We start from the raw sequence: 113,022 nt of genomic DNA, 5'->3' as shown, positions 1-113,022 counted from the left end.
GATCGGATTTGGACATCACGACCGGGAGGACGGCATGGCTGACAGCAGGCGGATCGTCGACGCGCTGGTGCGCGCGCGGCGCGGCGGGCTGGCTACGGGCGCGGCGCTCGGCGGCCTCGCGCTGATCGGCGGCCTCGCCTTCCGGGCCCTGCGCGGGACGGCGCCGCCCGAGACCGGCGGGCCTGATTTCACGAGTGTCGATGAGGACGAGGCCCGGCTGATGCTGCGGGCCATGGTGGCGGCGACCACGGCGGACGGCATGGTCGACGCCGCGGAGCGCAAGCGTCTCGACGCCGCCGTGGCCGAGGCGGGCCTCGATGCCGACGGTCGATCATGGCTGGAGCGCGAGCTCGCGAGCCCGGCCGATCTCGACGAGATCGCCGACCGCGTCGCGGGACCGGATGCGGCGGCGCGGATCTACGCGGCGGCCCGGCTCGCGATCGATCCCGACACGATCCAGGAGCGACAGTTCCTGAAGATGCTCGCTGAGGCCCTGGACCTTCCCGCAGAGGCCACCGCCCGGGTCGAGCGCGACATCGCGGCCTGACGGCAGGCCGTCGCGCCGGCCGCTCTCCCATGGCGACCGGGCTCTGTGCTAGGCATGCATAGCGTCATGCGGTTCGGGCGGATCATTCGCGGGGAGACGGGACATTTCATGCCGACTCTGTCAGTGCCCGCGCTGGGGCGCGCCCGGCGGATCGCCGGTGCGCTGGTCGCCGCCATGCTGATCGCGGGTGGACCCGCCTCCGCGGCCGATCCCGCTCCGGGGCCGCTCACGATCGCCGAGCAGGGCAGCTTCTTCGTCGGCGGCCGCGACGTCCAGTCGGACACGCTCTCGACGCTGCCGGCCTACGCGCCCTCGGGGACGATCAGCGTCGATCAGATCTATGTCCGCTATCAGATCCCGGTGAGCGCCGGCCGGCCGCCGCTGGTCCTGATCCATGGCTGCTGCCTCACCGGCAAGACCTGGGAGACGACGCCGGACGGGCGCATGGGCTGGGACGAGTTCTTCGTCCGGCATGGTTTTCCGACCTACGTGATCGATCAGGCGTGGCGCGGGCGCTCGGCGGCGAGCCCGGCGCAGATCAACGCTGTGAAGACCGGCCGGGCCGATCCGAACGCCCTGCCCACCGTCTTCTCGGCCGGGCGCGAGCCGGCTTGGGCGATCTTCCGGTTCGGTCCGGAATACCCGAAGGTGTTCCCGGACATGCAATTCCCCCTGGAGGCCCAGGGCGAGTTCTGGAAGCAGATGGTTCCCGATTGGTCGGCGGCGCTGCCGGTGCCGAACCCGACCATTCCGGCCCTCTCGGAACTCGCCAAGCGCCTCAAGGGCGCGGTGCTGATCTCGCACTCGCAGTCGGGAATCTACCCGTTCCAGACCGCCGCCCTCGACCGCTCCGGGATCCGCGCCCTCGTGGCCATCGAGCCTGCGGCGTGCCCGGACCCGGCCAAGGACGACTTGGCCCCCTACAAGGACCTGCCGATCCTCGTGCTGTTCGGCGACTACGTCGATGCCTCGCCCCGCTGGGCGCCCCGGCTCAAGCAGTGCCGCGGCTTCGTGGCTGCGGCGAACGCGGCCGGTGGCCGGGCCGAGCTGATCCTGCTGCCGGAGATCGGCATCCACGGCAATTCGCACATGCTGATGCAGGACAAGAACAGCCTGGACATCGCCGACTGGCTGTCCGGCTGGATCGACAAGCGCGCGCCGGGCAAGTCGTGAGGCCGAGGGGTCCGGTATCCGGTTGAGTTCCCACCCGTAACCTCATCTCGAGGTGCCCGCGTCAGCGGGCCTCGAAGGAGGGCTCCGGGAATCGCTGCGGGATCTGAAGGGCTCCTTCGAGGCCTTTGCTTCGCTCCGGCGCCTCGGGATGAGGACGCGGAGGGACTATCTCTCTGCCCGGAACGCTCAGCCCGGCCTGCGCTCGCTGAGGAACGTGCCCATCCGCTCCAGCGCGCGGCGGATGTTCTCCGCCGAGTTGGCGTAGGACAGGCGGATATAGCCCTCGCCGTGGATGCCGAAATCCGGGCCGCCGATCACCGCGACGCCCGCCTCCTCCAGCAGGGTCGAGGCCAGGGCCTTCGCCTTCCAGCCGGTCCGCGAGATGTTCGGGAAGGCGTAGAACGCGCCCTTCGGGGCGATGCACGACACGTCCGGCAGGCCGTTCAGGCCGTCGACCACGATCGCCCGGCGCCGGTCGAACTCGGCGACCATCTCGGCCACGCAATCCTGCGGGCCATCGAGCGCGGCGATCCCGGCCCATTGCGTCGCCGCGTTCACGCAGGAATGCGCGTTGACCGCGAGCTTGCGCGCGGCGTCGTAGAGCGGCTTCGGCCAGACCGACCAGCCGAGCCGCCAGCCGGTCATCGCGTAGGTCTTCGACGCGCCGTCGAGATAGACCAGCCGGTCGCGGATCTCGGGATATTTCAGAAGCGAGTGGTGGTGCTCGCCGTCATAGGTCATCGTGCCGTAGATCTCGTCCGACAGCACCGCCACGTCGGGGTGCTCGGCCAGACCCTTCACCAGGGCGTCGATCTCGGCCTTCGGGGTCACGCCGCCCGTGGGGTTGGCGGGCGAGTTGACGATCAGCAAGCGGGTCTTCGGCGTGATCAGCGCCAGGGTCTCGGCCGCCGAGAAGGCGAAGCCGTTCTCCTCGCGGATCGGCACCGGGACCGGCGTCGCGCCGGTGAACTCGATCATCGAGCGGTAGATCGGGAATCCGGGATCCGGATACAGGATCTCGGTCCCCGGCGCGCCGAACATCAGGATCGCCATGAACATGGTGACCTTGCCGCCCGGCACGATCATCACGGAATCCGGCGAGACCTCGACGCCGTGGCGGCGGTGGATGTCGCGGGCTACGGCCTCGCGCAAGCCCGGGATGCCCACCGCCGGCGTGTAGCCGTGGTGACCGTCGCGCAGGGCCTTGATGCCGGCCTCGACCACGTGGGCGGGGGTCGGCATGTCCGGCTGGCCGATGCCGAGATTGATCACGTCGCGGCCCTGGGACGCCAGGGCCTGGGCGCGGGCGAGCACCGCGAAGGCATTCTCCTCGCCGATGCGCGAGAAGGCCGGGACCACGTGCAGCATCGCGCCCTCCGGGCCGAGTCAGATCAGTGCTTGGCGCGCTCGGACAGCTTCATCGCGCCGAACGACATCGCCACCGCGATCGCGCCCAGGATCACGAAGGTCTTCACCGACGCGTAGAACAGGTCCGGATTGATGCCCTCATCCGTGTAGAGCACGAGGCCGATCGCGGCGAGCGGCAGGGACAGCAGGATGAAGAGGGGGACGAGCGGGTTCATGTTCGACACTCAGATCCGGCACGCGGTCATCCGCGGCTCATAGGCAGCGCGCCTGCATATCACCCCGCCGCGCAGCTTGGGACCCCACAGGCTGCAGTTTTTCTCCGGACCGGCTGGACGCAAACAGATACGCAAGCATTTAGCCCGATATTGCCTCTGCGAGAGGACAAAACCGTATGGCTCGGACGTCGGTTACTTCAAATGGGATGGGGCGCGAAGCGTCCCCGGTTGACCTTCTCGCCCTCCATATCGGCAAGCTCCTGCGTCATCCTGCCTACCGGCGCGCGAGCATCGTCAGTCCGCTGCTGCTGCGCCATCTGCCGCACGGGTCCGGCTACGACTGGAACGGCGAGGCGGCCCTGCGCGAGCGTCTTCGCCACGCCGCCCTCGATCAGGCGAGCCTCGACCACCTCCTCCGGAACGTGCAAGCCGAGTGTCAGCGCCTGCGTCAGCCAACCGAGCGCTGAGCCGGCTCACGCCGGGACCCGGACGGTGGCGCGCAGGCCGCCCAGCGGGCTGTCCTGCAGGGTGATGTCGCCGCCGTGAGCCCGGGCGATGTCCCGGGCGATGGCCAGCCCGAGGCCGGACCCACCGGCATCCTGGCGGGCATCGTCGAGCCGAACGAACGGCTTGAACACCGCCTCGCGGCTCTCGGGCGGGATGCCCGGCCCGTCATCGTCGATCGAGACGAAGAAGGCGCGGGCCTCCAGGCGTCCGGAGATCGCCACCGTCTCGGCATAGCGGGCCGCGTTGGCCGCGAGGTTGAACAGGCAGCGCCGGAAGGCGCCCGGCCGCACGGTGATCTCCGGCGCGCCGACGAGGTCCACCGTCGAGACGTGCGCGCCGAGGCGCTCCACGTCGCTCCGCAAATCCTCCAGCAGGGCGCGCATGTCCGTGGGCGTCGCGGGTTCGGCCGAATCGCCGCGCGCGAAGGCGAGGTAGCCCTCCAGCATCCGGCTCATCTCGTCGACGTCGCGGCTGAGATCCTCGATCTCGCTGGTCTGCTCGACCAGCGCCAGGGAGAGGCGGAACCGCGTCAGGATGGTGCGCAGGTCGTGACTGACGCCGTTGAGCATCGTGGTGCGCTGCTCCATCGCCCGCTCAATGCGCCGCTTCATCTCGATGAAGGCGTGGCCGGCCTGCCGCACCTCGCGGGCGCCGCGCGGCCGGAACTCGATCTCCCGGCCCTTGCCGAAGCCCTCCGCCACGGCGGCGAGCCGCAGGATCGGCTTGATCTGGTTGCGCAGGAACAGGATCGCCACGCCGAGCAGGACCAGCGAGGAGCCGATCATCCAGACCAAAAAGATGTGCGAGTTCGACGCGTAGGCCTGGCTGCGCCGGGCCGTGATGCGCATCACCCCGTCGGGGATCGCCACCCGGATCTCGATCAGGTTCGAGCGGCCGACGGTGTCGATCCAGAACGGGCGCCGGATCTGACGCTTGATCTCGTCGGACAGCGCCTCGTCCAGGATCGAGAAGAACGGTCGCGGGCCCGGCGGCGGCAGCTTGGCGCCCTTGAGGATGTCGAGGTCGAGATTCAGCCGCTCGCCCGCGATCCGCGAGAGGGTGTCGGCATCCTTGTCCTGCGGGTAGCTCTCGTAGATGTCGATCAGTGCGGCGACGTCCGCGGTCACGGCCGCGGACAGGCGCTTGGTCACCAGCTGCCAGTGCCGCTCCATGAAGGTGTAGGCGATCACCGACTGGAGCAGGACGACGGGCGCGATGATGATGATCAGCGAGCGGGCGTAAAGTCCCTTCGGCAGCACGTCGCCGATCGCCCGGCTGAGGCGCTTCCAGAGCCGGTGCGGGCCAGAGCGCGGCGGATCTTTTCGCAGAGCGCGCGCGAGGGCGGGATCGGGGGCGTTCATGGGGCTGGGCGCCGGGGCCGGGCCCATCGGGAGGACAAGGCATCGGTTTCAGCGAAAATTCCACCCCACGCCCGCATCCTGAGGTGCGGCGCAGCCGCCTCGAAGGAGGGCTCCACCCAGCCGCGCGATCCCTGGAGCCCTCCTTCGAGGCCTCCGCTTCGCTCCTGCACCTCAGGATGAGGGCTTGTGTTGGATGGGCCGAACACGTCTCGGGATACCGCCTGCGCGAAAGGTTGTCCGGACAGAGTATGGCCGCACGCCGCGTTCCGCCATCGTTCTCTGACACGCGCTTCAGCCGCGAAGGCTTCTTGCACGGCGGCGCCCGGGCCATACCTGAGGGGTGCGGGGGGCGCCCGCCGGCCGAAGGTCTTCGAGGCCATGCTCAGCACCGATACCGACATCCTCACCGCCGCCGAGTCCTGGCGGCGCGACGGCCGCGCCGTGGCGCTGGCCACCGTCATCGAGACCTGGGGCTCGGCCCCGCGGCCCGTGGGCAGCCATCTCGTGGTCGACGGTGAGGGCAATTTCCTCGGCTCCGTCTCGGGCGGCTGCGTCGAGGGCGCGGTGATCACCGAGGCGATCGAGGTGATCGAGGCCGGTGCCCCACGCGTCCTCGAATTCGGCGTCGCCGACGAGACCGCGTGGCGGGCCGGTTTGTCCTGCGGCGGCCGGATCCGGGTCTTCGTCGAGCGGGTCGACTGATGCGCGCCGACCTTCTGACCGAACTCAACGCCGAGCGGGCGGCGCGCCGGGCCGCGATCCTCGTCACCGACATCGCCGACGGGAATCAGCGCCTCGTGCGCGAGGCGGAGATCGCCGCTGATCCGCTCGGGGCGGTGCTGGCCAAGCATCTCGCGTCCGGGAAGAGCGGCCTCGTCGAGGTCGACGGCCGGACGCTGTTCCTCACCGTGCAGGTTCCGCCGGTGCGGCTCGTGGTGGTCGGCGCCGTCCACATCTCGCAGGCGATGGCGCCGATGGCGGCGGGGCTCGACCTCGCACTCACGGTGATCGACCCGCGCACGGCCTTCGCGACGCCCGAGCGCTTCCCGGGGATCGAGCTCGTGGCCGAGTGGCCGGACGCCGCGCTCGGGCAGAGCGTGCCGCCGCTCGACCGGTACAGCGCGCTCGCGGCCCTGACCCACGACCCCAAGATCGACGATCCGGCCCTGAAGGCGGCGCTGACGGCCGGGTGCTTCTACGTGGGCGCCCTCGGCTCGCGGAAGACCCATGCGGCCCGCGTCGCGCGGCTCACCGAGGCCGGGTTCTCGCCCGAGCAGATCGGCCGGATCCGGGCGCCGATCGGCCTCCCCCTCGGGGCGGTGAGCCCCGCCGAGATCGCGCTCGCCGTGCTGGCCGAGATCGTGGCGGCCCTGCGCCGCGCGCCCCGTCCGGAGGTCGCGTGAGGTTCGGTCCCGTCCCGGTCGCCGAGGCGGCCGGGCTGATCAGCGCCCATTCCGTCCGGCGCGACGGCATCACCCTTCGCAAGGGGGCGGTGATCGCCTCCGACACGGCGGCGTCCCTGGCGCGCGCCGGCCTGTCGGAGATCGTCGCGGCGACCCTGGAGCCGGGTGATGTCGGGGAAGACGCGGCCGCTGCTCGTCTGGCCACGCATCTTGCGGGTCCGAATCTGCGCGTCGAGCCGCCCTTTACTGGCCGCTGCAACCTCTTCGCAGAGACGGCCGGGGTCCTGACCCTGGATCCCGCGCAGATCGACGCCGTGAACGCGGTGGACGAGGCCGTGACGGTGGCGACGCTGCCGCGCTTCAAGCCAGTCGTCGCCGGCGAGATGGTCGCGACCGTGAAGATCATTCCCTACGCGGTGTCGGGTACGGTGCTGGATCGCGCCGACGCGGCGGCTGCGGGCAGCGCGCTGGCGGTCGCACCCTATCGCCGGCGGCGCGTGGGCGTGGTCTCGACCCGCCTGCCCAGCCTCAAGGAGACGACCATCGACAAGACCCTCCGGGTGCTGGCCGAGCGCCTCGTCCCGGCAGGCGCCGAGATTGTCGCCGAGACCCGGGTGCCGCACGCGGCCGAGGCGGTCGCCGCGGCACTCGTCGACGCGACCGACCGGGCCGGGGCCGACCTCGTGGTGGTGTTCGGCGCCTCGGCCATCGCCGACCGGCGCGACGTCATCCCGGCCGGGATCGCGGCGGCGGGTGGCCGGGTCGAGCATCTCGGGATGCCGGTCGATCCCGGCAACCTGCTGCTGATCGGCACCCGGAGCGACGTGCCGGTGATCGGCGCGCCGGGCTGCGCGCGCTCGCCCAAGGAGAACGGCTTCGACTGGATCCTGCACCGCCTGCTGGCCGATCTGCCCGTCAGCCGCGCCGACATCGTCGCGTTGGGGGTTGGCGGGCTGCTGATGGAGATCGTCTCGCGCCCGCAGCCGCGCGCTGGCGGCGAGACCGCGGGGGACGAGACGGAACCGGATCCGGACGCGCATGGCTGAGATCGGCGCTGAGATCGGTACGGTCTTGCTCGCCGCGGGTCTCGGCAGCCGCTTCGGCCCGGCGCCGAAGCTGCTCGCGCCCCTCGACGGCAAGCCGCTGGTGCGCCACGCGGCCGAGGCTGCCCTGGGCGCCCGTCCGCGCCCGGTGGTCGCCGTGCTGGGTGCGCATGCGCAGGCCGTGCGGGCCGCCCTCGACGGGCTCGACCTGATCGGCATCGACAACCCGGATTACCGCGCCGGTCTCGCCACCTCGCTGCGGGCCGGGCTCGCGGCTTTGCCGGAGACCTGCTCGGCCGCCGTGGTGGTGCTGGGCGACATGCCGCGCGTCACCGCCGCCCATATCGACCGCCTCGCGGCGGCCTTCGCGGGCGCGCGAGTCGAGCCGGCCGCCGTGGTCCCGGTGCAGGACGGACGGCGCGGCAATCCGGTGCTCCTCAACCTCCGCCGCCTCGGTCCCGAGATCGCCCGCCTCGACGGCGACCATGGCGCCGGGCCGCTCCTGAAGGGACGGGCGGACGTGCTGGAGATCCCGGGCGATCCAGGCACCGCCCTCGACATCGACACGCCGTCGGGTCTCGCCGTCCTGCAGGGCAGTCCGGCCTGACCGGTCAGCCCTCGGCCGCGTTGCGCTTGCGCGCCGTCTTGGCCTCGGCCCGGCACCGGTCGGAGCAGTAGCGGACCTCGTCCCAGACGCGCTCCCACTTCTTGCGCCACGCGAACGGCCGACCGCACTGCGCGCAGACCTTTTCCGGAAGGTCGCCCTTGCGGCGCATTGGCGGCATCGTTCCTCCTCCGAACCTCGGTCCGGCCGGCCATCACCGGCTGGCCGGCTTCGGGTCCGCCGATCCCCGGAGGCGGGCATCCAGGAGGCTTGCCAAGCCCAGCATGAGTGCCAGCCCGCCGAGATTGACGGCGACCTGCAGCGGCCATGTGGCGTCGAAGGTGCGGTAGAGGATGCGGCCGATGAGCGCCGCCAGGCAGCCGGCCCCGAAGACCTCCAGCGAATGCCGGCCGCAGGCATCGATCCGCCGGAATTGGCGCCACCGGCTGACGCGCAGCACGGCAGGAGCGCTGAACAGCAGGTAGCTCAGCGCCAGGATGTTGAGCAGGCGCAAGGGGCCGACATGGCTCTTGTCCGGCACGTCGATCGCCAGCGGCCGCAGGTCCGGCAGGCCCCAATCGGTCCACGATCCCCCCTGGAACAGGGCGAAGATCAGATAGGCCGCGGCTGCGGCCGCGGCCCAGCCCCGCCAGGGCAGAAGGCCGTCATGGGCGCGGACAGCGAGGGCCAGGGCAGCCCCGATCACGAACAGGAACTGCCACGCGAACGGGTTGAAATACCACCCGTCATCCGCCGTGGCATTCGGCAGGTTCAGCTGGTGATCGAGGTTGGCGGCGAGCCACAGGGTGCCCGACAGGGCCAGGACACCCCAGACGCCGCGCCGCATGCCGAGATAGATCAGCGGGAACAGCGCCAGCAGCAGGATGTAGAGCGGAAGGATGTCGAGGTAGTTCGGCAGCGCGTTCAGCATGAGGCCGCGCAGCAGGCCCGGCAGGAGCCCCATCTGAAGCAGCGGCGCGACGCCGAAGCGCGGCGTCAGGCCGGTGAGGTCCATCCAGATCCGGACGATCACGAGCGTCGCGAGCAGGAGCCCCGCCTGGAACAGGTAGATGCGCAGGCAGCGCCGCAGGATGCGCGCGACCGCCGTCCGGATGCCGGCGCGGCGGAACAGCCCGCCATAGGCGATCATCGAGGAGTAGCCGGCCAGGAGCACGAAGATCTCGGCGGCGTCCGAGAAGCCGAAATTGTGCAGCGTGAACAGGGCCGGCGCGTTGCGCGGGATGTGGTCCACGAAGATCGTCAGCAGCGCGAAGCCCCGCACCACGTCAACCCGCGCGTCGCGGATCGGCTTGGCGGGTTTCGGCCCGGCCTTGGGCCGGTCGGCGGCTGCTGGCCGCGCAAGATCCTCGGTGGTTGCCACGCAGCCCGTCATCGCGCCGTTCGCCAGCCGGATCGAACGATGCCGGCCGCACTGCAACATAGTGCGGTGGTGCGCAGCCGCTGCACGAGACCGCGCCGATCACGCGTCTTTGTTCCGGTATGGACAACAGCCCGGCCTGTCGAGGGTACTGCCCAGGCGATCGATGCAGCGGGACATCCCGCGAAGCTGAGCAGCGTGATCAACCGCCGAACGCATCCGCTCTCGCATCGCGCCCGCACCCGCTATAGAGGCGGCGGATCGATCCGGCTCGGGTCGTCCATGCTGCCGAGAGGCCGGATCCATGCGCGTCCTCGTCACCGGAGCCGGAGATTACCTCGGCCGCCGCCTGCTCGAAGCGCTGCGGCTGGGGCTGCCGGCCGGCAGCCACATCCTCGGCATCGACCGGACGGCACAGCCGCCCCTCGACGGCGTGACTTTCCGCGAGGTCGATCCGTTCGAGGCCGGCACGCTTGCCCAGGCGGTCGCGGCCTTCGATCCGGACATCGTCTTCCATCTCGCGGCCCTGGCCTCGGTGGCGCAATCGAGCGAGACGCCGTCCTATGCCTGGCGGGCGGATCTGCTCGGAACCTTGACCCTCGCCGAGGCGGTGGCGAAGACGCGCGCCGCCCTCGTGTTCCTGAGCTCGACCGTGGTCTACGGGGAGGCGTTCCGGGATCGTCCGCGCCCGGACGAAAGCGTGACGCCAAGGCCCGACACCATCTCCGGGCGGACCAAGAACGCCTGCGAGTACATCCTGCGCGACGTGCTGGCCCATGCCGGCGTGAAGCACCTCGTGCTGCGGCCGTCGAACTACATCGGCCCCGGTCAGAGTGAGACCTTCGTGGTGGCCTCCTTCGCGGCCCAGATCGCCCGCATCGAGCGGGGGCTGGCGGCGGCGAGCCTGGACGTGGGCGACCTCTCGGCGGCGCGCGACTTCTTCGACGTCGCCGACTTCACCGCGGCGTGCCTGCGCGTCATCGAGCGGATCGACGCTCTGCCCGACGGCGCCATCTTCAACGTCGGATCCGGGGTGGTCACGTCGGTCGCGGAGATCCTCGACGCGCTCCGGACGATGACGGAGGCGACCTTCACGGTCCGGGCCACGCCCGACCGGGTCAGGCCGCAGGGTGTGCGCAGCGAGGGCTGCGACCCGGCGGCGTTCGCGGAGGCCACCGGATGGCAGCCCGCCGTTCCGCTCACACGCAGCCTGGCGGTGATCCTGGACGAAGCACGGGCACGCCTCGACTGATCACGCCCGGCTGAAGCAAACCGTGCGGGCCGCTCCCAGCCCACCCTGCGGGCGGGAGCGGGTTCCAGCGGCGCTCAGCGCGAGAAGCGCTTGTACTTGATCTTCTTCGGCATGATCGAATCCGCCCCGAGGCGGCGGACCTTGTCGGCCTCGTAGTCGGAGAAATTGCCCTCGAACCACTCGACGTGGCTGTCGCCCTCGAAGGCGAGGATGTGGGTGGCGATGCGGTTCAGGAACCAGCGATCGTGGCTGATGATCACCGCGCAGCCGGCGTAATCCTCCAGCGCGTCCTCGAGGGCGCGCAGGGTCTCCATGTCGAGGTCGTTGGTCGGCTCGTCGAGGAGCAGCACATTGGCGCCGCCCTTCAGGGTCCGGGCGAGGTGCACCCGGTTGCGCTCGCCGCCCGAGAGGGTGCCGACCTTCTTCTGCTGGTCGGGTCCCTTGAACGCGAAGGCCGCGCAATAGGCGCGCGAATTGATCTCGCGCTTGTTGAAATAGATGATGTCGTTGCCGCCAGAGACCTCCTGCCAGACCGTGGCGTTCGGATCGAGGGCGTCGCGCGACTGGTCGACGTAGCCGAGCTTGACCGTCTCGCCGACCTCGATCTTGCCGCTGTCGGGCTTCTCCTGGCCGGTGATCATCTTGAACAGGGTGGTCTTGCCGGCGCCGTTGGGGCCGATCACCCCGACGATCCCGCCCGGCGGCAGCTTGAACGACAGATCCTCGATCAGCAGCCGGTCGCCGAACGCCTTGCTGAGGTGCTCGAATTCGATGACGTTGTTGCCGAGCCGCTCGTCGATCGGGATGACGATCTGCGCGGAGGCGTCGACCTTCTGCGCCTGCTTGGCGACAAGCTCCTCGTAGCGGGTGATGCGCGCCTTCGACTTGGACTGGCGCGCCTTCGGCGAGGCGGCGATCCACTCCTGCTCGCGGGCGATGGAGCGCTGCCGGACCATGTCCTCGCGGCCCTCCTGCTCTAGGCGCTTCTGCTTCTGCACCAGCCACGCCGAGTAGTTGCCCTCGTACGGGATGCCCTTGCCGCGATCGAGCTCCAGGATCCAGCTCGTGACGTTGTCGAGGAAGTAGCGGTCGTGGGTCACGATCAGGATCGCGCCCGGATACTGGCGGAGATGGCCTTCCAGCCAGTTCACCGTCTCCGCGTCGAGGTGGTTGGTCGGCTCGTCGAGGAGCAGCAGCTCCGGCTCCCACAGGAGCAGCCGGCACAGGGCGATGCGGCGCCGCTCGCCGCCCGAGAGGGTGGCGACCGGCTGCTCGTCGCTCGGGCAGCCCAGGGCCTCCATGGCCTGATCGACCTTCGAATCGAGCTCCCAGAGACCCAGCGACTCGATCCGATCCTGGAGCTCGGTCATCTCGTCGGCGGTCTCCTCCGAGTAGTTCATGGCGAGCTCGTTGTAGCGGTCGAGCATGGCCTGCTTCTCGGCGACGCCCTCCATCACGTTCTCGCGGACGGACTTGTTCGGATCGAGCTGGGGCTCCTGCGGCAGGTAGCCGACGCGCGCGCCCTGCGCGACCCAGCCGTCGCCGGTGAAGTCCTTGTCGATGCCGGCCATGATCTTGAGCAGCGTCGACTTGCCCGAACCGTTGATGCCGAGGACGCCGATCTTGGCATCGGGGTAGAACGACAGGTTGACGCTATCCAGGACCTTCTTGCCGCCGGTATAGGCCTTGGTCAGGCCCCGCATGTGGTAGATGAATTCGCGAGCCATCGCGGACAGTCCTCGGCGTGGTGTGCGGGAATGCGCAGTGCGTGCCAGCGGCACGGGCCAGGTGCGGGGCGTCTGCACCCGTCCTGTACGCGCGTTCTCCAAGATATAGAATGACGCTGTCCGAGTATCAGCCCCGCCGGGAAGCGGCAAGGTTGCCGCTTGAGGGGCAGGCAGGCGCGGTGGTCAGGCGAACGGATTGCGGACCGCGGTCGGCGCCGCGTCGGGCATGTCCGCAACCACCTCCGGCAGGTCGCCGGCCTCCAGGGCCTTCACGATCGCCGCCAGGGTCTCCCTGAGGCGCTTGGCCTGCGCGAGGCCCGCCTTGTCCCGCGTCAGGTCGAGGGAGCCGTGCACGGCGATTCGGTCGGTGCCGTTCTCGAACGACAGGGCGCCGACGCTGCGCACGGTGGCGTCGTCGGCGAAGGGCTCGAACCTGTCCTGGCCGTCGTCGCCGTGTTCGGGCCGGCTGCCGTGCCTGTCCTGGGCCATGGTCGCTCCCCTCAGAAGATCGAACGCAGGAGATCGTGCACGACCTTGCGCAGCACGCGATACCCCTCGCGCCGGAGCCAGTCCTGCCACGTCTCCTCCCGGCGCGGGCGGTGCTCGTCCGAGCGCGCACTGGCGTGCGGATCGGGCAGGGTCATCGCGGCATTCCGGGCCGCGGCCGGAAGGCCCGGGAACACGTCGATCCCCGAGACGCGGGTCAACTCGTCGATCGAGACCGCCCGCCAATCCTTCGAATCGTCGTTGGGCGCAAGGTAGGCGCCGGCCTGCCCGCTCGCCGGATCATAGAGCGCCTTGAACAGCCGGGTCGGAACCAGCACGCCGCCCCGGATCTGCTGCACCGCGTCGCCGGAGAAGATCACGCCGGTGACCACGAAGATCGACCCGCGCCGGCTCGCCAGGCGCCGGACGCTCTCCTCGATGTCGGCCCAGAGGCCGCGGTTCAGCACCCGGTTCTGGGGCACGATGTTGGCGAGGCTGAACGATTCGGCCTGGGCTTGCAGCGTCGGCATGTCGCCCGCCGGCGCCAGATGGCCCCGGTCGAAGCCGCTGCGGACGTAATCCTCCAGCGACGCGCGCTGGTCCTCCGGCAGCCGCGCCTCCTCGTGGAAGGAATCGTCCCGCGCCACCGTCCGCGCGTCGGCGACGCTCGCGCGGGTCAGATGCTCGGCCGCGTAGAGCGGCGTGCGCGCCGTTCCGGAATGGAGCACCGCGAAGGCCTCGAAGCACAGCGGCACGGTCCGCGCGGCGAGCTTGGGATTGGTGAGGACGGGCGCGCGGCCGTCCGCGAACAGCGCCGGACAGGCCTCATCGGCGCGGGCCGGCGCGGCGAGGACTGCCAAAGCCAGGATTGCGGCCCAAAACTTTCGGCGTCGCCTCACCAGCATACCCGCACCCGGCGCGGGCCTTCAGGGGTCGGGCGATCCCGCCACGCGCAGGGGCGACCCAGATTGCCGACGAAGGGTCGCGCATCGCGGTCCGGCCCTCCGGGGACCGCCCGCGTTGGACAATCGCCCAGGAAGTTGCAGAGGAAGTCGAGATTGCCGTCCGGGGGGCGCGGCTCGGCGTAAGCTTGGCCGCTTCCGGTAATCGCGAGCGTGAGCAGGATTGTGCACAGACGAGCCGGGCTCAAAAGCGGACCTCTTGTGGCGGTTAGGGCACGTGAGCGGAAAAAAACGCCGGCCCGACATTGATCGCGCCGCCGATCATCCGTAACTGGCACTATCATGACAGCGACGGACGGGCGGGTTCTAGCATGAACGCGTACCCCCGCGTGCTGGCGTCGCGGTGGCCTCGGGCTCGCGACGGGGCCGTCGCCACACTCGAACGAGCGGATGCGACCATTGGCAATATCACCTGAGCAATCGGCGTTGCTGGATCGTGTCCCGAATCCTGCGGCGTTGCGCGGGCTTCCGGAATCGGAGCTGCAGGCGGTGGCGGACGCGGTGCGCGCCGAGATGATCGACGCGGTGTCGATCACCGGCGGCCATCTCGGCTCGGGGCTCGGCGTCGTCGAACTCACCGTCGCCCTGCACCACGTGTTCGACACCCCCGACGACCGCATCGTCTGGGACGTCGGCCACCAGTGCTACCCGCACAAGATCCTCACCGAGCGTCGCGACCGCATCCGCACGCTGCGCCAGGGCGGCGGCCTGTCGGGCTTCACCAAGCGGAGCGAGAGCGTCTACGATCCCTTCGGCGCCGCCCACTCCTCCACGTCGATCTCGGCCGCGCTGGGCATGGCGGTCGCCCGCGACCTCGACAACGCCACCGCCAAGCAGACGGGCGGCGCGCAGAAGCGCCGCAACGCCATCGCGGTGATCGGCGACGGCTCGATGTCGGCCGGCATGGCCTACGAGGCGCTCAACAACGCCGGCGCCCTGCACTCGCGCCTGATCGTCATCCTCAACGACAACGACATGTCGATCGCGCCGCCTGTGGGCGCCATGTCGGCCTACCTCGCCAGGCTCGCCTCGGGCGGCGCCTACCAGTCCCTGCGCGAGACCGCCAAGCAGCTCGGCAAGCTCCTGCCGAAGGCCCTCTACCAGCGCGCCGCCGCGGCCGAGGAATACGCCCGCTCGCTGGTGGTGGGCGGCGGCACCATGTTCGAGGAGATGGGCTTCCACTACGTCGGCCCCGTCGACGGGCACAACCTCGACCACCTGCTGCCGGTGCTCAAGAACGTCCGCGACGCCGAGCACGGCCCGATCCTGCTGCACGTGGTCACCCGCAAGGGCAAGGGCTACGCACCCGCCGAGGCCAGCGCCGACCGCTACCACGGGGTGGTCAAGTTCGACGTGGTCTCAGGCGTGCAGGCCAAGGCCAAGCCGAACGCGCCGGCCTACACGCGGGTGTTCGGCGAGAGCCTGATCAAGGCAGCCGACGCCGACGACAAGGTGGTGGCGATCACCGCGGCGATGCCGGGCGGCACCGGCATCGACCTGTTCGGCAAGGCGCATCCGGACAAGACCTTCGACGTCGGCATCGCCGAGCAGCACGCGGTGACGTTCGCGGGCGGGCTGGCCACCGAGGGCTACCGGCCGTTCGTGGCGATCTACTCGACCTTCCTGCAGCGGGCCTACGATCAGGTCGTGCATGACGTGGCGCTGCAGAACCTGCCGGTGCGGTTCTGCATGGACCGGGCGGGCCTGGTCGGCGCGGACGGGGCGACGCATGCGGGTGCGTTCGACCTGGCGTATCTGTGCTGCCTGCCGAACATGACCGTGATGGCGGCGTCCGACGAAGCCGAGCTGGTGCACATGGTGGCGACCGCCCACGCCCATGACGCGGGCCCGATCGCGCTGCGCTACCCGCGCGGCGAGGGTGTCGGTGTGGAGCTTCCGGAGCGGGGCGAGGCACTGGCGATCGGCAAGGGCCGGGTGGTGCGCCGGGACGCGGAGGCGCGGGTGGCGATCCTGAGCCTGGGCACGCGTCTGTCGGAGGCGCTGAAGGCGGCCGACACGCTGTCCGATCAGGGTGTGGCGGTGACGGTGGCGGATGCGCGCTTTGCCAAGCCGCTGGACGAGGCGCTGATCCGGGAGCTTGCGCGGGACCACGAGGTTCTGATCACGATCGAGGAGGGCTCGCGGGGCGGGTTCGGCGCGATGGTGCTGCATCTCCTGGCGGAGCGGGGGGCTCTGGATGCCGGGCGGGTCCGGGTGCGGACGATGACGCTGCCGGACAGCTACCAGGACCACGACAGCCCGGAGAAGATGTACGCCGAGGCCGGCCTGGACGCCGCCACCATCGTCAAAACCGCCCTCGACACCCTGCCGGAGCGCAAGGAAGGCCGTTCGCGCCTGCGGCTGGCCTGAAACCCGGCGTTCGCCACGCGGTACGGGCATGCCGCCGCGTCGCTTGCCGCCTCGACGGTTCGATGACACAAGCGCGGCGCGGCTGGGGATCCCCGGCCGCGCTGGTTTTCGGTAACCCTCCAGATCCGTGATGGCAGAGGCCACAACCCCCGGCTCTTCCGAGATCGGACCCGTGCTGATCACCGGCGCGAGCGGCTTTCTCGGATCCGCCTTGGTCGACGTGTTCCGCCGGGCCGGCTTCCCGGTGCGCATCCTCGTGCGCGCCTCCAGCCCGCGCCGGAACCTCACTTGGACCGACGTGGAGATCGCCGAGGGCGACATGCGCGACCCGGCTGCCGTGGCGGCGGCGATGCGCGGCCAGCGGTACCTGATCCACGCCGCGGCCGATTACCGGCTCTGGGCGCCGGACATGGAGGAGATCGTCCGCACCAACCGCGACGGCACGCGCCTGATGATGCGCGCGGCCCTCGAGGCCGGCGTCGAGCGGGTCGTCTACACGTCGAGCGTCGCGACGATCAGGCCGCCGGCCGACGGCGTCACGCCCTCCGACGAGACCATGCCGCTGACGCCCGAGACCGCCATCGGCGCCTACAAGCGCAGCAAGGTCGTGGCCGAGCGCGTGGTCGAGGAGATGGTCGCCCGGGACGGGCTGAAGGCGGTGATCGTCAACCCGTCGACGCCGATCGGCCCCCGAGATGTCAAGCCGACGCCCACTGGCCGGATCATCCAGGAGGCGGCGCTCGGCAAGATGCCGGCCTTCGTCGATACCGGGCTCAACCTCGCCCATGTCGACGACGTGGCCCAGGGTCACCTGCTGGCGCTTCGCAAGGGGCGGATCGGCGAGCGCTACATCCTCGGCGGCGAGGATGTGTTCCTGTCGCAGATGCTCGCCGACATCGCCGGCATGGTCGGCCGCAAGCCGCCGACCGTGAACCTGCCGCGGGCGGCGGTCTACCCGGTGGCGTTCTTCGCGCAGCTCGCCGCCCGGGTCACCGGCAAGCAGCCCTTCGCGACGATCGACGGGATCCGCATGTCGCGCTACCGGATGTTCTTCTCGGACAGGAAAGCGCGCGCCGAGCTGGGCTACACGGCCCGGCCCTATCGCGAGGGACTGTCCGACGCGATCACGTGGTTCCGCGAAGCGGGGTACCTCGCATGAGCAGCCTCGATTCCGCCACCGCGACGCGCTCCGGCAAGGGCCACCGTGACGAGAACTTCCCCGTCGCCTCGCACCTGATCCATCCCCGCCATCGGGGTGCGATCCTGGCGTTCTACAACTTCGTCCGCGCCGGCGACGACGTCGCCGATCATGCCGCGCTGTCGCCCGAGCGCAAGATCGAGCTCCTCGATCGCCTGGCCGATTCGCTGACCGGTGCCGGCCCGTCCGACCTGGAGGCGGAGCCGCTGAAGCGCGAGCTCGCCGCGCGGGCGCTGCCGCCGCGCCATGCCCTGGAGCTGCTCGACGCGTTCCGGATGGACGCGCGCAAGAACCGCTACGCGAACTGGGACGAGCTGATCCACTATTGCCGCTACTCGGCCATGCCGGTGGGACGCTTCGTCCTCGACGTGCATGGCGAGGATCCGGCCCGGGTCTGGGGGCCGTCCGACGCGATCTGCGCGGCCCTCCAGATCATCAATCACCTGCAGGATTGCGGGAAGGATTTCGCCGGTCTCGACCGGGTCTACATCCCGCAGGACGCCCTCGACCGCCACGACGCCAACGTGGCGATGCTCGGCGAGGCCAAGGCGCCGCCGCAGCTTCGGGCCGTGATCCGCGAGCTGGCGCAGAAATGCCTGGACCTCCTCGACGAGGGCGCGGTCCTGCCGGACCTGATCGATGATGTGCGCCTGTCCCTGGAGATCGCCGCGATTCATCGGCTCGCCGTCGTGCTCGCCAAGGGCCTGACCGAGCGCGATCCGCTTTCCGAGAAGGTCCATCACGGCAAGGCCGCCTTCGCCCTGACGGCGCTCGGCGCCGTCGCCGCCACTCTGGCCCGCCGGCCCTTCCGGGGTCGGACCGTCCGGGCCGCCGCTCAAGGAAGCCGTTCGTGAGCGCCACCGCGACCCCCGCGCCCGCCGAGCAGGGCACCGCCCCGGCGCTTCCGGCCGCCGGCTCCTCCTTCTACACGGCCATGCGCCTGCTGCCGAAGGAGCGGCGGGAGGCGATGTACGCCGTCTACGCCTTCTGCCGCGCCGTCGACGACGTCGCCGACGATGGCGGCACCCGCGCGGTCCGACAGGCCGAGCTCGACCGCTGGCGCGCCGACATCGACGCGCTCTACGCCGGCCGTCCGGCGCCGCGGGTCCGCGACCTCGTCGAGCCGGTGCGCCGCTTCGGCCTGAAGCGCGAGGATTTCCAGGCGGTCATCGACGGCATGGCCATGGATGCAGTGAAGGATATCGTCGCCCCAGACGCCGACACCCTCGACCTCTATTGCGACCGGGTCGCGAGCGCGGTCGGCCGGCTGTCGGTGCGGATCTTCGGCATGCCGGAGGCGGACGGCATCCGGCTGGCCTGGCACCAGGGCCGGGCGCTGCAGCTCACCAACATCCTCCGCGACATCGACGAGGATGCCGAGCGCGGCCGCCTCTACCTGCCCCGCGAGAAGCTCCAGGCGATCGGGCTCAACGAACCGTCCCCGGTCGAGGCGATCAGCCACCCGCGCATCGGCGAGGTCTGCCTCTCCCTCGCGCGCGAGGCCGAGGAGCATTATCAGGCCACCTGGGAGATCATCCGGCGCAGCCCGCGCAAGGCGACCAAGGCCGCGCGCCTGATGGCGGCGGCCTACCACCTCTATCTCAAGGCGGTCCTCGAACGCGGCTGGGCGATGCCCCGCGCCAGGGTCAAGCCCGGCAAGCTGGCGCTCCTCGGCGTCGTCCTCCGGCATGGCCTGATCTGATGGGAACCGTCCACGTCGTCGGCGCCGGTCTGGCCGGCCTGTCCGCCGCTGTCGCGCTGGCCGAATCCGGCGCCCAGGTCGTGCTGCACGAGGCCGCCAAGCAGGCGGGCGGGCGCTGCCGCTCCTATTACGATCCGGCGCTGGGCCTGACGATCGACAACGGCAACCACCTGCTGCTCTCCGGCAATGCCGACGCCCTGGGTCTCCTCAAGACCGTCGGCGCGCCCGCCGACGCCCTCGTCGGCCCGGACGCGGCGGAGTTCGACTTCGCCGACCTGAAGACCGGTGAGCGCTGGCGCCTGCGCCCCAATGCCGGGCGGCTGCCCTGGTGGGTGATGAGCCCGTCGCGCCGCGTGCCCGGAACCCGGGCTCGCGACTACCTCGCCCCGCTCGGGATCCTGCGTGCCGCCTCCGGCAAGCCGGACGGCGCGGGCGGCACGATCGGCGCCCACATGGCTTGCGAGGGCGACCTCTATCGCCGGCTGTGGCATCCGGTGCTGCTCGCGGCGCTCAACACCGAGCCGCGGGACAGCGATGTCGGGCTGGCCGCCCGCATCCTGCGCGAGACCCTCGGTGCGGGGGGCAAGGCGTGCCGTCCCCTGGTGGCGGTGGAGGGCCTGTCTTACGCGTTCGTCGATCCGGCCGTGCGCTACCTCTCGGCCCGCGGCTGCCAGATGCGCCTGGGCCGGCGCCTGCGCGGGCTCGACGTTGCCGACGGCCGCGTCGCGCAGCTCCAGTTCTCGGACGGCGCCGAGGCGATCGGACCGGAGGACGGGATCGTGCTCGCGCTGCCGCCCTGGGTGGCCCGCGAGGTGTTGCCCGGTCTCCTCGCCCCGGTGGAATTCCGCTCCATCGTGAACGCGCATTTCGCGCTCGCGCCGAAGCCCGGCAGCCCGCTCGTTCTCGGCGTGGTGAACGCGCTCACAGAGTGGCTTTTCGCTTATCCGGACCGCTATTCGGTGACGATCAGCGGTGCCGACCGGCTGCTCGACGTGCCCCGGGAAGACCTCGCGCGCCAGATCTGGGCCGAGATCGCACACTTGTGCAATCTTGCACCGGAACTGCCCAGCTGGCAGATCGTAAAAGAGAAGCGTGCGACCTTCGCGGCGACGCCGGCGGAAGCCGCGCGGCGCTCGGGGGCCGAAACCGCCTACGACAATCTCGTCCTGGCAGGCGATTGGACAGCCACCGGCCTGCCGTCGACGATCGAGGGAGCGATTCGCTCGGGCAAGACTGCCGCGCGTGTGCTGCGCGCGGGTTCTGTCATGCGTGCCGGAAATGGTATGCGCGGCGCAGCTTGAGGCATGCGCGTCCGCCGGAAGGCGGCCGTTCGAGGCGAGGATTATGAGAGAGGCCGTAAGCAAAGTCGAGGCGCTGCAGCGCTCGAAGACGCAGGGGATCTCGCTCGACGATGTCGAGCGCGGCGTGGCGCATGCGACGCGCGCACTGACCGCCCTGGCGCATGACGACGGGCATATCTGCTTCGAGCTCGAGGCGGATGCGACGATCCCGTCCGAGTACGTGCTGTTCCACCATTTCCGTGGCACGCAGGTCGCCGACGGCCTCGAGGCCAAGATCGGCAACTACCTGCGCCGCACGCAAGGCCGGCATGGCGGTTGGGCCCTCGTCCACGAGGGGCCGTTCGACATGAGCTGCACGGTCAAGGCGTATTTCGCCCTCAAGATGATCGGCGACGACATCGAGGCGCCGCACATGCGCCGGGCGCGCGAGGGCATCCTGTCCCGCGGCGGCGCCGCCAACGCCAACGTGTTCACCCGCTTCATGCTGGCGCTCTACGGCGAGGTGCCGTGGCGCGCCGTGCCGGTGATGCCGGTCGAGGTGATGTTCCTGCCGAAGTGGTTCCCGTTCCACCTCGACAAGATCAGCTACTGGGCCCGCACCACCGTGGTGCCGCTGTTCGTTCTCCAGGCGACCAAGCCGCGGGCCCGGAACCCGCGCGGGATCAGCGTGCAGGAGCTGTTCGTGACGCCGCCCGAGAGCGTGCGCACCTGGCCGGGCTCCCCGCACGCCACGTGGCCGTGGACGCCGATCTTCGGCTTCATCGACCGGGTGCTGCAGCGGGTCGAGAATCACCTGCCGCGCAAGAGCCGGCAGCGGGCCATGGAGAAGGCCCGTGCCTGGGTCAGCGAGCGCCTGAACGGCGAGGACGGCCTGGGGGCGATCTTCCCCGCCATGGTCAACTCGGTGCTGATGTACGAGGTGATGGGCTACCGCCCCGATCACCCGCAGGTCCGCGTCGCCTGCGACGCCATCGAGAAGCTCGTCGTCGAGAAGGCCGACGAGGCCTATGTCCAGCCCTGCGTCTCGCCGGTCTGGGACACGGCGCTGGCGAGCCATGCCCTTCTGGAGGCCGGCGGCCCCGAGGCCGAGGCCCAGGCCCGCGCCGGCCTCGACTGGCTGAAGCCCCGGCAGGTGCTCGACATCGTCGGCGACTGGGCGGCGCGCAAGCCGAAGGTCCGGCCCGGCGGCTGGGCGTTCCAGTACGCCAACGCCCACTACCCCGACCTCGACGACACCGCCGTGGTGGTGATGGCCATGGACCGGGCCATGCACCAGCACGGCCTCGTCGCCGGCATGCCGGACTACAAGGCCTCCATCGCCCGCGCCCGCGAATGGGTCGAGGGGCTGCAGTCCGAGGATGGCGGCTGGGCGGCGTTCGACGCCGACAACAACCACATGTACCTCAACCACATCCCGTTCTCGGATCATGGCGCGCTGCTCGATCCGCCGACCGCGGACGTGACCGCCCGCGTGGTCGGGATGCTGGCGCAGCTCGGCGAGACCCGCGAGACCTCCCGGGCGCTCGATCGCGGCGTGAACTACCTCCTGAATGACCAGGAGGAGGACGGCTCCTGGTACGGCCGCTGGGGCATGAACTTCATCTACGGCACGTGGTCGGTGCTCTGCGCCCTCAACGCCGCCGGGGTCGATCCGGCCGATCCGCGGATCCAGCGGGCGGTCTCGTGGCTGATCCGCATCCAGAACCCGGATGGCGGCTGGGGCGAGGACGCCTCCTCGTACAAGATCGATCCGGCCTTCGAGCCCGGCTCGTCCACGGCCTCGCAGACCGCCTGGGCGCTGCTCGCCCTGATGGCCGCGGGCGCAGTCGACGACCCGGCCGTGACCCGGGGCATCAACTTTCTCACCCGCACGCAGGGCGCGGACGGGTTCTGGAAGGAGGAGCGCTACACCGCCACGGGCTTCCCGCGGGTGTTCTACCTGCGGTATCATGGTTACCCGAAGTTCTTCCCGCTCTGGGCGATGGCGCGCTTCCGCAACCTGAAGCGTGGCAACAGCCGGCGCGTCCAGTTCGGCATGTGATGTGATGGGGCCGGCCCGACGGGTCGGCTCCACCCGAGCCGGATCGCGGCGCGTTCGACCGTCCTGGTGATCGACCCGCGAGCCCCGGTATCCGACACGTGGCCCCTTCTGACAGCGATCCCGCGGGACAGGGTGAATCCCGCCCCGTACCGGATCAACCCTCTGGGGCCCCGCGGCGCTCGCGCCTGCTTGCAGACCTTGCCGGACTGGTCCACCAGCGGACCATGATCGACCCGACCGCACCCGTCCTGGCCGTCACCGGCCTCGCTCGCGAGCGCCGTATGGCGGCCGGGGAGGGGGTCGAGGCCGTGGGGGCCGGCGGCAATCCGCACCGGCTGCGCCAGCTCCTCGATGCCCGCGTGCCGCCCGGCTGCCGGGCCGTGGTGAGCTTCGGGATCGCGGGCGGCCTCGATCCCTCGCTGAAGCCGGGCGACGTGGTGGTCGGCACCGGCGTCGTCGGTGAGGACGGGCGGCGCGCCGCCGATCTCGACCTGTCGGCCGTGCTCCTCAACGCCCTGTCGGATGTCGGGCCCCGGGTGATCCCGGCGGATCTCGCCGGCGTCGACACGGCCGTCCTGTCGGTCGACGGCAAGACCGAGCTTCGCGCCGCGACCGGCGCGGCGGCCGTCGACATGGAATCGCACGTGGCCGCGGCCTTCGCGGGGCGGCACGGCCTGCCCTTCGCGGTCCTGCGGGTGATCTGCGATCCGGCCGGCCAGGCGCTGCCGGCCTTCGCCGCGCAGGCGCTCACGGCGGATGGTGAGCCCGACATCGCCGCGGTGTTCTTCGCCTTCGCCCGCGGCCGGGCGCGTCTGGGAGACCTGATGCGGCTCGCCCGCGACTCGAACGCCGCCTTCGCGGCGCTCGGCCAGTGCCGGGCGCGCCTCGGGCCGGCCCTCGGGATCCCGGCGGCCCAGAGCTGACCGGTTCGGGTCGCCGCGTTTAGCGCTGCCGTCTGTGCGAGCGGAGTGGAGCAGCCCGGGGACGCGCGACGCTCGCTGAGGGCGCGCCGTCCTGGGTCACGTCTCTGCGCTGGTGATGATCGCGAGACAACGAGACCCGGCGATCCGGCTCAGGCCGGGTCGTCCGTCTCCTCCGGCAGCGGATCGCCGGTCCAGGTCGTAGCGAAGGCGGCGAGTTCCCGGGCCTCCGCGAAGGCCGCCACCGTCACGGCGCGCTCGGCCGGCGCCGCCCCCGGGTAGGGGGCGAGCTGGATCGTCACCCGGGCGAGGCGGCCGCCGGGGGCATTGGCGGCGAGCCAGGCCTGCGCGTCCGGCGTGAAGCGCTCCGGCCCGTCGAGGGCCCGCGAGTCGCTCCGCAGCACGATGACATAGGTGCCGAGGCTCGGATCGGCCTCCTGCACCGCCTTGACGATGTCGATCACGGGCTCTCCGCGAAGTCGTTGATCTGCACCTGGGCCTGCGCCGGGGTGAAGTTCGGGATGTCGGCGAAGATCTCCTCGCCATGGGCGGCCACGGCCTTCTTGAACGCCTCCACCGACTCGAAGGTCAGCAAAGCCATGACCTGGAACGGCGCGGTGCCGCCGTCCGGCGTGCCGGCGCCCTTGACCACCTTCGCCTCGTGGAGGCCGAGCGACGACCAGCGCTCGCGCACCAACGGCATGTGGTGGCCGAGATAGTAGCCCATGTCGAAGCTCGGGCCGGCCGGGTACATCACGCTGACCAGGATCATCGGGTCCATCCTCCCTGTGGAAACGGCCCGGATCTCCCGGGCTCGCAGCTCAAGCTAGTGCAGCTTCACGCGCGGCTCGGTGCGGCGGGTGAGCGCGCGGGCCATGGTGTCGAGCGCCGTCTTGGCAGTGCCGTGGAGCGCCCGCTCGTGCATCTTGTAGAGCGAGCGGTACATCATCCGGGCGAACAGGCCGGCGATCAGCATGTTCTTGCCGCGGACGAAGCCCATCAGGCTGCCGACGGTCGAGTACTCGCCGAGCGACACCAGCGATCCGAAATCCTTGTACTTGAAGGCTTTCAGCGGCTTGCCGTCGATCTTGGCCTGGATCTGGCCGACGAGATGGCTCGCCTGCTGGTGCGCCGCCTGGGCCCGCGGCGGCACCGGCGTGTCCGAGCCGACCTCCACCAGGTAGGCGCAATCGCCGAGCGCGAAGATGTCGGGGTCGCGGGTGGTCTGCAGCGTCGGGGTGACCACCAGCTGGTTGGTCCGCGTTGTCTCCAGCCCGCCGATGCCCTGCAGGAAGGGCGGAGCCTTCACGCCGGCCGCCCAGACCACCAGCTCCGACGGGATGAAGGTGCCATCGGCGAGCTGCACGCCGTCGGCCCGCACCTCGGTGACGCGCGCCTTCACGCGGACGTCGACGCCGATCTTGTTGAGGAGCTGCATCACCTCCGCCGAGAGGCGCTGGGGCACCGCCGGCAGGATCCGGTCGGCGGCCTCGACGAGGGTGATGCGGATGTCCTTGCCCGGGTCGATCCTGTCGAGGCCCGTGGAGACCACGTGGCGCAGGGTCCGGTGCAGCTCGGCGGCGAGCTCGGTCCCGGTGGCGCCGGCGCCGATCACCGTCACGTGAAGCTGGCCGGGGCGGACTGGACCGACCTGCGTGTGCGCCCGCAGGGACGCGTTCACGAGGCGCTGGTGGAAGCGCACCGCCTGGTCCTGCGTGTCGAGGGCGATGGCGTGCTCGGCGACCCCGGGCGTGCCGAAGTCGTTGGTCGTGGAGCCCACCGCCATCACGAGGGTATCGTACGGGACCGCGCGCTCCGGCGTGACCTCGCGCCCCTCGGAATCGTAGCTCGCCGCGAGCTGGATCGTGCGCGCCTCCCGGTCGAGCCCGGTCATGCGGCCGATCCGGTAGCGGAACCCGTGCATGTGGGCATGATGCAGGTAATCCACCGCATGATGGCCGACATCGAGGCTGCCCGCCGCGACTTCGTGGAGCAGCGGCTTCCAGATATGCGTGCGGGCGCGGTCGACGAGGGTGACATGGGCGCGCTTGCCGCGCCCGAGCTTGTCGCCGAGCTTCGTCACAAGCTGCAATCCAGCCGCGCCGCCGCCCACGACGACGATGCGATGCAGGCCGGACTCGTTCTCGACGGATGCCATCGACACTCTTTCTTCCCCCGAACCGGGATTAAAACGCCGGCCTGCTTACACGTCCTGGGTAACGGATTGCCACATCTGCCTGCCGCCCGCCCACGTGACCAGTGCGCGCGTGGCGGATCACGCGCCGGGCGCGCCGGGCTGACGCAGGGGATGTGCCGCCGCGACCTCCGGAAGGGCGAGGCAGGCCTCGGCGATCCGCGCCACGGTCGGGTAGGGCGCCGTGTCGATGCCGAAGATGCCGGTCCCGACCCAGAGGCTGACGAGGCAGAGATCGGCGTGGCTCACCGCGTCGCCCTGGCAGAAGCGGCCGGTCCACGGCTCGGTGCCGAGACGCGTCTCCAGCGTCCTGAGGCCGGTCTCGAAAGCGTTGCGCAGGAAGTCGAGCATCCGCTCCCGGGGCAGGCCGTAATGCTCCATCAGGAAGGTGCGCACCCGCGGCACGTAGAGGGGGTGGGTATCGCAGGCGACGACCTGCGCCAGGGAGCGCGCCCGCGCCCGGGCCCGCGGCTCCTCGGGCAGGAGCCGCACGCCGCCCTTCGTCTCCTCCAGGTAGTCGAGGATCGCGAGCGACTGGGTGAGGGGCGGACCGTCGCCGTCGAACAGGGCCGGCACCGCCCCCTGCGGGTTGATCGCCCGGAATTCCGGCTTGTGCTGGTCGCCCGCGTCGAGATCAATGAAGGTCTCCTCGTAGGCGATGCCCTTCAGCTTGAGCGCGATCCGCACCCGGAAGGCGGCGGCGGAGCGCCAGTTGCCGTACATGTGCATGGGGACAGGATCTCCGACGAGGCCGGAAGAGCACAGCCGAGTTTTCGCCCCGCGGCAAGACCCGGGACGGGCGGGTCGGGGGCGACAACCGGATCGGGCCAGCCCATATCGGATGCCTGTCCCGGAGAGACCCCGCCATGGCCGACCAGCCCGACGCCCGCCGCTTCATCCCGCTCAACATCGCGGTGCTCACCGTCTCGGACACGCGCCGGCCTGAGGACGACCGCTCGGGCGACACGCTGACCCAACGCCTCACGGAGGCGGGTCACCGGCTGGCCGACCGCGCCATCGTGCCCGACGAGATCCCGGCGATCCGCGGGCAGGTGGAGTGCTGGCTGCGCGACCCGGGAATCGACGTGGTGATCAGCACGGGCGGCACCGGCTTCACCGGCCGCGACGTGACCCCGGAGGCGCTGGAGCCGCTGTTCGAGAAGCGGATGGACGGCTTCTCGGCGGTGTTCCACCGGATCTCTTATGACAAGATCGGCACCTCGACCCTGCAATCCCGGGCGACGGCCGGGGTCGCGCAGGCGACCTACGTCTTCGTCCTGCCGGGCTCGCCGGGCGCCTGCCGGGATGCCTGGGACGGGATCCTGGCCCAGCAGCTCGACTACCGCCACCGGCCCTGCAACTTCGTAGAGATCATGCCGCGGCTCGACGAGCACCTGCGGCGCGGGGCGAGCATCACCGTGTGACCCGAACCGTCTGTCCGAGGCCGTGCAGCGGAGCCCGGAAGCCAGTGCCGCACCCTGCCAGAACCTTCACGCTCGGTGGTTCCGGATTCCGCGCTCGCCATTGGCATCCCGGAACGACGGGGCTGTGCTGCGGAACCAGCCCGGCGCGCTACGCCGCGTTCCCCTCCTTGCGGCGCAGCACCGAGTGCTTCCGGCCGTAGAAGAAGTAGATCACGAGCCCGATCGCCATCCAGATCACGAGCCGCAGCCACGTGTCGAGCGGCAGGCCGATCATCAGGAGCAGGCAGAACAGGATGCCGAGGATCGGCACCACCGGCACCGCGGGCGCCCGGAACGGGCGCTTCATGTGGCGGTCCGTCCGCCGCAGGTAGATCACCGAGCCGCAGACCAGAATGAAGGCGGCGAGCGTCCCGATGCTGACCATCTCGCCCAGGATGTTGATCGGCACCAGGGCGGCCACCAGCGCGACCATGGCCCCGATCAGCGCCTGGCTGCGATAGGGCGTCTGGTAGGTCGGGTGCACGTGGGAGAACATCTTCGGCAGCAGGCCGTCCTGGGCCATGGTGAAGAAGATCCGGCTTTGGCCGTAGAGCAGGACCAGGATTACCGTGGTCAGGCCGGTCAGCGCCCCGAGCTTGATCAGGATCGCGAACCAGCCGATGCCGATCACGTCGACCCCCTTGGCGATCGGGTCGGGGACGTTCAGGTCCTTGTAGGGCACGAGCCCGGTGAGCACGGCCGCCACCAGCACGTACAGGATGGTGCAGACGGCGAGCGAGCCCAGGATGCCGATCGGCATGTCCTTCTGGGGCCGGCGCGCCTCCTGTGCGGCGGTCGAGACCGCGTCGAAGCCGATGAAGGCGAAGAACACGACACCCGCACCGCGCAGGATGCCGCTGGCGCCGAAATGCCCGAAGGTGCCGTTGTTGTCCGGCATCAGCGGGCGCCAGTTCGCCGTGTTCACCTGACCCCAGCCCAGCGCGATGAAGGCCACCACGACGGTCAGCTTCACCGCCACCATGATGTTGTTGAAGCGCGCCGATTCCTTGGTGCCGCGCATCAGCAGGATCGTGATCAGCGCCACGATCAGCACCGCCGGCAGGTTGAACAGGGCGGTGCCACCGCCGTCGATCGGCGTGCCGGGGGCGTGGGCGAACTGCGCCGGGATCACGATCCCGACATCCTTGAGGATGCTGGTCACGTAGCCCGACCAGCCGACCGCCACGGTCGCCGCCCCCATGGCGTATTCGAGGATCAGGTCCCAGCCGATCAGCCACGCGAAGAACTCGCCCAGCGTCGCGTAGGTGTAGGTGTAGCTCGACCCGGCCACCGGGATCAGCGCCGCCATCTCGGAGTAGCACAGGCCCACGAAGGCGCAGGCGATGCCGCCGAGCACGAAGGAGAGCATGATCCCCGGCCCGGCATATTGCGCGGCGGCCGTGCCGGTGAGGACGAAGATGCCGGCGCCGATGATCGCGCCGATGCCCATCGCGGTGATCGAGAGGGCGCCCAGCGATTTCGAGAGCTGCTGCTCGCCCTCGCCACTCTCGAGGATGTCGTCGACCGATTTGCGCCCCATCAGGCCTGACGAATCCATGGCACCATCCTTTCAGGGCGGAAGCGGGTCAGCGTTCTCGCGCGGTGCAGAGACGGCAAATCTTCCACCCCGGTCAGGGTGTTGTAGAGGAGGCGTGACCGACAACAACGTGGCGTCGCGCAAGATTCTTCCGGTCAGGCCCGGTTGATCCGCGCGATCAGCGGCCGGACCTTGAGGCGCGGCGCGAACACCGCCCCGGCGCGCAGGGCCTCCCGCCGGACGACGTCCCCGGCCCGGGCCTGCCGGGCGCCGGCCACGAGCTCGATCCGGCCGATCAGGCGCGCGGGCCAACCGGCCGCCGGGCGCTGCAGGCGTCCGAGCCCGGTCTCGGGCCGGGCGGTCCCGACGAAGCGATCGAGGGTCCGGATCCAGCCTTCGGCCGGGACATCCCCGGCTTCAAGGCACAGGATCCAGTCCCGGCGGGCAGCGGCTGCGCCCGCCGCGTAGGGATTGCCGTCCCGGTGCAGGACCAGCGTCGCGCCCGTCGCCTCCGCGACGGCCGCCACGGCCTCGCTGTCGCTCCCGGTGACGATCACCGCGTCGCCGATCAGGCCGCCGGCGACACCCGAGACGAGCACGCTGAGCGTATCGGCCAGCCGATCGATCGCGTCCGGAGCGGCCGGGTCGGCCAGGAAGGTCACCGCAGAGAGCATGAGCGCGCCCTTAGACGATTTTCCGCCGCCGTAAACCATTGATCCGCCTCCCGAAGGCGCGAGCGCGACCGTGCGACGCGTTGCCTGGGGATTTGCCTGAAAATGAGGCGCTGGACCGCCGGGTGTTCGCGGTATGTTCCACGTGAAACACGGGGGCGACTCGGCATGGGACACAGCGGAGGTAAATCCACACGCGGGGCCGCGCTCCGTCTCGGGCTCAGCACGCCGCCCGAGAGCGCCCGGCGCGGTCGCGGCGCCACCGCCAATCCCACGAGCCGTTTCGCGGCGGCCTGGCGTGAGGTGTTTCACGATCCCGACTGGGAAGCCGACGCGCCGGCTCCCGTGCGCACGCAGGTCACGCCGGAGCGTTCCGCCCGCATCATTGCCCGCAACACGTCGCCCGACATCCCGTTTGATCGATCGATCAATCCCTATCGCGGCTGCGAGCACGGCTGCATCTACTGTTACGCGCGGCCGACCCACGCCTGGCTCGGTCTGTCGCCGGGGCTCGATTTCGAATCGCGGATCGTCACCAAGCCCGACGCCGCCCGGCTCCTTGCCCGGGAGTTGGCGGCGCCGGGCTATCGCCCCGAGACCATCGCCCTCGGAACGGCCACCGATCCCTACCAGCCGCTGGAACGCGAGCACCGCATCACCCGCGCGGTCTTGGAGGTACTGCGGGAGACCCGGCACCCGGTCAGCATCACGACGAAATCCGACCTCATCCTGCGCGACCTCGACATCCTGGCCGAGATGGCCGCGCAGAACCTGATCCTCGTCGCCCTATCGTTGCCGACCCTCGATCCGGACCTCGCCCGACGCCTCGATCCCCGCGCGCCGCGGCCGGAGAAGCGGCTCGCCGCGATGCGCGCCTTAAGCGCGGCGGGCGTGCCCGTGATGGTCAACGTCTCGCCGATCATCCCGGGGCTCACTGATCCCGAGATCGAGACGATCCTCGCCCGGGCCCGGGAGAACGGCGCGAGCCGGATCGGCCACGCGCTGCTCCGGCTTCCGGGCGAGGTCGCCGACCTCGTGGCCGACTGGTTCGCCGCACATTACCCCGAGCGGAAGGACCGGACCTTCGGGCTGCTGACACAGGCCCGGGGCGGCCGCGAGAACGATCCGCGTTTCGGCCACCGCTTCCGCGGCGAGGGCGCCTACGCGGCGATGATCGGCCAACGGGTGCGGCTCGCGGGAACACGGCTCGGCTTCGCCTTCGGCCGGATGGCGCTGGACCGTGATGCCTTCCGCAAGCCGGGGGCGCAGCTGGCGCTGTTCTGACGGTCGGCAGATCGGTTTCGGCCGGCTCGCCCGGTCCGTCGGGGCCGGCCTCGTGAGGTCGAGCCTTCGACGGGTGGACGACCGGCCGGCCCGGCCACAGCCTTCGAGCAACCTGTCTCGAATGCGCGAAGCCGTGCATTGAAAAGATTTTGTCCGCGATAAAGATCCGCGGTGCTGGTCGAGGCATGAGATGCAACAACTGAATTTATGAGTCCATGTCTTCAAAGTGCATGAATAACACAAGGTTGACATAGGCTGTTTTCAGGTTTCTACTGCACAAAGTTGAGATTAAGATGACAACTTGTAAGATAGAAGCTCACATAGCGGCGGCGGATCGTTTGCATCTATAAAGGATGTTCTGGTGTTCAGGATCGGTCATTTATCTATCGGCGTGACGTTTGGGGCGATCCTGTTTGCGATGAGCGCCCTGTTGCTCGTGGCGCGTGCCACCACGTTGCTGGAGGCCCACGAGGAGACGCTGCGCAGTCAGCAGGTCGTCGCCCTGTCGCAGGCGAGCCGCGCCCTGCTCCGCTCGATTGTCGCGACACGGACGGAGCGCGGCACGGCCCTGAGGCTGCTGGCCGACGAGAACCCGATCTCCGAGGCCGACAACACCGCCTTCCAATCGGATCACCGCGCCAGAATCGACGGTGAGACCGCGCTCTGGGCACGCGTTCGCGCCCTCGACATGCCGGCGGTGCAGGTCACGCTGGAGCCGCTGCGGCGCGCGCAGGAGGCTCTGGCAGCCCTGTGGCCGCAGGTCGAGGCGGCTGCAGCGGTGCCGAAGCCCCAGCGCAACGCCACGATCCGGCAGAATGTGGAGACGGTCAGCGCCGCGCTCCTCCAGGCCCTGGCGGCAACCAACAAGGCGGTGGATACCGCCCTTCCGCGGCAGGATGCGGCCGTCGACCGCTATCTCGAGATCAAGCGGGCCGCCTGGGCCACCCGAATCGCGTTCGGGGTATCCTGGGTCCGGATCGAGACAGCGGTAGCGGCCGCGACGGGCTGGTCTCAAGCCGAGATCGTCGCGGCCGCCGAGGAGCGGGCGCGGCTCTTCGCGGCATGGTCCGAGGTCGTCGACGCGATCGGCGCCGACCTGCCCGACACGATCACGCTCGCCTATCAGGAGGCTCGGGCCCGGAATTTCGAGGGTGAGGCGGCCGCACGGCGCGTTGCCCTGACTGAGGCGCTGAGCGCGGGCAGGCCACCCGGCATCGGGGTGAAGGCGCTGCGGGCACGCAACATCGCCGACGGAGCCGCCCTCGTCGATCTGGCCAACGCCGCCCTCGATGCGATGATCCAGCGCGTCGAGGCTCTCGCCGCCGCCACGCAGCGGTCGCTCCTGCTCGCCCTCCTGCTTCTCGCCGGTTCTCTGGTGCTGGCCATCGGCGGAACGGGGATCGTCTTTCGGCGCGTGCTTCGGCCGATCCAGGCCATGATCCAGGCTATGCGGGCTCTCGCGGCCGGCGACGCCACTGTCTCCATCCCAGCCCAGAATCGGCGGGACGAGATCGGCGCGATCGCGGCGGCCGTCCAGGTGTTCAAGGACAACCTGATCCGCACCCGGGTGCTGGAAGCGGAGGCCGATGCGGCCCGTCTCGCCGTGGAGGCGCAGCGCCGGTCGGCCACCGATGCGCTGGCGCAGAGCTTCGAGCAGGCGGTGTCCGGCATCGTCGCGCAAGTCTCCGGCTCCGCGGCCGAGCTGCAGACCACCGCCTGGCAGATGACCACGACCGCCCAGCAGACCGCCAGCCAGTCCAACGCCGTGGCCGCCGCCGCCGAGGAGGCGTCCGCGGGCGTCAGGACGGTGGCGGCCGCCGTCGAGGAACTCGGGACGTCCGTCCAGGAGATTGGGCGTCAGGTCCAGGGCTCATCCGAGCTGGCCCGGATCGCGGTCGGCGAGGCCGATCAGACCGCCACGCTCGTGGCCGCGCTCAACGCGGCGGCCGCCCGGGTCGGGGCCGTGATCGAGCTGATCGCCGGCATCGCCGCGCAAACGAATCTCCTGGCGCTCAATGCGACGATCGAGGCGGCGCGGGCCGGCGAGGCGGGACGGGGTTTCGCGGTGGTCGCCACCGAGGTGAAGGCGCTCGCCGCCCAGACCGGCCAGGCCACCGAGGAGATCGGCCGGCAGATCGGCGAAATCCGTAGCGTGACCGGCCAGGCGGTGGATGCGATCGGCACGATCACCGGCCGGATCGGGGAGATCAGCGCCGTGGCGGCGGCGATCGCGGCCGCGGTGGAGCAGCAGGGAGCGGCCACGCAGGAGATCGTCCGCAACATCGCCCAGGCCAATGCGGGGACGCAGGAGGTCAGCGGCAACATCACCGGCGTGGCGAACGCGGCCGACCAGACGGGCCGCGCGGCCGATCACGTGCTCGCCGCGGCGACCGCGTTGTCGCACCAGTCCGAGCAGCTCGAGGCCGAGGTCGATCGGTTCCTGGCGAGCGTCCGGGCCGCGTGACCCGACCCGTCAGGCCGGTCCGAACCCCCGGGTGAAGCTGAGCCGGTGATGCGGGCTCCGGCCGAGCCTCGTCAGGCCGACGCGGTGGACGGCCGTGCCGTAGCCGACGTTGCGCTCCCAGCCGTAGCCGGGATGACGCTCGGCCAAGCGCCGCATCAGGTCGTCGCGAAACACCTTGGCGACGATCGAGGCGGCGGCGATCTGCGGGACCAGCCTGTCGCCGCCGACCACCGCCTGGCCCGGCAGACCCGGCAGGGCATCGCGCCCGTCGACCAGGACCGGCGCATCGAGCCCGAGGCGGGCCACGGCACGCGCCATCGCGTCGAGGGTGGCGGCGCGGATGTTGATCCGGTCGATCAGCGCGCGGGAGCCCGCCGCCACCGCGACGCGCCCATGGGCGCGGATCAGCGGCGCCAGCCGCGCACGGACGGGCTCGGGCACGCGCTTGCTGTCGTCCAGGGCGGCGAGCAGATCCGGTGGGAGCGCCACGGGATCGAACCAGACCGCCGCCACCACCACGGGCCCGCACAGCGCGCCGCGCCCGACCTCGTCGCAACCGATGACGGCGGGGTACTCGGCCGCGCGGGCCGGATCGAACGGCATCGTCGTGGCGGGCGGCTTCCGGGCAGGGGACTTCCGGGCAGGGGACTTCCGGGCAGGGGACTTCCGGGCAGGGGACTTCCGGGCAGGGGACTTCCGGGGAGGCGGCATGGCCTTCTCCTGCCATCCCGCGCGGGCGCCGTCACCGGTCAGGCGGCGTCCCGGGTCCCCTGCACACCGCCATGCGCCTCGACGATGTTGCCGAAGAACTGACGGGCGCTCTCGTCCCAGCCGCAGCGCAGGGCCTCGGCCCGGCATTCGGCGCGCGACAGGTCGAGGGCCGCGAGCGCGGCGGCCCGCAGGTCCCGGTCGAGCACCCCGACGCGGGTGCCGCCGACGACGTCGTTCGGGCCCGGCACCGGGAAGGCCGCCACCGGCAGCCCGCTGGCCAGGGCCTCGAGAAGCACGATGCCGAACGTGTCGGTGAGGCTCGGGAAGACGAAGACGTCGCAGGCCGCGTAGACCGCCGAGAGATCCGCGCCGGTCCGGGTGCCGAGGAACCGTGCTCCGGGCGCCAGCGCCCGGAGCCGCGCCCGGTCTGGGCCGTCGCCCACGACGACCTTGGTGCCCGGCAGATCGAGACTCAGGAAGGCCGCGACGTTCTTCTCCACAGCGAGCCGCCCGACATAGAGGAACAGCGGCCGGGGCAGTCCGACGAGGTCCGCCGGCAGCGTCGCGCCGGGCTCGGCGGGCCGGAATCGCGCGGTATCGACGCCGCGGGTCCAGCGCATCAGCCGGCCGAAGCCCCGGGCCGCCAGCTCGCCCTGCAGCGAGGCGGTGCTGACCATCGTGCCCCGGGCGGCGCCGTGGAAGCGGCGCAGATAGGCGTAGGACCAAGCCTCCGGCACGGGGGCCCGGGCTGCAAGGTACTCGGGGAAGCGCGTGTGGTAGCTCGTGGTGAAGGGCAGCGCATGGGCGAGGCAGTAGCGCCGCGCCGCCAGGCCCACGGGGCCTTCGGTCGCGATGTGGACGTGGGTCGGCCGCTCCGCGTTCCAGCGCGCGGCCACCCGCTCCCGCCCGGCATAGGCGAGGCGGATCTCCGGATAGCCCGGCAGGGGCAGCGAGCGGAAATCCGCCACCGTCAGCAAGGCGGTCTCGAAGCCGTGCTCCGGCGCGCGCCACACCATCTGCTCCAGGGAGCGCACCACGCCGTTCACCTGCGGGTGCCAGGCATCGCTGGCGATGAGGAGCTTCACGGGCGGTGACCTCACGCCACCGCGCGCCGGCCCGGCAGCGTGTCCGGGACGCTCTCGGCCCTGCGGGCCCGCAGGACGCTCGGATAGTGCAGCACCTCGATGCGGCCGTCATAGTGCTCGACCAGGCCGGTGCAGGATTCGACCCAGTCGCCGGTGTTGAGGTAGCGCAGATCGCCGATCGGCCGGTCGGCCGCATGGTGGATGTGGCCGCAGATCACGCCGTCGGCGCCCTGCCGACGCGCCTCGTCGGCCAGGATCGTCTCGAAGCGGCCGATGAAGCTGACGGCGTTCTTCACGCGCAGCTTCGCCCAGGCGGAGAGCGACCAGTAGGACAGGCCGAGTCGCCGCCGCGCCTTGTTGATCACGGTGTTGAGGGACAAAGCCAGCGTGTAGGCGCCGTCGCCGAGATGGGCGAGCCAGCGCGAGTGGCGCACCACCATGTCGAACTGGTCGCCGTGGATCACGAGGTAGCGCCGGCCGTCGGCCGCCTCGTGGATCGCGGTCTCCGCCAGCTCGATCCCGCCGAAATTGGTGCCGACATAGTCGCGCAGGAACTCGTCGTGGTTGCCCGGCAGGTAGACGATGCGGGTCCCCTTGCGGACCTTGCGCAGCAGCTTCTGCACGACGTCGTTGTGCTCCTGCGGCCAGTACCATCCGGAGCGCAGCTGCCAGCCATCCACGATGTCGCCGACGAGGTAGATCGTATCGGCGTCGTAATCCTTCAGGAACGACAGCAGCAGCCCGGCCTGGCAGCCGCGCGTGCCGAGATGCAGGTCGGACAGGAACAGCGTCCGAACCCGGACCGGCATCTCCTCAACCTCGGCCACGGCACCCTCTCCCGGCGGCTGTACGGTGCCGGGATCCAGAGCGCGATCGCATCTCAGTTTGATGACGCGGGTCCTGGGCCGCGGAGACGGATCGGATACGGCGCGGCGAAGCCTCTCAACCCGAGATCGCCTTCGTTGCGCCGCACAAAAAATTTTTTTGCCAAGTTCCGGAAGTTTTTCCGGTTTTCCTTTCCGGCCCCACCGCCTCATAATGCCAAGAACCGGCGGCTCGGCACGAGCTCGGCCGGACCTTGACAGGAAGGCGGCGAGGACGGCCCTGAGGCCGTTGGACGGGACGGCATTTCGGAGGCGACCGGTGCGCGGGGGCGTGCCGCGACGCGAGCGGCGTGAGGCCGCCTGCCGCTCCGCTGAGGCCCCCCGATCACGGCAGAGGATGGCGTTCGAGGGGGTGCGGCGCGAGCCGCTTTCGACGGCGCCGGACCGACTCCCTGAGGACGCTTGAACAACCCGGCGCGGGTTCACGCTCGCCCACAATGGACTTTTCGGAGGAAACATCATGGCCGCAACCCGGCGCCCCGGTCGCAACCACCTCTTCATCCCGGGTCCCACCAACATCCCGGAGCGCGTCCTGCGCGCCATGCACGTGCAGTCCGAGGATCACCGCTCGCCGAGCTTTCCCGAGCTGGTGAAGCCGCTCCTGCAGGACTCCAAGATGGTGTTCGGCTCGACCAACGGGACGGTCATCCTGTTCCCGTCCTCGGGCACCGGCATCTGGGAATCGGCCCTGTCCAACACCCTCTGCCGCGGCGACAAGGTGCTCACCGCCCGCTACGGCCAGTTCAGCCACCTGTGGGTCGACATGGCCCAGCGCCTCGGCCTCGACGTCATCGTCCAGGACGAGGAGTGGGGCGCCGGCGCCGATCCGCAGAAGATCGAGGAGGCGCTCCGGGCCGACAAGGATCACGCCATCAAGGCCGTGATGGTCGTCCACAACGAGACGGCCACGGGCGTCACCAGCGATATCGGCGCGGTCCGCAAGGCGATCGACGCCGCCGGCCACCCGGCGCTGCTGTTCGTGGACGGCATCTCGTCGATCGGCTCGCTGCCGTTCTACATGGACGACTGGAAGGTCGATTGCGCCATCGCGGGCTCGCAGAAGGGCTTCATGCTGCCGGCCGGCCTCGGCCTGATCTGCATCAGCCCGAAGGCGCTCAAGATCGCCGAGGGCGGCACCGGCCGCAACGACCGGCTCGGCCACGCCTACTTCGCCTGGAAGGACCAACTGGCCGCCAACGCCACCGGCTACTTCCCCTACACCCCCGTCCTGCCGCTGCTCTACGGCCTGCGCGAGGCCCTGGCGATCGTGAAGGAGGAGGGGCTGGAGAACGTCTACCACCGCCATCACGTGCTCGGCGAGGCGACCCGTCAGGCCGTGGCGGCCTGGGGGCTCAAGCCCTGCGCCAAGGAGCCGAAGTGGAACTCCGACACGGTCACGGCGATCGTGGTGCCGGAGGGTGCCGACGCCGCCAAGGTGATCACCCACGCCTACGAGCGCTACAACCTCTCGCTGGGCGCCGGCCTGTCGAAAGTCGCCGGCAAGGTGTTCCGCATCGGCCACCTGGGCGACCTGAACGAGCTGTCGCTGCTGGGCGCCATCGCGGGCGCCGAGATGGCCATGCTCGATTGCGGCATCAAGGTCACGCCGGGTTCGGGCGTCGCCGCCGCCTCCAGCTACCTGCGCGAGAATCCGCTGCATAAGGCGTGATCGGCGCACGCGATCGGGGCGGGACCGGGTTGCCGGGCCCGCCCCGACGCGCAAGTAAGACCAAGACTATCGAGGAAACCGCCCGTCGTCCGAGAGGGGTCCTATGACCAAGAAGATCGTGTTCCTGGATCGTGAATCCCTCGATGCCAGGGTCCGACCGTTCAACTTCCCCCACGAATACGTCGAGCACGAGTCGACCTGGACGCCGGAAGAGATCGTGTCCCGCCTCCAGGGGGCGGAGATCGCGCTGATCAACAAGGTCCCGATGCGGGCCGAGACGCTGAAGCAGCTGCCCGACCTGAAGCTGATCGCGGTGGCCGCCACCGGCACCGACGTGGTCGACAAGGCCCAGGCCAAACAGCAGGGCATTACCGTCGTCAACATCCGCAACTACGCGTTCAACACCGTGCCGGAGCACGTGGTCGGTCTGATGTTCGCCCTGCGCCGGGCGATCGTGCCCTACGCCAACTCGGTTCGGCGCGGCGATTGGGCGAAGTCCAAGCAGTTCTGCTACTTCGACTACCCGATCTACGACATCGCCGGCTCGACGCTCGGCATCGTCGGCTACGGGGCGCTCGGCAAGTCGATCGCCAAGCGCGCCGAGGCGCTCGGCATGAAGGTCCTCGCCTACGACGTCTTCCCGCAGGATGGACTCGTGGATTTCGAGACGATCCTCGCGCAGTCCGACGTGATCACGCTGCACGTGCCGCTGACCCCCGACACCAAGGGGATGATCGGCGCCGCCGAGCTCAAGAAGATGAAGAAGAGCGCCATCCTCATCAACACGGCCCGGGGCGGGCTGGTGGACGAGGCGGCCCTGCTCGAGGCGCTCAAGGACGGCACGATCGCGGGCGCCGGGTTCGACGTGGTGGCGCAGGAGCCGCCCAAGGACGGCAACATCCTGTGCGACGCCGACCTGCCGAACCTGATCGTCACGCCGCACGTGGCCTGGGCCAGCAAGGAGGCGATGCAGATCCTGGCCGATCAGCTCGTCGACAACGTCGAGGCGTTCGTGGCGGGCAAGCCGCAGAACGTGGTCGAGAGCTGAGGCGGCGCGGACCCGCTCTCCGTCATTCCGGGGCGCCGCAGGCGAGCCCGGAACCCAGTTGCGCCGACGGTGTCGGCCGAGAACCACCCGTGCGTCTGGATTCCGGGCTCCGCTCCGCGGCCCCGGAATGACGGGGTGGATGTCCCTGACGTTATGATGCCCATCCTGGGCCGAGGTTGAGACATGACCAAGAAGCTGCTGTTCCTGTTCGACACCGATGCCGTGCCGAACGTGTTCGACACGGTGGTCGGCTACGACGGCGGCGCCGACCACATCACCGGCTACGGCGGCGTCAATCCCGACAATGTCGGCGCGCTGGTCGACGGTACGATCTACACCCGCGGCGGCTCCGAGAAGAAGTCGACGGCGATCTTCGTCGGCGGCGGCAGCATGGCGGCGGGCGAAGAGCTGTTCACCGCGGTCAAGAAGCGGTTCTTCGGCCCGTTCCGGGTCTCGGTGATGCTCGATTCCAACGGCTCCAACACCACGGCCGCCGCGGGCGTCGCGCTGGTGGCCAAGGCTGCCGGCTCGCTCCAGGGCAAGAAGGCCGTCGTGCTGGCGGGCACCGGCCCGGTCGGTATGCGCTCAGCCGCTTTGCTCGCCGGGGAGGGCGCCGAGGTCACCATCGCGGGCCGCGCCCTCGACAAGACCCAGGCCGCCGCGGACCAGATCAACAAGCGCTTCAAGGTCAACGTGAAGGCCGCCGCGACCCCCGACGAGGCCTCCCGCGTCGCCCTGGTGAAGGGCACGAACCTCGTGTTCACCGCCGGCGCCATCGGCGTCGAGCTGCTGCCGGAAGCGGCCTGGGCGCAGGAATCGTCGATCGAGTTCGTCGCCGACTACAACGCCCAGCCCCCGACCGGCATCGGCGGCATCGACGTGATGGACAAGGGCAAGGAGCGCAACGGCAAGCAGGCCTTCGGCGCGCTGGGCATCGGCGGCCTGAAGCTCAAGCTTCACCGGGCCTGCGTCGGCCAGCTCTTCGAGAGCACCGACAAGGTGCTCGACGCCGAGGAGATCTACGCCCTCGCCAAGACCATGGCCTGAGGAGGCGCCGGTGACTGAGACGCATCGCCCCGAGACCGACAGCATCGAGACGTTCCTGACGGAGCTGGCGAGTGCCGCCCCGACCCCCGGGGGCGGTGGCGCGGCGGCGATCTCCGGAGCCATGGGCGCGGCCCTGGTGTCGATGGTCTGCAACCTCACCATCGGCAAGAAGAAGTACGTCGAGGTCGAGGCCGAGCTGAAGGAGGTCCTGGCCAAGTCCGAGGGCCTGCGGGTCGTGCTCACCGGCATGATCGGCGAGGACGTGCAGGCCTTCGACGCCGTGATGGGCGCCTACGGCCTGCCCAAGGCTACCGACGAGGAGAAGGCGGCCCGGACCGAGAAGATCCAGGCCGCCCTCAAGACCGCCTGCGACGTGCCGCTCGCCTGCTGCCGGGCCTGCCGCGCCGTGATCGACCTCGCGGCGATCACAGCCGACAAGGGCAACCTCAACGTCGTGTCGGACGCCGGCGTGGCGGTGCTCTCCGCCTATGCCGGCCTGCGCAGCGCGGCCCTCAACGTCTACGTCAACGCGAAGGGTCTCGAGGACCGCGAGTTCGCCGACGAACGGTTGAAGGAGCTGGAGGATCTGCTCTCGGAGGCCGGCGCGCTCACCGAGAAGATCTACGCGGTCGTGAAAGCCAAGGTGAACTGAGACGGGCTTACGGTTCTCGCGACCGAACTCGCTTCGGCCGCGACGACCTTCCCCGTTGTTCCGGGGCGCGCAGGGCGAGCCCGGACCCGGAGGGGCACGCCGGGGGCGGCCAACCCACAACCGCTGCTGATGCAAGATCTTGGCGCGTCGGCGGCTCTGGATCTCGGGCTCCGCTGCGCGGCCCCGGGATGACGGCGAGAGGCGGATACGCTTGCAGATCTACAGTCGAGGCCGGGTGCATCGTGCCCCCGGCCTCGTTGTTTTTCTGTATGTCGCAGTGCAGCATCGAATACGATCCGTGCTGCGGCCGCGAAAAAGTCTCGGTCAATCAGCCGCTTAAAAAATTTGACGGGCGTAATCTTTCGACTCAACTAAAGTGAAGGGCGTCAACGGCGGCAACGAACCGCGGAGGAGGCGCCGAATGGACGTCCACGAGTATCAGGCCAAGGAGCTGCTTGCGAGCTTCGGCGTGGCCGTCCCGAAAGGGGCCATCGCGTTCAGTCCGGACCAGGCGGTCTACGCGGCCACCGAGCTCGGCGGCTCGTTCTGGGCCGTCAAGGCGCAGATCCACGCCGGCGCCCGCGGCAAGGCCGGCGGCATCAAGCTGTGCCGGACCTACAACGAGGTCCGCGACGCCGCCAAGGACCTCCTCGGCAAGCGCCTCGTCACCCACCAGACCGGCCCCGAGGGCAAGCCGGTGCAGCGCGTCTACGTCGAGACCGCCGACCCGTTCGAGCGCGAGCTCTATCTCGGCTACGTGCTGGACCGGAAGGCCGAGCGCGTCCGGGTCATCGCCAGTCAGCGCGGCGGCATGGATATCGAGGAGATCGCCGCCAAGGAGCCGGACTCGCTGATCCAGGTGGTGGTCGAGCCGGCGGTCGGCCTGCAGCAGTTCCAGGCCCGGGAGATCGCCTTCCAGCTCGGCCTCAACATCAAGCAGGTCTCGGCCGCGGTGAAGACGATCATGAACGCCTACCGGGCGTTCCGCGACTGCGACGGCACCATGCTGGAGATCAACCCGCTCGTCGTCACCAAGGACGACCGGGTGCTGGGCGCTCGATGCCAAGATGAGTTTCGACGACAACGCCCTGTTCCGCCGGCCGGGCATCGCCGACATGCACGACCCGTCCCAGGGCGACCCCCGCGAGGCCCAGGCCGCCGAGCACAACCTCAGCTACATCGGCCTCGAGGGCGAGATCGGCTGCATCGTCAACGGCGCCGGCCTCGCCATGGCCACCATGGACATGATCAAGCACGCGGGCGGCGAGCCGGCGAATTTCTTGGATGTCGGTGGTGGTGCTTCTCCGGAACGCGTCGCGACGGCCTTCCGGCTCGTGCTCTCGGACCGCAACGTGAAGGCGATCCTCGTCAACATCTTCGCCGGCATCAACCGCTGCGACTGGGTCGCCGAGGGCGTCGTGCAGGCCGCCCGCGAGGTGAAGATCGACGTGCCGCTGGTGGTGCGGCTGGCCGGCACGAACGTGGAGGCCGGCAAGAAGATCCTGGCCGAGAGCGGCCTCGACCTGATCACCGCCGACACGCTGGCTGAAGCGGCCAAGAAGGCGGTCGACGCCTGCGCGGCGGCCAAGACGAAGCACTGAGGGGAGACCGCGCCATGAGCATCCTCATCGACGAGACCACCCCGATCATCGTCCAGGGCATCACGGGCGACAAGGGCACCTTCCACGCCAAGGAGATGCTGGACTACGGCACGAACGTCGTGGGCGGCGTCACGCCGGGCAAGGGCGGGCGCACCCATCTCGGCCTGCCGGTGTTCAACACCGTCAAGGAAGCGGTGGCGGCGACCGGCGCCACGACCTCGATCACCTTCGTGGCGCCGCCCTTCGCGGCGGACGCCATCATGGAGGCAGCCGATGCCGGGCTGCGGCTGGTCTGCTCGATCACCGACGGCATCCCCGCCCAGGACATGATGCGGGTAAAGCGCTACCTGTACCGCTACCCCAAGGAAAAGCGGACCATGGTGGTCGGCCCGAACTGCGCGGGCATCATCTCGCCCGGCAAGGCGATGCTCGGCATCATGCCCGGCCACATCTACCTTCCGGGCAATGTCGGGGTGATCTCCCGCTCCGGGACGCTGGGCTACGAGGCCGCCTCGCAGCTCAAGGAGCTGGGGCTCGGCATCTCGACCTCGGTGGGCATCGGCGGCGACCCGATCAACGGCTCGTCCTTCCTCGACCACCTCGCCCTGTTCGAGACCGACCCGGACACCGACGCGGTGCTGATGATCGGTGAGATCGGCGGCCCGCAGGAGGCCGAGGCCTCGGCCTGGATCCGCGAGAACATGTCGAAGCCGGTGATCGGGTTCGTGGCCGGGCTGACCGCGCCGAAGGGGCGCCGCATGGGCCATGCCGGCGCGATCATCTCGGCGGCCGGCGACAGCGCCGCCGAGAAGGCCGAGATCATGCGCTCCTACGGGCTGACCGTGGCGCCGGATCCGGGGTCGTTCGGGCAGACCGTGGCCGACGTGCTGGCCCGGGCGGCGTAGCGCGCCGGAATCCAGAAGCGTGCCGCGCTCCCTCCCACTCTGCGGGGGAGGGTGGCCCGCGAAGCGGGCCAGGACGAAGTCCCGCAAGGGGGGAGCCCGGCCGCAGGAAATCGCGCGACCCTCAAGACGGCCGCAGCCTCGTCCTCACCGTCGCTCCCCCTTGCGGGACTTCGTCCCGACCCGCCCCTGCAGAGGGTGAGGGGGCGCGTCGCGCCTCGTCCTTCAAGAAAGTGCGCCACGAGGTGGCCCCATGACCCGTACCCTTCACGCAACCCCCGGCCTCGTCGACGCCACCGCCTTCGCGCCGCCGGTGATCACCGGCACCTCGTCGGAGCAGGCGCTGGACATCCTGTTCCAGGCGCTGCTCGACGTCGCCCGCCGGCACGACCCCGACCTCGAGGCGGTCCTGCACGGCACGGCCGACATCTCGCGCTTCTCGCCGCAGATGCTGGCGCGCGCCCTCCAGGTTCAGGGCATCTGGTTCCAGCTGATCTCCATCGCCGAGCAGAACGCTGCGATGCGCCGCCGCCGCCACGTGGAGCGCACGGAGGGACGGGCCGCGCTCGGCGGTTCCTTCGCCAAGGTCTTCTCCGACGCGCGCAAGCAGGGGGTGCCCCCGGAGAAGATCCAGGCGCTGCTCAGCGACCTGCGCATCCGCCCGACGCTGACCGCCCACCCCACCGAGGGCAAGCGGGTCACGGTGCTGGAGAAATTCCGCCGGATCTACCTCGTCCTGCGCGAGCTGGAGATGCCGCGCTGGACCGATCGCGAGCGCAACGGGCTCATGAACGAGCTGCGCGACCAGATCGAGCTGGTCTGGATGACCGGCGAGCTGCACCTGGAGAAGGCCACGGTCGAGCGGGAAGTGGCCTGGGGGCTGCACTTCTTCGATGAGACCCTGTTCGAGATGCTGCCCGAGACCCTAGAGACCCTGGAGGAGACGCTCGCCGAGACCTATCCGGGGACCGAATTCAAGGTGCCGCCGTTCTTCCAGTTCGGCTCGTGGATCGGCGGCGACCGGGACGGCAACCCCTACGTCACGGCCGCCGTCACCCGGCAGACCCTGCACCGCAACGCGCTGGCCTCGCTGACCCGCTACCGCGACGGCGTGCGCGAGCTGGGGCGGACCCTGTCGCTGACCGAGCGGTCGCTGCCGCTGCCCGCGAGCTTCCGCGCGGAGCTCGACCGGCACCTCGCCGAGAGCGGCCAGGCCCGGGCGATCACCCGCCGCAATCCCGGCGAGCCCTATCGCCAGTATCTCTCCTGCGTCTCGCGCAAGATCGACGCGACCATCGCCCGCAACGAAGGCGAGCACCCGTCCGGTCCCGATTATGCCAGCGCGGACGGGCTGATCGAGGACCTGCGCGTTCTCGAGCGCGGACTGACCGACGCCAAGTGCCCGGCGCTGGCGCGGGACCTCGTCCGCCCGGTCCGGCGCATGGTCGAGATCTTCCGGTTTTCGACGGTCCGTCTGGACCTGCGCGAGAACACCACCCGGACCACCGACACGCTCCAGGCCCTCTGGCGCCAGCGCAACGGCGAGGGCGAGCCGCCCGCCCTCGGCTCGGCCGCCTGGCGCCAATGGCTCGACACGGAGCTCGCCCGGCCGCGCGATCCCGAACGGTCCTTCGAGGACCTGCCCGACGCGGCCCGGGAGACGCTCGCCACCTTCGCTCTCGTCGCCGAGATGCGCGAGGCCCTCGACCGCGAGGCGTTCGGCGCCTTCGTGCTGTCGATGACCCGCTCGGTGGAGGACGTGCTCGGCGCCTACCTGCTCGCCAAGGAGGCGGGGGTGTTCCTTGACGCGGCCGGCACCGAGATCTGCCCGCTGCCGATCGTGCCCCTGTTCGAGACCATCGACGACCTGCGCGCCGGCCCGGCGATCATGCGGGCCCTGCTCAACGTGCCGGTGGTGCGCCGCTCCACCCGCTGGCAGGGCGGCGTGCAGGAGGTGATGATCGGCTACTCCGATTCGAACAAGGACGGCGGCTTCGTCGCCGCCAACTGGGAACTCTACAAGGCCCAGAGCAAGCTGACCCGGCTCGGCGAGGAACTCGGCGTCGGCATCGCGTTCTTCCACGGGCGCGGCGGCTCGGTGAGCCGCGGCGGCGTGCCGACCCACCGGGGCATCATGGCCCAGCCGCCGGGCTCGATCCGCGGCCGGTTCCGCACCACCGAGCAGGGCGAGGTGGTCTCGTTCAAGTACGCCAACCGCGGCACCGCCGCCTACCAGATGGAGCTGCTGGCGGCTTCCGTGTTCGAGCACGCGCTGGCCGGCGAGGGCGAGCGGGCGGGACCGGGCCACGACGACGCGCTGGAGGCTCTGGCCGGCGCGTCGCGGGCGGCCTACGTGCAGCTGCTCCAGACCGACGGCCTCGTCGACTATTTCCAGGCGGCGAGCCCGCTGGACGAGATTTCGCTCCTCAACATCGGCTCGCGCCCGGCCCGCCGGTTCGGGGCCCGCTCGCTCTCGGATCTGCGGGCGATTCCGTGGGTGTTCGCGTGGTCGCAGAACCGGCACGTCATCACCGGCTGGTACGGGGTCGGCTCGGGTCTCGCGAGCTTCCTCGACGTGCGCGGCCGCGACGGCGAGGCAACCCTCAAGCGCCTGTTCCAGGAATCCCGCGTCCTGCGCCTCGTCCTCGACGAGGTCGAGAAGACGCTGATGATGGTCGATCTCGACATCGCCCGCGCCTATGCGGGCCTCGTCCCCGATGCGGGCATCCGCGACCGGATCTTCGCGATGATCGAGGCCGAATACGCGCTGACCCGCGAGATGGTCCTGCGGGTGAGCGGCGGATCGGACCTGGCCGAGCGCTTCCCGCTGTTCCGCGACCGCCTGAAGGGGCGGCTGCCGACCATCAATCAGGTCGGACGCGAGCAGGTCGAGCTGCTCGCCCGCTATCGCGCCGAGACCGACGAGGACCGGCGCGAGGCGGTGAAGTCCGCCCTGCTCCTGTCGATCAACTGCATCGCGGTCGGCTTCGGGGCGACGGGGTGAGGGCGCCGCGGACGCCCTCTCTCTCCCGCAGAGCGGGAACGGGGCAGCGCGCGAATGTCGTGAGCCGAGGAGCCGCCTGAAACGCACCGTCGCGCGCTGTCGCCGAGCCTGACGAGCGCCATCTTCACCGCCAGGCGGGTCTTACCCCCGCAACGGCATCAGAACCGTCATCAAGAGAGAGGAACACCCATGAGCTTCACGCTGATCCAGCAGGCCAAGCCGCGCCTGCACCGCTCCGAACTCGCCGTCCCCGGCTCCAACCCGACCTTCATGGAGAAGTCGGCCTCCTCGGCGGCCGACGTGATCTTCCTCGACCTTGAGGACGCGGTCGCCCCGGACGACAAGGAGAAGGCCCGCACCAACATCATCCAGGCGCTCAACGACCTGGATTGGGGCAACAAGACCATGATGATCCGCATCAACGGTCTCGACACCCACTACATGTACCGCGACGTGGTCGACATCGTCGAAGCCTGCCCGCGGCTCGACATGGTGCTGATCCCCAAGGTCGGTGTGCCGGCCGACGTCTACGCCATCGACGTGCTGGTCACCCAGATCGAGCAGGCCAAGAAGCGCGAGAAGCAGATCGGCTTCGAGGTGCTGATCGAGACGGCGCTCGGCATGGCCAATGTCGAGGCGATCGCCCAGTCATCGAAGCGCCTGGAGGCGATGTCGTTCGGCGTCGCCGACTACGCGGCCTCGACCCGCGCCCGCTCGACGGTGATCGGCGGCGTGAACCCCGACTTCTCGGTGCTCACCGACAAGGACGAGTCCGGCAGCCGCCAGACCCACTGGCAGGATCCGTGGCTGTTCGCCCAGAACCGCATGCTGGTGGCCTGCCGGGCCTACGGCCTGCGCCCGATCGACGGGCCGTTCGGCGACTTCTCGGATCCGGACGGCTACCGCTCGGCGGCCCGGCGCTGCGCCGCCCTCGGCTTCGAGGGCAAGTGGGCGATCCACCCGAGCCAGATCGATCTCGCCAACGAGGTGTTCACCCCGTCGGAGGCCGAGGTCACCAAGGCCCGCCGCATCTTGGAGGCCATGGAAGAGGCCGCCAAGGCCGGCCGTGGCGCCGTCTCCCTGGACGGCCGCCTCATCGACATCGCCTCGATCCGCATGGCCGAGGCGCTGATTGAGAAGGCGAACGCCATGAAGGCGTAAGCGAGGGCTCAACGTCGGCGGGTCTCGGGGCTGCCCCGGGATCCGTCGGCGTCGCTTCTGAATACCCTCGGCTAATTTATCAGCCGCCGTCTTTTTGGGGCGCCGCAGGCGAGCCCGGACCCGGAGGGGCACGCGGGAGGCAGGCAGACCAGAATCGCCGACGGTGTCAGGCCGCGCAGGCGTCGCGGATCTGGATACCGGGCCCTACTGCGCAGTCCCGGAACGACGGGATTGTCTTTTCGAACTGCAGCCCTGTCGAAACGGCCAGCGGCGCTGATGCGCTCAGAACGGCCGATCGTCCGGGAGCCGCGCGGCCGCCATCTCGTCCGGCGTCGGATCGCGGTGGATCACGATGCCCTTCGACCGGTCCGCCGCGATCAGCCCGAGACGCGCGAACCCATCGAGCCAGCCGTCCATCGGCCAGAGCCCGTGACGGCCGTGGAACCGGGCGGCGTTGGCGACGATATCGCGAAAGTGCTGCAGCGGCGGGTCATAGGCCGCGTGGTGCTGATGGTAGGCCCGCGGCCCGCCGAGGAACAGGATCGGCACGCCGGCCCGGTCGGCCCGGAAGGCGAGGTCAGTGTCCTCCGCCCCGTAGCCGGAGAACGCCTCGTCGAAGCCGCCGAGCCGGTCGTAGGTCGCGGCGCGGACCGCGAAGGCCAGGGACCAGAACAGGCCGGGCTGCGGTGCCGGCGCCACCACGCCGGCGGGTGGGAAAGCCCGCGCCGGGTGCGGCTGCCCGAGCCGCTCCAGATCGGTCGCGTCCCAGTGATCCCCGACAACCCCGGCCGGCAGGTAGCCGATCTCGCAGCAGACCAGGCCGTCGTGCTCGGCCACCGCCCGCGACAGGCCGGCGACGAGCCCCGCCGAGGGGATGCAGTCCACGTCGAGGAAGATCAGCGTGTCGGCCCGGGCCGCCCGGCGGCCGGCATTGCGCGCCGCCGCGAGCGGCAGGCCGGCGCGGGGGAACGGAACCCGCTCCACCGGGAAAGGCAGGGGCGGGAAGGGGGCCTCGTCGCCGCCGATCTCCACGACGATGCAGGCATCCGGCCCAGTCCCGCGCGCGAGACCCTCAAGCAGTCGGGTCAGGTGCGGGCGCCGTCCCTTGTTGAGGGTGATGACCGCCGTGCTCACGCGTCGATCCCGGCCCGCAGGACATCGATCCGGTACTCCGCCGCCCGGGACTGGTGGAGGACCTTGGCGAACGGCGCGGCGGACCGGATGAACCCCTCGGCGGCGGCGTCGCCCGAGAGCGGATAGTCCGTCTCGCCGAGCCAGTGCACCAGCACGATGTCGCCCCCGGGTTCGATCGTCTCGCCGGCGCGACGCACCAGCTCTGCGAAATCCGCCGGCGCCAGGAAGTACAGGAACTCGGACAGGACGATCAGGTCGAACCGACCGCCGGGCCAGTCGCCCGGCATTGCGCCCTCCCGGATCTCGATGTGGGGCCGGTCGGCGCAACGGGCGCGTGCGGTCTCCACGGCGGCGGGGACTAGATCCATCGCGACCAGCCTGTCGCAGCGCTCGGACAGGGCGCGGGTGAAGACCCCGATCGAGCAGGCCGGCTCGAAGGCCGACCGGTAGCGCTCCCGCGGCAGGCTCGCGAGCGTCGCCCCGTACTTGTCGCGCTCATAGGCCGACGACGTGAAGCCCCAGGGGTCCGGGTTGTCGGCGTAGATGCCGACGAAATACGCGTCCGGAAGCGTCTGCGTCCGCCGGGTCATGCCGGGACCGCGACGAAGCGTTCGAAGGGACCGCACAACCGCTCGATCATCGCCGGCTCCAGCCGGAAACCTCCGGGATCGTCCGAGATCAGGTCGGTCGTCTGCGATTCGTGGGCGGCCACGGCGCGGGCCTTGATCGCCCGGTAGGCGGAGACGTCGAGGCGCAGGCCGGTCGGCTCCGGGCCGACCTCGGTGTCGGGCGGCAGGGTCCAGCCCCAGACCGGATACTCGTAGACCCGCACGCCCGGCATCCCGGGCTGGGCCAGGGCGACGATCGCGGCGGCCGCCTTGTGGTCGCAATGCGGGTCGTGACGCCAGGTCACGAAGGCCGCGCTGGCGCCGCAGGCCGTCGCCGTCCGCTCCACGGCGCGCGCCGCGGCTTCGGCGTCCGGTCCGTCGCTGGGGACATGGGCGTCGGGTAGGCGCAGGAACGTCACGTCGTCCGCGGTGAGCCCGAGTAAAGTCACGGCCCGCACGGTCTCGGCCTCGCGCAGGGTACGCAGCTTCTCGGGCGGATACAGTTCTGAATGGGTGTGCGAGCCGCATCCGTCGCTGATCACCACGAGGTGCACGCGCCGTCCCGCGGCCCGTGAGGCGGCGATCAGGCCGCCGCAGCCCAGGCTCTCGTCGTCGGGATGGGGGGCAACGACCACGAGGCCGCCCGTCCCGACAAGAGCGTCGAGGCTCGCGAGGGGCAAGGCGTCGGCAGCGGCCAGGAACGCGTCGGCGCGCATCAGCGGATCGCCGCCGAGCTTGCGAACGACGCGCGACACGCGCAGGTCCGGGACGGGTGGCGGATCAGATCGGTCACAGATCGCTCCAGGGTCGTTGAGCGGAGGCTTCCCCGCTATCGTCCCGGGCGTCTGAACGCGCCATGAGCGACGCGTTCGGGATCCGGACGTGCCGCTACCGGTCGTTCTCGGTCGTGAGCGCGTCTGGGCGCGTGCCTTCGTCGGGGTTGGGTCGGTCTGCGAGGTGGACGCCCTGCGTCGGCGCGTCGGTGAAGACCGCCCCGGCCGTACAGAGCGCGCTCCGCAGGGCCTCGATCTGTCCGCTCGGCGGATCGCCGTAGCCACCCTCGAAATCCTGGACGAGCCGCGCGTCGAGGCCGACCTTGGCGGCGAGATCGGCTTCCGACCAGCCGAGCAGGCCCCGGGCAGCCCGCGACTGCGCCGGGCTCATCACCTGCGTTCGGGTGCCGCTCTGTGCCCCTTCGTCCGATCCGGCCAACGTCACTCTCCCGCGGTGCGATGATCAACAACGGCGACCGTCACCGATCGTTTCCGGGCGCGTGATGAAGCACGACCATAATTGTGCTGAAATCCTGTCGCATCCGGCAAGGCGCATAGATTCGGAGCGGCCCTTCCGGGGGTTGGCCCGCGCGGCAGACGCCGCGTTCTCCGGATCCGGAATGACCTGAGCGCGGAGCGCGCGAGATGGGGACTGGACGATGAGAGGGGTGCTGATCGCGACCTTGGCCTGCGCGGTGCTGGCCATAGACCTGTCTGCGGCAACGCAGGCGCAGGCCCAGATGGGCGGCGGATCCCCAACCGGCTTCGGCAAGGGCAACCGCCGTCCCGGCGGCGAAGACGAGAAGAAGCCCCAGTACGTGCCGGGGGCCAAGGCCAGCGAGAAGATCTTCCCGCTCGATTCGACCTGGACCGCGGTGAGCCTCAACGGCAAGCCGTTCACCGGTGGCGACCGCCCGAGCTTCATCATCGACAAGCAGTACCGAGCCCGCGGCTATGGCGGCTGCAACACCTTCGCGGCCACCGCCTTCCCGCTCAAGGAGCAGCACATCGCGGTCGGGCCGCTCGCGCTGACCAAGAAGAGCTGCGACAAGGGTCTTGCCGCCTCCGAGCAGGCTTACTTCGTCGCTCTGCGCACCTCGGCGGTGTGGGACTTGGTCGGCTCGCAGCTGGTGCTGAAGAGCCCGAACGGTGAACTGAAGTTTGACCGCGCCCTTTAACGGCCGGTTCACCACGCCGCGCGAAGAGGCCCGCCGATTCAGAAGGCCTTGAGAGGCGGCGGCCCTAACTCCTCCGGTATCGGAGGAGACCACGGATGCCAGTGGGAATCGGTGTCGGGCGCGGAGAGGGGCCGCGCTCCGGCACGACGCGCACCCTGCGCTTCACCGGGCCAGAGAGCTTCCACCTCGGTGCCCTTTGGCTCGCTGCCGCCATTCCGACGCTGGCGACCTTGCTTTTGATCGTCCGCCTCGCGAGCTGAGCCGCGCGATTCCGGGCGGCCGAAGCTGGTTATTCCGACCCGTTCCGGCCGCGCGCGTCCGCCACGGTCCCGGACCTCGTCGCCTCGTTCGCCGCTCGCCCGTGCGCCGTCACAGGTGGGAACAGCGTTTCCAGCCCTGCGGCGACGCCGTACAGGACGGGATCGGCCCTCAACCCGGACCGGGGTGGATGAAGATCACTTGCGAGCAGGGTCTGCTTGCGGATCTGGCGCGCATTTGCGGGCATCTATCCGCGTCCTCGTTTTTGTCGTTCGGCACTTCGCGAAGACTCAATCCCGCGTGCCGCGTTTTGTTGCCGCGGCCCGTAGGAATCTTTGCTGGGGAGAACTGAAGAACCGGCCCGTGTGCTTTGAGCCACGCTGCGATCTCAGCCGCGGCGCCGAAGAACGATCATCGGATTCACGTCGCGGCCCGGGCAGGCTGCCGGAACGACGCTCATGATCGCGGCACTCGGGCAGCGGGCCCGGCATCTCTGGGCCGCCGCGATCTGATCGGGACCGCAGGCGTCGGCGAAGCAGAACGTCCCGAGATCCTCGCATGTCGCCACAAACCCGGTCCGTGGTGCGGCCTGATGCAGATCCGCCGCCGACGCGCCCTGGATCGCGAGGAGCCCCACAAGCCCGATCCATGCCGAGATCCGCGCCATCCGTGAGCCCAATCCGCGTCTCGCCTGCCTGCGCGCCCTGACTAGCATTGGCAGCCCGTTCGGACCGTGCCATTCCCGCGACAGACAACAATCGTCTCCGGTCACAGGCCGTGCCGGCCGCCGGTGAGCACTGTTCCGCGGACCATGCCTCGGTGAAAGGCCGCCATGCCCCTCTACGCCCTCGACGATCACGTGCCGGACCTCGCCGATCCTGACAGGGTCTGGATCGCCCCCGACGCGCAGGTGATCGGCCGGGTCCATCTCGGTCTCGATGTCGGGATCTGGTTCGGGGCGGCCCTGCGCGGCGACAATGAGCCGATCCGCCTCGGCGATCGCACCAACGTCCAGGAAGGCGTGATCATGCACGTCGATCCCGGCTTTCCGCTCAGCATCGGGACCGACGTCACGGTCGGCCACGGGGCCATCGTTCACGGCTGCACGATCGGGGACGGCAGCCTGATCGGTATGGGCGCCACGGTCCTGAACGGCGCCGTCATCGGCCGGGGGTGTCTGGTCGGCGCCAACGCGCTGGTGACCGAGGGCAAGACCTTCCCGGATCATAGCCTGATCGTCGGCGCGCCGGCCAAGGCCGTCCGCACCCTCGACGAGGCGGCCATAGAAGGTCTGCGGCAGGCCGCCCTGCGCTACGTGGAGAATGCCCGGCGCTACCGGGCCGGGCTGCGCCGCATCGACGGTTGAACGACAACGGCCGCGCCCTGCGCGGGCGCGGCCGCCGGAACCGCTACTTCTTGGTCTTGCCCCGCTCGATCGCCTCCTCGATCAGGCGGTGGGCCTCCTCCTTGTCGCCCCAGCGGACGAACTTGACCCACTTGCCGGGCTCCAGATCCTTGTAGTGCTCGAAGAAGTGTTGGATCTGGTGGATCGTGATCTCGGGCAGGTCGGTGTAGTTCTCGACCCGGTCGTAACGCTTGGTCAGGTGGCGCGACGGGACCGCGATGATCTTCTCGTCCTCGCCGCCCTCGTCCTGCATCACCATCACGCCCACGGGGCGCGCGCTGATGATCGCGCCCGGCAGCACCGCGCGGGTATTGGCCACCAGCACGTCGCAGGGGTCGCCGTCGCCCGACAGGGTGTGGGGGATGAAGCCGTAATTGCCCGGGTAGAACATCGGCGTGTAGAGGAACCGATCGACGACCAGCGCGCCGGATTCCTTGTCCATCTCGTACTTGATCGGCTCGCCGCCCAGCGGCACCTCGACGATCACGTTGACGTCGTGCGGCGGCTTCTTGCCCAGCGGGATGGCGTCGATCTTCATGGCGTTTCGCTTCCGGAATGCGGTCTGCTTCGCGTCCCAGACCTCTTAGAGACGCGGATCGCCAATGCAAATCTGGAAGGGTTGCGGCGGGGCAACGGGCACTGGAAAACGTCAGCCGAACAGGTAGCCGACCTTCGGCAGGGGGACGCCCGCCACGCGGTCCAGCACGCGCGGGCCGGCCTTGCCGCCGAGCCCCTCGTAGAAGGCGCCGGCCCGTTCGTTGTCCTCCAAGCTCCAAACCCCGAGCTGGGTCAGGCCATGATCCGCAAGATCGTTGCGGACCGCGCGGAACAGGCGGCGGCCGAGGCCGACGCCCTGGTATTCCGGCAGGAGATAGAGCTCGTCGATCTCGGCTTCCGTGCCGAGGGCGCGGCTGCGGGTGCGGCCGTAGGCGGCGTAGCCGACCACCCGATCCCCGGTCTCGACGACGGCGATCGGCCGGCCGCGGCGCAGGGCTCCGCGCCACCATGTCCGGTCGCGGCTGGAAATCAGGCGCTCCAGGGGCAGCCCCGGAATGATCCCGCGATAGGCCTCACGCCACGAGGCATCGAACACCTTGGACAAGCCGCCGAGATCGGCCTCGCGGGCCCGGCGGATGCTCGTGGTGCGCGTGCTCATGGGATTCCGGCCTCCCCTCGTCCGACCGGCGGATAACCCGCGCGGTCGCCGCAGGTTCGATGCCGATCCGGGCGGAGTGAAGGCAAGAACGGCGCCGGTTTCCGACGATCGGCCGCGACGGCTGTAGGCGACGCGAATTGCCGGCCCCTCGGGCGGCTGGTAGAGCCCGCGCTCGTTCCCTCCGGCAGCACGGCCTTGTTCAACCGCTTCCTCAAGCCCGAGACGCGCTACGCGCGGCGCATGGCCCGGATCGCCCGCTTCGAGCGGCCGATCGCCGGACCGGGCGACCGGCTGAGGGCCTGGGCCAACATGCTGCTGATGGACCACGGCGTGTTCCGGCTCGCCTATCTCAACCGCCATCGGGTCGGCACCGGTGCGCTCTGGCGCTCGGCCCAGCCCGGACCGCACCATCTTGCCCGCTTCCGGGCCGAGGGCGTGCGCACGGTCATCTCCCTGCGCGGCGGCCGCGAGCACGGGTCCTGGCCGCTGCAGCGCGAGGCCTGCGAGCGCCACGGCCTGATCCTGCGGGAATTCGTGCTGCGCTCCCGGGAGGCGCCGGACCGGGAGACCATCCTGGCTGCCAAGGACTTCTTCGCGAGCGTCGCGTACCCGGCGGTGATGCACTGCAAGTCGGGCGCCGACCGGGCCGGCCTCGCCTCGGCCCTGTACCTGATCCTGCACGAGGGCCGGCCTGTCGCCGAGGCGGCCCGGCAGCTCTCGGCCCGCTACGGCCATCTCCGCTTCGCCAAGACCGGCATCCTGGACGCGTTCTTCGCCCGCTACCGCCTAGAGGGCGAGGCCAGGGGGATGGACTTCCTGACCTGGGTCGAGACCGTCTACGACCCGGAGGCGCTCAAGCGCGACTTCCGGCCGGGTTTCTGGTCGGATCTGGCCGCGGACCGGGTGCTGCGGCGGGAATAGGCGCAGCGCTACTCCGCCGCCGGTCGCGCTGCCTCGCGGAACGGGTGGGCCGGGTAGGTGCCGATCACCCGCAGCTCGCGCGAGAAGAAGCCGAGCTCGTCGAGGGCTCGGGCGAGGCCCGGATCCTCCGGATGACCGTCCACCTCCGCGTAGAACTGCGTGGCGGTGAACTCGCCGTCCATCATGTAGCTCTCGAGCTTCGACATGTTGACGCCGTTCGTCGCGAAGCCGCCGAGGGCCTTGTAGAGGGCGGCTGGGATGTTGCGGACACGGAACACGAAGCTCGTCACGCAGGGCTCGGTCCCGGGCGCGACCGGCTCGGGCTCGGGGGAGAACACCACGAAGCGGGTCGTGTTGTGGGCCTCGTCTTCGACGTCGCGCTCCAGGATGTCGAGCCCGTAGACCGCGGCGGCGAGCGCCGGCGCCAGGGCCGCCCGGCTCGGATCGCCGATCTCGGCGATCTCGCGCGCAGCCCCGGCGGTGTCGCCGGCCACAACGGCCTTGACGCCCAGGCGACGGACGACCCGGCGGCACTGGCCCAGCGCGTGGACGTGGCTGTGAACCGTCCGGATCGTCTCGATCGACGTGCCCGGAAGGACCATGAGCTGGAAGTGGATCGGCAGGAAGTGCTCGGCCACGATGTGCAGCGGCGAGGTTGGGATCAGGTGGTGAATGTCGGCGACACGGCCGGCGATCGAGTTCTCGATCGGGATCATCGCCCGCTGCGCCCGTCCTTCCGTGACGGCCGCGAACGCATCCTCGAAGGTGGCGCAGGGCAGGTACGTCCAGTCCGGAAAGGCTTCCGCGCAGATGATGTGCGAGTTGGCTCCGGGCTCACCCTGGTAGGCGATCGTGCGGTCTGTCATGGCGGCGAGGTTTCGGGCGCGCGTTCAGTTGAGGCGCCGGGCCTGGAGCAGGGCGCGGGCGCGCTCCAGGTCGGCGGGGGTGTCGACGCCGAGCGGCAGATCGTCGACGATGGCGGCGTCGATGCGCATGCCGGCCTCGAGCGCCCGCAGCTGCTCCAGCTTCTCGCGGACCTCCAGCTCGCCCGGAGGCAGGGCGACGAAGCGGGTCAGGGCGGTGCGCCGGTAGGCGTAGAGGCCGATATGGTGCCAGAGCGGTCCGTCGCCCCAGGGGGCGCGGGCGCGGGTGAAGTAGAGGGCGCGCAGGCGGCCGGGGCCGACGGCGTGTCCCACCAGCTTGACCACGTTCGGGTTGTCGGCCTCGTGCGGATCGGTGATCGGGGCGCAGAGCGTGACGATGTCCACCGTCCGGTCGGCGAGCGGCATGACGGCCGCGCCGATGATCGCCGGATCGATGGTCGGCAGGTCGCCCTGCACGTTGACGACCACGTCGTGGCGCCCCTCCGGATCGACGATCTCCAGCGCCTCCGCGAGCCGGTCCGAGCCGGACGGGTGGTCGGCCCGGGTCATCACCGCGAGGCCGCCCGCCGCCTCCACGGTCCTGGCGATCTCGGCCGTGTCGGTGGCCACCACCACGGGGCCGATCCCAGCCTCGACGGCCCGGCGCCAGACATGGACGATCATGGCCTCGCCGGCGATGTCGGCCAGCGGCTTGTTCGGCAGGCGAGTCGCCGCGAGGCGGGCCGGGATCAGGACCAGGGGATCGGACATGAGAAATCGGACCTGGGCACGGCAACGTGGCGGCCGCGCCGGGAAACGGCCGGCTGCTTAACAGGCCCGCTCCCGGTTGTCGTCCCCCGCGGCCGGCGGGCGGGGCACGTGGAGAAAAGATGCCGCAAAGCGGCCGCGGGGTGACAAGCTGGACAATTCGGTGGAACAATCCTGCGCCGCAGCGCCGCGGATGGGCCCGGCGGCATTGTCAGGAGCCGTCCGGAACGGCTAAGGCAACCTCGAAATCTTCCAATGTCCGGTGTCCGAGCCTGCTCGCCCGTGTCAGGCGCGCGATCGGTCCGGGCCGAGTCGCGAGAAGAGCATGAACTCGTTCGAGGTGAACAAAGTCCTGGGGGCCGTCCTGGGCGCCCTGCTGTTCGCGGCCGGATCGGGTTTCGTCGCCGAATTGATCTATCATCCGAAGCCGGCGGGCAAAGCCGGCTACGACCTGCCCGAGCCGGAGCCGCAGGCTGCCGCCGCGGCGCCCGAGGCCAAGGTCGAGCCGATCGCGGTCCGGCTCGCGAGCGCCAACGCCGAGAAGGGCGAGGCCGGCACGAAGGCCTGCCACGCCTGCCACAACTTCGAGAAGGGCGGTCCCAACAAGGTCGGCCCGGATCTTTACGGCGTCGTCGAGCGGCCGAAGGGCGGCCATCCCGGCTTCGAGTACTCGGCGGCCCTGAAGGAAAAGGGCGGCACCTGGACCTACGCGGATCTCGACGCCTTCCTCACCAATCCAAAGGGCTACGCGAAGGGCACCAAGATGGCCTTCGCCGGCATCGCCTCGCCGCAGGAGCGGGCGAACGTGATCGCCTACCTGCGGTCCAACGCGGACGATCCCAAGCCGCTGCCCGCCGTCGAGAAGAGCGACGCGGCGCCTGCGGCCGAGCCGGCGGCGGCGAAGTCCGAGGACAAGCCGGCTGCCGAGAAGCCTTCCGCCGACAAGCCGTCCGCCGCGAAGCCGGCGGCGTCGAAGCCTTCCGAGGGCAAGGAGAGCCCGGCCAAGCCGGCCGACACCAGCACGGCCAAGCCGGTCGAGGAGAAATCGTCCGGCAGCCCGCGCGCGCCGAGCGAGTCGAGCGACAGGAACGCGCCGTCGCCCCCGGCCAGCGCCCATGACGGCGACCAGCAGGGAACGCCGTCGAGCGTGATCCCCGCCGAGCCCACGGCGCCCGCGTCCCCGGCCGCCAAGGAGCCCCCGGCCCAGGCTAATCCCGAGGCGGTCGAGCGGGCGAAGGACCTCGAGGTCGGCGGTCCGACCAAGGACCAGAACGCGCCGCTGCCCACGCCGCAGCCCCTGCCCAAGCAGCAATAGGGCCGACCGGGCCGCCACGCGGCCCGGATCCGGCGTCGGTCGGACACCCTGCGCGTCAGGCGCGTTCCGATGGCATGGCTCCGGGCCCGGCCTTTGCCTTAAAGCGGCCGCGACCCGGCATCTGTCCGGGTCGGCAACCGCGAAGGAACTGTCTTGCCCGTGCGAAGTCCCGATGCGGGGGAGCGACGCGCTTCCCTGCCGCTGCTGGTCGCCGTGACCATGACCGGAACGGTGGCCCTGCACATCTTCGTGCCGGCCCTCGCGGCGGCGGCCGCGGATCTCGGCACCAACGCGGCCGGCGCGCAACTCACCATCACCGTCTACCTGATCGGCCTCGCGGGCGGTCAGCTGCTCTACGGCCCACTCTCGGACCGGTACGGAAGGCGGCCGATCCTGATCGGCGGGCTCGGCCTCTATCTCGTCGGGCTGCTGCTCGCGATCCCGGCGCCGAACATCGGAACCCTGCTCGTCGCCCGCGTCCTGCAATCGCTCGGCGCCTGCGGCTCCCTGGTGATCGGCCGCGCCATGGTGCGGGACGTCTCGACCCGCGAGGATGCGGCCCGCAAGCTCGCGATCCTGACGACCGCGATGACGCTCACGCCGGCGCTGGCGCCGGCGATCGGGGGCGTGGTGAACGAGGCTTTCGGCTGGCGCTCCGTGTTCGTGGTGCTCGCTGGCCTCGTGGCCGTGCTGGGCGCCCTGGTGGTGTTCACCCTGCCCGAGACCAACCGCCACAAGGTGGCGCTGCCGGGCTTCGTCGCCGTGCTCGCCGGCTATCTGCGGCTCGTGCGGATTCCGGTGTTCCGGGCCTACCTGGTTGCCGGCGCCTGCGGTGGCACCAGTCTCTACGCCTTCCTGGCGGTGGCGCCGTTCCTGCTCGTGGACCGGCTCGGGCGCTCGTCGCAGGAGGTCGGGTTCGATTGCCTGATCGTGGTGTTCGGCATGGTCGGCGGTGCGGTCCTGGCGAGCCGCCTCGCCGCCCGCGTGCCGATCCGCAAGGCCGCGCGGAGCGGCAATCTTCTCTGCATCGCGGCGGCGCTGTCGTTGCTGGTGGTCGACCGGACCGGGATGCTCGGCGTCGTCAGCCTGATCGTGCCGCTGTTCGCCTACGCGGTCGGCGTCGGCCTGCTCAGCCCGAACGCGGTGGCCGGCCTGATGAACGTCGATCCGCACGCGGCCGGCTCGGCCTCCAGCCTCTACGGCTTCACCCAGATGACCTTCGGGGCGCTGTTCACGGCCGCGGCATCCGCCTGGCCCGCCACCTCGGCGACGCCCGTCGCGCTGGCACTCCTCTCGGCCGGGGTGATCGCCGGGCTGGCCCTCCGACGGGCGTGAGGCCCGGCCGGCTGTTTCGGAACGGTCCGGGCGGGTCCGGCATTACGAGGCCCCAACAGCAGGAGACACGCCATGCAGCGCTTGCCCATCATCGTCCTGGCCACCCTGGCCCTCGGCGGCACCGCCTTCGCGGCAGAGCAGGGGGCCTCGTCCCGGACGCCCGGTCACGAGATGCAGGATCGCGGCAGCAAGGCCGGAAGCCCCGGCGCCTCCGGTTACGCACCCGGTCATGAGATGAAGTCCGGCACCTCGGACACGACCGGCTCGACCTCCCGCACGGGCGGTTCGGCCACCGGGACCTCCGGGACGTCCGGCACCAGCGGAACCGGCACCCACCGCTGACAGGATCACGCTTCAACGCCGCCCGACCTCTTCGGCCGGGCGGACCCTACACGTCCGACGCCGGGACCGCTTCCACCAGACCGGCGACCCGGTCGCGAAAACCCGCCGCCAGCTCCAGCCACAGGAGCCGCGTCGGATCGACCGGTCCCGGCAGGGTGATCTTCCCCGGAGGCACGGGGGTGAACCCGAAGCGGGCGTAGTAGGGGGCATCGCCCACCAGGATCACGAGCCCTTCGCCCGCCTCCCGCGCCGCCTCGATCGCCGCGCGGGTCAGGGTGCCGCCGATCCCGCGGCCCTCGAAGCTCGGGTCGACGGCGAGCGGTCCGAGCATCACGAACGGCGTCGTTCCGGTCCGTACCGGCCCCATCCGCACCGAGCCGACGAGGAAGCTGCCCACGGAGGCGGTGACGCCGAGGTCGATCCGCTCGGCCGCGCCCTCGCGCAGGCGGTACGCGGTGCGGGCAAACCGGCCGGGGCCGAAGGCCCGGGCCTGGAGCCTCTCGATGGCGGAAGCATCTTCCGGCCGCTCGGGCCGGATGACGAGGGACAGAGGGGTCACGGCGGGGTCACAAGGGGCTCGCGGGTCGGACGAGGGCCGCGTAGCAGCGTCCGCCCAGGGCCGCAAACGGTCCCGCTACTCCGCTGCGGCGAGCGCGGGCCGCGCGCCGCCCTGGGTCAGCCTGAGGAAGCCGATCGCCGAGAGCCAGATCACCGCGCCGCAAGCGGAGGCGACACCGAGCACCAGCCCGAAGCCGCCGCGGTCATGCAGCAGCGCGATGGCCGGGACCACGAACCCGCTCGCCGTGAAGCCCACGAAATAGCGCACGCTGTAGGCCCGGGCGCGGTAGGCGGGGGGCACGTAGCGGGCGATCATCGCGTCGTTGATCACCACCTGTCCGTAGATCGCCGTCATGGCCAGCACGAGGCCGACGAGCAGGGGCACACCGGTGCTCAGGGCCGCGATCCCGAGGCCCAGCGGCTGCAGCACCGAGAGCGCCACGAACAGGGCGGGCAGGCTGTAGCGGTCGATCAGACGGCCCATGGCGAGTTGCATCAGGGCGCCGAACAGGAACACGCCGGTGGCGAGCGAGCCGGTCAGCGCCAGGGGCAGCGCGTGGCCGACGCCCTCGTCGATCACCTTGGGCAGGCTGATCGTCGTCAGGTTGAAGGTCAGGCCGCCCGCGAAGATCGACAGGCCGAACATCGCCATCAACGCCCAGGGCCGAGTCACCGGGATCACCGCGGCGCCGCCGGCCTTCTTGCCCGAAGCCTCGCCGTCGCCCGGCACCAGCGCCAGGAAGGCGGCCCCGCAGGCGAGGCAGACGAGGCCCGGGACCACGAAGGCCGCGCGCCAACTGATGGTGGCGGCGAGCAGCGCGGTGAGGCCGGAGGCCGAGGCCGCGCCGAAATTGCCCCAGACGCCGTTGATGCCGAGATCGCGCCCGAGCCGGCGGGCATGGGTCACCAGCATGGCCGAGCCGACCGGGTGGTAGATCGCCGAGGCCAGGCCGAGCACGCAGAGCCAGAGGGCGAAGCCGAGCGGCGTCGAGGCGCTCGCCACGCCGAGGCAGGATAGGCCGTAGCCGAAGAAGAACACCGCCAGCATGTTGCGGCGCCCGAACCGGTCGGCCAGCGAGCCCATCGGCAGGGAGCACAGGCCGAAGGCCACGAAAGCGCCGGTCGCGAGCCCGATCAGCTCGCCGTAGCCGAGCCCGGTCTGGGCCGCGATGGCGATGACCGCGGTCGGGTAGATCAGCAGCACGAAGTGATCGAGGGCGTGCGCGACGTTGACGAAGCGCAGCGTGCGGCGAGACAGCGTGTCCGAATCCATCGCGGCGTATCCTCCGGGATCTGACCCTGATAGCCTGACCCGATGGAGGTGTCGGGCCTAGTATGTATGCGAACGGGCCATTTTCGCCGGGTGACGCCGCGCGGCCAACGCGGTCCACGAACGCGGCTGACTATCAGGACGTGCCGCGCGCGGTCGCGGTGATGCCCAAGGCCTACGCGGCCGGGATGGTCCTCGATCGCCACTTCCACCAGCGCGCGCAGCTCCTCTACGCCACCGCCGGCCTGATGATGGCGTCGGCCGAGGACGGCACCTGGGTCGTGCCCGAGGGGCATGCCCTGTGGATCCCGCCGCGCCTGCCGCACGCGGTGGCGACCCACGGCGCGGTGGCGATGTGCTCGGCCTATCTCGATCCGGCCGCCGTCACGGGCTTTCCGGCAGGCTGCCGGGTGATCGCGGTCTCGCCGCTCCTGGCCGCGGCGCTGACGGCTTTGGCGGCGGAGCCGGTGCTGTACGAGGAGGACGGGCGCGGCGGCCATCTCGCCGCCCTGGTGCTCGACGAGATCGGCCGGGCGCCCGCGACGACACTCGTCCTGCCGCTGCCCCGCGATCCGCGCCTGCGCCGGGTCTGCTTCGGGCTGATCGAGGATCCGGCCTCGGAGGCGGATCTCGACGCCTGGGCGGACCGCGCCGGGGCGAGCCGGCGCACGCTGACCCGCGGCTTCCGGGCGGAGACGGGCCTGAGCTTCGGCGACTGGCGGGCGCGCGCCCGGGTGATCCGCGCCCTGGCGCTGGAGGCCGAGGGGCGCTCGCCACGGGCCGTGGCGGCGGCGGTGGGCTACCGGAGCGCCCAGACCCTGCGCCTGACGGTGGCGCGGGTTCTGGATGGGCCCGGCACGTGATGTGACCTCGCTTCGTCCGTCAGATGTTACGATCTTGGCCGTCGAAGCCCCGGCGCTGTCTTTGCGAGCGAAGCGAAGCAACCCACGGCCGCGCCACGTCTCCCGATGTCGCGCCGCCCTGGGTGACGTCGCTTCGCGCGTCGTGACGGAGCGGACGCCCATAGAAGGCGGAATCAGTCCATGCTCTACGAACTCGCGACCCTGTCCTGTCCGCTTCTCGCCGCCGGAGCTGTCTGCGAACGGTCGCGGGCCTGGGTCGCCGAGGCGGAGGCCGGAACGCTGCTCGGCTGCTGGCGGGCCGAGATCGGCACCCTCGGGCAGGTTCACGTCCTGCGCGGCTTCGACACGCCCGAGGCGATGACGGCAGAGCGGCGGCGCGCCCTGATGAGCGCGGCGCCGTTCAACGCCGGCGATCTGCTGACGGCGCTGACCCTAGACAGCTACGCGCCGTTCCCGTTCCTGCCGCCGCTGCGGACCGGATCGCGCGGCGGCGTCTACGAGGTTCGCACCTACCGGCTGAAGCCCGGCGGCTTGGCGCCGACGCTGGCGGCCTGGGAGGCGGCGATCGCGCCGGCCCGGACCTATACCGAACACCTCGTCACCAACCTCTACGCCCTCGACGGCCCTCCGCGGATCACGCACATCTGGGCCTTCTCCAGCCTTGAGGAGCGCGCGACCCTGCGCGCGGCCGCCTACGCCTCCGGCGTCTGGCCGCCGAAAGGCGGACCGGACCAGATCGCGGAGGCGACCTCGAGCATCGCGCTGCCAGATGCGGGCTCGCCGCTGTCGTGATCTCCGGCCTCAGGTTGCTCGCGCGGAAAAGTCGATCCGCGGGTCGATCCAGACGTAGATCAGGTCGGAGAGCAGGTTCACCGCGAGCCCGAGCAGCGAGAAGATGTAGAGGGTAGCGAACACCACCGGGTAATCCCGGCCGACGATCGCCCGGAACGACAGTTCCCCGAGGCCGTCGAGGGAGAAGATCGTCTCGATCAGCAGAGAACCGGTGAAGAAGGCCGAGATGAAGGCCCCGGGAAAGCCCGCGATCACGATCAGCATGGCGTTGCGGAAGACGTGGCCGTAGAGCACGCGCCGCTCGGACAGGCCCTTCATCCGGGCGGTCAGCACGTACTGCTTGCGGATCTCGTCGAGGAACGAGTTCTTGGTGAGCAGGGTCGAGGTCGCGAAGGCGCCGATGACGAGCGCGGTCAGCGGCAGCACCATGTGCCACGCGTAGTCGGTGACCTTGTGCCAAGTGGAGAATCCCTCCCAGCCGTCGCTGGTCAGGCCGCGCAGCGGGAACCACTGGTAGAACGAGCCGCCGGCGAACAGGATGATCAGCATCAGCCCGAACATGAAGCCCGGAATCGCGTAGCCGATGATCACCACGAAGGAGGTCCAGCGGTCGAAGCGCTCGCCGTCCTTCACGGCCTTGCGGATGCCGAGCGGGATCGAGATCGCGTAGGACAGGAGCGTCATCCACAGGCCCAGCGAGATCGAGACCGGAAGGCGCTCCTTGATCAGCTGGATGACGGTGACGTCGCGGAAGTAGCTGCGGCCGAAATCGAAGCGGACGTAGTCCCAGAGCATCTTGGCGAAGCGCTCCGGCGCCGGCCTGTCGAAGCCGAACTGCTTCTCCAGCTTGGCGATGAATTCCGGGCTTAACCCTTGCGCGCCGCGGTAGCGGGAACTCGCCTCGCCGCTGCCACCGGAGGGTCGTGCGGCGCCGCCGAGATCGCCGGAGCCGCCGGTCACGCGCGACATCGCGCCGTCGCGCTGGCCCTGGAGCTGGGACAGCACCCGCTCCACCGGCCCGCCGGGGGCGAACTGCACGATGGTGAAGGTGATCAGCATGATCCCCAGCAGGGTCGGGATCATCAGGCCGATGCGGCGCAGGATGTAGGCGAGCATGGCGTTACTCCCGCCCGATCCGCTTGGCCTTATCGGCGTCGAACCACCACGTGCCGGGGGCGCCGAGATCGTATTTCGGCGGATTGGCCGGGCGGCCGTAGATGTCCCACAGCGCGAGGCGGTGGGTCGAGCCGTACCACATCGGCACCCAGTAGCGCCCGGCCCGGAGCACCCGGTCGAGGGCCCGGCAGGCCGTCGTGAGCTCCGCCCGCGACTTGGCGTCGGCGATCGCGGTCAGAAGCGTATCGATCGCCGGATCCGCGATCCCCGACAGGTTGTTCGATCCCGCGGTTCTGGCCGCCCGGGAGCCGTAAGTCTCGCGCAGCTCCGCGCCTGGCGTCATGCCGCTGGCATAACGGCGGGCGGTGAGATCGAAATCGAAGTCCTTGAGCCGGGCTTGGTACTGCGCGGGATCGACGGTGCGGAGGCTCGCCTTGATCCCCAGGAGTCCAAGATTGCGGATGAAGGGCTGCGTGACCGCCTGGAAGACCGGGTCCTCGTCCAGGAATTCGAGGGTCAGCGGCTGCCCGCCGGGCAGCAGAAGGCTTCCCCCCTGCCGCGTGCAGCCGGCCTCCCGCAGCAGCGCGTCGGCGCGCTTGAGCAGGGCCCGGTCCTGGCCGGACCCGTCCGAGACCGGCGGCGTCCAGGCCTCGCCGAACACCTCCGGCGGCAGATCCTTGAGCGGCTCCAGCAGGGCGAGTTCCTCGGCCGAGGGCTTGCCGGTCGCCTTGAGATCGGAATTCTCGAAGAACGAGGCGGTGCGCGTGTAGGCGCCGTACATCAGGTTGCGGTTCGACCACTCGAAGTCGAAGCACAGGCCGATCGCCTCGCGCACCCGGGGATCGCGGAAGGCCGCCCGGCGGGTGTTGATCCACCAGCCCTGGGTGCCGCTCGGCCGCGCATCCGGCACCGTCTCGCGGACGACGCGCCCCTCGGCCAGGGCCGGAAAGTCGTAGCCGGTGGCCCAGACCCGGGCGGTGAATTCCTCCCGGAACGTGAAGGCGCCGCTCTTGAACGCCTCGAACGCCACGGTCCGGTCGCGGAAATACTCGTAGCGGATCATGTCGAAGTTGTTCTGGCCGACATTCACCGGCAGGTCGGCCGCCCAGTAATCCGGCACCCGCTCCAGCCCGATCGAACGGCCGGGATCGACCGCGCCGACCCGGTAGGGGCCGGAACCCAGAGGTGGTTCCAGGGTCGAGGCCTCGAAGTCGCGGCCGCCGTAATAGGCCGCCGAGAAGATCGGCAGCTGCGCCACGAACAGCGGCAGGTCGCGCGCGCGATCCGGCGCGAAGGTAATGACGAGCCGATCCTCACCCTCGGCCCGCGCGTCGCTCATGGCGCGGATGACCTCGGCGATCTCGGGATGGCCCTTGTCGCGCAGGAGCTTCAGGCTGAAGGCGGCGTCCTGCGCGGTGAGCCGCGAACCGTCGTGGAACCGCGCCTGCGGGCGCAGCGAGAACGTGTAGGTCAGCCCGTCCGGACTGACCGCGACGGAGCGGGCCAGCAGCCCGTAGACCGCGTCCGGCTCGTCGAGGGCGCGGACCATCAGGCTGTCGAAGGTCAGGTTCATCCCGGCGGCACCCTCGCCGCGCAGCACGTAGATGTTGAGCGTGTTGAAGGTGTTGAGCGCCTGGTTTCCGGTCGACGAGGAGAGCTGGCCCGAGAAGCGGCCGCCCCGCGGCGCCATCGGGTTCACGTAGGCGAAGTGCTCGAAGTCCGGGCCGTATTTCAGTTCGCCGAAACTGGAAAGGCCGTGGCGCTCCGCGTCGGCCGCCCAGGTCCTGCTCGACGGCCGGATCGCCGCCAGGGCACCGGCTCCCAGGACCAGGCTCCGGCGGGTCGGCGTCCACGGGGCGCCCGTCAACGCGGGGCCCCGGTCTTCGCGGCCCGCGCCTCGTCGTACCACCACGTCGTCGGGAAGCCGGAGCTGGCGTAGAGCGGCAGGATCGCCGGATGGCCGAACCGGTTCCAGCGCAGGGTCCTCTGCTGGTTCGAGGACCATTGCGGCACGACGTAATCGTGGGCGAGCAGCACCCGGTCGAGGGCGCGGGTGGCCGCGATGACGGCGGGCCGGTCCTTGGCGAAGATCACCTTCTCGATCAGTGCGTCGATGCCGGGATCCTTGATGCCGATCAGGTTGCGCGAGCCCGGCTTGTCGGCGGCCGCCGAGCCCCAGTACTCGCGTTGCTCATTGCCCGGCGAGAGCGACTCGCCCCAGTTCGACGTGGTGACGTCGAAGTCGAAGTTGCGGATGCGGTTCTGGTACTGGGCCTGATCGATCACCCGCAGCGTCGCGTCGATGCCGATGAGCTTCAGCTGCGCCGAGAACGGGAGGATCACCCGCTCGAAGGTGTTCTGGAACTCCAGGAACTCGACGGTCAGCGGCTCGCCCGTGGCCTTGTTGACCATCTTGCCGCCGCGCAGCTCGTAGCCCGCCTCGCGCAGGAGGCCGACGGCCTCGCGCAGGTTCTTGCGCACGGCCTCGGGGCTGTCGTTGACCGGATTGGTGTACGGCGTGGTGAAGACGGATGGAGGGACCTTGTCCTTGACGCTCTCGAGGACCGCCTTCTCGTCGCCCTCCGGCAGGCCCGAGGAGGCCAGCTCCGAGCCGAAGAAGTAGGAGTTGATCCTGTTGTAGAGGCCGTAGAACAGGGCCTTGTTCATCTCCTCGTAGTTCAACGCGAGGTTGAAGGCCCGGCGCACGCGCGGGTCCTTGAACTTGTCCTTGCGGGTGTTGAACACGAAGGCCTGCATGATGCCCATGCCGCGGTCGGGGAACGCCTCCTTGATCAGGCGCCCTTCCTTCACGGCCGGGAAATCGTCGTAGGCCGTGGCCCAGTTCCGGGCGATGTTCTCGACGCGGAAGTCGTAGAGGTCGCCCTTCAGCGCCTCGACCAGCACGGTGCCGTCGCGGAAATACTCGTAGCGTTCCGTGTCGAAGTTGTAGCGCCCGGCATTCACCGGCAGGTCCTTGCCCCAATAGTCGGGCACGCGGGTGTAGGTCGCGGTCCGGCCGGGCTCGAACTTCGCGAGCCGGTACGGGCCGGAACCGAGCGGCGGCTCCAGGGTGGTCTCGGTGACGCTGCGTTGCTTGCCGTTGGCGTTCTTAGCGGTCCACCAGTGCTTGGGCAGGACGCGCAGCTGCCCGATCACCTGCGGCAGCTCGCGGTTGCCGGTCTCGGTGAAGGTAAACGTCACCTCGCGCGGCCCGGTCGCCTCGGCCTTCGCGACCGTCTGGTAATAGGCGCCGTAGAACGGGCTGTTGGCCTTCAGCACGTCGAAGGACCAGACCACGTCCTCGGGGGTGATCGGCTTGCCGTCGTGCCAGCGGGCGTTCTCGCGCAGCCGGTACGAGACCGAGCCGAGATCGGGGGCGATCCGGACCGCCTCGGCGAGCAGGCCGTAGGAGGTGAACGGCTCGTCCGACGACTCGGTCATCAGCGGATCGTAGATCTGCTGGACGCCGCCTTCGAGATCGCCCTTCAGGCCGGCGACGACGATGTTGAAGTTGTCGAACCCGCCCTGCGCGCCGAAGCGGACCATGCCGCCCTTGGGGGCGGCCGGGTCGGCGTAGTCGAAATGCTTGAAGTCGGGGCCGTATTTCGGCTGGCCCATCAGCGTGATCGCGTGGGTCCACTGGCCGTTCGCGGCGGGCAGGGTGGCCGGCGTCGACGGCATCGCGGCCGGTTCCTGCGCGTGCGCCGGGGCGAGCTGGAGGCAGGCGACGAGGAGCGTCGCGGCGAGAAGGCGTCCGGTCGCGGTCTGCGCTGTCACGGGCAGGCTGTCTCCGTTGCGTCGAGCCCGCGCGGGGCGCGGGCGTTCAGTCAGGGTCATAGGCCGGGCGTGCCCCGGGCGTCGAGCGCGCTCACACACACGCCATGGCGCCGAGCCAGGCGCGCCGTGCGCGAACGGATGTCCTCACGCCGCCCGGCCTCGTCGGCCCTCGACCAGCCACATGGCGAGCAGGGCCGCGGCGAGCGCGGCGAGCGCCGCCAGACCCAGCGCCAGCGGGTAAACCTCGACGCCGCGGATATTGGCGCTGTCGCTCGGCCGAAAGCCGATCCAGTCGCCGCCGGCCAGGCGGCCGCCGCGCACCACCGCGAGACGCGGCACCTGGATGCCGCCGCCGGCCTCGGCGATCCGGCGGACCGAGCCGCCCGACCCGTCGGCCACGGCCTTCAGACGCTCGGTGTCGCTGAAGACGTCGGCGAGTTCGCGGGGATTGGCGGGGCCGACGCTGACGAAGGCGACGAGATTGCCCGAGCGCAGGGTGTGCAGCCCCAGCGTCTCGGCGTCGAAGGTGGCGGTGAACAGGCCAGGCTCGCCGGGCTTCAGCGTCAGCGTCGTCACCTTGCCGGTCGGTCCGGTGACGGTGACGGGCTCGGTCTGGTCCGCCATGGTCTGCCGCTCGACCCGCACCTCGCGACCGCGGCCGGTGGTCTGAGCGCGCAGGGCCTCCTCCTCCAGGGCCGGCTCCTTCATCAGCCAGTGGCCGAGGCGGCGCAGCAGGTCGAGATAGGGGCCGCCTTCCTGGTAGCCCCGGGCCCAGAGCCAGGCATGATCGGACAGGAGCAGGGCGACCCGGCCCTTGTCCTCGCGCGACAGGGCGAGCAGCGGCAGCCCCTCGGCGCCCGACAGGATCGGCTGGATGCCGGGGCGGGTCCGGGCCTCGATGATGCGCAGCCAGTCGCCCCAGGCGGGCGGGTTCGCGTCAGAGCCCGGCAGGGCCCGGGTGACCGGATGCCGCTGGCCGACCTGGGTCGGTGCCGCCTTGTAGGGCTTCTCGACGACGCGCCCGTCTGGATCGCCGGGCAGGATGCCGGCGAGGCGCGTGCGGGCGAGGCTCGCGGGGCCGGCGAATTCGGGGCCGGCCGCGATCAGCAGGGCGCCGCCCTCGCGGACATAGCGGACGATGTTGTCGAAATAGGCCTGCGGCAGCACGCTCTGGTTGGCGTAGCGGTCGAAGATGATCAGGTCGAAATCCTTGATCTTCTGGACGAACAGCTCGCGCGTCGGGAAGGCGATCAGGGAGAGTTCCGAGATCGGCGTGCCGTCCTGCTTCTCCGGCGGGCGCAGGATGGTGAAGTGGACGAGATCGACGTTGGCGTCGGACTTCAGCAGGTTGCGCCACGTCCGCTCGCCCTGGTGGGGCTCGCCGGAGACCAGCAGCACCCGGAGCTTCTCGCGGATGCCCTCGATCGGCAGAACCGCGCGGTTGTTGACCGTCGTGAGCTCGCCCGGCAGCGGCTCGACCTCGATCTCCACCACGTTCGGGCCGCCATGCTCGATGCGGGTGGTCAGCGCGAACGGCTTGTCGGTCGCCACATCCCGCCGGCCGATCTCCTCGCCGTCGCGGCGCACCGTCACGACCGCGTGGCCGGTGCCGCCGCGCTCCATCACCTCGGCGCGGATCGTCAGGTCCTTGCCGACGATGCCGAAGCGGGGCGCTTCCAGGAGCTTGATCTGACGGTCACGCTCGTCCGGATGGCCGGTGACGAGGACGTGGAGCGGCGCCTTGATGCCGAGCTGGGCGAGCGACGCCGGGACGTCGTGGACCACGCCGTCCGTGAGCATCACGATCCCGGCGAGACGCTCCGGCGGCACATCGGCGAGCGCCTGGCCCAGAGCGGTGAACAGCTTGGTGCCGTCATCGCCGTCCTTGGCGTCGGGCACGTCGATGAAGCGCGGCTCGATATTGGCGAGGGCGCCGAAGCGGCGCTGCAGCTCGGCGCGGACCGTGTCGGTCATCTGCGGGCGGTCGCCGAGCTGCTGGGATCCAGACCGGTCGACCACGATGGCCGCCACGTCCTTCACGGGCTCGCGGTCCTCGCGCACCAGGGCCGGGTTGGTGAGGGCCGCCAGGACCAGCGCGAGGACCAGGACTCGCAGCAGCGCGGTCCGGCCGCGCGCCAGCACGGCGAACACCGCCAGGACGGCGACGATGGCGCCGAGGACGGCGATGGCCGGCCAGGGCAGGAGGGGGGTGAAGCTGAGGCTCAGCATGACGATCCGGCCTCCGGGACCTGTGCATTCCGAGCGGCCGTGGGCCGATCAGATCCCCGCATCCTGAGGGGCCGCGCCAGCGGCCGCGAAGGCGGGCTCCAGGCAGCGCGGCGTCCTCTGGATAGCCCCTTCCAGGCTCCCGCTGCACTTCCGCACCTCAGGATGAGGCCGGCTGACGGGACCACGTGTTCCCGGCGGGCGCGGTTCAAACCCATCACTGCCCCAGCCGCTCCAGCAGCGCGGGCACGTGGACCTGATCCGCCTTGTAGTTGCCGGTCAGCGTGTACATCACGATGTTGACGCCGCCGCGGAACGCCATCTCGCGCTGGCGCTGGTCGCCGCCGACAACCGGGTAGAGCGGCTCGCCCCGGCGGCCCACCGCCCAGGCGGCGGCGAGATCGTTGCTGGTGATGATGATCGGGCTGACGCCGTCGCCCGCGCGGGCCGGGCGGCGCTCGGCGCCCTCGGCGGCGGGCGGCAGGGCTTCCACCCAGGTCTGGCCGGTGGCGTAGCGGCCCGGGAAGCTGTCCACGAGGTAGAACGCCTTGGTCAGCACGTGGTCGAGGGGCACCGGCTCCAGCTCCGGCACCTCAAGCGTCGCCAGCATCTTGCGCAGATAGGCGGCCTCCGGTGAGGGCGGCCCGCCCGGGCGGGCGGTGAGCGCGTCGCGGGTGTCGAACAGGACCGTGCCGCCGTTGCGCATGAACGCGTCGATCTTGCGGATCGCGGCTTCCGAGGGTTGCGGCCGGCCGGGGGCGATCGGCCAGTAGATCAGCGGATAGAACGCCAGCTCGTCCTTGGCCGGGTCGATCCCGGCCGGCTCGCCGGGCTCCAGGGCGGTGCGGGAGGCCAGCATCTGGGTCAGGCCGGTGAGCCCGGTCCGGCTCGCCTCGTCCACGGCGGCATCGCCCGTGATCACGTAGGCGAGGCGCGTGACCAGCGCCGACTCGATGCCGTTCGGCCGGTTGGCCGGCGGTTCCTCGGCGCGCACCGGCTGTCCGGGCAGCGCCGCGAATACCAGCAGGCCCGCCAGTGCCACGACCGCGGGCCGCCCGCGCAGGCGGGCCGCCAGCCCAGCACGGCGCAGGAAGCCGCCGAGCCACAGGCCCGCCAGGGTGTCGAGGGCGAGCAGAAGCAGTGCGAGGGTGAACAGGCTCGGACGCAGGTCCAGGGCCTCGGCCCCGGCGAGCGATCCGGTGCGGGCGCTCGCGAGAGCGGCCGTGTCCAGGGGCTTCAGCCGGTCGTCCGGTTTCAGGGCGTTCACGCTGATGCCTCCGTCCGGCGGCCCGTAGAAGCCCGGCGGGTGTTCGGAATTGGCCCGGTCGGCGTAGTCGGCCGCCACCGCGGTGGCCGAGGCGGGGGGCGAGCCGAGCGCCCCGAACCCGTCCAGCGTCACCCGCGGGGCGAGGACCGGGGCGGCCGCTCGCGCGGCCTCTCCCTGGACCGGCGCCGAGGCGCCGGCCAGCGCCACGACGCGCCGGAGCATGTCGATGAACAGCCCGGAGAGCGGCAGGTTCGACCACGTCGTGTCGGCGGTGACGTGGAACAGCACGATCGTGCCCTGGCCGCGCTTCTGCGCGGTCACGATCGGGGTGCCGTCCTGGAGCGATGCCCAGGTCCGGTTCGGCAGGTCGCCATCCGGCTCGGCCAGGATCTGCCGGCGCACGCCGATATCGGCCGGCGGCGTCAGGCCCGCGAACGGGCTCTCGGGCGGGAAGGGGGCCAGGGTCTTGGGACTGTCCCAGGAGAGCGTCCCGCCGAGCGTCCGGCCGCCGCGGCGCAGGCGCACCGGCACCAGCGGATCGTTGCCGGCGGCGAGCCGCGGGCCGGCGAAGCGCAGAAGCAGGCCGCCCTCCTTCACGAAGCTCTCGATCCGGGCGGTGGTCTTCTCGTCCAGCGCGCCGACATCGGCCAGCACCAGAACCGAGACCTGATTGTCGAGGAGCTGGTTGATCGAGTCCGCCGTGCCCGTGGCGCCGCGCGGCTCCTGCACGTCCGCGAAGGGCTGGAGCGCGCGGGCGAGGTAGTAGGTCGGCGCCAGCAGGGGCTGGGCCTGGTCGAGGGTGCCGCCGAAGACCAGGCCGACCCGGCGCCGCTTGCCGCGCTCGTCCTGCAGCACCACGGCGCCGGCCGAGCGCTCGCCCGCGATCTCCAGCCGGCTGATGCTGTTGCGCAGCTCAACGGGCATCTCGAAGGTCGCGTCCGCTTCGGTGGCATCGGCCGCGAAGGCGAAGTCGCGCTCGGCGAGCGGCAGGCCCTTCTGGTCCAGCGCCCGGATCACGCCGGAGTCGCGCCCGTTCGGCACGGCCCGCAGGGCGTGGGTGACGAGCTTGCCGGCATTCTCGGTGGCGGTGGCGGTGAGGGCCAAAGCCGGCGGCCTGTCGGCGCGCAGGATGGTGAGCGCGGCGCCGCTGCCGCCGACGAGGTCGGCGAGGCCCTTGGCGAAGCGCTCGTCGCTGGCGCCGGCGACACCGTCGCTGATCCAGACGAGTCCGGCCCCCTGGTTCTTCTCCAGGAAGGCGCCGATGGTCGCGAGATGCGCGTCCCGGGCGGGCAGGATCGGACGCGGCGCGAGGGCGCGCAGCCGCTCAAGCGCGGCGGCCGGCGTCTTCGCCTCGAAGGCTGCGGGCGCATCCGCCAGCCCGATCACCGCCACGGGCCGGCCGTCGCGGGCGGCGCCCTCCACGGCGTCGGTGGCGACGCGCAGCCGGTCGCGCCAGTCGTGGGCGGCGGGAAAGCCGTTGTCGAGGAGCACGAGGAGGGCCGTGCGGCCGCCCCCGGCCCCGACGCCCCCGGCGTTCCAGACCGGGCCGGCGACCGCCAGGATCAGGGCGGCGGCGATCAGCAACCGGAGGATCAGCAGCCAGGGCGGCGTCCGGGCCGGCGTCTGCCGCTGCGGGATCAGGTCTGCGACGAGCTTGAGCGGCGGGAAGTTGATCCGCCGCGGGCGCGGCGGGGTCACCCGCAGCAGGAACCACAGGGCGGGAAGGCCGATCAGGGCGGCGAGCGCCAGAGGCGCCGCGAAGGTCAGACCCAGCATGCCGGCCTCACTCCGTGCCGCGGGCGGCGATCAGCGTGGCGAGCCGGAGGGCCGCCTCGCTCGCCGGCCGGTCGGTGCGGTGGATCGTCAGCGTCCAGCCCTGGCTGCGGGTGATGGCGGCCAACGCGGCCCGATGCTCGGCGATCCGGGCGCGGTAGCGCACGCCCCAGGCGTCGGCGTCGCCGATATCGAGGCTGAGGCTGCCTTCAAGGTCGTGCAGCACGGCCTGTCCGGTGAACGGGAAGGTCTCCTCGATCGGATCGACGATCACCAGGAGATGGCCGCGGCTGCCGCGGCCGGCGAGGCTCTGCACGGAGCCGGCGATCCGGTCCGGCGCGGTCAGGAAGTCGCCGATCAGCACCACCTCGTCGAAGCGGGCGGGGCTCGCCCGGGGCGGCAGGTCCTCGGTCAGGCCGGCTTTGTCCGCCACCAGCGCCTGCGCCAGCCGCTCGACGATCCCGCGGGACGCGGTCGCTCGGGTCAGCCCGAGAAGGCCCACGCGCTCGCCGCCGTCCACGAACGCGTCGGCGAGCCCCAGCCCCAGGATGAGCGCGCGCTCGACCTTCGGTGCCGATGCCAGGTCCGAGGAGAAGCCCATGGAGGCCGAGCGGTCGATCCACAGCCAGATGTTGTGAGCGGCCTCCCATTCGCGTTCGCGCACGTAGAGCCGGTCGTCCCGGGCCGAGCGGCGCCAGTCGACCCGGGCGGCGGCCTCGCCGGTGACGAAGGGTCGGAACTGCCAGAAGCTCTCGCCCGGCCCGGCGCGGCGGCGGCCGTGCAGGCCGTGGGCCAGTAGGCTCGACACGCGGCGCGCCTCCAGGACGAGGCGGGGCATCTTGTCGGAGAGGGCGGTCGCGCCCTCGCTCTCGCGCCGGCCGGGGATGCGCCTGCCGGCGTCGAGGGCGTTCGTCTCGACCAAGATCAGAGCTTCTCCGCGAGCTTGGCGATCAGGCTCTCGATTGTCTCGCCGTCGGCCCGGGCGGTGTAGCTCAGCGCCATGCGGTGCTTGAGCACCGGCTCGGCCAGCGCCTTCACGTCGGCCACGGACGGCGCGACCCGGCCCTCGATCAGCGCCCGGGCGCGGGCGGCGAGCGTGAGCGCCTGGCTGGCGCGGGGGCCGGGGCCCCAGAGGAGCTTGTCCTTCACGATCGCGTCGCCGCTGTCGGGTCTCGCCGCACGGACGAGGTCGAGGATCGCCTCGACCACGGCCTCGCCCACCGGCAGCCGGCGCACGAGGCGCTGGGCGGTGAGCAACTGCTCGGTGGACATCACCGCGCGCGGGCGCGCCTCGTCGACACCGGTGGTCTCGATCAGGATCCGGCGCTCGGCGGCGCGGTCGGGGTAGCCGACGTCGATCTCCAGGAGGAAGCGGTCGAGCTGCGCCTCGGGCAGCGGGTAGGTGCCCTCCTGCTCGATCGGGTTCTGGGTCGCCAGGACGTGGAACGGCCGGGGCAGGTCGTGGCGGGCGCCCGCCACCGAGACGTGGCCCTCCTGCATGGCCTGGAGCAGGGCCGACTGCGTGCGCGGGCTCGCCCGGTTGATCTCGTCGGCCATCAGGAGCTGGGTGAAGACCGGTCCCTGCACGAACCGGAAGGCGCGGCGGCGGTCGGCATCCTCCTCCAGGATCTCTGTGCCGAGGATGTCGGACGGCATCAGGTCCGGTGTGAACTGCACGCGCCGCGCGTCGAGGCCGAGCACGGTGCCGAGCGTCTCCACGAGCTTGGTCTTGGCGAGGCCCGGCAGGCCGACCAGCAGGCCGTGGCCGCCCGCCAGGATGGTCACAAGGGCGAGATCGACGACCTTCTCCTGCCCGAAGATCACCCCGTGGATCGCCTCCCGCGCCGCGCCGACGGCGGCGAGACAGCTCTCCGCGGTGGCCACGATGCCGTCGTCGAGGGTGGTGGCCGGGCTGATCCCCTGCGTCATGCCGTCATCCATCTCCTGCCCGGGGCCCCGCGGGACCCCGCCGGTCATTCCGACAAGTGTGGGGCTTCTGATACCGGGCTGGCAAGGTCGGGATCGCCGCACGCCGAATCGCGGCCGGAGCTGGCGCACGGCGCCGCGGCCCTGTTCCGGACCGCGCCGCTCACCGGCGACGGCGATGAGGCCGGGCGCGGGGCGCCTCGCCCGCTGCTCCGTGGCTCGACGATCGACGGCGCCACCTCGGGACCGGCCGGGCCCCTATTGTCCCGGCATCGTCAGGACCAGCGGACCGCTGCGCGTGGCGACGACGGTGTGCTCGTACTGGACCGTCGGCGCCTTCGGCCGGCTGTAGAGGGTCCAGGGATCGTCGCCGTCCTCGGCGAACTCGGCGCCCAGAGACAGGAACGGCTCGACGGTGAACACCAGCCCCTCCGTCATGATCCGGCGCTCGGAGGCGTCGGGCCAGGTCGCGATCTCCGTCGGCTCCTCGTGGAGCGACAGGCCGACGCCGTGGCTGGCGAGGTTGCGCACCAGCGTGTAGCCGTTCTTGCGCGCGAAGTCGCCGACTGCCTGGCCGATCCCCGCCAGCGGCTTGCCGGTGCCGACCTGGCGCAGGCCCGCCCACATCGCCCGGCGCCCGTCCCGGCAGAGCCGCTCGACCCTGCGGGTCACCGGCGGAACGGAGAAGGACGCGCCCGTATCGGCGAAGTAGCCGTCCTTCTCGGCGGAGACATCGATGTTGACCAGGTCGCCCGGCTCGATCCGGCGGTCGCCCGGGATGCCGTGCGCGATCCGCTCGTTGATGCTGATGCAGGTCGCGCCGGGGAAGCCGTAGACCATCTCGGGCGCCGGGCGGGCTCCGGCGGCCTCCATGTATGCGCGTCCGATCCGGTCGAGCTCGCGCTCGGTGATGCCGGGCTCGATGGCCTTGCCCATGATCTCCAGCGCCTCGGCGACGATGCGCCCGATCCGCTTCAGTCCGGCCAGATCATCCTCGCTGGATACGGTCACGGCGTCTCCCTTCGCAAAGCCTCACGCGGCCGAGATCCCGGCGCACCGGAACGGCCGCGTCCCGTGGGCGCGCCCAGGTCCGCGCCCCGCTCGGGTGTTCGGACACCGGACAGGCGCGCGCCAGCCCGGCCGGCCGGAGCAGGGTCGGGCCGTAGGCGCGGATCCCGCTCCGGCACGGGCCGGGAAAGCGCTCAGATTTTCCCTTCGAGGCCCATCGTGTAGTACTTGTGGACGATCTTCTCCTGGTTCTCCAAGAGCCAGTCGATCGACGGCTCGTTGGTCATCGCCTTGCGGATCGCCTCGGTCATGCCCTTGCGCTGGATCTCGAACAGCGCCTTGTGGTCGACAGTCTGGGCCTCGATTACGCCGGGGCTCAGCCAGACCGAGCAGATGATGCCGAGATCGTTGGCCTTCTCCTTCGGGATGTAGCCCGCCCGCACGGCGTCGAGCACGCCGTTGGCGATGGCGAACTGCACCGTGCCCATCAGGATCGACGTGTACTTGCTCTCGGTCACGCTGACCTTGGAGACGCACAGGGTCACCGGGCGGACCATGATGTCGGTGTTCAGCAGCGCGAAGACGCGGCTGTGGCCCACCACCTGATCGCCGGTCAGCGTCGCCAGGGCCGTTCCGACCGGCCCGTCGAGCTCGCCGATGATGACTTCCGGCTCGGACGCCGTGTTGGGCGGCCCGCCCGCCACCAGGGCTTCGCCGGCGCGGAGGATGATGCGTTCACTCATGACGGTAGGCTCCATCGGTTGCGGCACGAAGGGGAGGGCGTGTCCGGCGGCGTCCCGGCGGGCAGCCCGTCCCCGGGGGTGAGATCAGCCACCGGGCTGCTCTGCTTGCAGGCACGCTGTGCAGTCGCGCTGCGTTGCCGTGAGCGCGCCTCGTATACGAACGCGAGGCCGCGCGGATAGGCGACGCGCGGATTTTCCCGGGACCGTGCCGCGCCTCCGGCCTCGGCCCGGCGCAGCGCCCGGGTCTTGGCGCGGGCGGGCTGGACCATTAGGAAGGCGCCTGAGCCGGCGCCGGTCGTGCCCGCGACTGCCGGCCGAACCCCTTGATGTCTCTCGCGGATCGCGGCGTGGGCAGCTTTGCGGGCTTCCCGCGTATCCGGACCATGTCATGCGCCTTCGAGATGTGTTCGCTGCCGGGTCGTCCGAGAAGGCCGGCCTCGCCAGGGCCGCGCAATCCCTCGCACGGCCGCTCACCCGTCGCCTGAAGCGGGACCGCCGCAGCGGGCCGCGGCAGGCCGACCTCGTCCGGGCCGTGAAGGAATCGGGCCTGTTCGACGCGGCCTGGTACGCGCGGCGCTACCCGGATGTCGCCACCGAGGGGATCGATCCCGCGACCCATTACGCCGTCCACGGCGGACGCGAAGGCCGCTGGCCGCACCCGCTGTTCCACGGCGACCGGTACCTCGCGGCGAACCCGACCCTGCGCGCCGAGGGCATCAACCCGCTCCTGCACTACGTCGAGCGCGGCGCGGCGGCCGGGCAGGCGCCGAACCCGCTGTTCGATCCCGACTGGTACGCCGAGCGGTATCTCGGCGGCCGGGCGGCGCGCGCGCGCGCCCTGTTCCATTTCCTGGAGAGCGGTGAGACCGACCCGTCGCCCGCCTTCGACACGGCGTGGTACCGTGCCCGCTATCCCGATGCCCGGCGCGAGCCGATCAACGCCCTCGTCCACTACATCACGGTCGGGAAGCAGCAGGGCTACCTGCGCAATGCCGAGGAACTCGCCAGCCTATCCCGCCACGTCGAGCTGATCTGGCGATCCGGGCTGTTCGACGCCGCGTATTACCGCGATCGCTGTCCCGAGGCCGAGACCAGCGGCCTCGAGCCGCTGGAGCATTACGTGATGGCCGGCGGCTACCGCCGTCACGCACCGCACCCGCTGTTCGATCCGGACTGGTACGCCGCCCAGGCGCCCGAGATCGTACCGGAGAGCCTCAATCCGCTGGTCCATTTCCTGGAGCACGGTGCCGCCGACGGGCACGATCCGGGCCCGTGGTTCGACACGCGCTGGTACCGCGCGGCCTACCTCGCCGACGATGCGGCGACGAACCCGCTCGCCCATTTCCTCGCGGATGGCGGCCGCACCACCAGCCCGTCGCCCCGCTTCGACGCGCCCTGGTACCTCACGGAATACCCGGAGGCCGCGGCGCGCGGACTGAACCCGCTGGTTCACTACATCCAGTACGGCATCGGCCAGGGGAAGCGGACCCGCTGCGTCGCGGGCACCGCGGGATCCGGGGATCCGGCCCAGGCGCCGCTCGTCTGCCTGAAGCGCGGACCGCGCCGGCATGCCCGCACCGCCCTGTTCATCACGCATTCCGGCAACGGCCGCATCAAGGGCCATGTCGAGCCGTACCTGCGCGCCTTCATCGAGAACGACGCCGACGTGGTGCTGATCGTCGCAGCCGACCAGCGCAAGACGGTCGTGCCGCAGGCGCTGATCGACCTGTGCGCCTCGGTCTACGTGCGCGAGAACGGCGGCTTCGACTTCGCCGCCTGGGCGCATGTGCTGGCCGAGGACGGCGAGCTGCTGGACGCGGACACGCTCTACCTGGTCAACGACAGCCTCGTCGGTCCCCTCGACCGCGACGCCTTCGCCGGCATCCTGGCCCGGATCGATGGCTGCTCGGAGGAGGTCGTCGGCCTGCTCGACAACTTCTACTACAGTGACCACCTGCAGAGCTTCTTCCTGGCGCTGAAGCGGCGCTGCCTGTCATGCTACGGCTTCAACCAGTACATGCAGGCGATCCGGAGCTGGCCGGACAAGAACGTCGTCATCACCGAGTACGAGTTGACCTTCTCGGCCCGGATGCGCGCGGCGGGCATGAACACGCGGGCCCTGTTCTCCACCCGCAACCGGCACACGACCCTGGTGAACGATCCGCGCAACAACCGCGCTCTGTTCGACTGGGAGAACCTGCTGGGGCAGGGCTTCCCGTTCGTGAAGCGCTCGCTTCTCGGCGAGCACGCGGCGCTCGGCGGAAAGCCGTTGCGGAAGGCGCTCGAGGAGTCGGGGTTCGACCTCGACCGCCTGGAGCCGACCTACGCAACCCCGGGCGCCAGGGTCTGGGCAGACCTGGCGCGGCCGACGCGCGCCGCCGGACCGCCCCGCGTGACCTTCGTGAGCCCGACCAACTACGCCAACGGTCTCGGTGTGGCGGGCCGCGGCTACGCCCGGGCGATCCACCGGACGCCCTGGCAGGTGAACCTGCACCCGCTCGAAGTGCCGTTCCACGTCCACGCGCGCGTCGCGCCGGGCTGGCAGGCCGAGACCTTCGCGGGACCGGCCGACGTGGCCGTGGTCCATCTCAACGGCGAAACCTGGACCTCGCTGATGAGCCCGCGCCAGCAGGCGATCGTCGCGCAGGCGCGCCGGAAGGTTGGGCTGTTCGTCTGGGAGACCTCCTACGTCCCGGAGGACTGGCTTCGGACCGTCGACGGCCTCGACGCGATCTGGACCCCGACCGAGTTCTGCGCCGACATCTTCCGGTCGATCACCGACATCCCGGTCGAGATCGTGCCGCACGTCGTCGAGAACGAGCCCGGGGAGCCCGCGAGCGCTGTGGCCAAGGCCCGCCTGCGGGCGAGCTTCTCGATCGACCCGGCCAAGCGGCTGATCCTCTACGCCTTCGACGGCTCGAGCTATCTCGCCCGCAAGAACCCGCACGCGCTGATCCGGGCCTTCCGCGCCGCCGGGCTCTCGAAGAGCGGCTGGCAGCTCGTGCTCAAGACCAAACACGTCTTCGACCTTCCCGGCGAAGGCAAGCGGCTCCTCGAGCTCGTGGGCACGGGCGGAGATGTGGTCGTGATCGATCAGCCGCTCTCGGCGCGGGAGCTCGCGATCCTGTTCGAGACCTGTGACGTCTATGCCTCCTCGCATTCCTCGGAGGGCTTCGGCCTGACGATCGCGGAGGCCATGGAGATGGGCAAGGTCGTGGTCGCCACCGATTTCGGCGGCAGCCGCGACTTCCTCGACGCGACCTGCGGTTTCCCGGTCCGGGCCGACATCGTCGCCCTTGAGGATTCGTACGGCCCCTATCTCAAAGGCTCGACCTGGGGACGCGTCGATGAGGACGATCTCGCGCGTGCCCTGAACGCCGCTGCGGCTGCGGTGACGAGCGGCGAGGCGCAGCGGATCGGCGCGGCGGCCAAGGCTCGGATCCGGGAGCGCCTGTCGGCCGCCGCCGTTGCCGCCGCAATGGAGGCGAGCCTCGCCCGCCTCCTGGCCGAATGACCGCCGGACATCCGGCCCCCTCGCTGAGACCGATCACGATGCGCAGCCATTCGGCCCCCTCGCCAGCCTGGGAGGCGATCGCCTGGGGGGCGCCCGCCGACCCCAAGGCGGCCGGGCCCAACGCGAACACGCCGGTCGTGCCGATCCTCCTCGACGCGGACCTTCAGCCTTTCGACACGCGCCCGCTCGCCGCGGACTCGATCGAGCGGACGGACGGCGCGGTGTTCCTGGTCGCGCCGGCGACCGCCACGCCCTGCCCGGATGTGCTCGAGCGGATCCGCGCGGCTCTGTCTGCGCGGCCCGACATCGGCATCTTCTACGGCGATGACGCCGTCATCGACGCCGAGGGCTTGGTGACGAGCGTCCACTGCAAGCCGGCCTTCAATCCGGGCCTGCTGATGGCGGACGACTATGTCGGCTTCCCCCTGATCATCCGCGCCTCGGTGCTCGCCGCCGTGACGCCCACCTTCGGCCGGCGCGAAGGGAACGCCGCGTGGTTCGCCTTTTGCCTGGACGCGCTCTCGGCCGGGATCGGCCTCGACCGCATCCCGCACACGCTGCTCGCCTCGCCCCTCGCTCGCCCGAAGGCCGGGCGCAAGGCCCGCGCCCGTGTCCTGGAGCGGTGGTTCCGCGCCGCCGGCCAGCCGCTCAAGACGGCGGCCGGGCTCACGCCGGACACGCTGGAGGTCCGGCGAACGCTCAGCGATCCGCCTCCGGTGACTCTGGTGATCCCGACCGCTCAGAGCCGGCCCAAGGACGGCGACGGCGTTCCCAACGACCGGCCGCACATCGTCCAGCTCCTGGACAGCCTCGCGCGCAGCACCTACCCGGCCAACCGGATCACCGTGCTGATCGGCGACGACCGCGAGGACGACGCGATCTATCGGGGACGCGCCGACCGTTTCACGGTCAAGCGCATCGACACGCGTCGTCCCGCGGGCGAGCCGTTCAACTATGCCGCCAAGATGAACCGGCTGTGGCGCGCCGCCGAAACCGACCTGATCATCCTGATGAACGACGACCTCGTCGTCCGCCGCCGCGGATGGATCGAGGCCTTGCTGACCTTCGCTATGGACCAGGGCGTCGGCGGGGTCGGCGGACGGCTGCTGTTCCCGGACGGGACGATCCAGCACGCCGGCATGACCGGCGGCATCTTCGGCGTCTTCGCTCATCCCTGGTACAAGCGGCCGGCGGCGGAGCGGACCTACGCGGACTGGGCGCTCACCCAGCGCGACTGCTCGGCCGTGACCGGGGCGCTGTTCGCCACCCGCAAGGCCGTGCTGGAGGCCGTCAACGGCTTCGACGAGGGCTTCGCCCTCGACTTCAACGACGTCGATCTCTGCCTGAAGCTGCGCCTGCTCGGCTATCGCATCGTCTACACGCCGTTCGCCGAGATGGCGCACCATGAGAGCGCGTCGCGGACGACCAACTTCGCCCCTGGCTCGCAGACAGCGCGCTTCCTGCGCCGCTGGCACGATGTGCTGGCGGAAGATCCCTCCTACAGCCCGCAGCTGCGCACCGACACCGACGTGGTCGCCCCGCGGGCCGACGCAACCCGCTGGATCACGGAGCGCGGGACCGGAGCGGCCGCCGGGCGCTGACCCGCTCGCGCCGGCGATGGGATCCGCCAGTGCGCAACGGAGGCTGCGAACGCTCGCGGACATCCGGAGCATCGCGAGGTCTGAACGAGCGCGATCGTCGGGAGGTGGAATTAAGGCAAACACACAAAGATTGCATGGATGCGCCGTTTCAGGCTGTCCGGCCACTATTCGATGGGAGATGAAGCACGGACACTGCTGTCATCGTTCAAGGATGTCTTGAGCGCGGCGTGCCGGAGCTGACCGTGAAGAAGATCGCCCTCGTCGCCGTCCTCCTGCTGGCGGCCGGTGCCTATGCGGAGATCCGGCTCCACGAGCAGGGGCGTCCCGTCTCCGGGACCACGATCAAGCCCGGGATCGCCGCCTTCAGCCCTGCGCCGATCCCGGCCGACTGGGTCGTCTCAGGTAGTCCCGTCACCGAAGTGGCAGAGGTCTCGCAGACCCACGACGGGAGCGCGCATGTCTATCTCTGGCGCACCACCGCGAGCGCGTTCCGCTGGACCCACCACGCCGACGAGATCATCACCATCCTCGATGGTGACGTCTTCATCACCGGCGCGGATGGCGAGCGCCGGCATCTCACAGCGGGCGATGTGGCGCATTTCCCGATCGGGTCCGTCCAGCTCTGGGAGGTCCCCAAGAACCTCCTGAAGTCGGCGATCCTCAAGCACCAGAGCCCCACTTTGGTCGAGGCCTCGATGCGCTGGATGCGCCGGGCCCGCGCCCTCGTCGCCGGCTGAGAGCCTGAGCGGATCTGCCCGCAGCCGTCGTGGTGCGATGATGCGCTGATCCGGGAGGCCCTACAGCGCCTCCCCCCGCATCAGCCGCGGCCGCGACCCCCGCGAGGCGGCCGCCTCGCCGATGAAGAAGCGCTTGAGGCCGGGCAGCCGGTCCACGATCCCGAGGCCCAGGTCGCGGGCGAGCCGGAGCGGCAGGGCGTCGTTCGAGAACAGACGGTTCAGCCCGTCCGTCGCCGCCGCCATGGCGAAGCTGTCGAACCGGCGCGCACGCTCGTAGGCGCGCAGAACGTCCGGGCTGCCCGGGTCGAGGCCGAGGCGCAGCGCGCCCGTCATCGCCTCGGCCAAGGCTGCCGCGTCGGCGAGGCCGAGATTGAGGCCCTGGCCGGCGATCGGGTGGATGACGTGGGCGGCATCCCCCAGCAAAGCGAGCCGCTCGGCGCGGAACGCCCGCGCGATGCCGAAGGCCAGCTTGTGCCGGCTCGGGCCATGTTCCAGCGCGAGGGCGCCAAGGTCCAGGGTGAACCGGCGCTCGATTTCGGCCAGCACCTCGTCGGGCGCCCCGGAGAGCAGGGCCTCGGCCGTGTCCGACCGCTCGGTCCAGACGATGGAGGAGCGATGGCCCAGGGCGCCGCCGTCGCGCAGCGGCAGGATCGCGAAGGGGCCGGCAGGCAGGAAATGCTCGAAGGCGCGGCCCGCATGCGGCCGGGCATGGCCGATGGTCGCCACGATCCCGACCTGCGGATAGGACCAGCCGACCCAGCCGATGCGCGCGGCCTCGCGCAGGCGCGAGCGCGCGCCGTCGGCGGCCACCAGCAGGTCGCCGCGCAGGCTGTCGCCGGTCGTCAGCACCGCGCGGATCGTGGCGCCCTCCGGCGCGGCCCGCACCACACCCGCCGTCACGAAGGACACGCCCGCCGCCCGGCAGGCCTCCACCAGCGCCGCAGCCAGGGGTTCGGCCTCGACCATGTGGGCGAAGGGTTCGTCGGCCGCGCGGGGCTCCTCGTCCTCGCGCCCGAAGGTGAGGAAGACGGGCCGGACCGGATCGGCGAGACGGCTGTCACTGATCACCATCTCGGTGATCGGCTCGGACGCCTCCGCGACGCGGGGCCACAGACCGAGCTGCCCCAGCATCCGGCGCCCGCCGGCCGCGACGGCGTAGGCGCGGCCGCGGTGCCGCGCGGGATCCGCGGCGCCCGGGTCGATCACCGTCACGGCGAGCGCCGGGCCGTGGGCCTGCTTGAGGGCCAGCGCCAAGGCGAGGCTCGGCAGGCCGCCGCCGGCGATCAGGAGGCTGCGGCTGCCGGGGCGGGGCATCTCGGCCGTCATGGGGCAGATCTCCGGTGTGTCGCGCGCGTGCGGGACGCGTGGATTGGTTCGTCCGAAAAGCCTATGTCGCACGCGGGCAACGAACGGAAACCCCGCGGGTCATGACGGACGCCAATACCGACGCGATGACGGACGCCGTCGCCGAGCTGATCGCCATCCTCGACCTGGAGCGGCTGGAGGTCGATCTCTTCCGGGGTCAGAACCCCAAGACCGGCTGGCGCCGGGTCTTCGGCGGTCAGGTCGTCGCGCAGGCCCTGGTCGCCGCGACCCGGACGGTGCCGGACGACCGCCCGGCCCACTCGCTGCACGCGTATTTCATGCTCCCGGGCGATCCCCGGACCCCCATCGTCTACGAGGTCGAGCGTATCCGGGACGGCCGGAGCTTCACCACGCGCCGGGTCAAGGCGATCCAGCACGGGCGTGCGATCTTCGCCACGACGGTCTCCTACCAGGTCGCCGAGGAGGGCCTCACGCACCAGCCCGCGATGCCGGCGGTGGCGGGGCCGGAGGGTCTCCTCGACGGCAAGGCGCTGGCGGAGGCGGGCGGGACCGGCATGCCGGAGGCGATCGCCGCCTATTTCGGCCGCGAGCGCCCGATCGACCTGCGCCCGGTCGACCTCAACCGCTACATCCCCGCTCAGGCGGGCGGACGGCCTCCCGAGCCGGTCTTCAATGTCTGGCTGCGCGCAGCCTCGGCGCTTCCGGACGATCCGGCCCTGCACCGGGCGGTGCTGGCCTACGCCTCCGATATGACCCTGCTCGACGTCTCGCTGATCCCGCACGGGCGCTCGGTGTTCGACCCCGCCATCCAGGCGGCGAGCCTCGACCACGCGCTCTGGTTCCACCGACCCGTGAAGATCGACGAGTGGCTCCTCTACGCGCAGGACAGCCCGGTTGCCGGGGGCGCCCGCGGCTTCGCCCGCGGGCAGATCTTCGACCGGGCCGGCAACCTCGTGGCCTCGGTCGCGCAGGAGGGACTCGTCCGCCGAATCGGGGATTAAAACACGTTCTGACGCGTGTGTTGCTGGCCTGCAACGCGGCTCGGTGCATCGATTTGAGCAGTTTGCCCATCGGCTGAGCGGCATCTCCCGCCACGTTGCCTCGGATCTGGCCGTTGCGGGCTAATCCGTGGGCAGAAGCGCGATCCGGGAAAATGTTCCCGGTCCAGCCCCTCTGGCATAGTCCTTGAATAGCGGCCTTCGACCGCGGGCCATCCCGAGCCTGCGGACGATCCGGGCCGGGTCGTCCTGCAAGTCGGGCGACGGCAACGGTTCCCAAGGATTGCGAAGGGGGCGTCGCCCATGAAAATCGTGATGGCCATCATCAAGCCGTTCAAGCTCGAGGAGGTCCGCGATGCGCTGACCGGTATCGGCGTGCACGGCCTGACGGTGACGGAGGTGAAGGGTTACGGCCGGCAGAAGGGCCATACCGAGATCTACCGCGGCGCCGAGTACGCGGTGAGCTTCCTGCCCAAGCTGAAGATCGAGGTTGCCGTCGCCTCCGACCTGACGTCGAGCGTGATCGACGCCATCGCGGGCGCGGCCCGGACCGGCCAGATCGGTGACGGCAAGATCTTCGTGATGCCGCTGGAGAAGGCGGTGCGCATCCGGACCGGCGAGACCGACGCCGACGCCCTCTGACCGGACGCCGTCCGAGTCCACGCCCGGCGCGCCGGGCCCGCAGAGCTTCATGCCTTTCTGACACAACGCGAATTCCGACCGGGAGCCACGTGCCCATGAAACTTCGTCATGCCCTCATGCTCGGCTTGGGAGGGGCGGCGATCGCCGCCCTCCTGATCGAGCCGTCTCTCGCGCAGACGCCGACGCCGGAGGCGGCCTCGCCGCCGCCGTCCCCGATCCCCAACAAGGGCGACACGGCCTGGATGATGATCTCGTCGGCCCTGGTGCTGATGATGTCGGTCCCGGGCCTCGCGCTGTTCTACGGCGGCCTCGTCCGCACCAAGAACATGCTGTCGGTGCTGACCCAGGTCTTCGCGATCGTGTCGATCGTCGGCCTGCTCTGGGTGTTCTACGGCTACAGCCTCGCCTTCACCAACGGCGGCGGCCTCAACGACTTCGTCGGCGGATTCTCGAAGGCCTTCCTGAAGGGCATCGACGCCAACTCCACCGTGGCGACCTTCTCGAACGGCGTCGTGATCCCCGAATACGCCTATCTGTGCTTCCAGATGACGTTCGCGATGATCACCCCCGCGCTGATCGTCGGCGCCTTCGCCGAGCGGATGAAGTTCTCGGCTCTGGTGGTGTTCACGATCCTCTGGGTCACGGTCATCTACTTCCCGATGGCCCACATGGTCTGGTACTGGGGCGGCCCGGACGCCGTCGGCAACGCCGCCAAGGCGCTGGCCGCCGCCACCGACGACGCCTCGAAGGCGACCGCCCAGGCGGCCCTCGATGCGGTCAACAAGGATGCCGGCTTCCTCTTCCAGAAGGGCGCCCTCGACTTCGCCGGCGGCACCGTGGTCCATATCAACGCGGGCATCGCCGGCTTCGTCGGCTGCCTGATCATGGGCAAGCGCATCGGCTACGGCCGCGACCTGCTCGCCCCGCACTCCCTGACCATGACGATGATCGGCGCCTCGCTGCTCTGGGTCGGCTGGTTCGGCTTCAACGCCGGCTCGAACCTCGAGTCCAACGGCACCGCCGCCCTCGCCATGCTCAACACCTTCGTGGCGACCTGCGGGGCCGCGGTGGCGTGGCTGTTCGCCGAGTGGGCTCTCAAGGGCAAGCCGTCGCTGCTCGGCATGCTGTCGGGCGCGGTTGCCGGCCTCGTCGCCGTCACCCCGGCCTCCGGCTTCGCCGGCCCGATGGGCTCGATCGTGCTCGGCCTCGTCGCCGGCGTGGTCTGCTTCGTGATGTGCTCCACCGTGAAGAACGCGCTGGGCTACGACGACTCGCTGGACGTGTTCGGCGTCCACTGCATCGGCGGCATCCTGGGCGCGCTGGCGACCGGCATCCTGGTCGACCCGAACCTCGGCGGTGTCGGCATCCCCGACTACACCTCGAAGCCGGGCGAGCTGGCGGTCGGTGCCTACGACATGATGAGCCAGCTCATCATCCAGGCGGAGGCGGTCGGCCTGACGCTCCTGTGGTCGGGCATCGGCTCGGCGATCCTCTACAAGCTCGTCGATGTAACGATCGGCCTGCGGGTGACGCAGGAGGAGGAGCGCGAGGGTCTCGACATCGCCGATCACGGCGAGCGCGCCTACAATTACTGAGACGGGCGGCGCGGCCCCGCGGGGTCGCGTCCATGCAAAGGAAAACCCCGGCTCCGAAAGGGCCGGGGTTTTTACGTCAGGCCGTCATCGCTTTGCTCCGCTCGCGATGACGATACGGGGCGGCGACCGGGCATCGCCCGCAAAGCGTTTACGCCGCCTGCGTCAGCGCCGCCTTCTCCTCGGCAAAAGCCCAGTCGAGCCAGGGCGTCAGCGCTTCCAGATCCGAGGTCTCGACCGTGGCGCCGCACCAGATCCGCAGGCCCGCCGGGGCGTCGCGGTAGGCGCCGATGTCGAGGGCCACACCCTCTCGCTCGAGGCGCTCGACGATCCCCGCCGCGAAGGCCGAGACCGCCGCGTCGCCCCGGGCGAGCACGTCCGGATCGGCGACCACGAGGCAGACGCCGGTGTTCGAGTAGGTGGCGGGATCGACCGCGAGGGGCGCGATCCAGGGCGTCCGTGCGACCCAGTCGTAGATCACCTTGGCATTCGCATCCGCCCGCGCGTGGAGCGCCGTCAGGCCGCCGATTCGCTCGGCCCAGCCCAACGTGTCGAGGTAATCCTCCACCGCCAGCATCGAGGGCGTGTTGATCGTGTCGCCCTTGAAGATGCCCTCGATCAGCGTGCCGTCCTTGGTGAGGCGGAAGACCTTCGGCAGCGGCCAGGACGGCGTGTGGCTCTCCAGCCGCGCCACGGCGCGGGGCGAGAGGATCAGCATGCCGTGCGCCGCCTCGCCGCCCATCACCTTCTGCCAGGAGAAGGTCACGACATCGAGCTTGTCCCAGGGCAGGGGCTGCGCGAAAGCGGCCGAGGTGGCGTCGCAGATCGTCAGACCCGCGCGGTCCGCCGCGATCCAATCGTCGTTCGGCACCTTCACGCCGGCCGCTGTCCCGTTCCAGGTGAAGACCACGTCGCTGTTCTTCGTGTCGATCGCCCCGAGGTCCGGCAGGGTTCCGTAGGGCGTCTGGTGGATGCGGGGCGCGATCTTGAGCTGCTTCAGCGCGTCCGTGACCCACTCCTTGCCGAACGCCTCCCAGGCGGCGACCTCGACCGGCTTCGGCCCCAGCATCGTCCACATCGCCATCTCGACGGCTCCGGTATCGGAGGCGGGCACGATGCCGATCCGATAATCGGCGGGCACCTGCAGGACCGTCCGCGTCAGGTCGATCGCCCGGCCGAGCTTGGCCTTGCCGATGGGGGAGCGGTGCGACCGACCCAGAGCGGCATCGGCCAGGGCGGCCGGGGTCCAGCCCGGACGCTTGGCGCAGGGGCCGGAGGAGAAATGGGGCACGCGCGGTCGCTGCGCGGGGCGGCTGGTCATGACGAATCCATCCTTGCAGAGGGGCGCGCCTCGGCGGGGAAGCGTTCCCGATCCCGCGCATGCGCCGAAACCGGCCGGCTTGCAAGCGCCTGTCCGGCAAGCAGTCTTCGCCGTCTGGCCCCGCCCGGGACAGCCTGCTCGGGGCGGCGGAACCGTCGATTAATCCTGGGCCGTTAGCCTTAATGCTGTGCCGCGTTGCGTTTGAGGTACGCTGATGTCTATCCACAGCGCCGCGATATTGGCGGTCTGGTCTGTTCTGCTTGTGGTTATTGGGGCCTTAACGGCCCATGTCGCGCTCCCGAGCCGTCTCCGGCGGCCCATGGCGCAGCCGCTGCGCCTCGACCCGATGGATTACGAGAGCGACGGCCCGGTGATCGACCTGGAGGCGGCCTGATCAGGACCGGGTGCGGGCGCCTGACCCAGGCAGATCCGGGCGGCGTTCGGCCGTGATGCGCTCGGCCTCTGCCCGCCGCCAGCGGGCGATGGCCGCGTGATTGCCGCCGGAGAGCACATCGGGGATCGCGCGACCCTCCCAGTCGCGCGGCCGCGTGTAGTGCGGGTATTCGAGGAGACCGCCCTCGAAGCTCTCTTCGTCGCCCGACTCGCTCTTGCCCATCACGCCGGGCAGCAGCCGCACGCAGGCATCGAGCACCACCAGGGCGGCGATCTCGCCGCCGGAGAGCACGTAGTCGCCAATCGAGACCTCCTCCAGGCCGCGCCCGGCGATCACCCGCTCGTCGACCCCCTCGAAGCGTCCGCAGACGATCAGCGCCCCCGGACCTGCGGCGAGCGCCCGCACCCGCGCCTGGGTGAGCGGCCGTCCGCGCGGCGACATCAGCAGGCGCGGGCGCGGATCGTCCGTCCCGGTCGCGGCGTCGATGGCGGCGCCGAGCACGTCACAGCGCAGCACCATTCCAGCGCCACCGCCCGCCGGCGTGTCGTCCACGGAGCGATGGCGGCCGAGGCCGTGCTCGCGAATGTTGCGCGCCTCCAGGCTCCAGTCGCCCCGCGCCAGAGCGTCGCCCGAGAGCGACACGCCGAGCGGGCCCGGGAACATCTCCGGGTAGAGGGTCAGGATCGTGGCCCGCCAGGGCGTGTCCGCGCGCGTCATGGCGCTTGATGGCGCGCAGGGTGCGGCACGGTCAACGTCCGCGGCACCACCGAGGCGCTCCGCGTGTTGTCGGCCATGATCCGCACCTCGGCCCTCCGCTTGGCCCTCCTCTCCGTCGCCCTGACCGGGCCGGCGCTCGCCGCCGAGCCGCTGGCACCCGCGGGCGCTCCCGCGAGCGCCTTCCCCAAGCCCGACCGGCCCGTGGCCGAGATCGTCGCGCCGCGCTGGTCCTCGGAGGCAGAGCGCGACAAGGCCGGCGAGTTCGCCGAGGTCGCCAAGGGCATGGGCATCGCGCCCGGCGAAACCGTGGCCGATATCGGCGCCGGCAGCGGCTACTACGTGGTCCGCCTGAGCCCGCTTGTCGGTCCAGGCGGCCGGGTGCTGGCCGAGGACGTGACCCCGGATTACCTGGCAGCCTTGGAAAAGCGCGTGCGCGGGCTCGGCAACGTCACCGTGGTGCGGGGCGAGCCGCATGATCCGCGCCTGCCCCCGGAATCCGTGGACGCGGCGATCCTCGTGCACATGTACCACGAGATCACCCAGCCCTTCGGCCTGCTGTACAACCTCGCTCCGGCGATGCGTCCGGGCGGGCGCGTCGGCATCGTTGACGCGGACGACATTCCCTCCCGGCACGGCACCCCGCCGGCCCTCCTGCGCTGCGAGCTGGCCGCGGCCGGCTACCGGGAGACCGGCTTCCAGCCCTTGAAGGGCGGCGCCTATCTCGCCGTCTTCGCGGCACCCGCACCGGACGCGCGCCCGAAGCCGGACTCGATCCGCCCCTGCCGGGACGCCGCGACCGCGCGATAGTGTCTCTCCGGCGTCGCGCTGCAAACCCGGACCGACGAAAACGGCGCCGGCCTGCTCGGCCGGCGCCAGTCGGAGGTCACCACGAGACGGCGCGGGGGAGGGCCCCCGCGCCGGGACAGACCGGCCTCAGCCGGCGTTCTTGCTGAGCGAGACCGCGACGAACCGGGTCTGCCCCTTGCCGCTCTTCACCCGCATCAGCACGGCCTTGCGCCCGCTGGATTCCGCCGCCCGGATCTGCGCGGCCACGTCCGCCGGACGGGACACGCTCTGGCCGCCGACGTCGAGGATCACGTCGCCGGTCTCGATGCCCTTGGCGGCCGCCGGCCCGTCCGGATCGACCTGCACCACCGCGACGCCCTGGTCGGACAGGCCGACCTCGCCGGCCGGCGCGAGCTGGAGACCGAGCCGGGGCTGGCCGTTACCGGTATCGTCATCGCGACTCGCGACCTTGGTGCCGTCGGTCGGCATGGTGCCCAGCGTCACCGTGGCGACATCCGACTTGCCGCCGCGCAGGTAGCTGAGCTCGACCTTGGCGCCGGGCTTCATGCCGGCGATCTTGCGCGACAGCTCGCGGGCGCTGTCCACCGCGTCGCCGTTGACCTTCTCGATCACGTCGCCCGACTTGAGGCCGGCCTTCGCCGCCGGGGTTCCGCTCTCGGCGTGGTCGACCAGGGCGCCCTTGGCCTTGTCGAGGCCGAGACCCTCGGCGATGTCCTGCGTCACCGGCTGGATCTGGACGCCGAGATAGCCGCGGGCGACCTTGCCGTCGGTGCGGAGCTGCTCGACCACCGCCTGCACGGTCTCGGCCGGGATCGCGAAGGCGAGGCCGACGCTGCCGCCCGACGGAGACGCGATCGCGGTGTTCACGCCGACCACCTCGCCGTTGACGTTGAAGGTCGGGCCGCCGGAATTGCCCTTGTTGATCGGGGCGTCGATCTGCAGGAAGTCGTCGTAGGGGCCGGCGCCGATGTCGCGGCCGCGGGCCGAGACGATGCCGGCGGTGACGGTGCCGCCGAGGCCGAACGGGTTGCCGATCGCCACGACCCAGTCGCCGACCTGCGGCGCGGTCTTGCCGAACTGCACGTAGGGGAAGTTCGAGCCCTCGTTGATCTTCAGCAGCGCGACGTCGGTCTTCGAATCCTTGCCGATGACCTTCGCGTCGAGCGTCCGGCCGTCGTCCAGGGTCACCTGCACGGTCTTGGCATGGTCGACCACGTGGTTGTTGGTCACCACGTAGCCGTCGGCCGAGATGATGAAGCCGGAGCCGACCGCGCCGCGTGGGCCCTGGTGCTGCGGCTGCATCCCGCCTGGACCGTTCTGGCCGAAGCGCTTGAAGAACTCGCGCAGCTGCGGCGGCACGTTCTGGAGGTTGCGGCCCTGGCCCGGACCGTCATCGTCGTCGCTGCTCGCCGAATCGTCGAGCTTCACCTTCACCGAGACGACGCCCGGCTTCACCTTGTTGACGATGCCGGCGAAGGAGCCCGGCGGGTGCTCGGGGGCCTCGATCGGCGATTTCGGAAGGGCCTGCGCGTAGGCCGGGGTGGCGGACGGCAGGTAGCCGCTGCCGAGGGCGCCGCCGGCGATCAGAGCGGCGGCGGCCACGGAGGCGAGGGCGCGGCGCGAGGTGCGGCCGGAAGGACGGGTCTCGGTCATGGGGGTCTGAAACCTCTCGGGACTGATCGGGACGACGCCGGCTGGCGCGGCGGTCGATGGGATCTGTGTAGAGGGCGGCCCCTGACCCGGGCGTGGCGGTCACATTACGGTTTCGACAGGTGCGGAGGCGGCTCGCCACGACGCCGTGCGGCGCGGGAAACGCCCCTGGCTTGTGCCGCTTGTCACCGCGCTCCTCAGCGTCGATCCATAATTCCACCGCGTTCGGCAGCGGCCGATACTTTCGGATCCGCGGGATGCCAGCGTACAGCCGGAGGGATACAATCATGGGGACGCTGTTCGCGGCCGCCGTGTTCTTCGGATCGACTGTCGGAGCGATGGCTGTCGAGTCGTACACGGATTACCGCGACTCTTTCGACGGCACACCCGCCTTCGCGGTGCCGGTCGCGCGCAGCAATGCCAAGACGACCGACGGCGTCGATCCGCGCCGCCACGATGCGGGTCGTGACGCCCGGACGTCAGCCAACCTGAAGCCCGGGTACTGGAATCAGGCCGGCGGGTATGTTCCGCCGGACTACACCACGCATTCACGTGTTGCGTCACAGAATGACTTCCGGAGACCCAGCGCCATGTCGTCCGGCAGTTGGGGGGCGCCGAAGGCGTTCACCGGCGCCCTCGGCACCCGCCGGTAACGCTCAGTCCCCGCTCAGACGCGCCAGCGCCTCCTCGATCTTCACGAGCCGCGCCGCCTCGCTCTCCCGGCGCTCGCGGTTCTCCTCGATGATCTCCTCCGGTGCGCGGGCGACGAAGTCGGCGTTGCCGAGCTTGGCGTCGATCTTCTTGATCTCGCCCTCCGCCTTGCCCTGCTCCTTCTTCAGGCGCGCGACCTCGGCGGCGAGATCGACGACGCCTTCCAGCGGCAGGGCGGCGACGCTGCCGCGCACCAGAAGCTGAACCGAGTTCTTCGGCGGCGTGTCCGCGAAGGTGATCTCCGACAGGCGGGCGAGGCGCAGCAGCGTGTCGCGCCAGGCCTCGACCCGCGCCCGGATCTCCGGGGCGGCGCCGACCATCACGAGTGGGATCTGCGCGCCGGCCGGCACATTGGTCTCGGACCGGGCCGAGCGGATCTGGCTGACGAGATCGACCACGAAGCCGACCTCAGCCTCCGCGGCCGCATCGGCGAGGCCGCCGAGGTCCGGCCAGGACGACAGGGTCAGGAGGCCGCGCTCCGGCAGGGCGGCACCCTTGATCGCCCACAGCTCCTCGGTGAGGAACGGCATGAACGGGTGCAGGAGCTTGGCGACCTGATCGATCAGGAACGCCACGCTCGCCTGCGTCTCGACCCGGATCGCGGGATCGACATTCTCGCCCTGGAGCACGGGCTTGGCGAGTTCGAGGTACCAGTCGCAGAAGATGTTCCAGACGAAGCGGTACGCGGCGCCCGCCGCGTCGTTGAAGCGGAAGGCGTCCAGCGCCGCCGTCACCTCATCGACCGCGCGGGCGGCCTCGGTCAGCGCCCAGCGGTTGATCGCACCGGTGGCGGAGCGCGGGTCGAAGGCCGGATCCAGGCCGCAGCCGTTCAGCTCGGCGAAGCGGGCGGCGTTCCAGAGCTTGGTCGCGAAGTTGCGGTAGCTCTGGACCCGGTCGGTGGACAGCTTGATGTCGCGGCCCTGGACCGCCAGCGCGCAGAGGGTGAAGCGCAGGACGTCGGCGCCGACCTGATCGATCAGCTGCAGGGGATCGACGACGTTGCCCTTCGACTTCGACATCTTCGCGCCCGACGCATCCCGCACGAGGGTGTGCAGGTAGACCGTGTCGAACGGCGCCCGGTCGGTGAGGTGCAGGCCCATCATCATCATCCGGGCGACCCAGAAGAACAGGATGTCCTTGCCGGTCACCAGGGTGTTGGTCGGGTAGAAGCGCGTCAGCTCCGGGGTCGAATCCGGCCAGCCGAGCGTCGAGAACGGCCAGAGGGCCGACGAGAACCACGTGTCGAGGACGTCCTCGTCGCGGGTCAGCGCCACGGATCGGCCGTGCTTGGCCGCGGCCGCGGCCAGCGCCTCGGCCTCGCTCTCGGCGACGAAGATGCCGCCCTCTTCGTCGTACCAGACCGGGATCTGGTGGCCCCACCAGAGCTGGCGCGAGACGCACCAGGGCTCGATGTTGGTGAGCCACTGGAAGAACGTCTTCTCGTAATTCTCGGGGACGAACTTGGTCTGTCCGTCGCGCACCGCCTGCAGAGCGCGTTCGGCCAGCGGCTTGACGTTCACGTACCATTGGTCGGTCAGGTACGGCTCGATGACGACGCCCGAGCGGTCGCCGTGCGGGACCGCATGGGTGTTCGGCTCGATCATGCGGAGGCGCTCGCGCGCCTCCATCAGGGCGACGACCTCCTTGCGCGCCTGCGCCCGGTCGAGGCCGTGGAGCGCCAGGGCCTCCGGCTCGGGCGAGGTCCCGTCGAGGAAGGCCGCGTTGCCGTCGAGCAGCATCCGGCCCTCGGGATCGAGCACGTTGATCAGGCCGAGCCCGTGGCGCCGCCCGACCTCGAAGTCGTTGAAGTCGTGGGCCGGGGTGATCTTGACCGCGCCGGTGCCCTTCTCGGGATCGGAATACTCATCGGCGACGATCGGGATCAGACGGCCGACCAGGGGTAGGCGCACGCGCTTGCCGACGAGCGCCCGGTAGCGCTCGTCCTCGGGATGGACCGCGATGCCGGTATCGCCCAGCATCGTCTCGGGGCGGGTCGTCGCCACCGTGATGATCTCGCCGGTCTCACGGCCGGCCTCGTCCACGACCGGGTAGTCGAAGTGCCAGAGATGGCCCTTGGTCTCGATCTGCTGGACCTCCAGGTCCGAGATCGCGGTCTGGAATTTCGGGTCCCAGTTCACCAGCCGCTTGTCGCGGTAGATCAGGCCCTGCCGGTGCAGGTCGACGAAGGTCTTGACCACGGCCCGGCTCAGGCCCTCGTCCATGGTGAAGCGTTCCCGCGACCAGTCGCAGGAGGCACCGAGACGCTTGAGCTGGTTGACGATGGCGCCGCCGGATTCCGCCTTCCAGGCCCAGACCTTCTCGACGAAGGCCGCGCGGCCGATCTCGCGGCGGCCGGGCTCCCGGGCCTCGGCCATGCGCCGCTCGACCACCATCTGCGTCGCGATCCCGGCGTGATCGGTCCCGGGCTGCCACAGCACGTCCTTGCCGCGCATGCGCTCGAAGCGGCAGAGCACGTCCTGCAGGGTGTTGTTGAGGGCATGGCCCATGTGCAGCGAGCCCGTCACGTTCGGCGGCGGGATCACGATGCAGTACGGCGGGGCTCCGGCGCGCTCGGGCCGGCCGGCGCGGAAGGCGTCCGCCTCGACCCAGGCTGCGGAGATCCGCGCCTCGACGGAGGCGGGCTCGAAGGTCTTGTCCATCATCGCGGGTACGGGCGGGCGCTTGTCCAAACGGGGTTGGACCCGCTTTCGACCGTCACGCCGCTCCCGTCAACACGCGGCCCGGCCGCCCCTGGGCTCGGCGACGCGTGTGGCATCGAGGATGTGTCGCGCTCCCGACGACGAGCCCGTCGTTCCGGGACTGCGCAGCAGGGCCCGGAACCCAGACCCTCATCGGGTGCCCGTGCTTGGCGCCTCGGCGGCTCTCGATCCCGGGCTCCCCCATGCGGACCCGGGATGACGGTGGGGAGGCGATTTCGGTCGGCCGATCGGCTCAGGTGCTAGCCGATCCCGCCCCGCAATCGCGGTGTGAGACTCAGCGACCGCGCGAGACCCGCTCGATCTCGGCCCGCACGAGACGCTCGACCACGGCCGGCAGGTTGTCGTCGAGCCAGGATTTCAGCATCGGCCGGAGCATCTCCTTGACGAGATCCTCCAGCGTCCGGGCGTTCTGCGTCAGCACCGTGTGGGCCAGCAGGTTGAACGCGCCGCTGACGCTGGCGTCGGTGGCCGGCGAGACGAGGGCCTCGGGCTCCGGCTCCGGCCGTGCCGCCTGGAACACCGGCTGCGGCGGCGGCGGGGGTGCCGGGGGCTCCGGGATCGGCTCCGGCTCCGGGGCCACCGGCTCGTCGAAATCGATCTCGTCGAAATCGATCATCGCCGGTTCGGGCTCCGGCGCGACGGCGCGCGGACGGACGACCGGTTCAGCGACCTCCGCGAGATCGAGTACGTCGTCGGGCTCGGGCGCCGGGGCGACCTCGGCCGGCTTGGTCGCCTGATCGTCGGCGATGATCCTCCGGATCGACGCCAGGATCTCTTCCATCGAAGGCTCGTGCGCCTTGTCGGCAGCCTTGTCCTGGAAATTCGTGTCCGGGATCTTGGGGCTTGCTGCACTCATCGGCAGGCGCACTCGGGCATGGGAGACTGGAAAGCGGCCCGAACGGGCCGGTGTTCAATCAGTATTCCATGCCATTTCGTTGCGGCAAGCGCGCCAGCACCACACTCCCCGTGGAAAAGACCTCAGCGCCCATCCGGCGTGCGCAGGCCGAACCACAGATCCTTGACCTGATCGTAGTGGACCTTGGCGCTGTAGTACTCGACCGGCAGGGCGGTGAACCGGGCCGTGAGCTGTCCGATCGCCTGAACCACCCCGTAGGAGAAGATCACGCGATCGCGCTGGGCGACGATCAGGTTCACGCGCGAGGTGAGGAGCTCCTGCTGCGCGTTGAGCACGTCGAGGGTCGTCCGCTGGCCGACGCGTGCTTCCTCGCGCACGCCGTTCAGCGCCACCTCGTTGGCCTGGACCTGGGCCTGCGCCGCGATGACCTGCGCCTTCGCGGCCTCGAGCCGGCCCCAGAAATCGACGATCTGCGCCCGGACCTGGTCGCGCGCCTGGTCGACCTGAATGCGGTTCTGGCCGACCGTCTCCTTGGCCTGGCGGATCGAGGCGTAGACCTGGCCGCCCTCGTAGATCGGGATATTCACCCGCCCGCCCACGAATCCGATGAAGAAGCTCTGGTTCGGGCCGCTCTGATCGTAGCTCTGGGTCAGCGAGCCCTGCAGGCTGACGCTCGGCGCGAGCTGCCCCTCCAGCACCTTGACCTGTGCCTCGGCCGCATCGACGGCGTGGATCGCCGACACGATCTGCGGATGATCACGCAGGCCGATGGCGATGGCCGCGTCCAGACTTGGCGGGACGAACCTGTCGAGCGGCCGGCCCGGTGCCAGCTGGCGCGGCTCCACACCGATGTTCTGCCGATAGATGCCGATGCTGGTGCGCAGGGCTGATTCGGCGGCGCTGACCTGCGAGCGCGCGCCGGCGAGGCGGGCCTCCGCCTGCGCGACGTCGGTCCGCGTGACTTCGCCCACGTTGAACCGGTCGCGGGTCTGGCGAAGCTGCTCTTCCAGAACCTCGACGTTGTTCCGATTGAGCTCCAGCGTGGCCGTGTTGCTCAGCACGTTCATGTAGGACTGAACGGCGTTGTAGAGGACCGTCAGCTCCGTGAAGCGCAGGATCTCGCGCTGGCTGTAGACGGTCGACTCGGCGCGCCGCGTCTGGTTGTCGGTCTGGAAGCCGTTGAACAGAGTCTGCGAGACGGTCAGGCCCGCGCTGGCCGGGAGATAGGTCTGACCGACCGTCCGCCGCGACGTGATGGTCTGGGCGACCGCCTCGGTCGAGGCAGTCGATCCGATCGACTGACCGGGCTGACTGGCTGCATTCGACGTCGCGCCGGAGGTCAGGCCCGCACCGGCACCGCCGGCGCCGACCCCCGTGCTGGTCCCCAGCCCGGAGCCGAGCCCGGTCGTGGTGCCGAGGGTGGAGCCAGCCCCGGCCGTGCCCCCCAGAAGCGATCCGGCGCTGGACGTCCCCGCTGCCGTTGCCGCGGCCGTCGCCGAGCCGCCGGCCGAGGAGACGGCGCTGGCGCTGGTGGTCTGCAGGTACTGAACGCCGATCGAGGCGCCGACATTGACCTGCGGCCGGTAGCCGGACTGCGCGATCGCGACGTTCTCGTCGATCGCGCGCACGCCGGCACGGCTCGCGTTGAGGCTCGGGTTGCCCTGATAGGCCTTCGCGAGTGCGCTCTCCAACGTCTCGGCGGTGGCCGGAGCCGTTGCCAAGATCGCGAGCCCGGACGCCACCATTCCGACCCCGCGGAATGGTGGGCGACTCGCTGGCGGACGTCGTTTCACGATGAACAAGCCCTTCCGGCCTCTTCCGATCCGGATGTCTGCGACGAAAACAGCCAAGGTATGGCGTTCCGTTGGGATCCGATTAAGCCCACCCCACCGTCACGCTTAACGCAAATCGAGCGTCTTGGCTCGCGTCGGCTGCCCCATGGCCTCGGAAAGTGTGCGGTTGGGGCATTAAGGTGACAGGTCCCCGACGGGGCGCCACGCCGCCCTTTTGCGGCAGCGAGCGACCCCACGAAAACGCCTTTTCGGTGGCGACGCGCGGCGTCACAGGCTGCGCCGTGCGATGGCGGACGGGGTTGGCGCGCATTCGGATGCGCCACGCTCCGGCACCCGCACGAATCCGCAAGCGGCATCGATGCGCGGCTCAATAGCGATCCTCGGCGGGCACCCCGGCGCCCGGCTCGGCCTCGGGAGCTTCGCTCGGGCGCGCAGATTCGCGCGCCGGGCGGGGTCTCGCCGCCCGCGCCGGCGTCGGGGGCACCTTCGGCTTCGCGATCGTCCCGGGCGGTCCCATCTTTCCGGGCGGTCCCGGCGGTCCCGGCGGTCCGTGCGGCCCTGGCGGCCCTTGCGGCCCTTGCGGGCCGCGGGCACCGGGCGCGCCTGCCGGACCCGCCGGGCCGATCTCGCCCGCCGGTCCGGGATCGCCGGACGGACCCGCCGGACCGACCGCGCCGACCGGGCCGGGGGCGCCTGCCGGACCCGCCGGACCCGCCGGACCGATCCCCCCGGCAGGGCCCGCCGGTCCGGGATCGCCGCGCGCACCCTCGGCCCCGGGCGGTCCGGGAGGACCCATGGCGCCCGGCTCGCCTTTGGGGCCGGCCTCTCCTCGCTCCCCGCGCGGCCCCGCCGGGCCGACGAGGCCGGCCGCCTGCGGCCCCATCTGGCCACAGCCGGCGACGACGACGCCGCGGGACTGCCGCGGGGTGCGCAGCGTCGCGATGCAAGTGGCCGGATGGTAGACGATTCGGAACTCGAAGTAGCCGCGGCTGTCTGTTCGCTGCGGAAACCCGTCGTCCAGAGTAATCTCTGTGTCGGGATCGTCGGCATACCCGATGATCCAGAGGTCCCCACCGGTAATCTTCGCGGCTTCGATGCGCATCTCGGCCTGCGCTGGGACAGGACAGGCGGCCGATGCGATCATCAGGGAATAAAGGGCGCGGCGCGTGCGCAAGGCGCGCATGACGAGTCCTGCAATCGGTCCGGCAGTCGCACTACCGTCGGGCTTGATTAAGCAGTCCCTTGCGGACGAAATGCAATGTGAAAAAAGCGCATCTCGCGGCTTATAGATACATATTCGATATTCGGCTGGGCGATTAGCCCTATTCATGATGCGAACACATCGAGGGTGTATGCCGCACGCCCGAGGCGCGGATGGCAACGCCGCCGCGATGCCGACGGACGGGACAGGCGGCCAACCCGGCCCTCGGCCTGGTCCCGATCAGCCTCGGCGCGATCGGGCGGCGTTCAGGCCGCCTCTGTCTGTGCGATGAGCAGCGTGTTCTCCAGGGCGTGCACCGGCATCGGTCGGCCGAGGTGATAGCCCTGGAGGAACGGGCAACCCATCGCCTGCAGGATGTGCAGCTCCTCGGCCGATTCGACGCCCTCGGCGACGACCTCGAGCCCGAGCAGCCGGCCGAGGCCGAGCACGGCGAGCACCAGGCCGTGCTTGTCCTCGCAGGTCCCGAGCCCGGTGACGAAGCTCCGGTCGATCTTGATCCGGTCGGCCCGGAGCTGGCGCAGGGACGAGAGCGACGAGTAGCCGATGCCGAAATCGTCCAGGGCCACCCGGATACCGGCCCGTGACAGGGCCTGCAGCTTGCCCTGGACCGCCCCGATATCGAGCGCCGTCTCCTCGGTAATCTCGATCTCCAGCATGGCGGGCGGCAGGTCGAGCAGGCTCAGCCGGCCGATGACGATCTCGTCCACCGGAACCTGCGCCATCTCCCGGGGTGAGACGTTCATCGCCACGCGGACGGTGCCCAGTCCCCGGCTGCGCAGGATCTGCATCATCGCGCAGACCTGCTCGAGGATGGCGCGGAGCAGCGATTCGGTCAGGCCGACCGACGCGGCCGCGGCGATCAGGTCCGGCGGCGCGATCCAGCCGAGCCGGGGATGCTGCCAGCGCACCAGGGCTTCCAACCCCACGAGCGTACGAGCGTCCAGGGCGTAGATCGGCTGGAACCACACCTCCAGGGCGTTCTCGGCCAGCGCCTGAGAGAGGTCGCGCTCCAAGTCGCGTCGCATCTGCAGGCGGTCGCGCAAGCCGGCATCGAAGGTGCGGAACTGGCTCTGACCGGACGCCTTCGCGGCATACAGCGCCTCGTCGGCGCAGCTCAGCATCTCCGTCAGGCTCGGCTCGGGTCCGGCATGGATGCCGATGCTGACCCCGAGCCGGCCCGCATCGAAGCCGGCAAACGGCAGGCCGACCGCCGCGATGAGGCGCTCCGCCAGCACGTCGTGGGACGTCCCGGACGCGGCGTGATCGTACAGCACCGCGAACTCGTCGCCGCCGAGGCGGGCGGCGAGGGCTGTTTCCGGCGCTGCGGCGCGCAACCGACGGGCGACCTCGATCAGCACATGGTCGCCGGACTTGTGCCCGTAGACGTCGTTGACGAACTTGAAGCCGTCGAGGTCGAGCAGCAGCAGGCTCTGCGCGCCGGCCGCGAGCCGGTCTTCCGCCTGCTGGATGAAGCCCGCCCGGTTCAGCAGGCCGGTGAGGTCGTCGTGGGTGGCGCGCCAGCGCATCTCATCGACGAGGGCGCTCGCGCTCGCATGGGCCTCGGCGCGCGAGCGCGCCAGCGCGGTGGCCTCGTTCTTGAGCCGGCTCGCCGCGCGGAACCCGGCCTCGCTGCGGAAGGCGGTGTGGGTCAGGGCGAGGAAATACAGCAGCACGCAGGCCGCCAGGCAGGTCCGGTCGAACCCCCCGGCGAGAAGGAGGCAGCCGGTCACCGACAGCAGCGGGAGCAGGATGAAGCTGACCGGGATGCGGGCGAAAGCCGTCCCGTGGGTCACGGCCCCGGCCGTGACGCCGCAGGTCACGCCGAGATAGAACAGCGCCTGCGCGGAGGTGTAGCCCTCGCAGAGCAGGGGCTGGCAGGCCCAGACCGAGCCGGACAGGAACGCCGCGGCGATGTTGGCGCGCAGATGCCGATCGATCGAGTGCGCGGCCGCCTCGGTCATCCGTGGCGGCATGTCGGCCGTCAGGGACAAACCGAGGCAGGGCGCACGGCAGAGCGCGATGCGTAGCAGGTTGACCCCGGTCGAGGCCGCATACCAGAGGGCTCCGGCAGAGCCGTGATCGCTTCGGTACGCGACCAGCAGGCTCGCCAGCCCGAGCAGCATGTTGACGGGGATCGCCGTCAGGACGCTGCCGCGCATGGCTTCGAGCTGGTCCCGACGGATCAGCACGTCGCGCATCCATCCCGCAGGTCCGACGCCCTCGCCGGGGCCGGATGTCTCCGGACCGGATCTCTTCTGGTCCTGAACGATCATCGCACGTCCACTGAGAGGCGCGTGAGGATCGCCAGGGAATCGTAAGATATCGTTGAAGATCGGCCGAGAAACAGAGATCTTCCTGATCTGCACCGGTCTTGCGGTTGATTGAGGCGTCAGGCCGCAAGCCATTTCAGTCCGGCTGCCGAACACCATATCGATCCACGGGCCATTTCTGGCTCCCGGACCCGTCATGGCACTGACCCGCGATCTCCTCGACATCCGGACGATCTACCACGAGCCCGCGGTCGATGCGTTTCCCGTCGGGCAGCAGATCCTCGCGCGCTATCCCGCGGCGGAGCGCATCGTGGTGCCGTCCCACTGGAACATCCCGGACCTGCACGGCAATGCCGGGTCCGTGGAGGATTGGGTTCGCATCAAGCGCTCGACGCTCGTGCTCGGCGTGAAGAAGAGCCTGACGATGCGCCCGAACGGACGCAGCGCCCATTTCATCGCGCCCTCCACCTCCAACGGCTGCGCCATGGCCTGCGCGTATTGCTACGTGCCGCGCCGCAAGGGCTTCTCGAACCCGATCTCCCTGTTCGTGAACGTCGAGCAGGCCTGCGCGGCGATCACCCGGCATGCCAAGCGGCAGGGTCCCCTGCCTGAGCCCGACGCGATCGATCCGGAGTACTGGGTCTACGACATCGGCGAGAACGGCGACCTCTCGGTCGACGCCGCCGTCAGCAGCGGCGTGCGCAGCATGGTCGAGCTGTTCCGCGCCCTGCCGAACGCGAAAGCCTCGTTCGCCACCAAGGCGGTGAATCGCGAGCTTCTGGACTACGATCCGCAAGGCAAGACGCGGATCCGCTTCTCGCTCATGCCGGCGAAGATCGCCAAGATCGTCGACGTGCGCACCGCCCCCATCCCGGAGCGGATCGCCGCCATCGATGACTTCGTCGCCGCCGGCTACGAGGTCCATGCCAATTTCTCGCCCGTGATCCTTTACGAGGGCTGGGAGGCCGACTGGCGGGCGCTGTTCGCCGAGATCGACGCAACGCTGTCGGACGCCGCCAAGGCGCAGCTCAAATGCGAGATCATCATGCTGACCCACAACGCGGATCTACACGCCGTGAACCTGGGCTGGCATCCCCGCGCCGAGGATCTGCTCTGGCGGCCGGATATCCAGGAGCCGAAGGTCTCCGAGGGCGGCGGCACGAACCTGCGCTACCGGGCCGGCTGGAAGGGCCAATGGCTCGCCCGGTTCAAGGCCCTGCTCGCCGAGACCATGCCGTACTGCACGGTGCGCTACGCGTTCTGAACTCCGGGGCCGCGCGCGGCGTTGGAGCGCCGGCGAAGGAGTTCGGATCCATGTCCACGCACGAGGCCTATATCCGCGAGGCGGTGGCGCTCGCCGAGTCGAATGTCGCGGCCGGGGGCTCACCCTACGGGGCGGTGATCGTGCGCGACGGTGCCGTGCTCGTGCGCGCGGCCAACACCGTGCACGCGACCAACGACCCGAGCGCCCATGCCGAGATGGTGGCGTTGCGCGAGGCGAGCCAGATCCTGGGCCGTCGCGACCTGTCCGATTGCGTGATGTACGCGAGCGGCCGCCCGTGCCCGATGTGCCATGCCGCGATGCGGCTCGCCGGCTTCAAGCAGGGCTATTTCGCCTTCTCGGCCGAGGAGGCCGAGCAATACGGAGCCGGCAGCGCCACGATCTACGCCGAACTGTGCCAGCCCCTCGATGCGCAGCCGATGCGGCTGAGCCAGATCCGACCGGCCGGCGACGCGCCCTATGCCGCGTGGCGGGCGCGCCGGGAAACCTGACGCGTCAGTGCGTCCAGGGCGCCGTGCGGTTGAATTTGAAGTTGTCGGAGTAGGACAGGCCCTTGCGCAGGGCCGGCTTTGCCGGCTGCTCGACCCGGTAGGCGATGCCCTCGCGCTTCGCGTAGGCCACGGCCTCCTCCTCGGTGTCGAACTCCAGCCGCACCTGCTGCATCATGTCGGAGGACCCGTTCCAACCCATGAGCGGGTCGATCTCGCGCGGGCTGGTCCGGTCGAACTCCAGGATCCACTGCTTGGTCCGGGCGAGGCCCGACTGCGTGGCATCCCGAGATGGACGGAAGATCCGGGCGCTCGGCATCTGACGCGACATGCTCCTGAACGAATGGTCGGGGCGATAGGATTCGAACCTACGACCCCCTGGTCCCAAACCAGGTGCGCTACCAGACTGCGCCACACCCCGACACCCCGGCGAGGGGTTCAGATCCCTAGCGTCTCGGCCGCCGGCCCGCAAGGCGGCCAAGACGGTCCGGCGCGTCAACCGGGCCGCCGCTCCGGAGGTGGAGGCCACGCCGCGACCCGATCGAGCAGACCCGGCCCTTGATTGCCGGGCAGACGCCGAACGCCCTCGAGTCCCGGCCGCACGTCCCAGCGGGCCAGCGCCATGCCGATCACGATGAGCGCGACGCCGATGAGGAAGAGCCAGCCGGCCACCCCGCGCCGCAGCGCCGCGCCGGTCGGCGGGACGCCTGCGGCATCGCGCCATCCCGTCCACCGGGCGCGGCGCTGCGCCCGGGCGGTCCGCCCCTCGACGACCGTCGCGGCCGGCTCCGGCACGGTCCTACGCCTTGTCCGCCTGGGACAGGCCGGGATCGGTCCCGATGCCCCGGTAGGAGAAGCCCTTCGCGCGGACATCCTGAGAGCGGTAGATGTTGCGCAGATCGACCATGACCGGCGCGTTCATGATCCGGGCGAGGCGACCGAGATCCAGCGCTCGGAAGGCGTTCCACTCGGTGACGATGACCAGGGCGTCGGCGCCCTCGGCGCAGGCATACGCATCCTCGGCGTAGGTTACCTCCGGCATCAGCGTGCGGGCGTGGGCCATGCCTTCCGGATCGTAGGCCACGATCCGCGCGCCGGCATCCTGCAGCCCGGCCACGATCGCCAGCGAGGGCGCGTCGCGCATGTCGTCGGTGTCGGGCTTGAACGTCAGCCCGAGCAGCGCCACCGTCTTGCCCCGCACCGAGCCGCCGCAGGCCTTGATCACCTTGCGGGCCATGGCGCGCTTCCTCTGGTCGTTGACCGCCACCACGGTCTCGACCAGCCGCAGCGGCGTGCCGGCATCCTGGGCGGTCTTGACCAGCGCCAGCGTGTCCTTGGGAAAGCACGAGCCGCCGTAGCCCGGCCCGGCATGCAGGAACTTCGGGCCGATGCGCTTGTCGAGGCCGATGCCGCGCGCGACCTGCTGGACGTCGGCGCCGACCGCCTCGCACAGGTCGGCGACCTCGTTGATGAAGGTGATCTTGGCGGCCAGGAACGCGTTGGCGGCGTACTTGGTCAGCTCGGCGGTGCGCCGGTCGGTGACCAGGATCGGCGCCTGGTTGAGGTAGAGCGGCCGGTAGACCTCGCGCATCACCGCCTCGGCGCGGGCGTCCTGGGTGCCGACCACGATCCGGTCGGGCCGCTTGAAGTCGGCAATCGCCGCGCCCTCGCGCAGGAACTCGGGGTTGGACGCCACCGAGACCTCCGCGGCCGGGTTGGCCTCCCTGATGATCCGCTCGACCTCGTCGCCCGTGCCCACCGGAACCGTCGACTTGGTGCAGACCACCGTATAGCCGCGCAGCGCCGGGGCGATTTCCCGGGCGACCGCGTGGACGAAGCTCAGGTCGGCGAAGCCGTCGCCGCGCCGCGACGGCGTGCCCACCGCGATGAACACCGCATCGGCGTCGGAGGCCGCGGCGGCCAGGTCGGTGGTGAAGATCAGCCGCTCCTGCCGCACGTTCTCGGCGACCAGCGCGTCGAGGCCCGGCTCGTAGATCGGCATGCGGCCAGCCTTGAGCGCGGCGATCTTGTCGGCATCCTTGTCGACGCAGACGACGCTATGGCCGAAATCCGCAAAGCACGCGCCGGAGACGAGCCCGACATAGCCTGAGCCGACGATCGTGATCTTCATCTGGATCTCCTTGGTTGAAACCGGGTCTGGGCGACGGGTTGGCGGCGCGGCGTCTTGATCCGATCAGGCGGGCAAGGCGACGAGCGCGCGACGGGATACCGGCCGGGTGTGCGCCTGGGCCCGCGCCGCGATCCCCGGCATGAGGTCGGGCAGGAGCGCGACGAGCATGATCAGCGTGAACATTTCGACGCCCGACCCTTCGGACCACATGTAGGCCGCGATCGGGACCAGGATGATGAGCATGCAGCGCGGGTAGGTGGTCTGCCCGTTCAGGCGGTACAGGGTGATACTGTCCATCGCCGTCAGGTAGAGTGTTCTCAGCATCGGTATCAGCATAAATGTCATGCCGAAGATGCCGTGCTCGGCCAGTACTCTCCAGAATTCGTTGTGCGCCACACCGGTGAGGAACTTCGGATAGTTCGAGAAATGGCTTCGCGCATAATTCACAGTCGATTCCATCCCGGAGCCGAAGATCGGATTGTCGTGGAACAGCTGGGTCGCGACCTGGATGCCGAGCTTCCGCTGGGCATCGCTCAGGGAGGCGGGGATCCCGCCCTGGAGGATGTAGAGCGGATCGTTGCGCGGATCCGAGCCCGCGAAGATGCTCTCGATGCGGCGGAAGACGTAGCCGTCGAGGACGATATCGCCGGCGATGACGACGACGAGGCCGGCGACGACCGCCAGCGCGAAGCCGCGCAGGCTGTTCAGGTCGAGGTAGACGGCCAGGCTGATCAGGAAGAAGGCCGGAAGCGCCTTGCGCTCGCCCGACATCAGGATGAGCACGCACAGGAGCGCCCAGATCGCGGCCGTGAGCGCGTTGCGCGGGAGAACCTTGAGCACGATCCCGACGCCGACGCAGGCCGGCAGGAAGATGAACAGTGACTTCGGGTCCCCGAGCCGCTTCCAATCGGTCAGATAGCCGTTCGCCACGTGCCACACGACGTTGACGGCGACGATGCAGGCCATGACGGCGAGGGCGAGGACGTAGTGCCGGCGCGTGAGCGCGGCGGGGTTCACGTTCAGCAGCACGACCCCGAACGACACGAGGATCATGACCTGGATCGCCCGGCGCAGGCCATAGAGGAAGTCGTTCTCCAGGCAGCTCGGCACCGTGCAGACAAGATAGAAGACGATCATCAGGAGCAGGCCCGTGCTGATCTTGAAGTCCGCCAGGCTCTTGCTCGCGAGGCAGGGCACCGTGATCAGCATGATCAGGATGTCGAACGGCTTCAGGCTGCCCAGCGGCGTGTTGGCCGTGAGCCCGCTGAAAAGCCCGGCGAGCGCCAGCACGAGACCGGCCGCCACGGCGCGCTCCGTCAGGGACGGTGCCGTCACCGGGCGGCTCCGCTGCCGGCGCCGCGCTCGCCCGCCGGCTTGCGGTCCGGGCTCGCCCGGACGGGCGACCGGCCCGGTTCGTTGACGGCCACGGTGGCGCCGCGCGTGCCGTCCCTTTGGTCGACGACCGCCGCGGGCTGATCGGCCTGCGAAGTCGGCTTGTCATTGGAGAAGTTCGTCTGAGGGGGAAGGGGCGGGACCAGCTCGGCTTCCAGCGTCACCTCCAGCACATCGCCGGGCAGGAGTTCGGTATCGTCCCGGGCCGGGCGGCGCACCCGCCCCGTCGCACTGCGCCGCGAGATCTTGAGATCGGGCTCCCCGCCCTTGCCGCGGACGAGCTGCGACTTGACGAGGCCGGTATAGACCAGCTTGTCCCCGACGGCCTCCAGCTTGTTGCGCAGAGCCGCGATCTTGGAGACCGCGTTCTGGAGATCCTGGGTCAGTTCGATCTGGCGCTTGTCGGACGTCCGCTGGAGGTTGCGCCGGGCGTCCTCGCGGTCCTTCTTCACCTGCTCGATCTGGTTTTGCGTCTGGAGTGAGCGCGTGGAGGAGAGCAGCATGGAGCGCCGTGCATCGGTCAGCCGGGTGATCGGCACCGCTCCGCGCTGGAACAGCTCGCGGATCCGCTCGTAATCCGAGGCGTCGAGGTCCGCTCCCTCCTTCTCGTTCTTCTGCTGCTCCGTCAGGACCGCGAGGTTGTTGTCGGACTGCGCGATGGCGCGCTCGAAGAAGTCGCGCTCCTTCTGGTAGTCGGCGTTGCGGGCCTTCATCTGGTCCGCCTCGAGGCGGATGATCTGCTGCACGGCTGCGGGACGCAGCGGGGTGCCGCGGACGTCGAAACTGCCCAGATCGGCCTGCCCCTTCAACTCGGCCTCCAGGCGCGCGATGCGGCTCTGCTCGCGCACCAGATCCATCCAGAGCGTGTCGTAGTCGCTCTTCATGTCGGCGGTATCGAGGAACGGATTGCTGAGCCGGAACCGCATGATGTCGTAGCCGCCGGCCAGGGTGATGGCCTGGCCCACCAGGATGCCCGGGCGGAACGGAATCTCGCCGGGACGCGCCACGTCGCCGCTGATGTAGATCGGGCGATACTCCGCGATCGTGACAGTCACATCGTCAGGCTCAATCGTCTGCACCGTGTCCCGTCCGTCGAGCGTGCGCTGCTTGAGCACCTTCCGCGACAGCGCCGTGCAGATCTGCCCGCGCAGCTCCTGCAGGGTCAGGCCAGCCGCCGGGACTGATCCCGCCAGATTGAGCTGGATGTCGCCGTCGAGCCCGACCACCACGCGTTGTTTCAGGTCGGCCGTGCCGACGACGTTGATCTCCAGAACGTCACCGGGCTCCATCCGGTGGGCCGCCGCGTTGACGCCCGGCCGCGTCGGCGCGACCGCGGGGTCGGCCGCGCTCTGCCCGGAAACCAACAGGGTCGCGAGCACAACCATCAGGCCGAGCCGTCTCGCACTGCGCTGTCGCATGCTTGCTGTCCTCGTCTGGAGTGCGGCGTCCGCCGCGATGTGTCCGGGCATCGTCGCTCTCATCGACCGGCCGGCGTGTCGGACGTGCGGGCGCGGATCGGCACGGCCTCGCCGACCTGCGGCGCGGACAGCCGCCGCAGGTCCGGGGCGCCCTGCGGAAACAGCAGGCGCCGCAGCCGGGGGAAGCCGGCCAGGAGGCGGGCCATCGCGAAGGCGAGCGCCAGGGTGAGCGCGAACAGCACCAGCCCCATGCCGATATCGCCGGCGGCAATCCCGAGCTTCCGGCTCACGGCGAGCAGCCCGATGTAGATCGGCTGGTGGAACAGGTAGATCTCGAGGGAGTGCCGGCCGAGATCCGAGAAGATGACCTGCATCGCCGCGAGCCCGCACAGGGTCAGGCCCGAGAACAGGACGATCAGCTGCGCGGCATCCGCCGCGAGCAGCCGGACCGGTTCGGCGATCGAGGGGACTTCCAGCTTGCCCAGCGAGAACAGCGGCGCCGAGGGCGACGCGCCGAAGACGGCTCCGGCATGGCGGTAGAGCACGGCGAGGAGGATCGCGACGAGCAGCGCCGGCCCGACCTGCCGGAGGGGTATGCGGAACCCGCCGCTCTGAAGCGCGTGCGCGACGAGACCGGGAAAGAGCATATAGGCGACGATCGGCCAGCCGAGCGGCGTGACCTGGAGCCAGGCCTGGGGCAGCAGCCCGACGCACAGGTGCGCGGCGAACGCCAGGACAAGCAGCAGGCGCAGGGACGGCATCGCCGCGGCGCCGAGAAGCTTCAGGGCGAAGCGCAAGCCGATCAGGGCCGGCAGGAACCAGAGGATCTGCAGGCCGGTGACCTGCTCGAACGCCGGCGCGCTCATCGCCAAGGCGGCGTAGGGGACGGCGAGGACGGCCTCGCCCGGGCTTCGGCCGCTGAAGAGGGCGAACAGGCCCGCGTAGAGGGTGCAGAAGACCACCATCGGCCAGCCGTAGCGGACCAGGCCGTCGGCCCAGCCGAGGCGGCTCCATTCGCTCCGCGGCCGGAGGAACGGCAGCAGCAGGAACATCGCCACGTGAACCAGGTAGAGGCCGCCCCGCGCCTCGCCGGCGACGGCCTCGAAGGTATGGTTGTGCCCGGCCACGATGAGCGCGATGAAAAGACCCTTGAAGGCGTCGAGCCGCGCTGCATCGGACGACCGGTCGCCGTATGGGCTGGCCGCCGGACGCTGTGAGACGGGCGACGGGGTCATGAGGCCTCGCCGCCGTGCCGGGTGGAACTGGCCTGCGCGGGCGGGGCCTGTCCGGCACCGCCGCGCTGCTCGCGACGCCGCGGCGCCGACCGGCCGTGGCGCAGCGAGGCGAGCATCCGCGGGATCGCGTTGCGCCATGTCGGGACGGCCTGGGCCGCAAGCTCAGCCTGGGAAGGCTGCAGGTAGGTGCCGTATCGGCTGCCGCGATTCGCGTCGATCTGCTTGAGGAAGCGGGGGTCGATGCGGTTGAGGACGACACCCAGGAGCTTGTCGCGGATGACGCGATTCGCGGCGAGTTCGGTGCGGATCACGTCCTGTGTCGTCTGCCCCCATTCCGCGACGAGGACGAACCGATCGATCAGCCGGTTGGCCGCGCGCACGTCGACCACCGGCACGAGCGGCGGAAGGTCGATCAGGACGTAGTCGAACGCCTCGCGCGTCCAGGACAGCACCTGCGCCAGGCCCGAGGCCGGGATCAGCTCGGCCATGTGCCGGCCGCCCTCGTAGGCGCCGACCGGAAGGAAATGCATCCCCGTGTCGGGGCACTGCCAGAGCACGTCCGAGACGGGCACCTCGCCGCGGAGCACCTCGACCAGGGCCGGGGCGCCGGCCTCGCTGACCCCGAGGGTGAGCGCACGGCGGCGCAGATCGCCGTCGATCAGCAGGACGCGATGTCCGCCATGGGCGATCAGCCGCGCGAGGTTGAGCGCGATCGTGCTCTTGCCCTCGCCGGGGAGCGTGGAGGTAATGCCGATGATCTGTGCCTGGTCGCCGGATTCCACGTCGATCGCGACACGGATCGAGCGCAGCGTCTCGGTGAACAGCGAGGTCGGCTCGATCACCGAGTAGCGCTCGATCAGCGTGGTGCAGCGGATCTGGCGCTCGCCCGTGCAGGTGACCGCCGGCAGGGGCAGGGTCTTCCCGGCCGGGATTTCGGTCAGCAGGCCGAGGCACTCGGCCCCGGTGGCGGCCTCGATCTGATCCGGACGGCGGACCACCCGGTCCGTGGCCTCCCGCAGGAAGGCGACGCCAAGACCGGCCATCAGGCCGAGCACGCCGGACACGGCCAGGACGATCATGGTCCGCGGCTCGGATTTGCCGGAGGGGGGAAAGGCGGCCGTGATGATCCGGGCGTCCGTGGTCGGCAGCAGCGCCTGCTGGCTGGCCTCCATGAACTTCGTCAGCATGCTGTCGTAGAGGCCCTTGTAGCTCTGGGCCGAGCTCTCTAGCTCCCGCAACCCCACCGCCTTGAGGTCCGTGTCGGCCGACACCTTGAGCATGTGGCCGAGATTGGTCTGGATCGCCTCCTCGCGCGCCTTCGCCACCTCGAACTCGCCGCGATAGACCTCGGCGAGCCGCCGGAGCTCGTCCTCGAAGGCGCGCTGGGCCTGCTTGAGCGACGTGCGCAGGCTCTCGGACGCGGAATTGTCGCGGCCGAAGCGCCGGGACCAATCCTGCTCGCGCGCCGTCAGGTCGACGATCTGCTGGCGCAGGCGGCCGAGGACATCGCTCTTCAGGCTGTCGATCGTCGTGGCGTCGGGCATCCCGTCCTTGAGCGCCCGTTGCGCCCATTCGAGCCGCACATGCGTCTCGGCGGTCAGACCGCGCGCGGTGGTGAGCTGCGTGCTGAGTTCGGCGAGCTGCTGATCGCTGATCAGGCTGCGCCCGATCGTGACCAGATTGTTGTCCGCCTTGAACGACTGGACCGCCCGGTCCGCCGCGAAGGTCTGCTCGCGCAGTTCCGAGATGCGATCCTGGAGCCAGACGGTGGCTCGCCGCGTCGTCTCGCGCTTGGCGTCGAGCTCGCCCGCGATGTAGCCGGCCGCCACGCCGTTGGCGATGCGCGCCGCGAGCTGCGGCGTCCGCGCGGAGAAGCTGATCTCGATGACGTAGGTGATGCCGAGGCGGTTGATCTTCAGGTTGTTCCCGAAGCGGCTCAGGGCTTCGCGGACGCGATCCTCCGGGGTGGGAGTCGAATCCTTGCCGAGCAGGCGCGCGAGTCGCGCCGTGATCATGCTGCCGAGACCCGAGGATTTCGGCATGAAGTCGGGATCGTCGAGGAGCTTGAGATCGCGGATCACCGATCGCGCCAAGTTCTCGGAGCGGATCACCTCGACTTGGCTCTCCACCGAGGCGGCGTCGAAAGTGTCGCTTGAGACGACCGATTGCTGCGGCGAGAACAGCTGCGCCCGCCGCGTGTCGATGAGCATCCGCGCGGTGGATTGGTAGACCGGCGCGGCAAGCAAGGCGTAGGCGGCACCGGCGCCCGTGCAGACGATGATGGCCAGCGCGAGAACTCGCCAGTGTCGCCGAAGAATCCGGGACAGTTCGAGCAGGTTGAACTGCCGGGCTGAGAGTTCAACCGGCTCTACGTGCATAGCCATCAGGATTCTCTGGGCACGCTTGCTCGTGGAACACCGCTTTAAGGAGCGGGGCGCGAACATTCCGCGGCTCGGAAGTGCACGTTTGCAAGTTAGGCTGTGCAGTGCGGTGGCGTGTTGACAAAAGTCATGTGGCGACGCCGAGGCCCAGCTATTCAGTGACGGAAGAGATGGCTCAAAGCAGTCGAGAGGCTGTTTTTCCTCTTCTTGTCAGCATCGTAGCGTGGAGATCCGGCAACGTGAGTAGTTTGCCCTCACTGCTCGACGACGTCGATGCCATCATCGAGCTCCCGCGCGGGCCCGCCGCGGCCGCCGACAGCGCGGCTTTTTCCGGCGTCGCCCCGACCGAGATCCCTCTCGTGGTCGATCTCGACGGAACCCTGATCCACTCGGATCTGCTCGTCGAGTCCTTCCTCGCCCTTGCGGCGAGCCGGCCGCTGCGGGCGGCCTCCGCGCTCCTGAGCCTGCGCAGCGGCAAGGGTGCCCTCAAAGCACGCCTCGTCGACGAGTTGCGGCTCGACATCGGGGGCATTCCCCTGAACGAGGCCGTGGTCGCGCGGATCCGCGCGGAGAAGGCCGCGGGCCGACAGATCTATCTCGCCTCCGCCTCGGACATCCGCCTCGTCGAGGCGATGAGCGCCCGGGTCGGGCTGTTCGACGGCGTGCTCGGGTCTTCGGGAGGCGTGAACCTTTCGGGGCGCGCCAAGGCCGATGCCCTGTGTCGCCGCTTCGGTGAGCGGCGCTTCGACTACATCGGAGGCTCGAGCGTCGATCTCCACGTCTGGGGCCGGTGCCGGAAGGCTCTGATGGCCGGGGGGACCGACCGGCTGTTCCGCAAGCTGAAGATGCTCAGCCCGGATGCCGTGTCCCTAGACGCGGGTACGACGCCGTGGCGCGATTATTTGCGCGCCCTGCGCCCGCACCAGTGGCTCAAGAACATCCTCGTCTTCGCCCCCGCGCTGGCCGCCCATGCCGGATGGCCCACGCTGATGCTCTGCGTGCTGGCGTTCTGGAGCTTCAGCTTCTGCGCCTCCGCCGTCTATGTCCTGAACGACCTCCTCGATCTGCGGTCGGATCGGGCGCATCCCCGGAAGTGCCGTCGCCCGTTCGCCTCCGGGCGCGTCCCCCTCGTCCACGGGGCCGCCATGATCCCGGCGCTCCTGACGGCCTCCGTCCTGCTGGCGGCGGCGCTGCCGCCGGAGTTCCTGCTGGTCCTCGGCGGCTACTTCATGCTGACGACGGTCTACTCCCTCTACCTCAAGCGGAAGATGGTGGCGGATGTCGTCGCCCTGGCGGTCCTCTACGCCTGTCGCCTGGTCGGTGGCGCCGCCGCCGTCGGTCTGACGCTGTCGCATTGGCTCCAGGCGCTGTCGATCTTCCTGTTCCTGTGCCTCGCTCTCGTGAAGCGCTGCGCGGAGCTGGTCGATCGCGTGCAGGCCGGCAAGGGCGACCCGGCGGGCCGCGGCTACAAGCTGGATGATCTGCCCTCCCTCGAATCGATGGCCGCGGCGAGC

At 70.4% G+C, this 113,022-nt stretch carries 99 protein-coding genes, 1 tRNA gene and 1 pseudogene (1 of these 101 only partly in view); 47 read left to right on the top strand and 54 right to left on the bottom strand.

The features are described 5' to 3' along the window. Window positions 1-34 precede the first annotated feature (34 nt). A complete protein-coding gene (locus ABIE45_RS30165; protein WP_192707836.1) occupies window positions 35-547 on the top strand; it encodes a DUF533 domain-containing protein in 513 nt (170 codons plus the stop codon). Between the two features lie 108 nt (window positions 548-655). After that, window positions 656-1,720, top strand: coding sequence for an esterase (locus ABIE45_RS30160; RefSeq protein ID WP_192707837.1), 1,065 nt, complete (start codon window positions 656-658; stop codon window positions 1,718-1,720). Window positions 1,721-1,906: 186 nt separating this feature from the next. Here ABIE45_RS30160 and ABIE45_RS30155 read toward each other — a convergent pair whose 3' ends face one another. Both ABIE45_RS30155 and ABIE45_RS30150 read right to left on the bottom strand, forming a co-directional pair. Then, entirely contained in the window at window positions 1,907-3,088 is a 1,182-nt protein-coding gene (locus ABIE45_RS30155; RefSeq protein WP_192707838.1) for a pyridoxal phosphate-dependent aminotransferase, read from the bottom strand. 23 nt (window positions 3,089-3,111) lie between these two features. Further along, window positions 3,112-3,303, bottom strand: a complete 192-nt coding sequence (locus tag ABIE45_RS30150; RefSeq protein WP_192707839.1) for a hypothetical protein — start codon at window positions 3,301-3,303, stop codon at window positions 3,112-3,114. 206 nt (window positions 3,304-3,509) lie between these two features. Between ABIE45_RS30150 and ABIE45_RS30145 the strand changes: the two genes are divergently transcribed. Further along, the gene (locus ABIE45_RS30145; RefSeq protein WP_238199915.1) at window positions 3,510-3,770 is read left to right on the top strand and encodes a hypothetical protein; all 261 of its coding nucleotides are present in this window, start codon (window positions 3,510-3,512) and stop codon (window positions 3,768-3,770) included. Between the two features lie 6 nt (window positions 3,771-3,776). Here the strand turns inward: ABIE45_RS30145 and ABIE45_RS30140 are convergent, their stop codons facing one another. Next, entirely contained in the window at window positions 3,777-5,171 is a 1,395-nt protein-coding gene (locus ABIE45_RS30140; protein WP_192707841.1) for an ATP-binding protein, read from the bottom strand. A gap of 378 nt (window positions 5,172-5,549) precedes the next feature. On the opposite strand from ABIE45_RS30140, the gene ABIE45_RS30135 reads away from it, so the two are divergent. The 4 genes from ABIE45_RS30135 to ABIE45_RS30120 are packed head-to-tail and all read left to right on the top strand — an operon-like array spanning window position 5,550 to window position 8,224. Then, window positions 5,550-5,873, top strand: coding sequence for an XdhC family protein (locus tag ABIE45_RS30135; RefSeq protein ID WP_192707842.1), 324 nt, complete (start codon window positions 5,550-5,552; stop codon window positions 5,871-5,873). Further along, window positions 5,873-6,574 (top strand): XdhC family protein, encoded by a 702-nt coding sequence (locus ABIE45_RS30130; protein ID WP_192707843.1) that lies wholly within the window; start codon window positions 5,873-5,875, stop codon window positions 6,572-6,574. Before ABIE45_RS30135 ends, ABIE45_RS30130 begins: the two co-directional genes overlap by 1 nt. Further along, window positions 6,571-7,620: a molybdopterin-binding protein gene (locus ABIE45_RS30125; RefSeq protein WP_192707844.1), complete on the top strand. Its 1,050-nt coding sequence runs from the start codon at window positions 6,571-6,573 to the stop codon at window positions 7,618-7,620. Before ABIE45_RS30130 ends, ABIE45_RS30125 begins: the two co-directional genes overlap by 4 nt. Next, a complete protein-coding gene (locus ABIE45_RS30120) occupies window positions 7,613-8,224 on the top strand; it encodes a nucleotidyltransferase family protein (RefSeq protein WP_192707845.1) in 612 nt (203 codons plus the stop codon). Before ABIE45_RS30125 ends, ABIE45_RS30120 begins: the two co-directional genes overlap by 8 nt. A gap of 4 nt (window positions 8,225-8,228) precedes the next feature. On the opposite strand, the gene ABIE45_RS30115 is transcribed toward ABIE45_RS30120, so the two are convergent. After that, window positions 8,229-8,402: a DUF2256 domain-containing protein gene (locus ABIE45_RS30115; RefSeq protein WP_192707846.1), complete on the bottom strand. Its 174-nt coding sequence runs from the start codon at window positions 8,400-8,402 to the stop codon at window positions 8,229-8,231. Between the two features lie 33 nt (window positions 8,403-8,435). Further along, a complete protein-coding gene (locus ABIE45_RS30110) occupies window positions 8,436-9,602 on the bottom strand; it encodes an OpgC domain-containing protein (RefSeq protein ID WP_192707847.1) in 1,167 nt (388 codons plus the stop codon). 301 nt (window positions 9,603-9,903) lie between these two features. On the opposite strand from ABIE45_RS30110, the gene ABIE45_RS30105 reads away from it, so the two are divergent. Further along, the gene (locus tag ABIE45_RS30105; protein ID WP_192707848.1) at window positions 9,904-10,851 is read left to right on the top strand and encodes an NAD(P)-dependent oxidoreductase; all 948 of its coding nucleotides are present in this window, start codon (window positions 9,904-9,906) and stop codon (window positions 10,849-10,851) included. Between the two features lie 74 nt (window positions 10,852-10,925). Here the strand turns inward: ABIE45_RS30105 and ettA are convergent, their stop codons facing one another. From ettA to ABIE45_RS30090, 3 genes are all read right to left on the bottom strand, one after another. After that, window positions 10,926-12,578 (bottom strand): energy-dependent translational throttle protein EttA, encoded by a 1,653-nt coding sequence (gene ettA, locus ABIE45_RS30100; RefSeq protein WP_192707849.1) that lies wholly within the window; start codon window positions 12,576-12,578, stop codon window positions 10,926-10,928. 183 nt (window positions 12,579-12,761) lie between these two features. Next, window positions 12,762-13,067: a hypothetical protein gene (locus ABIE45_RS30095; RefSeq protein ID WP_192707850.1), complete on the bottom strand. Its 306-nt coding sequence runs from the start codon at window positions 13,065-13,067 to the stop codon at window positions 12,762-12,764. An 11-nt stretch (window positions 13,068-13,078) separates the two neighbouring features. After that, the gene (locus ABIE45_RS30090) at window positions 13,079-13,969 is read right to left on the bottom strand and encodes a DNA/RNA non-specific endonuclease (RefSeq protein WP_192707851.1); all 891 of its coding nucleotides are present in this window, start codon (window positions 13,967-13,969) and stop codon (window positions 13,079-13,081) included. 447 nt (window positions 13,970-14,416) lie between these two features. On the opposite strand from ABIE45_RS30090, the gene dxs reads away from it, so the two are divergent. The 7 genes from dxs (at window position 14,417) to ABIE45_RS30055 (ending at window position 23,561) form a co-directional block, all read left to right on the top strand. Continuing rightward, a complete protein-coding gene (dxs, locus tag ABIE45_RS30085) occupies window positions 14,417-16,396 on the top strand; it encodes a 1-deoxy-D-xylulose-5-phosphate synthase (RefSeq protein WP_192707852.1) in 1,980 nt (659 codons plus the stop codon). Window positions 16,397-16,526: 130 nt separating this feature from the next. Next, window positions 16,527-17,555 (top strand): hopanoid-associated sugar epimerase, encoded by a 1,029-nt coding sequence (hpnA, locus tag ABIE45_RS30080; protein WP_192707853.1) that lies wholly within the window; start codon window positions 16,527-16,529, stop codon window positions 17,553-17,555. Further along, window positions 17,552-18,448, top strand: a complete 897-nt coding sequence (hpnC, locus tag ABIE45_RS30075; RefSeq protein ID WP_192707854.1) for a squalene synthase HpnC — start codon at window positions 17,552-17,554, stop codon at window positions 18,446-18,448. The genes hpnA and hpnC overlap by 4 nt, the downstream gene beginning before the upstream one ends. After that, on the top strand, window positions 18,445-19,296 hold the full coding sequence (hpnD, locus tag ABIE45_RS30070; protein WP_192707855.1) for a presqualene diphosphate synthase HpnD: 852 nt from the start codon (window positions 18,445-18,447) through the stop codon (window positions 19,294-19,296). The genes hpnC and hpnD overlap by 4 nt, the downstream gene beginning before the upstream one ends. After that, window positions 19,296-20,597, top strand: a complete 1,302-nt coding sequence (gene hpnE / locus ABIE45_RS30065) for a hydroxysqualene dehydroxylase HpnE (RefSeq protein WP_192707856.1) — start codon at window positions 19,296-19,298, stop codon at window positions 20,595-20,597. Before hpnD ends, hpnE begins: the two co-directional genes overlap by 1 nt. A gap of 43 nt (window positions 20,598-20,640) precedes the next feature. Further along, entirely contained in the window at window positions 20,641-22,638 is a 1,998-nt protein-coding gene (gene shc / locus ABIE45_RS30060; protein WP_192707857.1) for a squalene--hopene cyclase, read from the top strand. A 224-nt stretch (window positions 22,639-22,862) separates the two neighbouring features. After that, window positions 22,863-23,561 (top strand): phosphorylase, encoded by a 699-nt coding sequence (locus ABIE45_RS30055; protein WP_192707858.1) that lies wholly within the window; start codon window positions 22,863-22,865, stop codon window positions 23,559-23,561. Between the two features lie 149 nt (window positions 23,562-23,710). Here ABIE45_RS30055 and ABIE45_RS30050 read toward each other — a convergent pair whose 3' ends face one another. The 4 genes from ABIE45_RS30050 to maiA all read right to left on the bottom strand — a co-directional run bounded on the left by ABIE45_RS30050 (window position 23,711) and on the right by maiA (window position 26,481). Beyond that, window positions 23,711-24,022, bottom strand: coding sequence for a hypothetical protein (locus tag ABIE45_RS30050; RefSeq protein ID WP_192707859.1), 312 nt, complete (start codon window positions 24,020-24,022; stop codon window positions 23,711-23,713). Further along, a complete protein-coding gene (locus ABIE45_RS30045; protein ID WP_192707860.1) occupies window positions 24,019-24,330 on the bottom strand; it encodes an EthD family reductase in 312 nt (103 codons plus the stop codon). The genes ABIE45_RS30050 and ABIE45_RS30045 overlap by 4 nt, the downstream gene beginning before the upstream one ends. Window positions 24,331-24,384: 54 nt before the next feature. Next, a complete protein-coding gene (locus ABIE45_RS30040; protein ID WP_192707861.1) occupies window positions 24,385-25,716 on the bottom strand; it encodes an NAD(P)/FAD-dependent oxidoreductase in 1,332 nt (443 codons plus the stop codon). 117 nt (window positions 25,717-25,833) lie between these two features. Next, window positions 25,834-26,481, bottom strand: a complete 648-nt coding sequence (maiA, locus tag ABIE45_RS30035; RefSeq protein ID WP_192707862.1) for a maleylacetoacetate isomerase — start codon at window positions 26,479-26,481, stop codon at window positions 25,834-25,836. Window positions 26,482-26,618: 137 nt separating this feature from the next. Here maiA and moaB point away from each other — a divergent pair, with 137 nt between their 5' ends. Further along, window positions 26,619-27,176, top strand: a complete 558-nt coding sequence (gene moaB / locus ABIE45_RS30030; protein ID WP_192707863.1) for a molybdenum cofactor biosynthesis protein B — start codon at window positions 26,619-26,621, stop codon at window positions 27,174-27,176. A 148-nt stretch (window positions 27,177-27,324) separates the two neighbouring features. On the opposite strand, the gene ABIE45_RS30025 is transcribed toward moaB, so the two are convergent. Together ABIE45_RS30025 and ABIE45_RS30020 are read right to left on the bottom strand one after the other, a co-directional pair. Further along, window positions 27,325-28,773: an amino acid permease gene (locus tag ABIE45_RS30025; RefSeq protein WP_192707864.1), complete on the bottom strand. Its 1,449-nt coding sequence runs from the start codon at window positions 28,771-28,773 to the stop codon at window positions 27,325-27,327. A 134-nt stretch (window positions 28,774-28,907) separates the two neighbouring features. Beyond that, complete coding sequence (locus ABIE45_RS30020) at window positions 28,908-29,426, bottom strand: hypothetical protein (protein WP_192707865.1); 519 nt, start codon at window positions 29,424-29,426, stop codon at window positions 28,908-28,910. A 165-nt stretch (window positions 29,427-29,591) separates the two neighbouring features. Here ABIE45_RS30020 and ABIE45_RS30015 point away from each other — a divergent pair, with 165 nt between their 5' ends. Together ABIE45_RS30015 and ABIE45_RS30010 are read left to right on the top strand one after the other, a co-directional pair. Further along, entirely contained in the window at window positions 29,592-30,707 is a 1,116-nt protein-coding gene (locus ABIE45_RS30015) for a PA0069 family radical SAM protein (protein WP_192707866.1), read from the top strand. 418 nt (window positions 30,708-31,125) lie between these two features. Beyond that, on the top strand, window positions 31,126-33,171 hold the full coding sequence (locus ABIE45_RS30010; RefSeq protein ID WP_192707867.1) for a methyl-accepting chemotaxis protein: 2,046 nt from the start codon (window positions 31,126-31,128) through the stop codon (window positions 33,169-33,171). Between the two features lie 9 nt (window positions 33,172-33,180). On the opposite strand, the gene ABIE45_RS30005 is transcribed toward ABIE45_RS30010, so the two are convergent. The 3 genes from ABIE45_RS30005 to ABIE45_RS29995 all read right to left on the bottom strand — a co-directional run bounded on the left by ABIE45_RS30005 (window position 33,181) and on the right by ABIE45_RS29995 (window position 35,794). Then, on the bottom strand, window positions 33,181-33,774 hold the full coding sequence (locus ABIE45_RS30005; protein ID WP_192708112.1) for a ribonuclease HII: 594 nt from the start codon (window positions 33,772-33,774) through the stop codon (window positions 33,181-33,183). Between the two features lie 146 nt (window positions 33,775-33,920). Next, window positions 33,921-34,967, bottom strand: coding sequence for a glycosyltransferase family 1 protein (locus ABIE45_RS30000; protein ID WP_192707868.1), 1,047 nt, complete (start codon window positions 34,965-34,967; stop codon window positions 33,921-33,923). 11 nt (window positions 34,968-34,978) lie between these two features. Continuing rightward, on the bottom strand, window positions 34,979-35,794 hold the full coding sequence (locus ABIE45_RS29995) for a UDP-2,3-diacylglucosamine diphosphatase (protein WP_192707869.1): 816 nt from the start codon (window positions 35,792-35,794) through the stop codon (window positions 34,979-34,981). Window positions 35,795-36,311: 517 nt separating this feature from the next. Between ABIE45_RS29995 and ABIE45_RS29990 the strand changes: the two genes are divergently transcribed. The 8 genes and pseudogenes from ABIE45_RS29990 (at window position 36,312) to ABIE45_RS29955 (ending at window position 46,935) form a co-directional block, all read left to right on the top strand. Continuing rightward, window positions 36,312-37,520 carry an aminotransferase class V-fold PLP-dependent enzyme gene (locus tag ABIE45_RS29990; protein ID WP_192707870.1) on the top strand — a complete coding sequence of 403 codons (1,209 nt, stop codon included), beginning with the start codon at window positions 36,312-36,314 and terminating at the stop codon, window positions 37,518-37,520. A gap of 103 nt (window positions 37,521-37,623) precedes the next feature. Next, a complete protein-coding gene (locus ABIE45_RS29985; protein WP_192707871.1) occupies window positions 37,624-38,568 on the top strand; it encodes a D-2-hydroxyacid dehydrogenase in 945 nt (314 codons plus the stop codon). Between the two features lie 183 nt (window positions 38,569-38,751). Then, the gene (locus tag ABIE45_RS29980) at window positions 38,752-39,615 is read left to right on the top strand and encodes an NADP-dependent methylenetetrahydromethanopterin/methylenetetrahydrofolate dehydrogenase (protein WP_149310230.1); all 864 of its coding nucleotides are present in this window, start codon (window positions 38,752-38,754) and stop codon (window positions 39,613-39,615) included. Between the two features lie 10 nt (window positions 39,616-39,625). After that, window positions 39,626-40,267: a methenyltetrahydrofolate cyclohydrolase gene (gene fchA, locus ABIE45_RS29975; RefSeq protein ID WP_192707872.1), complete on the top strand. Its 642-nt coding sequence runs from the start codon at window positions 39,626-39,628 to the stop codon at window positions 40,265-40,267. Between the two features lie 421 nt (window positions 40,268-40,688). After that, a pseudogene (locus tag ABIE45_RS29970) lies at window positions 40,689-41,868 on the top strand (malate--CoA ligase subunit beta). Window positions 41,869-41,882: 14 nt separating this feature from the next. Beyond that, window positions 41,883-42,773: a succinate--CoA ligase subunit alpha gene (sucD, locus tag ABIE45_RS29965; RefSeq protein WP_010687110.1), complete on the top strand. Its 891-nt coding sequence runs from the start codon at window positions 41,883-41,885 to the stop codon at window positions 42,771-42,773. A gap of 250 nt (window positions 42,774-43,023) precedes the next feature. After that, window positions 43,024-45,774, top strand: a complete 2,751-nt coding sequence (locus ABIE45_RS29960) for a phosphoenolpyruvate carboxylase (protein WP_192707874.1) — start codon at window positions 43,024-43,026, stop codon at window positions 45,772-45,774. Window positions 45,775-45,963: 189 nt separating this feature from the next. Continuing rightward, entirely contained in the window at window positions 45,964-46,935 is a 972-nt protein-coding gene (locus tag ABIE45_RS29955; protein ID WP_192707875.1) for a CoA ester lyase, read from the top strand. A gap of 282 nt (window positions 46,936-47,217) precedes the next feature. Here ABIE45_RS29955 and ABIE45_RS29950 read toward each other — a convergent pair whose 3' ends face one another. From ABIE45_RS29950 to ABIE45_RS29935, 4 genes are all read right to left on the bottom strand, one after another. Then, window positions 47,218-48,069 (bottom strand): galactosyltransferase-related protein, encoded by an 852-nt coding sequence (locus ABIE45_RS29950; protein ID WP_192707876.1) that lies wholly within the window; start codon window positions 48,067-48,069, stop codon window positions 47,218-47,220. Further along, the gene (locus ABIE45_RS29945; protein WP_192707877.1) at window positions 48,066-48,659 is read right to left on the bottom strand and encodes an SAM-dependent methyltransferase; all 594 of its coding nucleotides are present in this window, start codon (window positions 48,657-48,659) and stop codon (window positions 48,066-48,068) included. Before ABIE45_RS29945 ends, ABIE45_RS29950 begins: the two co-directional genes overlap by 4 nt. After that, window positions 48,656-49,393, bottom strand: coding sequence for a PIG-L family deacetylase (locus tag ABIE45_RS29940; RefSeq protein ID WP_192708113.1), 738 nt, complete (start codon window positions 49,391-49,393; stop codon window positions 48,656-48,658). The genes ABIE45_RS29945 and ABIE45_RS29940 overlap by 4 nt, the downstream gene beginning before the upstream one ends. A gap of 172 nt (window positions 49,394-49,565) precedes the next feature. Next, window positions 49,566-49,889: a multiprotein-bridging factor 1 family protein gene (locus ABIE45_RS29935; RefSeq protein ID WP_373622810.1), complete on the bottom strand. Its 324-nt coding sequence runs from the start codon at window positions 49,887-49,889 to the stop codon at window positions 49,566-49,568. 220 nt (window positions 49,890-50,109) lie between these two features. Here ABIE45_RS29935 and ABIE45_RS29930 point away from each other — a divergent pair, with 220 nt between their 5' ends. Both ABIE45_RS29930 and ABIE45_RS29925 read left to right on the top strand, forming a co-directional pair. Beyond that, entirely contained in the window at window positions 50,110-50,628 is a 519-nt protein-coding gene (locus ABIE45_RS29930) for an META domain-containing protein (RefSeq protein WP_192707878.1), read from the top strand. A 95-nt stretch (window positions 50,629-50,723) separates the two neighbouring features. After that, a complete protein-coding gene (locus tag ABIE45_RS29925; RefSeq protein ID WP_192707879.1) occupies window positions 50,724-50,888 on the top strand; it encodes a hypothetical protein in 165 nt (54 codons plus the stop codon). A gap of 386 nt (window positions 50,889-51,274) precedes the next feature. Here ABIE45_RS29925 and ABIE45_RS29920 read toward each other — a convergent pair whose 3' ends face one another. Continuing rightward, a complete protein-coding gene (locus ABIE45_RS29920; protein WP_192707880.1) occupies window positions 51,275-51,553 on the bottom strand; it encodes a hypothetical protein in 279 nt (92 codons plus the stop codon). A gap of 165 nt (window positions 51,554-51,718) precedes the next feature. On the opposite strand from ABIE45_RS29920, the gene ABIE45_RS29915 reads away from it, so the two are divergent. Then, complete coding sequence (locus ABIE45_RS29915; RefSeq protein ID WP_192707881.1) at window positions 51,719-52,252, top strand: gamma carbonic anhydrase family protein; 534 nt, start codon at window positions 51,719-51,721, stop codon at window positions 52,250-52,252. A gap of 43 nt (window positions 52,253-52,295) precedes the next feature. Here the strand turns inward: ABIE45_RS29915 and ppa are convergent, their stop codons facing one another. Both ppa and ABIE45_RS29905 read right to left on the bottom strand, forming a co-directional pair. Further along, entirely contained in the window at window positions 52,296-52,829 is a 534-nt protein-coding gene (ppa, locus tag ABIE45_RS29910; protein ID WP_192707882.1) for an inorganic diphosphatase, read from the bottom strand. A gap of 111 nt (window positions 52,830-52,940) precedes the next feature. Continuing rightward, window positions 52,941-53,447: a GNAT family N-acetyltransferase gene (locus ABIE45_RS29905; protein ID WP_192707883.1), complete on the bottom strand. Its 507-nt coding sequence runs from the start codon at window positions 53,445-53,447 to the stop codon at window positions 52,941-52,943. A gap of 195 nt (window positions 53,448-53,642) precedes the next feature. On the opposite strand from ABIE45_RS29905, the gene ABIE45_RS29900 reads away from it, so the two are divergent. Continuing rightward, window positions 53,643-54,368, top strand: coding sequence for a tyrosine-protein phosphatase (locus ABIE45_RS29900; protein WP_192707884.1), 726 nt, complete (start codon window positions 53,643-53,645; stop codon window positions 54,366-54,368). A gap of 8 nt (window positions 54,369-54,376) precedes the next feature. Here the strand turns inward: ABIE45_RS29900 and ABIE45_RS29895 are convergent, their stop codons facing one another. Together ABIE45_RS29895 and ABIE45_RS29890 are read right to left on the bottom strand one after the other, a co-directional pair. Next, on the bottom strand, window positions 54,377-55,234 hold the full coding sequence (locus ABIE45_RS29895; RefSeq protein WP_192707885.1) for a prephenate dehydratase: 858 nt from the start codon (window positions 55,232-55,234) through the stop codon (window positions 54,377-54,379). Between the two features lie 24 nt (window positions 55,235-55,258). Continuing rightward, window positions 55,259-56,002 (bottom strand): 3-deoxy-manno-octulosonate cytidylyltransferase, encoded by a 744-nt coding sequence (locus ABIE45_RS29890; protein WP_192707886.1) that lies wholly within the window; start codon window positions 56,000-56,002, stop codon window positions 55,259-55,261. A 322-nt stretch (window positions 56,003-56,324) separates the two neighbouring features. Here ABIE45_RS29890 and ABIE45_RS29885 point away from each other — a divergent pair, with 322 nt between their 5' ends. The 3 genes from ABIE45_RS29885 to ABIE45_RS29875 all read left to right on the top strand — a co-directional run bounded on the left by ABIE45_RS29885 (window position 56,325) and on the right by ABIE45_RS29875 (window position 58,991). Then, on the top strand, window positions 56,325-57,314 hold the full coding sequence (locus ABIE45_RS29885) for a c-type cytochrome (protein WP_192707887.1): 990 nt from the start codon (window positions 56,325-56,327) through the stop codon (window positions 57,312-57,314). 153 nt (window positions 57,315-57,467) lie between these two features. After that, the gene (locus ABIE45_RS29880; RefSeq protein WP_192707888.1) at window positions 57,468-58,649 is read left to right on the top strand and encodes a multidrug effflux MFS transporter; all 1,182 of its coding nucleotides are present in this window, start codon (window positions 57,468-57,470) and stop codon (window positions 58,647-58,649) included. 72 nt (window positions 58,650-58,721) lie between these two features. Then, window positions 58,722-58,991: a hypothetical protein gene (locus tag ABIE45_RS29875; RefSeq protein ID WP_192707889.1), complete on the top strand. Its 270-nt coding sequence runs from the start codon at window positions 58,722-58,724 to the stop codon at window positions 58,989-58,991. Between the two features lie 46 nt (window positions 58,992-59,037). Here ABIE45_RS29875 and ABIE45_RS29870 read toward each other — a convergent pair whose 3' ends face one another. Further along, window positions 59,038-59,550 carry a GNAT family N-acetyltransferase gene (locus ABIE45_RS29870; RefSeq protein WP_192707890.1) on the bottom strand — a complete coding sequence of 171 codons (513 nt, stop codon included), beginning with the start codon at window positions 59,548-59,550 and terminating at the stop codon, window positions 59,038-59,040. 75 nt (window positions 59,551-59,625) lie between these two features. Then, window positions 59,626-60,822, bottom strand: a complete 1,197-nt coding sequence (locus ABIE45_RS29865) for an MFS transporter (RefSeq protein ID WP_192707891.1) — start codon at window positions 60,820-60,822, stop codon at window positions 59,626-59,628. A 62-nt stretch (window positions 60,823-60,884) separates the two neighbouring features. Between ABIE45_RS29865 and ABIE45_RS29860 the strand changes: the two genes are divergently transcribed. Together ABIE45_RS29860 and ABIE45_RS29855 are read left to right on the top strand one after the other, a co-directional pair. After that, entirely contained in the window at window positions 60,885-61,682 is a 798-nt protein-coding gene (locus ABIE45_RS29860) for a helix-turn-helix domain-containing protein (RefSeq protein ID WP_192707892.1), read from the top strand. Window positions 61,683-61,862: 180 nt separating this feature from the next. After that, on the top strand, window positions 61,863-62,474 hold the full coding sequence (locus ABIE45_RS29855) for an NIPSNAP family protein (RefSeq protein WP_192707893.1): 612 nt from the start codon (window positions 61,863-61,865) through the stop codon (window positions 62,472-62,474). A gap of 9 nt (window positions 62,475-62,483) precedes the next feature. Here ABIE45_RS29855 and ABIE45_RS29850 read toward each other — a convergent pair whose 3' ends face one another. The 9 genes from ABIE45_RS29850 to ABIE45_RS29810 all read right to left on the bottom strand — a co-directional run bounded on the left by ABIE45_RS29850 (window position 62,484) and on the right by ABIE45_RS29810 (window position 76,310). Continuing rightward, window positions 62,484-63,590 (bottom strand): microcin C ABC transporter permease YejB, encoded by a 1,107-nt coding sequence (locus ABIE45_RS29850; RefSeq protein ID WP_192707894.1) that lies wholly within the window; start codon window positions 63,588-63,590, stop codon window positions 62,484-62,486. A 4-nt stretch (window positions 63,591-63,594) separates the two neighbouring features. Next, window positions 63,595-65,457 (bottom strand): extracellular solute-binding protein, encoded by a 1,863-nt coding sequence (locus ABIE45_RS29845; RefSeq protein ID WP_192707895.1) that lies wholly within the window; start codon window positions 65,455-65,457, stop codon window positions 63,595-63,597. Then, window positions 65,454-67,367, bottom strand: a complete 1,914-nt coding sequence (locus ABIE45_RS29840; protein ID WP_192707896.1) for an extracellular solute-binding protein — start codon at window positions 67,365-67,367, stop codon at window positions 65,454-65,456. Before ABIE45_RS29840 ends, ABIE45_RS29845 begins: the two co-directional genes overlap by 4 nt. 144 nt (window positions 67,368-67,511) lie before the next feature. After that, window positions 67,512-69,596, bottom strand: a complete 2,085-nt coding sequence (locus tag ABIE45_RS29835; RefSeq protein ID WP_192707897.1) for a hypothetical protein — start codon at window positions 69,594-69,596, stop codon at window positions 67,512-67,514. A 214-nt stretch (window positions 69,597-69,810) separates the two neighbouring features. After that, window positions 69,811-72,636 carry a DUF4159 domain-containing protein gene (locus ABIE45_RS29830; RefSeq protein WP_192707898.1) on the bottom strand — a complete coding sequence of 942 codons (2,826 nt, stop codon included), beginning with the start codon at window positions 72,634-72,636 and terminating at the stop codon, window positions 69,811-69,813. Between the two features lie 7 nt (window positions 72,637-72,643). Further along, window positions 72,644-73,555, bottom strand: a complete 912-nt coding sequence (locus ABIE45_RS29825) for a DUF58 domain-containing protein (protein ID WP_192707899.1) — start codon at window positions 73,553-73,555, stop codon at window positions 72,644-72,646. A 2-nt stretch (window positions 73,556-73,557) separates the two neighbouring features. Next, window positions 73,558-74,562, bottom strand: coding sequence for a MoxR family ATPase (locus ABIE45_RS29820; RefSeq protein ID WP_192707900.1), 1,005 nt, complete (start codon window positions 74,560-74,562; stop codon window positions 73,558-73,560). Window positions 74,563-74,817: 255 nt separating this feature from the next. Further along, window positions 74,818-75,570 (bottom strand): type I methionyl aminopeptidase, encoded by a 753-nt coding sequence (gene map / locus ABIE45_RS29815; RefSeq protein WP_192707901.1) that lies wholly within the window; start codon window positions 75,568-75,570, stop codon window positions 74,818-74,820. Window positions 75,571-75,761: 191 nt separating this feature from the next. Then, complete coding sequence (locus ABIE45_RS29810; protein ID WP_111473287.1) at window positions 75,762-76,310, bottom strand: formaldehyde-activating enzyme; 549 nt, start codon at window positions 76,308-76,310, stop codon at window positions 75,762-75,764. Window positions 76,311-76,698: 388 nt separating this feature from the next. Here ABIE45_RS29810 and ABIE45_RS29805 point away from each other — a divergent pair, with 388 nt between their 5' ends. The 3 genes from ABIE45_RS29805 to ABIE45_RS29795 all read left to right on the top strand — a co-directional run bounded on the left by ABIE45_RS29805 (window position 76,699) and on the right by ABIE45_RS29795 (window position 82,162). Beyond that, window positions 76,699-79,824, top strand: a complete 3,126-nt coding sequence (locus tag ABIE45_RS29805) for a rhamnan synthesis F family protein (protein ID WP_192707902.1) — start codon at window positions 76,699-76,701, stop codon at window positions 79,822-79,824. A 38-nt stretch (window positions 79,825-79,862) separates the two neighbouring features. Beyond that, entirely contained in the window at window positions 79,863-81,425 is a 1,563-nt protein-coding gene (locus ABIE45_RS29800; protein ID WP_192707903.1) for a glycosyltransferase, read from the top strand. A 227-nt stretch (window positions 81,426-81,652) separates the two neighbouring features. Further along, window positions 81,653-82,162 carry a cupin domain-containing protein gene (locus ABIE45_RS29795; protein ID WP_373622806.1) on the top strand — a complete coding sequence of 170 codons (510 nt, stop codon included), beginning with the start codon at window positions 81,653-81,655 and terminating at the stop codon, window positions 82,160-82,162. Between the two features lie 60 nt (window positions 82,163-82,222). Here ABIE45_RS29795 and ABIE45_RS29790 read toward each other — a convergent pair whose 3' ends face one another. Beyond that, window positions 82,223-83,488: an FAD-dependent monooxygenase gene (locus ABIE45_RS29790; RefSeq protein ID WP_192707904.1), complete on the bottom strand. Its 1,266-nt coding sequence runs from the start codon at window positions 83,486-83,488 to the stop codon at window positions 82,223-82,225. Window positions 83,489-83,589: 101 nt separating this feature from the next. On the opposite strand from ABIE45_RS29790, the gene tesB reads away from it, so the two are divergent. The 3 genes from tesB to ABIE45_RS29775 all read left to right on the top strand — a co-directional run bounded on the left by tesB (window position 83,590) and on the right by ABIE45_RS29775 (window position 86,723). After that, window positions 83,590-84,489, top strand: a complete 900-nt coding sequence (gene tesB / locus ABIE45_RS29785) for an acyl-CoA thioesterase II (protein ID WP_192707905.1) — start codon at window positions 83,590-83,592, stop codon at window positions 84,487-84,489. A gap of 300 nt (window positions 84,490-84,789) precedes the next feature. Further along, complete coding sequence (locus ABIE45_RS29780; RefSeq protein WP_010683623.1) at window positions 84,790-85,128, top strand: P-II family nitrogen regulator; 339 nt, start codon at window positions 84,790-84,792, stop codon at window positions 85,126-85,128. Between the two features lie 95 nt (window positions 85,129-85,223). Further along, window positions 85,224-86,723 carry an ammonium transporter gene (locus ABIE45_RS29775; RefSeq protein WP_091778367.1) on the top strand — a complete coding sequence of 500 codons (1,500 nt, stop codon included), beginning with the start codon at window positions 85,224-85,226 and terminating at the stop codon, window positions 86,721-86,723. Between the two features lie 148 nt (window positions 86,724-86,871). Here the strand turns inward: ABIE45_RS29775 and ABIE45_RS29770 are convergent, their stop codons facing one another. Beyond that, entirely contained in the window at window positions 86,872-88,041 is a 1,170-nt protein-coding gene (locus tag ABIE45_RS29770; RefSeq protein ID WP_192707906.1) for a phosphoserine transaminase, read from the bottom strand. A 214-nt stretch (window positions 88,042-88,255) separates the two neighbouring features. Between ABIE45_RS29770 and ABIE45_RS29765 the strand changes: the two genes are divergently transcribed. Next, window positions 88,256-88,435 carry a hypothetical protein gene (locus ABIE45_RS29765; RefSeq protein ID WP_192707907.1) on the top strand — a complete coding sequence of 60 codons (180 nt, stop codon included), beginning with the start codon at window positions 88,256-88,258 and terminating at the stop codon, window positions 88,433-88,435. Here the strand turns inward: ABIE45_RS29765 and trmD are convergent, their stop codons facing one another. Continuing rightward, window positions 88,436-89,152 carry a tRNA (guanosine(37)-N1)-methyltransferase TrmD gene (gene trmD, locus ABIE45_RS29760; RefSeq protein ID WP_192707908.1) on the bottom strand — a complete coding sequence of 239 codons (717 nt, stop codon included), beginning with the start codon at window positions 89,150-89,152 and terminating at the stop codon, window positions 88,436-88,438. Between the two features lie 75 nt (window positions 89,153-89,227). On the opposite strand from trmD, the gene ABIE45_RS29755 reads away from it, so the two are divergent. Then, on the top strand, window positions 89,228-89,959 hold the full coding sequence (locus ABIE45_RS29755) for a methyltransferase domain-containing protein (RefSeq protein WP_192708116.1): 732 nt from the start codon (window positions 89,228-89,230) through the stop codon (window positions 89,957-89,959). A 126-nt stretch (window positions 89,960-90,085) separates the two neighbouring features. On the opposite strand, the gene ABIE45_RS29750 is transcribed toward ABIE45_RS29755, so the two are convergent. Then, a complete protein-coding gene (locus tag ABIE45_RS29750; protein WP_192707909.1) occupies window positions 90,086-91,612 on the bottom strand; it encodes a Do family serine endopeptidase in 1,527 nt (508 codons plus the stop codon). A 284-nt stretch (window positions 91,613-91,896) separates the two neighbouring features. On the opposite strand from ABIE45_RS29750, the gene ABIE45_RS29745 reads away from it, so the two are divergent. Next, window positions 91,897-92,262: a hypothetical protein gene (locus ABIE45_RS29745; RefSeq protein WP_192707910.1), complete on the top strand. Its 366-nt coding sequence runs from the start codon at window positions 91,897-91,899 to the stop codon at window positions 92,260-92,262. Between the two features lie 3 nt (window positions 92,263-92,265). Here the strand turns inward: ABIE45_RS29745 and ABIE45_RS29740 are convergent, their stop codons facing one another. The 5 genes from ABIE45_RS29740 to ABIE45_RS29720 form a co-directional block, all read right to left on the bottom strand. After that, a complete protein-coding gene (locus ABIE45_RS29740) occupies window positions 92,266-94,983 on the bottom strand; it encodes a valine--tRNA ligase (protein WP_192707911.1) in 2,718 nt (905 codons plus the stop codon). Window positions 94,984-95,314: 331 nt separating this feature from the next. Continuing rightward, window positions 95,315-95,896, bottom strand: a complete 582-nt coding sequence (locus tag ABIE45_RS29735) for a PopZ family protein (protein ID WP_373622805.1) — start codon at window positions 95,894-95,896, stop codon at window positions 95,315-95,317. A gap of 122 nt (window positions 95,897-96,018) precedes the next feature. Then, entirely contained in the window at window positions 96,019-97,641 is a 1,623-nt protein-coding gene (locus ABIE45_RS29730; RefSeq protein ID WP_192707912.1) for a TolC family outer membrane protein, read from the bottom strand. 415 nt (window positions 97,642-98,056) lie between these two features. Continuing rightward, the gene (locus ABIE45_RS29725; protein WP_373622804.1) at window positions 98,057-98,791 is read right to left on the bottom strand and encodes a collagen-like protein; all 735 of its coding nucleotides are present in this window, start codon (window positions 98,789-98,791) and stop codon (window positions 98,057-98,059) included. 365 nt (window positions 98,792-99,156) lie between these two features. Further along, on the bottom strand, window positions 99,157-101,109 hold the full coding sequence (locus ABIE45_RS29720; RefSeq protein WP_373622907.1) for a putative bifunctional diguanylate cyclase/phosphodiesterase: 1,953 nt from the start codon (window positions 101,107-101,109) through the stop codon (window positions 99,157-99,159). Between the two features lie 268 nt (window positions 101,110-101,377). On the opposite strand from ABIE45_RS29720, the gene ABIE45_RS29715 reads away from it, so the two are divergent. Then, window positions 101,378-102,445 carry a spore photoproduct lyase family protein gene (locus ABIE45_RS29715; protein ID WP_192707914.1) on the top strand — a complete coding sequence of 356 codons (1,068 nt, stop codon included), beginning with the start codon at window positions 101,378-101,380 and terminating at the stop codon, window positions 102,443-102,445. A gap of 50 nt (window positions 102,446-102,495) precedes the next feature. Next, entirely contained in the window at window positions 102,496-102,954 is a 459-nt protein-coding gene (locus tag ABIE45_RS29710) for a nucleoside deaminase (protein WP_192707915.1), read from the top strand. A 4-nt stretch (window positions 102,955-102,958) separates the two neighbouring features. Here the strand turns inward: ABIE45_RS29710 and ABIE45_RS29705 are convergent, their stop codons facing one another. The 8 genes from ABIE45_RS29705 to ABIE45_RS29670 all read right to left on the bottom strand — a co-directional run bounded on the left by ABIE45_RS29705 (window position 102,959) and on the right by ABIE45_RS29670 (window position 111,511). After that, on the bottom strand, window positions 102,959-103,282 hold the full coding sequence (locus ABIE45_RS29705; RefSeq protein ID WP_192707916.1) for an ETC complex I subunit: 324 nt from the start codon (window positions 103,280-103,282) through the stop codon (window positions 102,959-102,961). Between the two features lie 13 nt (window positions 103,283-103,295). Further along, window positions 103,296-103,372 (bottom strand) — tRNA-Pro (locus ABIE45_RS29700). Between the two features lie 74 nt (window positions 103,373-103,446). Then, complete coding sequence (locus tag ABIE45_RS29695) at window positions 103,447-103,746, bottom strand: hypothetical protein (protein WP_192707917.1); 300 nt, start codon at window positions 103,744-103,746, stop codon at window positions 103,447-103,449. Window positions 103,747-103,750: 4 nt separating this feature from the next. Next, entirely contained in the window at window positions 103,751-105,082 is a 1,332-nt protein-coding gene (locus tag ABIE45_RS29690; protein ID WP_192707918.1) for a UDP-glucose/GDP-mannose dehydrogenase family protein, read from the bottom strand. 63 nt (window positions 105,083-105,145) lie between these two features. Beyond that, the gene (locus ABIE45_RS29685; protein WP_192707919.1) at window positions 105,146-106,417 is read right to left on the bottom strand and encodes an O-antigen ligase family protein; all 1,272 of its coding nucleotides are present in this window, start codon (window positions 106,415-106,417) and stop codon (window positions 105,146-105,148) included. Then, entirely contained in the window at window positions 106,414-107,892 is a 1,479-nt protein-coding gene (locus ABIE45_RS29680) for a polysaccharide biosynthesis/export family protein (RefSeq protein WP_192707920.1), read from the bottom strand. Before ABIE45_RS29680 ends, ABIE45_RS29685 begins: the two co-directional genes overlap by 4 nt. A 59-nt stretch (window positions 107,893-107,951) precedes the next feature. Further along, entirely contained in the window at window positions 107,952-109,127 is a 1,176-nt protein-coding gene (locus ABIE45_RS29675; RefSeq protein WP_192707921.1) for an acyltransferase, read from the bottom strand. Continuing rightward, on the bottom strand, window positions 109,124-111,511 hold the full coding sequence (locus ABIE45_RS29670) for a Wzz/FepE/Etk N-terminal domain-containing protein (protein ID WP_192707922.1): 2,388 nt from the start codon (window positions 111,509-111,511) through the stop codon (window positions 109,124-109,126). The genes ABIE45_RS29675 and ABIE45_RS29670 overlap by 4 nt, the downstream gene beginning before the upstream one ends. A gap of 236 nt (window positions 111,512-111,747) precedes the next feature. On the opposite strand from ABIE45_RS29670, the gene ABIE45_RS29665 reads away from it, so the two are divergent. Then, on the top strand, window positions 111,748-113,022 hold the 5' portion of the coding sequence (locus tag ABIE45_RS29665) for a UbiA family prenyltransferase (protein WP_209578364.1). It continues 240 nt past the right edge of the window; the window shows 1,275 of its 1,515 coding nt (coding positions 1-1,275); its start codon is at window positions 111,748-111,750; its stop codon lies beyond the right edge, outside the window.

Origin of the sequence: Methylobacterium sp. OAE515 (genome assembly GCF_041806315.1) — a bacterium.
Taxonomy (GTDB): Bacteria; Pseudomonadota; Alphaproteobacteria; order Rhizobiales; family Beijerinckiaceae; genus Methylobacterium; species Methylobacterium tardum.
The sequence above is the reverse complement of the archived record's forward strand: the minus strand, read 5'-3'. Positions and strand labels throughout refer to the sequence as shown.

Coding starts and splice junctions, on each gene's coding strand:
- ABIE45_RS30165 (WP_192707836.1), top strand. CDS start 35: ATGGCTGACAGCAGGCGGATCGTCGACGCGCTGGTGCGCGCGCGGCGC.
- ABIE45_RS30160 (WP_192707837.1), top strand. CDS start 656: ATGCCGACTCTGTCAGTGCCCGCGCTGGGGCGCGCCCGGCGGATCGCC.
- ABIE45_RS30155 (WP_192707838.1), bottom strand. CDS start 3,088: ATGCTGCACGTGGTCCCGGCCTTCTCGCGCATCGGCGAGGAGAATGCC.
- ABIE45_RS30150 (WP_192707839.1), bottom strand. CDS start 3,303: ATGAACCCGCTCGTCCCCCTCTTCATCCTGCTGTCCCTGCCGCTCGCC.
- ABIE45_RS30145 (WP_238199915.1), top strand. CDS start 3,510: ATGGGGCGCGAAGCGTCCCCGGTTGACCTTCTCGCCCTCCATATCGGC.
- ABIE45_RS30140 (WP_192707841.1), bottom strand. CDS start 5,171: ATGAACGCCCCCGATCCCGCCCTCGCGCGCGCTCTGCGAAAAGATCCG.
- ABIE45_RS30135 (WP_192707842.1), top strand. CDS start 5,550: ATGCTCAGCACCGATACCGACATCCTCACCGCCGCCGAGTCCTGGCGG.
- ABIE45_RS30130 (WP_192707843.1), top strand. CDS start 5,873: ATGCGCGCCGACCTTCTGACCGAACTCAACGCCGAGCGGGCGGCGCGC.
- ABIE45_RS30120 (WP_192707845.1), top strand. CDS start 7,613: ATGGCTGAGATCGGCGCTGAGATCGGTACGGTCTTGCTCGCCGCGGGT.
- ABIE45_RS30115 (WP_192707846.1), bottom strand. CDS start 8,402: ATGCCGCCAATGCGCCGCAAGGGCGACCTTCCGGAAAAGGTCTGCGCG.
- ABIE45_RS30105 (WP_192707848.1), top strand. CDS start 9,904: ATGCGCGTCCTCGTCACCGGAGCCGGAGATTACCTCGGCCGCCGCCTG.
- ettA (WP_192707849.1), bottom strand. CDS start 12,578: ATGGCTCGCGAATTCATCTACCACATGCGGGGCCTGACCAAGGCCTAT.
- ABIE45_RS30095 (WP_192707850.1), bottom strand. CDS start 13,067: ATGGCCCAGGACAGGCACGGCAGCCGGCCCGAACACGGCGACGACGGC.
- ABIE45_RS30090 (WP_192707851.1), bottom strand. CDS start 13,969: ATGCTGGTGAGGCGACGCCGAAAGTTTTGGGCCGCAATCCTGGCTTTG.
- dxs (WP_192707852.1), top strand. CDS start 14,417: ATGCGACCATTGGCAATATCACCTGAGCAATCGGCGTTGCTGGATCGT.
- hpnA (WP_192707853.1), top strand. CDS start 16,527: ATGGCAGAGGCCACAACCCCCGGCTCTTCCGAGATCGGACCCGTGCTG.
- hpnC (WP_192707854.1), top strand. CDS start 17,552: ATGAGCAGCCTCGATTCCGCCACCGCGACGCGCTCCGGCAAGGGCCAC.
- hpnE (WP_192707856.1), top strand. CDS start 19,296: ATGGGAACCGTCCACGTCGTCGGCGCCGGTCTGGCCGGCCTGTCCGCC.
- shc (WP_192707857.1), top strand. CDS start 20,641: ATGAGAGAGGCCGTAAGCAAAGTCGAGGCGCTGCAGCGCTCGAAGACG.
- ABIE45_RS30055 (WP_192707858.1), top strand. CDS start 22,863: ATGATCGACCCGACCGCACCCGTCCTGGCCGTCACCGGCCTCGCTCGC.
- ABIE45_RS30045 (WP_192707860.1), bottom strand. CDS start 24,330: ATGATCCTGGTCAGCGTGATGTACCCGGCCGGCCCGAGCTTCGACATG.
- ABIE45_RS30040 (WP_192707861.1), bottom strand. CDS start 25,716: ATGGCATCCGTCGAGAACGAGTCCGGCCTGCATCGCATCGTCGTCGTG.
- maiA (WP_192707862.1), bottom strand. CDS start 26,481: ATGCACATGTACGGCAACTGGCGCTCCGCCGCCGCCTTCCGGGTGCGG.
- moaB (WP_192707863.1), top strand. CDS start 26,619: ATGGCCGACCAGCCCGACGCCCGCCGCTTCATCCCGCTCAACATCGCG.
- ABIE45_RS30025 (WP_192707864.1), bottom strand. CDS start 28,773: ATGGATTCGTCAGGCCTGATGGGGCGCAAATCGGTCGACGACATCCTC.
- ABIE45_RS30020 (WP_192707865.1), bottom strand. CDS start 29,426: ATGCTCTCTGCGGTGACCTTCCTGGCCGACCCGGCCGCTCCGGACGCG.
- ABIE45_RS30015 (WP_192707866.1), top strand. CDS start 29,592: ATGGGACACAGCGGAGGTAAATCCACACGCGGGGCCGCGCTCCGTCTC.
- ABIE45_RS30010 (WP_192707867.1), top strand. CDS start 31,126: ATGAGCGCCCTGTTGCTCGTGGCGCGTGCCACCACGTTGCTGGAGGCC.
- ABIE45_RS30005 (WP_192708112.1), bottom strand. CDS start 33,774: ATGCCGTTCGATCCGGCCCGCGCGGCCGAGTACCCCGCCGTCATCGGT.
- ABIE45_RS29990 (WP_192707870.1), top strand. CDS start 36,312: ATGGCCGCAACCCGGCGCCCCGGTCGCAACCACCTCTTCATCCCGGGT.
- ABIE45_RS29985 (WP_192707871.1), top strand. CDS start 37,624: ATGACCAAGAAGATCGTGTTCCTGGATCGTGAATCCCTCGATGCCAGG.
- ABIE45_RS29980 (WP_149310230.1), top strand. CDS start 38,752: ATGACCAAGAAGCTGCTGTTCCTGTTCGACACCGATGCCGTGCCGAAC.
- sucD (WP_010687110.1), top strand. CDS start 41,883: ATGAGCATCCTCATCGACGAGACCACCCCGATCATCGTCCAGGGCATC.
- ABIE45_RS29960 (WP_192707874.1), top strand. CDS start 43,024: ATGACCCGTACCCTTCACGCAACCCCCGGCCTCGTCGACGCCACCGCC.
- ABIE45_RS29955 (WP_192707875.1), top strand. CDS start 45,964: ATGAGCTTCACGCTGATCCAGCAGGCCAAGCCGCGCCTGCACCGCTCC.
- ABIE45_RS29945 (WP_192707877.1), bottom strand. CDS start 48,659: ATGACCCGGCGGACGCAGACGCTTCCGGACGCGTATTTCGTCGGCATC.
- ABIE45_RS29940 (WP_192708113.1), bottom strand. CDS start 49,393: ATGCGCGCCGACGCGTTCCTGGCCGCTGCCGACGCCTTGCCCCTCGCG.
- ABIE45_RS29930 (WP_192707878.1), top strand. CDS start 50,110: ATGAGAGGGGTGCTGATCGCGACCTTGGCCTGCGCGGTGCTGGCCATA.
- ABIE45_RS29925 (WP_192707879.1), top strand. CDS start 50,724: ATGCCAGTGGGAATCGGTGTCGGGCGCGGAGAGGGGCCGCGCTCCGGC.
- ABIE45_RS29920 (WP_192707880.1), bottom strand. CDS start 51,553: ATGGCGCGGATCTCGGCATGGATCGGGCTTGTGGGGCTCCTCGCGATC.
- ABIE45_RS29915 (WP_192707881.1), top strand. CDS start 51,719: ATGCCCCTCTACGCCCTCGACGATCACGTGCCGGACCTCGCCGATCCT.
- ppa (WP_192707882.1), bottom strand. CDS start 52,829: ATGAAGATCGACGCCATCCCGCTGGGCAAGAAGCCGCCGCACGACGTC.
- ABIE45_RS29905 (WP_192707883.1), bottom strand. CDS start 53,447: ATGAGCACGCGCACCACGAGCATCCGCCGGGCCCGCGAGGCCGATCTC.
- ABIE45_RS29895 (WP_192707885.1), bottom strand. CDS start 55,234: ATGACAGACCGCACGATCGCCTACCAGGGTGAGCCCGGAGCCAACTCG.
- ABIE45_RS29890 (WP_192707886.1), bottom strand. CDS start 56,002: ATGTCCGATCCCCTGGTCCTGATCCCGGCCCGCCTCGCGGCGACTCGC.
- ABIE45_RS29885 (WP_192707887.1), top strand. CDS start 56,325: ATGAACTCGTTCGAGGTGAACAAAGTCCTGGGGGCCGTCCTGGGCGCC.
- ABIE45_RS29875 (WP_192707889.1), top strand. CDS start 58,722: ATGCAGCGCTTGCCCATCATCGTCCTGGCCACCCTGGCCCTCGGCGGC.
- ABIE45_RS29865 (WP_192707891.1), bottom strand. CDS start 60,822: ATGGATTCGGACACGCTGTCTCGCCGCACGCTGCGCTTCGTCAACGTC.
- ABIE45_RS29860 (WP_192707892.1), top strand. CDS start 60,885: ATGTATGCGAACGGGCCATTTTCGCCGGGTGACGCCGCGCGGCCAACG.
- ABIE45_RS29855 (WP_192707893.1), top strand. CDS start 61,863: ATGCTCTACGAACTCGCGACCCTGTCCTGTCCGCTTCTCGCCGCCGGA.
- ABIE45_RS29850 (WP_192707894.1), bottom strand. CDS start 63,590: ATGCTCGCCTACATCCTGCGCCGCATCGGCCTGATGATCCCGACCCTG.
- ABIE45_RS29835 (WP_192707897.1), bottom strand. CDS start 69,596: ATGCTGAGCCTCAGCTTCACCCCCCTCCTGCCCTGGCCGGCCATCGCC.
- ABIE45_RS29830 (WP_192707898.1), bottom strand. CDS start 72,636: ATGCTGGGTCTGACCTTCGCGGCGCCTCTGGCGCTCGCCGCCCTGATC.
- ABIE45_RS29820 (WP_192707900.1), bottom strand. CDS start 74,562: ATGACGCAGGGGATCAGCCCGGCCACCACCCTCGACGACGGCATCGTG.
- ABIE45_RS29810 (WP_111473287.1), bottom strand. CDS start 76,310: ATGAGTGAACGCATCATCCTCCGCGCCGGCGAAGCCCTGGTGGCGGGC.
- ABIE45_RS29805 (WP_192707902.1), top strand. CDS start 76,699: ATGCGCCTTCGAGATGTGTTCGCTGCCGGGTCGTCCGAGAAGGCCGGC.
- ABIE45_RS29800 (WP_192707903.1), top strand. CDS start 79,863: ATGCGCAGCCATTCGGCCCCCTCGCCAGCCTGGGAGGCGATCGCCTGG.
- ABIE45_RS29790 (WP_192707904.1), bottom strand. CDS start 83,488: ATGACGGCCGAGATGCCCCGCCCCGGCAGCCGCAGCCTCCTGATCGCC.
- tesB (WP_192707905.1), top strand. CDS start 83,590: ATGACGGACGCCAATACCGACGCGATGACGGACGCCGTCGCCGAGCTG.
- ABIE45_RS29780 (WP_010683623.1), top strand. CDS start 84,790: ATGAAAATCGTGATGGCCATCATCAAGCCGTTCAAGCTCGAGGAGGTC.
- ABIE45_RS29775 (WP_091778367.1), top strand. CDS start 85,224: ATGAAACTTCGTCATGCCCTCATGCTCGGCTTGGGAGGGGCGGCGATC.
- ABIE45_RS29770 (WP_192707906.1), bottom strand. CDS start 88,041: ATGACCAGCCGCCCCGCGCAGCGACCGCGCGTGCCCCATTTCTCCTCC.
- ABIE45_RS29765 (WP_192707907.1), top strand. CDS start 88,256: ATGTCTATCCACAGCGCCGCGATATTGGCGGTCTGGTCTGTTCTGCTT.
- trmD (WP_192707908.1), bottom strand. CDS start 89,152: ATGACGCGCGCGGACACGCCCTGGCGGGCCACGATCCTGACCCTCTAC.
- ABIE45_RS29755 (WP_192708116.1), top strand. CDS start 89,228: ATGATCCGCACCTCGGCCCTCCGCTTGGCCCTCCTCTCCGTCGCCCTG.
- ABIE45_RS29750 (WP_192707909.1), bottom strand. CDS start 91,612: ATGACCGAGACCCGTCCTTCCGGCCGCACCTCGCGCCGCGCCCTCGCC.
- ABIE45_RS29745 (WP_192707910.1), top strand. CDS start 91,897: ATGGGGACGCTGTTCGCGGCCGCCGTGTTCTTCGGATCGACTGTCGGA.
- ABIE45_RS29740 (WP_192707911.1), bottom strand. CDS start 94,983: ATGATGGACAAGACCTTCGAGCCCGCCTCCGTCGAGGCGCGGATCTCC.
- ABIE45_RS29735 (WP_373622805.1), bottom strand. CDS start 95,896: ATGAGTGCAGCAAGCCCCAAGATCCCGGACACGAATTTCCAGGACAAG.
- ABIE45_RS29730 (WP_192707912.1), bottom strand. CDS start 97,641: ATGGTGGCGTCCGGGCTCGCGATCTTGGCAACGGCTCCGGCCACCGCC.
- ABIE45_RS29725 (WP_373622804.1), bottom strand. CDS start 98,791: ATGCGCATCGAAGCCGCGAAGATTACCGGTGGGGACCTCTGGATCATC.
- ABIE45_RS29720 (WP_373622907.1), bottom strand. CDS start 101,109: ATGCGCGACGTGCTGATCCGTCGGGACCAGCTCGAAGCCATGCGCGGC.
- ABIE45_RS29715 (WP_192707914.1), top strand. CDS start 101,378: ATGGCACTGACCCGCGATCTCCTCGACATCCGGACGATCTACCACGAG.
- ABIE45_RS29710 (WP_192707915.1), top strand. CDS start 102,496: ATGTCCACGCACGAGGCCTATATCCGCGAGGCGGTGGCGCTCGCCGAG.
- ABIE45_RS29705 (WP_192707916.1), bottom strand. CDS start 103,282: ATGTCGCGTCAGATGCCGAGCGCCCGGATCTTCCGTCCATCTCGGGAT.
- ABIE45_RS29690 (WP_192707918.1), bottom strand. CDS start 105,082: ATGAAGATCACGATCGTCGGCTCAGGCTATGTCGGGCTCGTCTCCGGC.
- ABIE45_RS29680 (WP_192707920.1), bottom strand. CDS start 107,892: ATGCGACAGCGCAGTGCGAGACGGCTCGGCCTGATGGTTGTGCTCGCG.
- ABIE45_RS29675 (WP_192707921.1), bottom strand. CDS start 109,127: ATGACCCCGTCGCCCGTCTCACAGCGTCCGGCGGCCAGCCCATACGGC.
- ABIE45_RS29670 (WP_192707922.1), bottom strand. CDS start 111,511: ATGGCTATGCACGTAGAGCCGGTTGAACTCTCAGCCCGGCAGTTCAAC.